At 60.1% G+C, this 115,343-nt stretch carries 99 protein-coding genes and 2 pseudogenes (2 of these 101 running past the window's edge); 50 read left to right on the forward strand and 51 right to left on the reverse strand.

From position 1 onward, the window contains the following. Together smc and AACY25_RS09415 are read right to left on the reverse strand one after the other, a co-directional pair. A protein-coding gene (gene smc / locus AACY25_RS09410; RefSeq protein ID WP_339524079.1) for a chromosome segregation protein SMC crosses the window boundary here: on the reverse strand, positions 1 to 3,347 show its 5' portion. Its footprint begins 142 nt before the window's first position; only the first 3,347 of its 3,489 coding nucleotides appear in the window; its start codon is at positions 3,345 to 3,347; its stop codon lies off the left edge, out of view. A gap of 12 nt (positions 3,348 to 3,359) precedes the next feature. Next, positions 3,360 to 4,019: a GntR family transcriptional regulator gene (locus AACY25_RS09415; RefSeq protein ID WP_275962918.1), complete on the reverse strand. Its 660-nt coding sequence runs from the start codon at positions 4,017 to 4,019 to the stop codon at positions 3,360 to 3,362. Between the two features lie 238 nt (positions 4,020 to 4,257). Here AACY25_RS09415 and AACY25_RS09420 point away from each other — a divergent pair, with 238 nt between their 5' ends. From AACY25_RS09420 to guaD, 5 genes are all read left to right on the forward strand, one after another. After that, complete coding sequence (locus AACY25_RS09420; protein WP_339524081.1) at positions 4,258 to 5,397, forward strand: alkane 1-monooxygenase; 1,140 nt, start codon at positions 4,258 to 4,260, stop codon at positions 5,395 to 5,397. 309 nt (positions 5,398 to 5,706) lie between these two features. Next, entirely contained in the window at positions 5,707 to 7,146 is a 1,440-nt protein-coding gene (xdhA, locus tag AACY25_RS09425; protein WP_339524082.1) for a xanthine dehydrogenase small subunit, read from the forward strand. Further along, the gene (gene xdhB, locus AACY25_RS09430; protein WP_339524084.1) at positions 7,139 to 9,535 is read left to right on the forward strand and encodes a xanthine dehydrogenase molybdopterin binding subunit; all 2,397 of its coding nucleotides are present in this window, start codon (positions 7,139 to 7,141) and stop codon (positions 9,533 to 9,535) included. The genes xdhA and xdhB overlap by 8 nt, the downstream gene beginning before the upstream one ends. A 259-nt stretch (positions 9,536 to 9,794) precedes the next feature. Then, the gene (gene xdhC / locus AACY25_RS09435; RefSeq protein WP_339524085.1) at positions 9,795 to 10,631 is read left to right on the forward strand and encodes a xanthine dehydrogenase accessory protein XdhC; all 837 of its coding nucleotides are present in this window, start codon (positions 9,795 to 9,797) and stop codon (positions 10,629 to 10,631) included. Positions 10,632 to 10,691: 60 nt separating this feature from the next. Further along, positions 10,692 to 11,996 carry a guanine deaminase gene (gene guaD / locus AACY25_RS09440; RefSeq protein ID WP_339524087.1) on the forward strand — a complete coding sequence of 435 codons (1,305 nt, stop codon included), beginning with the start codon at positions 10,692 to 10,694 and terminating at the stop codon, positions 11,994 to 11,996. 82 nt (positions 11,997 to 12,078) lie between these two features. Here the strand turns inward: guaD and AACY25_RS09445 are convergent, their stop codons facing one another. After that, positions 12,079 to 12,846 carry a GntR family transcriptional regulator gene (locus AACY25_RS09445; protein WP_339524089.1) on the reverse strand — a complete coding sequence of 256 codons (768 nt, stop codon included), beginning with the start codon at positions 12,844 to 12,846 and terminating at the stop codon, positions 12,079 to 12,081. Positions 12,847 to 13,475: 629 nt separating this feature from the next. On the opposite strand from AACY25_RS09445, the gene AACY25_RS09450 reads away from it, so the two are divergent. Beyond that, complete coding sequence (locus AACY25_RS09450) at positions 13,476 to 14,825, forward strand: NCS2 family permease (protein WP_445262133.1); 1,350 nt, start codon at positions 13,476 to 13,478, stop codon at positions 14,823 to 14,825. A 215-nt stretch (positions 14,826 to 15,040) separates the two neighbouring features. Then, complete coding sequence (locus AACY25_RS09455) at positions 15,041 to 15,667, forward strand: LysE family translocator (protein WP_339524091.1); 627 nt, start codon at positions 15,041 to 15,043, stop codon at positions 15,665 to 15,667. Positions 15,668 to 15,866: 199 nt separating this feature from the next. On the opposite strand, the gene uraH is transcribed toward AACY25_RS09455, so the two are convergent. Further along, positions 15,867 to 16,220, reverse strand: a complete 354-nt coding sequence (uraH, locus tag AACY25_RS09460; RefSeq protein ID WP_090253575.1) for a hydroxyisourate hydrolase — start codon at positions 16,218 to 16,220, stop codon at positions 15,867 to 15,869. Between the two features lie 413 nt (positions 16,221 to 16,633). Here uraH and puuE point away from each other — a divergent pair, with 413 nt between their 5' ends. The 8 genes from puuE to AACY25_RS09500 all read left to right on the forward strand — a co-directional run bounded on the left by puuE (position 16,634) and on the right by AACY25_RS09500 (position 25,313). Beyond that, entirely contained in the window at positions 16,634 to 17,578 is a 945-nt protein-coding gene (puuE, locus tag AACY25_RS09465) for an allantoinase PuuE (protein ID WP_339524092.1), read from the forward strand. Next, a complete protein-coding gene (uraD, locus tag AACY25_RS09470) occupies positions 17,575 to 18,090 on the forward strand; it encodes a 2-oxo-4-hydroxy-4-carboxy-5-ureidoimidazoline decarboxylase (RefSeq protein WP_339524094.1) in 516 nt (171 codons plus the stop codon). Before puuE ends, uraD begins: the two co-directional genes overlap by 4 nt. A gap of 50 nt (positions 18,091 to 18,140) precedes the next feature. Beyond that, on the forward strand, positions 18,141 to 19,136 hold the full coding sequence (gene alc / locus AACY25_RS09475; protein ID WP_339524096.1) for an allantoicase: 996 nt from the start codon (positions 18,141 to 18,143) through the stop codon (positions 19,134 to 19,136). Between the two features lie 59 nt (positions 19,137 to 19,195). Then, positions 19,196 to 19,699: an ureidoglycolate lyase gene (locus AACY25_RS09480; RefSeq protein WP_275962907.1), complete on the forward strand. Its 504-nt coding sequence runs from the start codon at positions 19,196 to 19,198 to the stop codon at positions 19,697 to 19,699. Positions 19,700 to 19,746: 47 nt separating this feature from the next. Next, positions 19,747 to 21,078 carry a urate hydroxylase PuuD gene (locus tag AACY25_RS09485; RefSeq protein ID WP_339524099.1) on the forward strand — a complete coding sequence of 444 codons (1,332 nt, stop codon included), beginning with the start codon at positions 19,747 to 19,749 and terminating at the stop codon, positions 21,076 to 21,078. A 124-nt stretch (positions 21,079 to 21,202) separates the two neighbouring features. Further along, the gene (locus AACY25_RS09490; RefSeq protein WP_339524101.1) at positions 21,203 to 22,552 is read left to right on the forward strand and encodes a nucleobase:cation symporter-2 family protein; all 1,350 of its coding nucleotides are present in this window, start codon (positions 21,203 to 21,205) and stop codon (positions 22,550 to 22,552) included. 309 nt (positions 22,553 to 22,861) lie between these two features. Continuing rightward, positions 22,862 to 24,358 (forward strand): nucleobase:cation symporter-2 family protein, encoded by a 1,497-nt coding sequence (locus AACY25_RS09495; RefSeq protein WP_339524103.1) that lies wholly within the window; start codon positions 22,862 to 22,864, stop codon positions 24,356 to 24,358. An 82-nt stretch (positions 24,359 to 24,440) separates the two neighbouring features. Beyond that, entirely contained in the window at positions 24,441 to 25,313 is an 873-nt protein-coding gene (locus tag AACY25_RS09500; protein WP_339524105.1) for an outer membrane protein OmpK, read from the forward strand. 162 nt (positions 25,314 to 25,475) lie between these two features. Here AACY25_RS09500 and AACY25_RS09505 read toward each other — a convergent pair whose 3' ends face one another. Both AACY25_RS09505 and moaA read right to left on the reverse strand, forming a co-directional pair. Then, on the reverse strand, positions 25,476 to 26,297 hold the full coding sequence (locus AACY25_RS09505; RefSeq protein ID WP_339524106.1) for a transporter substrate-binding domain-containing protein: 822 nt from the start codon (positions 26,295 to 26,297) through the stop codon (positions 25,476 to 25,478). Positions 26,298 to 26,354: 57 nt separating this feature from the next. Further along, on the reverse strand, positions 26,355 to 27,347 hold the full coding sequence (gene moaA / locus AACY25_RS09510) for a GTP 3',8-cyclase MoaA (RefSeq protein ID WP_445262134.1): 993 nt from the start codon (positions 27,345 to 27,347) through the stop codon (positions 26,355 to 26,357). Between the two features lie 216 nt (positions 27,348 to 27,563). On the opposite strand from moaA, the gene AACY25_RS09515 reads away from it, so the two are divergent. Further along, positions 27,564 to 28,208 (forward strand): TetR/AcrR family transcriptional regulator, encoded by a 645-nt coding sequence (locus tag AACY25_RS09515; protein ID WP_339524110.1) that lies wholly within the window; start codon positions 27,564 to 27,566, stop codon positions 28,206 to 28,208. Between the two features lie 110 nt (positions 28,209 to 28,318). On the opposite strand, the gene AACY25_RS09520 is transcribed toward AACY25_RS09515, so the two are convergent. Then, on the reverse strand, positions 28,319 to 28,759 hold the full coding sequence (locus tag AACY25_RS09520; protein ID WP_275962899.1) for a GlcG/HbpS family heme-binding protein: 441 nt from the start codon (positions 28,757 to 28,759) through the stop codon (positions 28,319 to 28,321). 339 nt (positions 28,760 to 29,098) lie between these two features. Here AACY25_RS09520 and gcl point away from each other — a divergent pair, with 339 nt between their 5' ends. The 7 genes from gcl to AACY25_RS09555 all read left to right on the forward strand — a co-directional run bounded on the left by gcl (position 29,099) and on the right by AACY25_RS09555 (position 37,650). Further along, on the forward strand, positions 29,099 to 30,874 hold the full coding sequence (gcl, locus tag AACY25_RS09525) for a glyoxylate carboligase (RefSeq protein WP_339524111.1): 1,776 nt from the start codon (positions 29,099 to 29,101) through the stop codon (positions 30,872 to 30,874). 109 nt (positions 30,875 to 30,983) lie between these two features. Further along, positions 30,984 to 31,766 (forward strand): hydroxypyruvate isomerase, encoded by a 783-nt coding sequence (gene hyi, locus AACY25_RS09530; RefSeq protein WP_339524113.1) that lies wholly within the window; start codon positions 30,984 to 30,986, stop codon positions 31,764 to 31,766. 99 nt (positions 31,767 to 31,865) lie between these two features. Continuing rightward, on the forward strand, positions 31,866 to 32,756 hold the full coding sequence (locus tag AACY25_RS09535) for a 2-hydroxy-3-oxopropionate reductase (protein WP_160087072.1): 891 nt from the start codon (positions 31,866 to 31,868) through the stop codon (positions 32,754 to 32,756). Positions 32,757 to 32,923: 167 nt separating this feature from the next. Then, a complete protein-coding gene (locus AACY25_RS09540; protein WP_339524114.1) occupies positions 32,924 to 34,210 on the forward strand; it encodes a glycerate kinase type-2 family protein in 1,287 nt (428 codons plus the stop codon). Then, positions 34,207 to 35,622 carry a pyruvate kinase gene (gene pyk, locus AACY25_RS09545; RefSeq protein WP_339524115.1) on the forward strand — a complete coding sequence of 472 codons (1,416 nt, stop codon included), beginning with the start codon at positions 34,207 to 34,209 and terminating at the stop codon, positions 35,620 to 35,622. The genes AACY25_RS09540 and pyk overlap by 4 nt, the downstream gene beginning before the upstream one ends. A 189-nt stretch (positions 35,623 to 35,811) precedes the next feature. Next, a complete protein-coding gene (locus tag AACY25_RS09550) occupies positions 35,812 to 36,765 on the forward strand; it encodes an urea transporter (protein WP_339524117.1) in 954 nt (317 codons plus the stop codon). A gap of 60 nt (positions 36,766 to 36,825) precedes the next feature. Next, complete coding sequence (locus AACY25_RS09555; RefSeq protein ID WP_339411113.1) at positions 36,826 to 37,650, forward strand: ion transporter; 825 nt, start codon at positions 36,826 to 36,828, stop codon at positions 37,648 to 37,650. A gap of 82 nt (positions 37,651 to 37,732) precedes the next feature. Here AACY25_RS09555 and AACY25_RS09560 read toward each other — a convergent pair whose 3' ends face one another. Further along, positions 37,733 to 38,602 (reverse strand): lipopolysaccharide kinase InaA family protein, encoded by an 870-nt coding sequence (locus tag AACY25_RS09560; RefSeq protein WP_339524119.1) that lies wholly within the window; start codon positions 38,600 to 38,602, stop codon positions 37,733 to 37,735. Between the two features lie 285 nt (positions 38,603 to 38,887). Between AACY25_RS09560 and AACY25_RS09565 the strand changes: the two genes are divergently transcribed. After that, positions 38,888 to 39,304: a CopD family protein gene (locus AACY25_RS09565; RefSeq protein WP_339524121.1), complete on the forward strand. Its 417-nt coding sequence runs from the start codon at positions 38,888 to 38,890 to the stop codon at positions 39,302 to 39,304. A gap of 56 nt (positions 39,305 to 39,360) precedes the next feature. Here the strand turns inward: AACY25_RS09565 and AACY25_RS09570 are convergent, their stop codons facing one another. Beyond that, positions 39,361 to 39,819, reverse strand: a complete 459-nt coding sequence (locus AACY25_RS09570; protein WP_339411109.1) for a DUF2231 domain-containing protein — start codon at positions 39,817 to 39,819, stop codon at positions 39,361 to 39,363. A gap of 144 nt (positions 39,820 to 39,963) precedes the next feature. Here AACY25_RS09570 and coxB point away from each other — a divergent pair, with 144 nt between their 5' ends. The 4 genes from coxB to AACY25_RS09590 are packed head-to-tail and all read left to right on the forward strand — an operon-like array spanning position 39,964 to position 44,541. Then, a complete protein-coding gene (gene coxB / locus AACY25_RS09575; protein WP_339524122.1) occupies positions 39,964 to 40,854 on the forward strand; it encodes a cytochrome c oxidase subunit II in 891 nt (296 codons plus the stop codon). Then, positions 40,851 to 43,379, forward strand: a complete 2,529-nt coding sequence (ctaD, locus tag AACY25_RS09580) for a cytochrome c oxidase subunit I (protein ID WP_339524124.1) — start codon at positions 40,851 to 40,853, stop codon at positions 43,377 to 43,379. Before coxB ends, ctaD begins: the two co-directional genes overlap by 4 nt. Continuing rightward, a complete protein-coding gene (locus AACY25_RS09585) occupies positions 43,376 to 43,729 on the forward strand; it encodes a hypothetical protein (RefSeq protein ID WP_339524126.1) in 354 nt (117 codons plus the stop codon). Before ctaD ends, AACY25_RS09585 begins: the two co-directional genes overlap by 4 nt. Then, entirely contained in the window at positions 43,720 to 44,541 is an 822-nt protein-coding gene (locus AACY25_RS09590) for a cytochrome c oxidase assembly protein (protein ID WP_339524128.1), read from the forward strand. Before AACY25_RS09585 ends, AACY25_RS09590 begins: the two co-directional genes overlap by 10 nt. A gap of 88 nt (positions 44,542 to 44,629) precedes the next feature. Here AACY25_RS09590 and argR read toward each other — a convergent pair whose 3' ends face one another. From argR to AACY25_RS09640, 10 genes are all read right to left on the reverse strand, one after another. Beyond that, entirely contained in the window at positions 44,630 to 45,613 is a 984-nt protein-coding gene (argR, locus tag AACY25_RS09595; RefSeq protein ID WP_339524130.1) for a transcriptional regulator ArgR, read from the reverse strand. A 67-nt stretch (positions 45,614 to 45,680) separates the two neighbouring features. Continuing rightward, the gene (locus AACY25_RS09600) at positions 45,681 to 46,445 is read right to left on the reverse strand and encodes an ABC transporter ATP-binding protein (RefSeq protein WP_339524131.1); all 765 of its coding nucleotides are present in this window, start codon (positions 46,443 to 46,445) and stop codon (positions 45,681 to 45,683) included. 18 nt (positions 46,446 to 46,463) lie between these two features. Next, positions 46,464 to 47,576, reverse strand: coding sequence for a succinylglutamate desuccinylase/aspartoacylase family protein (locus AACY25_RS09605; RefSeq protein WP_339524133.1), 1,113 nt, complete (start codon positions 47,574 to 47,576; stop codon positions 46,464 to 46,466). A gap of 10 nt (positions 47,577 to 47,586) precedes the next feature. Beyond that, positions 47,587 to 48,285, reverse strand: coding sequence for an ABC transporter permease (locus tag AACY25_RS09610; RefSeq protein WP_339524135.1), 699 nt, complete (start codon positions 48,283 to 48,285; stop codon positions 47,587 to 47,589). 15 nt (positions 48,286 to 48,300) lie between these two features. Continuing rightward, positions 48,301 to 48,990 (reverse strand): ABC transporter permease, encoded by a 690-nt coding sequence (locus AACY25_RS09615; RefSeq protein WP_339524137.1) that lies wholly within the window; start codon positions 48,988 to 48,990, stop codon positions 48,301 to 48,303. A gap of 119 nt (positions 48,991 to 49,109) precedes the next feature. Further along, complete coding sequence (locus tag AACY25_RS09620) at positions 49,110 to 49,889, reverse strand: ABC transporter substrate-binding protein (RefSeq protein WP_339524139.1); 780 nt, start codon at positions 49,887 to 49,889, stop codon at positions 49,110 to 49,112. Between the two features lie 527 nt (positions 49,890 to 50,416). Beyond that, positions 50,417 to 52,372 (reverse strand): acetate--CoA ligase, encoded by a 1,956-nt coding sequence (acs, locus tag AACY25_RS09625; protein ID WP_339524140.1) that lies wholly within the window; start codon positions 52,370 to 52,372, stop codon positions 50,417 to 50,419. 243 nt (positions 52,373 to 52,615) lie between these two features. After that, complete coding sequence (locus AACY25_RS09630) at positions 52,616 to 53,533, reverse strand: DUF4824 family protein (protein WP_339524142.1); 918 nt, start codon at positions 53,531 to 53,533, stop codon at positions 52,616 to 52,618. Further along, the gene (locus tag AACY25_RS09635) at positions 53,530 to 54,603 is read right to left on the reverse strand and encodes a DUF2157 domain-containing protein (protein WP_339524144.1); all 1,074 of its coding nucleotides are present in this window, start codon (positions 54,601 to 54,603) and stop codon (positions 53,530 to 53,532) included. Before AACY25_RS09635 ends, AACY25_RS09630 begins: the two co-directional genes overlap by 4 nt. A 126-nt stretch (positions 54,604 to 54,729) precedes the next feature. Next, the gene (locus tag AACY25_RS09640; RefSeq protein ID WP_339524146.1) at positions 54,730 to 56,283 is read right to left on the reverse strand and encodes a sigma-54-dependent transcriptional regulator; all 1,554 of its coding nucleotides are present in this window, start codon (positions 56,281 to 56,283) and stop codon (positions 54,730 to 54,732) included. A gap of 257 nt (positions 56,284 to 56,540) precedes the next feature. On the opposite strand from AACY25_RS09640, the gene phhA reads away from it, so the two are divergent. The 6 genes from phhA (at position 56,541) to ggpS (ending at position 64,310) form a co-directional block, all read left to right on the forward strand. Then, on the forward strand, positions 56,541 to 57,326 hold the full coding sequence (phhA, locus tag AACY25_RS09645; protein ID WP_339524148.1) for a phenylalanine 4-monooxygenase: 786 nt from the start codon (positions 56,541 to 56,543) through the stop codon (positions 57,324 to 57,326). A gap of 95 nt (positions 57,327 to 57,421) precedes the next feature. Beyond that, positions 57,422 to 57,775, forward strand: a complete 354-nt coding sequence (locus AACY25_RS09650) for a 4a-hydroxytetrahydrobiopterin dehydratase (protein WP_339524149.1) — start codon at positions 57,422 to 57,424, stop codon at positions 57,773 to 57,775. Then, entirely contained in the window at positions 57,772 to 58,968 is a 1,197-nt protein-coding gene (locus AACY25_RS09655; RefSeq protein WP_339524151.1) for an amino acid aminotransferase, read from the forward strand. Before AACY25_RS09650 ends, AACY25_RS09655 begins: the two co-directional genes overlap by 4 nt. 94 nt (positions 58,969 to 59,062) lie before the next feature. After that, on the forward strand, positions 59,063 to 60,403 hold the full coding sequence (locus AACY25_RS09660; RefSeq protein ID WP_445262135.1) for a DUF2254 domain-containing protein: 1,341 nt from the start codon (positions 59,063 to 59,065) through the stop codon (positions 60,401 to 60,403). 265 nt (positions 60,404 to 60,668) lie between these two features. Next, on the forward strand, positions 60,669 to 61,946 hold the full coding sequence (locus tag AACY25_RS09665) for an MFS transporter (RefSeq protein ID WP_339524154.1): 1,278 nt from the start codon (positions 60,669 to 60,671) through the stop codon (positions 61,944 to 61,946). A gap of 96 nt (positions 61,947 to 62,042) precedes the next feature. Further along, on the forward strand, positions 62,043 to 64,310 hold the full coding sequence (gene ggpS, locus AACY25_RS09670; RefSeq protein ID WP_339524155.1) for a glucosylglycerol-phosphate synthase: 2,268 nt from the start codon (positions 62,043 to 62,045) through the stop codon (positions 64,308 to 64,310). A gap of 70 nt (positions 64,311 to 64,380) precedes the next feature. On the opposite strand, the gene AACY25_RS09675 is transcribed toward ggpS, so the two are convergent. The 5 genes from AACY25_RS09675 to zwf all read right to left on the reverse strand — a co-directional run bounded on the left by AACY25_RS09675 (position 64,381) and on the right by zwf (position 68,617). After that, positions 64,381 to 64,800 (reverse strand): VOC family protein, encoded by a 420-nt coding sequence (locus AACY25_RS09675; protein WP_339524156.1) that lies wholly within the window; start codon positions 64,798 to 64,800, stop codon positions 64,381 to 64,383. A gap of 39 nt (positions 64,801 to 64,839) precedes the next feature. Next, a complete protein-coding gene (locus AACY25_RS09680) occupies positions 64,840 to 65,259 on the reverse strand; it encodes a YciI family protein (RefSeq protein WP_339524157.1) in 420 nt (139 codons plus the stop codon). 497 nt (positions 65,260 to 65,756) lie between these two features. Then, a complete protein-coding gene (locus tag AACY25_RS09685) occupies positions 65,757 to 66,428 on the reverse strand; it encodes a bifunctional 4-hydroxy-2-oxoglutarate aldolase/2-dehydro-3-deoxy-phosphogluconate aldolase (RefSeq protein ID WP_339524159.1) in 672 nt (223 codons plus the stop codon). Between the two features lie 19 nt (positions 66,429 to 66,447). Next, positions 66,448 to 67,161, reverse strand: coding sequence for a 6-phosphogluconolactonase (pgl, locus tag AACY25_RS09690; RefSeq protein WP_339524161.1), 714 nt, complete (start codon positions 67,159 to 67,161; stop codon positions 66,448 to 66,450). Further along, the gene (gene zwf, locus AACY25_RS09695) at positions 67,148 to 68,617 is read right to left on the reverse strand and encodes a glucose-6-phosphate dehydrogenase (RefSeq protein WP_339524163.1); all 1,470 of its coding nucleotides are present in this window, start codon (positions 68,615 to 68,617) and stop codon (positions 67,148 to 67,150) included. Before zwf ends, pgl begins: the two co-directional genes overlap by 14 nt. A 180-nt stretch (positions 68,618 to 68,797) precedes the next feature. Between zwf and AACY25_RS09700 the strand changes: the two genes are divergently transcribed. Then, positions 68,798 to 69,658, forward strand: a complete 861-nt coding sequence (locus AACY25_RS09700) for a MurR/RpiR family transcriptional regulator (protein WP_339411468.1) — start codon at positions 68,798 to 68,800, stop codon at positions 69,656 to 69,658. A 29-nt stretch (positions 69,659 to 69,687) separates the two neighbouring features. Here the strand turns inward: AACY25_RS09700 and AACY25_RS09705 are convergent, their stop codons facing one another. The 10 genes from AACY25_RS09705 to edd all read right to left on the reverse strand — a co-directional run bounded on the left by AACY25_RS09705 (position 69,688) and on the right by edd (position 81,627). Further along, the gene (locus AACY25_RS09705; protein WP_339524164.1) at positions 69,688 to 70,593 is read right to left on the reverse strand and encodes a D-hexose-6-phosphate mutarotase; all 906 of its coding nucleotides are present in this window, start codon (positions 70,591 to 70,593) and stop codon (positions 69,688 to 69,690) included. Between the two features lie 29 nt (positions 70,594 to 70,622). Then, positions 70,623 to 71,819, reverse strand: coding sequence for a maltoporin (locus AACY25_RS09710; protein ID WP_445262144.1), 1,197 nt, complete (start codon positions 71,817 to 71,819; stop codon positions 70,623 to 70,625). Between the two features lie 105 nt (positions 71,820 to 71,924). Then, positions 71,925 to 73,082: an ABC transporter ATP-binding protein gene (locus AACY25_RS09715; protein ID WP_339524167.1), complete on the reverse strand. Its 1,158-nt coding sequence runs from the start codon at positions 73,080 to 73,082 to the stop codon at positions 71,925 to 71,927. A gap of 9 nt (positions 73,083 to 73,091) precedes the next feature. Continuing rightward, complete coding sequence (locus AACY25_RS09720; protein ID WP_339524168.1) at positions 73,092 to 73,925, reverse strand: carbohydrate ABC transporter permease; 834 nt, start codon at positions 73,923 to 73,925, stop codon at positions 73,092 to 73,094. Continuing rightward, positions 73,918 to 74,826 carry a carbohydrate ABC transporter permease gene (locus tag AACY25_RS09725; protein ID WP_339524169.1) on the reverse strand — a complete coding sequence of 303 codons (909 nt, stop codon included), beginning with the start codon at positions 74,824 to 74,826 and terminating at the stop codon, positions 73,918 to 73,920. The genes AACY25_RS09720 and AACY25_RS09725 overlap by 8 nt, the downstream gene beginning before the upstream one ends. Before the next feature lie 149 nt (positions 74,827 to 74,975). Next, positions 74,976 to 76,226, reverse strand: a complete 1,251-nt coding sequence (locus tag AACY25_RS09730; RefSeq protein WP_339524170.1) for an ABC transporter substrate-binding protein — start codon at positions 76,224 to 76,226, stop codon at positions 74,976 to 74,978. Between the two features lie 298 nt (positions 76,227 to 76,524). Beyond that, positions 76,525 to 77,982: an ATP-binding protein gene (locus AACY25_RS09735; RefSeq protein WP_339524171.1), complete on the reverse strand. Its 1,458-nt coding sequence runs from the start codon at positions 77,980 to 77,982 to the stop codon at positions 76,525 to 76,527. Next, positions 77,969 to 78,697, reverse strand: a complete 729-nt coding sequence (locus AACY25_RS09740) for a response regulator transcription factor (RefSeq protein WP_339524173.1) — start codon at positions 78,695 to 78,697, stop codon at positions 77,969 to 77,971. The genes AACY25_RS09735 and AACY25_RS09740 overlap by 14 nt, the downstream gene beginning before the upstream one ends. Positions 78,698 to 78,841: 144 nt before the next feature. Next, the gene (locus AACY25_RS09745; protein WP_339524174.1) at positions 78,842 to 79,804 is read right to left on the reverse strand and encodes a glucokinase; all 963 of its coding nucleotides are present in this window, start codon (positions 79,802 to 79,804) and stop codon (positions 78,842 to 78,844) included. Continuing rightward, positions 79,801 to 81,627 carry a phosphogluconate dehydratase gene (gene edd, locus AACY25_RS09750; protein WP_339524176.1) on the reverse strand — a complete coding sequence of 609 codons (1,827 nt, stop codon included), beginning with the start codon at positions 81,625 to 81,627 and terminating at the stop codon, positions 79,801 to 79,803. Before edd ends, AACY25_RS09745 begins: the two co-directional genes overlap by 4 nt. Positions 81,628 to 81,761: 134 nt before the next feature. Here edd and gap point away from each other — a divergent pair, with 134 nt between their 5' ends. Together gap and AACY25_RS09760 are read left to right on the forward strand one after the other, a co-directional pair. Then, positions 81,762 to 82,763: a type I glyceraldehyde-3-phosphate dehydrogenase gene (gene gap, locus AACY25_RS09755; RefSeq protein ID WP_339524177.1), complete on the forward strand. Its 1,002-nt coding sequence runs from the start codon at positions 81,762 to 81,764 to the stop codon at positions 82,761 to 82,763. Positions 82,764 to 83,030: 267 nt separating this feature from the next. Continuing rightward, positions 83,031 to 83,495, forward strand: coding sequence for a methylglyoxal synthase (locus tag AACY25_RS09760; RefSeq protein ID WP_339524179.1), 465 nt, complete (start codon positions 83,031 to 83,033; stop codon positions 83,493 to 83,495). Between the two features lie 7 nt (positions 83,496 to 83,502). On the opposite strand, the gene AACY25_RS09765 is transcribed toward AACY25_RS09760, so the two are convergent. After that, the gene (locus tag AACY25_RS09765) at positions 83,503 to 83,937 is read right to left on the reverse strand and encodes a MerR family DNA-binding protein (RefSeq protein ID WP_339524181.1); all 435 of its coding nucleotides are present in this window, start codon (positions 83,935 to 83,937) and stop codon (positions 83,503 to 83,505) included. Between the two features lie 63 nt (positions 83,938 to 84,000). Here AACY25_RS09765 and AACY25_RS09770 point away from each other — a divergent pair, with 63 nt between their 5' ends. Then, a complete protein-coding gene (locus AACY25_RS09770; protein ID WP_339524183.1) occupies positions 84,001 to 84,630 on the forward strand; it encodes a cation diffusion facilitator family transporter in 630 nt (209 codons plus the stop codon). Positions 84,631 to 84,645: 15 nt separating this feature from the next. Here AACY25_RS09770 and AACY25_RS09775 read toward each other — a convergent pair whose 3' ends face one another. Further along, the gene (locus AACY25_RS09775) at positions 84,646 to 85,536 is read right to left on the reverse strand and encodes a LysR substrate-binding domain-containing protein (RefSeq protein WP_339524185.1); all 891 of its coding nucleotides are present in this window, start codon (positions 85,534 to 85,536) and stop codon (positions 84,646 to 84,648) included. Positions 85,537 to 85,757: 221 nt separating this feature from the next. Further along, positions 85,758 to 86,171: an alternative ribosome rescue aminoacyl-tRNA hydrolase ArfB gene (gene arfB, locus AACY25_RS09780; protein ID WP_339524187.1), complete on the reverse strand. Its 414-nt coding sequence runs from the start codon at positions 86,169 to 86,171 to the stop codon at positions 85,758 to 85,760. Between the two features lie 382 nt (positions 86,172 to 86,553). Here arfB and imuA point away from each other — a divergent pair, with 382 nt between their 5' ends. From imuA to mapR, 5 genes are all read left to right on the forward strand, one after another. Next, positions 86,554 to 87,171 carry a translesion DNA synthesis-associated protein ImuA gene (gene imuA, locus AACY25_RS09785; protein ID WP_339524188.1) on the forward strand — a complete coding sequence of 206 codons (618 nt, stop codon included), beginning with the start codon at positions 86,554 to 86,556 and terminating at the stop codon, positions 87,169 to 87,171. 6 nt (positions 87,172 to 87,177) lie between these two features. Further along, on the forward strand, positions 87,178 to 88,587 hold the full coding sequence (locus AACY25_RS09790) for a Y-family DNA polymerase (RefSeq protein WP_339524189.1): 1,410 nt from the start codon (positions 87,178 to 87,180) through the stop codon (positions 88,585 to 88,587). Continuing rightward, the gene (locus AACY25_RS09795) at positions 88,584 to 91,652 is read left to right on the forward strand and encodes an error-prone DNA polymerase (RefSeq protein WP_339524191.1); all 3,069 of its coding nucleotides are present in this window, start codon (positions 88,584 to 88,586) and stop codon (positions 91,650 to 91,652) included. Before AACY25_RS09790 ends, AACY25_RS09795 begins: the two co-directional genes overlap by 4 nt. A 352-nt stretch (positions 91,653 to 92,004) precedes the next feature. Further along, complete coding sequence (ccoG, locus tag AACY25_RS09800; protein WP_339524193.1) at positions 92,005 to 93,420, forward strand: cytochrome c oxidase accessory protein CcoG; 1,416 nt, start codon at positions 92,005 to 92,007, stop codon at positions 93,418 to 93,420. Positions 93,421 to 93,484: 64 nt separating this feature from the next. Next, a complete protein-coding gene (gene mapR / locus AACY25_RS09805) occupies positions 93,485 to 94,894 on the forward strand; it encodes a GntR family transcriptional regulator MpaR (RefSeq protein WP_339524987.1) in 1,410 nt (469 codons plus the stop codon). Between the two features lie 35 nt (positions 94,895 to 94,929). On the opposite strand, the gene AACY25_RS09810 is transcribed toward mapR, so the two are convergent. Next, the gene (locus AACY25_RS09810; RefSeq protein WP_339524195.1) at positions 94,930 to 95,850 is read right to left on the reverse strand and encodes an AraC family transcriptional regulator; all 921 of its coding nucleotides are present in this window, start codon (positions 95,848 to 95,850) and stop codon (positions 94,930 to 94,932) included. Positions 95,851 to 96,023: 173 nt separating this feature from the next. Here AACY25_RS09810 and AACY25_RS09815 point away from each other — a divergent pair, with 173 nt between their 5' ends. The 5 genes and pseudogenes from AACY25_RS09815 to AACY25_RS20980 all read left to right on the forward strand — a co-directional run bounded on the left by AACY25_RS09815 (position 96,024) and on the right by AACY25_RS20980 (position 101,130). Beyond that, a complete protein-coding gene (locus AACY25_RS09815; protein ID WP_339524197.1) occupies positions 96,024 to 97,046 on the forward strand; it encodes an alpha/beta hydrolase in 1,023 nt (340 codons plus the stop codon). A 56-nt stretch (positions 97,047 to 97,102) separates the two neighbouring features. Continuing rightward, positions 97,103 to 98,296, forward strand: a complete 1,194-nt coding sequence (locus AACY25_RS09820; protein WP_339524988.1) for an MFS transporter — start codon at positions 97,103 to 97,105, stop codon at positions 98,294 to 98,296. A 90-nt stretch (positions 98,297 to 98,386) separates the two neighbouring features. Further along, on the forward strand, positions 98,387 to 99,451 hold the full coding sequence (locus tag AACY25_RS09825; protein WP_339524199.1) for a metal-dependent hydrolase: 1,065 nt from the start codon (positions 98,387 to 98,389) through the stop codon (positions 99,449 to 99,451). Positions 99,452 to 99,522: 71 nt separating this feature from the next. Continuing rightward, positions 99,523 to 100,275, forward strand: a pseudogene (locus AACY25_RS20975) (HAMP domain-containing protein); the annotation flags it as partial. A 141-nt stretch (positions 100,276 to 100,416) separates the two neighbouring features. Then, entirely contained in the window at positions 100,417 to 101,130 is a 714-nt protein-coding gene (locus AACY25_RS20980) for a methyl-accepting chemotaxis protein (RefSeq protein WP_445262145.1), read from the forward strand. Between the two features lie 14 nt (positions 101,131 to 101,144). Here AACY25_RS20980 and AACY25_RS20985 read toward each other — a convergent pair whose 3' ends face one another. From AACY25_RS20985 to AACY25_RS09890, 13 genes and pseudogenes are all read right to left on the reverse strand, one after another. After that, positions 101,145 to 102,026 carry a methyl-accepting chemotaxis protein gene (locus AACY25_RS20985; protein ID WP_445262146.1) on the reverse strand — a complete coding sequence of 294 codons (882 nt, stop codon included), beginning with the start codon at positions 102,024 to 102,026 and terminating at the stop codon, positions 101,145 to 101,147. Beyond that, positions 102,003 to 103,100: pseudogene (locus AACY25_RS20990) on the reverse strand (methyl-accepting chemotaxis protein); the annotation flags it as partial. The gene AACY25_RS20985 and the pseudogene AACY25_RS20990, both read right to left, overlap by 24 nt. 357 nt (positions 103,101 to 103,457) lie before the next feature. Next, entirely contained in the window at positions 103,458 to 104,918 is a 1,461-nt protein-coding gene (locus AACY25_RS09840) for a sodium-dependent transporter (protein WP_339524204.1), read from the reverse strand. A gap of 261 nt (positions 104,919 to 105,179) precedes the next feature. Beyond that, on the reverse strand, positions 105,180 to 105,830 hold the full coding sequence (maiA, locus tag AACY25_RS09845; protein ID WP_339524206.1) for a maleylacetoacetate isomerase: 651 nt from the start codon (positions 105,828 to 105,830) through the stop codon (positions 105,180 to 105,182). A 39-nt stretch (positions 105,831 to 105,869) separates the two neighbouring features. Further along, positions 105,870 to 106,853, reverse strand: coding sequence for a fumarylacetoacetate hydrolase family protein (locus AACY25_RS09850; RefSeq protein ID WP_339524208.1), 984 nt, complete (start codon positions 106,851 to 106,853; stop codon positions 105,870 to 105,872). Continuing rightward, positions 106,853 to 107,992 carry a homogentisate 1,2-dioxygenase gene (locus AACY25_RS09855; protein WP_339524210.1) on the reverse strand — a complete coding sequence of 380 codons (1,140 nt, stop codon included), beginning with the start codon at positions 107,990 to 107,992 and terminating at the stop codon, positions 106,853 to 106,855. Before AACY25_RS09855 ends, AACY25_RS09850 begins: the two co-directional genes overlap by 1 nt. A gap of 4 nt (positions 107,993 to 107,996) precedes the next feature. Next, positions 107,997 to 109,079, reverse strand: a complete 1,083-nt coding sequence (hppD, locus tag AACY25_RS09860) for a 4-hydroxyphenylpyruvate dioxygenase (RefSeq protein WP_339524212.1) — start codon at positions 109,077 to 109,079, stop codon at positions 107,997 to 107,999. Between the two features lie 459 nt (positions 109,080 to 109,538). Beyond that, a complete protein-coding gene (locus tag AACY25_RS09865) occupies positions 109,539 to 111,317 on the reverse strand; it encodes an ABC transporter ATP-binding protein (protein WP_339524214.1) in 1,779 nt (592 codons plus the stop codon). Next, a complete protein-coding gene (locus AACY25_RS09870) occupies positions 111,310 to 111,942 on the reverse strand; it encodes a DsbA family protein (RefSeq protein ID WP_339524216.1) in 633 nt (210 codons plus the stop codon). Before AACY25_RS09870 ends, AACY25_RS09865 begins: the two co-directional genes overlap by 8 nt. A gap of 2 nt (positions 111,943 to 111,944) precedes the next feature. Further along, on the reverse strand, positions 111,945 to 112,883 hold the full coding sequence (gene trhO, locus AACY25_RS09875; protein ID WP_339524218.1) for an oxygen-dependent tRNA uridine(34) hydroxylase TrhO: 939 nt from the start codon (positions 112,881 to 112,883) through the stop codon (positions 111,945 to 111,947). A gap of 218 nt (positions 112,884 to 113,101) precedes the next feature. Continuing rightward, the gene (locus AACY25_RS09880; RefSeq protein WP_339524219.1) at positions 113,102 to 113,395 is read right to left on the reverse strand and encodes a BolA family protein; all 294 of its coding nucleotides are present in this window, start codon (positions 113,393 to 113,395) and stop codon (positions 113,102 to 113,104) included. 12 nt (positions 113,396 to 113,407) lie between these two features. After that, positions 113,408 to 113,908 carry a DUF2059 domain-containing protein gene (locus tag AACY25_RS09885; protein WP_339411017.1) on the reverse strand — a complete coding sequence of 167 codons (501 nt, stop codon included), beginning with the start codon at positions 113,906 to 113,908 and terminating at the stop codon, positions 113,408 to 113,410. 101 nt (positions 113,909 to 114,009) lie between these two features. Continuing rightward, on the reverse strand, positions 114,010 to 114,186 hold the full coding sequence (locus AACY25_RS09890) for a hypothetical protein (protein ID WP_339411016.1): 177 nt from the start codon (positions 114,184 to 114,186) through the stop codon (positions 114,010 to 114,012). Between AACY25_RS09890 and AACY25_RS09895 the strand changes: the two genes are divergently transcribed. Beyond that, positions 114,173 to 115,183, forward strand: a complete 1,011-nt coding sequence (locus AACY25_RS09895) for a DUF2804 domain-containing protein (RefSeq protein WP_339524220.1) — start codon at positions 114,173 to 114,175, stop codon at positions 115,181 to 115,183. The genes AACY25_RS09890 and AACY25_RS09895 overlap by 14 nt on opposite strands. 118 nt (positions 115,184 to 115,301) lie before the next feature. Then, positions 115,302 to 115,343, forward strand: partial view of a class II fumarate hydratase gene (locus tag AACY25_RS09900; RefSeq protein WP_339524221.1) — the beginning only. Its footprint extends 1,353 nt past the window's final position; the window shows 42 of its 1,395 coding nt (coding positions 1–42); it begins with the start codon at positions 115,302 to 115,304; the stop codon falls past the right edge of the window.

A 115,343-nucleotide genomic window follows, 5' to 3' on the forward strand; every position in this document is an offset into this window, starting at 1 on the left:
GTTTCCGACATCTCTTTTACCAGCCGTGCATAACGCCCGACGTTGGCGTCATCCAGCGGCGCGTCCACTTCATCCAGCATGCAGAACGGCGCGGGGTTAAGTTTGAAGATGGCAAATACCAAGGCCAATGCCGTTAGCGCCTTTTCCCCGCCGGACAACAAATGAATGGTGCTGTTCTTCTTGCCCGGCGGGCGCGCCATGATGGTTACACCGGTATCCAGCAAATCTTCGCCGGTTAGCTCCAGATAAGCGTTGCCACCACCGAAGACTTTCGGGAATAGCGCCTGCAGGCCACCGTTGATCTGGTCAAAGGTTTCCTTGAAGCGGTTGCGGGTTTCCTTGTCGATCTTGCGAATGACGTTTTCCAAGGTATCCAGCGCTTCTACCAGATCGGCGTTCTGCGCGTCGAGGTAACGTTTACGCTCGGATTGCTGCTGGTATTCGTCAATCGCCGCCAGGTTGATCGGGCCAAGGCGCTGAATTCGAACGGCCAGGCGCTCCAGCTCTTCTTCCCAGGCTTTCTCGCTGGCCTCGGCAGGCAAGCTGGCGAGCACGCCATGCAAGTCATAATTGTCTTCCAGCAACTGATCCTGCAGGGCCTTGCGTCGCACGGTCAGCGATTGCCAATCCATACGCTGCTGTTCCAGCTGGCCGCGCAGTAACTGCGCCTGCTGCTCGGCCTGGGTACGGCGTTTTTCCGCATCACGCAGCTCGCGGTCCGCGTCTTCCAGAGCAAGGCGCGCAAGCTTGAGTTCGTCCTCCACCGCCATGCGCTTGTCGAGCTGTTCTTCCAGTTTCATCCGCAGCTCTTCCAGCGGCGCTTCGCCCTCCTCCAGATTGAGGTTGAGCTGCTCACGCTTCTCATGCAGGCGCTCGGCCTGCAACTCCAGGCGTTCCAGGGCCTGACGGGTAGAGTCATGCTGGGCTTTCAGCGAACCAAGTCGCACGGCGAGCTGGTGGGCATGATCCTTGTGCTGGCGGGCTTCCTGGCGCACGCGATCGAGGCGTTCACGCAGGCTGTCACGGCGAGCCAGCAGACTTTCGCGCTGCTCGTTGTCGGTCGCCATGGCATCCAGGGCGTCCTGCAATTGCAGACGCGACTCACCCAGTTGCTCATGCTCGATTTCGCGCTGTTCGCCTAGCTCCAGCAGCTCGCTGTCCAGACGGGTGCGGCGCAGTATCAGTTGCTCGACCTTAGCCTGCCCGGCGGACAGCTGGGCTTTCAGCTCGCCGAGGCGACGGGCAAGATCCTGCGCCTGGCGGCGCTGCTGCTCACGTTGTTCTTCTTGAGCGCGCTGATTTTCGCGCAAATGCGTCAAGCGCTCATCCAGCACGGCCAGCGCCGCTTCGCGCTCATCGCGCTCCAGGCTTAGCCGCTCGATCTCCTGACCACGAGCCAGCACGCCACTTTCCGCTTCACTGGCGCGGCGCACGCGCAGGAAATGCCGGCCGACCCAGTAGCCATCGCGGCTGATCAGGCTTTCGCCTTCGGCCAAGTTAAAACGCGCGGCAAGCGCTTCATCCAGGTTTTGCACCGGTTTGACCTTGCCCAGCCAGGGTGCCAGATCGACGCTGGCTTCGACCTTGTCCAGCAAACTGCCAGCCACCCGCGCGCCACCCTTGCTCGGGCTGGCCAGGCGCAGATCGCCCTGGGTCAGGCCGGCGAAATCCAGGCCCTTGAAATCATCCAGCAGCACCGCTTGCAGATCGGCGCCCAGCACGGTTTCCACCGCCAGTTCCCAGCCGGCCTCAACGCGCAGGCCTTCAGCCAGGCGCGGGCGCTCGCTCAGCTGCTGCTCGCGCAGCCAGTCGCCGGCGCCTTTGCCGGGATCCAGCGCCGCTTGCTGCAACGCTTCCAACGAAGCCAGACGACCATTCAGACGTTGCAATTCACCTTGTGCCTGCTGCTGGGCCTGACCGCTGTGCTGCAGGTCATTGCGCAGTTGTTGCAGGCGTTCAGCCTGCTGCTCTTCTTCCAGCTGCAGGTCTTCCAGGCTGATTTCGCCGGCAGCGATCTGCTCGCTCAGTTCGATAATCGCCGCATCTTCCGGGTCGGCCGCCAGCTGCTGCAGCTCATCGGTAAGGCGGCGCTGACGTTCGGCCAGGCGCTCCAGGCTCTGTTCCAGCTGGGCGATGCGTGACTGCTGCACCTCGGCCTGACGCCGTGGTTCGGCGCTGCGCTGGTTGAAACTGTCCCACTGTTCCTGCCAGCCATGCATGGCGGTTTCGGATTCTTCCAGCCCGGCCGCAGACTCTTCGGCCGCCGCGGCTGTCAGTTCCTGCTCGGGCAAGAGCATTTCCAGCTCTTCGCCCAAGGTCGCCAGCAACGTGCGGTCGTGGCCTAGGTGCGATTCGGTTTCCAGGCGCGCGCGCTCGGCCTCGTTGAGGTCGTCCTGCAACTGACGCAGACGCTGCTGACCGTGCTGGATGCTCTGCTCAATACGCGCGATATCGCCGCCCACCGAGTAGAAACGGCCCTGCACTAGGTTGAAACGTTCACTCAGCTCGTGATGGCCATCGCGCAGGCGCTCGATGCTCGCATCGGCATTGCGCTGCTCGGCAACCAGCGCTTCGAAGCTGACTTCCTGATTGCTGATCACCGCCTCGCGGCTACCCACCTGCTCGTTCAGCGCCTGCCAACGCAGGGCGGTGAGCTGGGCCTTGAGCTGACGCTCCTCGGCCTTGTATTCCTGATACTTCTCCGCCGATTGGGCCTGGCGGTGCAGGCGGTCAAGCTGACGCTCCAGCTCTTCACGCAGGTCGGTCAGGCGCGCCAGATTTTCATGGGTGCGGCGGATGCGGTTCTCAGTCTCGCGGCGACGCTCCTTGTACTTGGAGATGCCGGCGGCTTCTTCGATAAAGTTGCGCAGATCTTCCGGCTTGGCCTCGATCAGCTTGCTGATCATGCCCTGCTCGATAATCGAGTAGCTGCGCGGGCCCAGGCCAGTGCCAAGGAAGATGTCAGTGATGTCGCGACGCCGGCACTTCGTGCCGTTGAGGAAATAGGTGTTCTGGCTGTCGCGGGTAACCCGACGGCGGATCGAGATTTCGTTGTAGCCGGCGTATTCACCGGTCAAGGTACCGTCGGAGTTGTCGAAAATCAGCTCGATGGACGCCTGGGTAACCGGCTTACGGGTATTCGAGCCATTGAAGATGACGTCGGTCATCGACTCGCCACGCAGGTTCTTTGCCGAACTCTCGCCCATCACCCAACGCACGGCGTCGATGATGTTCGACTTGCCGCAACCGTTGGGCCCGACCACTGCCGCCATATTACTGGGGAAGGTAACCGTGGTTGGGTCAACGAATGACTTGAAACCGGCCAGTTTGATGCACTTGAGCCGCATAGACAGCCTTCCTTAAGCGTCGGCCAGTGCGGCCAGCACCAGCTGGCAATTGTGCTCACCGTAACCCAGCAATACTTCGCGGATGGCCTGGTGGTCACGGGCGATGATCGCCTGCAGCAATGCGGCAAAGGTATTGAGGAACTGGCCCATTTCACCTTTGCGCCGCTCCAGCGCCAAGTGATAGGTACGGCTGATGGCCGGCAGCAAGTTCTCCACGGTTTCCTGCAGGTAGGGGTTATTGGAGAACGGAAAAGCGGCTCGCATGATGTCGAAACTGCTTTCGACAAAAGCGTTGATATCTTCGCGCTGCAGGCTGTCCTGCAAACGCTGCTGAATAACCAGGAACGGCCCGAGATCGGCCTCGACCTGCCAGCTATCCGCCACCGCCTTGCCTAGCAGGATGTACAGCTCCATGACCAGGGCGTAGAGGCTCTTGACGTTATGCGGCGTCAGCTCCGCAACCTGCGCTCCGCGGCGCGGCGGAATCACGATCAGGTGCCGGCGCTCAAGAATCAGCAGCGCTTCACGCACTGAGCCCCGGCTGACATTCAGCGCCTGGGTGACTTTCTGTTCCTGAATCCGCTCACGCGCCTTCAACTCACCACGAATGATGCGTTCCGCGAGATGGTGGGCGATCTGCTCAGCGAGGCTATCCGGTGCCTTGAACGTCATGATGATCCTTAGGCTCTATCTGACCTATTGGAGAGGGCTTAAAGCGGCTAAACCCACGCCAGGCTTGGCCTGAGCGGTCGAGCGCCGGCGCGAGTGTAACACAGGGTGTTACCGGGCCAAGGCCACCAGCGCCCTGCTTTCAAACCAAAAGGTGGGCTGCCAGGGGATGGGCACCCACATGGATTGTCCTACAATCCAACCAACACCCTACTCAAACAATAATAAGTACGGAGCCCCCATGTTCGAACGCCTGCCCTCCAACTGGATGCTTGTGATTAAAAGCATCGGCTACTGGTTCTGGTTGATCCCTGTATTGGGCATCCCATTGAGCTATTACTGGTCATTAAATAGCCAATACGCCAACGCCTGGCCCTGGCTGGTAGTGCTGGTGGTGTTTGGGGTGATTCCGCTGCTGGATTTCATCATCGGCCGCGACCCCGCCAACCCCGACGAGGCGATACAGGTGCCGCAAATGGAGCAGCAAGGTTACTACCGCCTGCTCAGCTTGATCACCGTGCCGGCTTTGCTTGGCATGCTCGGCTGGTCGGGCTGGGTATTCGTCAATCATGAGGCCTGGAGCTGGGTTGGCCAGCTCGGCTGGGTACTCTCCGTCGGCACGGTTACTGGCGCGATCGGCATCACCGTGGCCCATGAGTTTATCCATAAGGACCCACAGCTGGAGCAAAACGCCGGCGGCCTGCTGCTCGCAGCCGTGTGCTACGGCGGCTTCAAGATCGAGCATGTGCGCGGTCACCATGTACACGTATCGACCCCGGAAGACGCCAGCTCTTCGCGCTACGGCCAGAGCCTGTATGCCTTTCTGCCGCACGCCTATGTGCACAACTTCCTCAATGCCTGGAAGCTTGAAGCGGAACGGCTGAAGCGCAAGAGCCTGCCTGTTCTGCACTGGCGCAATGAGCTGATTGGCTGGTACGCGGTCAGCGCGCTGTTTCTGCTCGGTTTCAGCCTGGCTTTCGGCTGGCTCGGCGCACTGTTCTTTATCGCGCAGTCAGTGATCGCCTTCACCCTGCTGGAAATCGTCAACTACGTGGAGCATTACGGCCTGCACCGTCGCAAGCTGGAGAATGGTCGTTATGAACGCACCAATCCGACGCATTCATGGAACAGCAACTTCCTCCTGACCAACCTGTTTCTCTTCCATCTGCAGCGCCATTCCGACCACCACGCCTATGCCAAACGTCGCTACCAGGTGCTGCGCCATTTCGACGACAGTCCACAACTGCCCAATGGCTATGCAGGGATGATCGTCCTGGCGCTGTTTCCACCGCTGTGGCGCGCGGTGATGGACCCGCGCGTACGTGCCTACTACGCCGGTGAAGAGCATCAGCTGACCGACTCGCAGCTGACTCACTCCTAAAGCGCAGACGGCGCTACAAAAAACGCCAAGGGCTCCCACCCTTGGCGTTTTTGCATGCGTGCACTTTTGTTTCTGCAACACCTTGCTTGGCATAAAAGCGGCTAGCGTTTAACCGAGCCACTGGGCTTTTCGCGCTCATAACTGAATCGTATGACAATCGCCTGACCAAAGAGTCAAATATTTGTTGACCCTAAAGTCAGAAAACTCTAGATTCGCCTCATGCCAAGCCGTGTGGAAACGCTGCGCCGTTGTGCTCAGTCGTTTCAGCAGAGCCTGATACGAGAACAATAAAGTGCCTGGAGGTCGTCCTTGATCCAGTTTTTACTCAACCGGGAGCTGCGTACTGAGCATGCCCTGGACCCAAACATCACCGTGCTCAATTACCTGCGTGAGCATCTTGGCAAATCCGGAACCAAAGAAGGCTGCGCCTCTGGCGACTGCGGCGCCTGCACCGTGGTAGTCGGTGAGCTGGACGGTGAGCGCGTGCGTTACCGTACCCTCAACTCCTGCCTTACCTTCGTTTCCTCTTTGCACGGCAAACAGCTGATCACGGTTGAAGACCTCAAGCACCAAGGTCAACTGCACAGCGTGCAGCAGGCCATGGTCGACTGCCACGGTTCACAGTGCGGCTTCTGCACGCCTGGCTTTGTCATGTCGCTGTTCGCCCTGCAAAAGAACAGCAGCGGTTTCGACAAAGCCGACACCATGGAAGCCCTGGCCGGCAACCTGTGCCGCTGCACCGGTTACCGCCCGATTATCGACGCCGCCGAGCAGGCCTGCTGCCAGAAACAGCCAGACCAGTTCGACGCTGCCGAAGCGCAAACCGTCGTGCAACTGAAAGCCATCGCCCCGCAAGACACCGCCGAGCTCAACAGCGGCGACAAACGCTGCCTGCTGCCGCTGACCGTCGCCGACCTGGCCGATATTTACGCCGCCAACCCGGAAGCTCGCCTGCTCGCTGGCGGCACCGACCTGGCGCTGGAGGTCACCCAGTTCCACCGCGAACTGCCGGTAATGATCTACGTTGGCCATATCGAAGCGATGAAGCGCGTCGACGTGACTGCCGAGAGCATCGAAATCGGCGCGGCCACAGCTCTCTCCGATTGCTACGCAGCGCTGGCCCAGGACTACCCGGACTTCGGCGAGCTGCTGCACCGCTTCGCCTCGCTGCAGATCCGTAACCAGGGCACCCTCGGTGGCAATATCGGCAACGCCTCGCCGATTGGCGATGCCCCGCCGCTGCTGATCGCCCTCGGCGCACAGATCGTCCTGCGCAAAGGCAACACCAGCCGCACCCTGCCGATCGAAGACTACTTCCTCGACTACAAGGTGACAGCACGTCAGGAAGCCGAATTTATCGAGAAGATCATCGTGCCGCGTCATCAGGCCAGCCAGGCATTCCGCGCCTACAAGGTGTCCAAGCGCCTGGACGACGACATTTCCGCCGTGTGCGCCGCCTTCAACCTGGTGGTCGAAGATGGCGTGGTGCAGAGCGCGCGCATCGCCTTCGGTGGCATGGCCGCGATTCCGAAACGCGCCGCTGCCTGTGAAGCCGCGCTGCAAGGTGCGGCCTGGTATCCGGGCGTGATCGAACGCGCTTGCGCCGCGCTGGCCGAGGATTTCACCCCGCTCAGCGATTTCCGCGCCAGCAAGGAATACCGCCTGCTCACTGCACAGAATCTGCTGCGTAAATTCTTCCTCGAGCTGCAAGCTCCCGAAGTCGAAACCCGGGTGACCGCTTATGTCTAATCATCATGTAATTAAAAGCCAGGCCGAATTGGCCGAACTGTTCCGCGCCGACATCACCACTGGCGTCGGCCGCAGCGTTAAACATGACAGCGCGGACAAACACGTCTCTGGCGAAGCCGTCTACGTCGACGACCGCCTGGAATTTCCCAATCAGCTGCACGTTTATGCCCGCATGAGCGACCGCGCTCACGCGCGCATCGTCAGCATCGATACCAGCCCTTGCTACCAGTTCCCGGGCGTGGCTATCGCCATCACTAAGGATGACGTACCCGGCCAGCTTGATATCGGCCCCGTAGTCGCCGGTGACCCGCTGCTGGCGGACGGCAAGGTCGAATACGTTGGCCAGGTGGTGATCGCCGTCGGTGCCGACAGCCTGGAAACCGCACGCAAAGCGGCCATGGCCGCAATCATCGAATACGAAGACCTCGAGCCGGTGCTCGACGTGGTCGATGCGCTGCGCAAAAAACATTTCGTCCTCGACAGCCATCAACACAAGATCGGCAACTCCAGCGCCGAACTGGCCACTGCGCCGCGCCGCCTGCAAGGTAGCCTGCATATCGGTGGCCAGGAACACTTCTATCTGGAAACCCAGATTTCCTCGGTGATGCCGACTGAAGACGGCGGCATGATTGTCTACACCTCAACGCAGAACGCCACCGAAGTGCAGAAACTGGTGGCCGAAGTACTGGGCGTGCCGATGCACAAGATCGTTATCGACATGCGCCGTATGGGCGGCGGTTTCGGCGGTAAGGAAACCCAGGCCGCAGGCCCGGCATGCCTCTGCGCGGTGATCGCGCACCTCACCGGCCGGCCAACCAAGATGCGCCTGCCGCGTGTTGAAGACATGCAGATGACCGGCAAGCGTCACCCCTTTTACGTCGAATACGACGTGGGCTTCGACGACAACGGCCTGCTGCACGGCATCGAAATTGAATTGGCCGGCAACTGCGGCTACTCGCCGGATCTGTCCGGCTCCATCGTCGACCGCGCGATGTTCCACTCCGACAACGCCTACTTCCTCGGCAACGCCACCATCAATGGTCACCGCTGCAAGACCAACACCGCGTCGAACACCGCGTATCGCGGCTTCGGCGGCCCGCAAGGCATGGTCGCCATCGAGGAGATCATGGACGCGGTGGCCCGCAGCCTAGGCAAAGACCCGCTGGAAGTGCGCAAGACCAACTACTACGGCAAGACCGAGCGCAACGTCACCCACTACCACCAGACCGTCGAGCACAACGTTATCCACGAGATGACCGCCGAGCTGGAAGCCAGCAGTGACTACGCCAAGCGCCGCCGTGAAATTATTGAATTCAATAATAAAAGCCCGGTGCTGAAGAAAGGCCTGGCGTTGACCCCGGTTAAATTCGGCATCAGCTTCACCGCCACCTTCCTCAACCAGGCTGGCGCGCTGATCCATATCTACACCGACGGTTCGATTCACCTGAACCACGGCGGTACGGAAATGGGCCAGGGTTTGAACACCAAGGTCGCGCAGATCGTCGCCGAAGTGCTGCAGGTGGATATCTCGCGTATCCAGATCACCGCTACCAACACCGACAAGGTGCCGAACACCTCGCCGACCGCCGCTTCCAGCGGTGCCGACCTGAACGGCAAAGCCGCGCAGAACGCCGCTGAAACCCTCAAGCAGCGCCTGGTAGATTTTCTGGTACGCGAATACAAGGTCACCCCGGAAGACGTCGAGTTCCGCAACAGCCAGGTGCGCGTACGTGATCTGTTCCTGAGCTTCGAGGAAGTGATTCAGAAGGCCTACTTCGGCCAGGTATCGCTCTCCAGCACTGGCTTCTACCGCACGCCGAAGATCTTCTATGACCGTGACAAGGCCGCCGGCCGTCCCTTCTACTACTTCGCCTACGGCGCAGCCTGCTCGGAAGTGATCGTCGACACCCTGACTGGCGAATACAAGATGCTGCGCACCGACATCCTGCATGACGTTGGCGCCTCACTGAACCCGGCTATCGATATCGGCCAGGTCGAAGGCGCCTTCGTTCAGGGCATGGGCTGGCTAACCACCGAAGAACTGGTGTGGAACAACAAAGGCAAGCTGGTCACCAATGGTCCCGCTGGTTACAAAATTCCGGCCATCGCCGATATGCCGCTGGACCTGCGCGTCAAGCTGGTGGAAAACCGCAAGAACCCGGAAGACACCGTGTTTCACTCCAAGGCCGTCGGTGAGCCGCCGTTTATGCTCGGCATCGCCACTTGGTGCGCGATCAAGGACGCCGTGGCCAGCCTGGCAGACTACCGGGTACAGCCGAACATCGACGCCCCGGCAACTCCTGAGCGCGTGCTCTGGGGCGTGGAGCAAATGAAGAAACTGCAGCAGAACACCAAGTCGGCCACCGCTGCAGAGGTTGAACCGGCGTAACGCCAGCCACCTTGGTGGATGTGCTTCGCGACAGCTACGCGCCCCGATCCACCCTACGAACCTCGTAGGGTGGACAACCGCGAAGCGTTGTCCACCAGGGCGTGAATGAACAACGAAGCAGGTGTACAACAATGACAAAACACACCGAAAAGAAACCGCAAACACCGCGACCAATTCCGGTACCGATACTGGACCCGTCGCCGAGCAACTGGCGCTTACCGCGCCCCGGACAATTGCCACCTACCTGGAGGCTGAGCAAATGAGCTGGATCAGCGCCCTCGCCGAACTGCAGGAGCAAGGTCAGCCTTGCGTGCTGGTGACCATCATCGAAGAGCGCGGCTCAACCCCGCGCAATGCTGGCTCGAAAATGGTGGTCACCGCTGACCGCATCTTCGAGACCATCGGTGGCGGTCATCTGGAATTCAAGGCGATGGAGCTAGCCCGCGAGATGTTGCAAAACCGCAGCCAGGACACCCGCCTGGAGCGCTTCAGCCTGGGTGCCAGCCTCGGCCAGTGCTGTGGCGGAGCTACCGTGCTGCTGTTCGAACCCATGGGCCAGCCGCAGGCGCAGATTGCTGTATTCGGTGCCGGTCACGTCGGCCGCGCCCTGGTGCCGCTGCTTGCCAGCCTGCCATGCAAAGTGCGCTGGATCGACTCACGGGAAAACGAATTCCCCGAGCAGATTCCCGCCGGAGTGGAAAAGGTGGTCAATGAAGAGGTGGTCGACGAGATCGAACGGATGCCGGCCGGCAGCTACTTTATCGTCATGACCCACAACCACCAGCTCGACCTAGAGCTGACTGCAGAAATCCTCAAACGCAACGACTTTGCCTATTACGGCTTGATCGGCTCGCAAACCAAACGCGCCAAATTTGAACACCGCCTGCGTGATCGCGGCTTCGACCCAGCAGTGGTAGCGCGCATGCGCTGCCCCATGGGCCTGGCCGAGGTCAAAGGCAAGTTGCCGGTAGAAATTGCCGTGTCCATCGCCGGCGAAGTGATCGCCACCTACAACGCTGCCTTTGGCCAAGAGAGCAAAAAAGGCCAGCCCAGCGTGGCCAAGCTGCTGCCCGCCTCTCGCCGAAGCCAGGCCTGACTATCTGCTCAGGCGCACACGCGTCTGAGCGAAAAATCCATAGATTGAGATCAGCGTTACATGACTAGCCCAGTGAAAGCCTACCGCGCCGCCATCCTGCACAGCATTGCCGACCCTGCCGTGGTAGGCGTTGAGCAATCCTATGAGTATTTCGAAGACGGCCTGCTGGTCATCGACAACGGTCAGGTGGCAAAAGTCGGTCACGCCGCCGACCTGCTGCCCAGCCTCAAGGGCGTTGAAATCACTGAGTATCGCGATGCTCTGATCACTCCCGGTTTTATCGACACCCATATCCACTACCCGCAAACCGGGATGATCGCCTCCTATGGCGAGCAGCTGCTGGATTGGCTGAACACCTACACCTTCCCCACCGAGCAGCAGTTTGCCGACAAGGCCCACGCCGCCGACGTGGCCGGTATCTTCCTAAAAGAGTTGCTGCGCAACGGCACCACCACCGCGCTGGTGTTTGGCAGCGTGCACAAGCAATCGGTGGACGCCTTCTTCGAAGCCGCCGAAGCGCTCAACCTGCGCATGATCGCCGGCAAGGTGCTGATGGACCGCAACGCCCCGGACTACCTGACCGACACTCCGGAATCCGGCTACGCCGACAGCAAGGAACTGATCGAACGCTGGCACGGCAAGGGCCGCCTGCACTACGCGGTGACCCCACGTTTTGCCCCGACCAGCACCCCGGAACAACTGACCCTGGCTGGGAAACTGTTGGGCGAATACCCGGACCTGTATATGCACACCCACCTGTCCGAGAACCGCAAGGAAATCGAATGGGTCAAGGCGCTGTTCCCCGAGCGCAAGGGCTACCTGGATGTGTACGACCACTACAAGCTGATCGGCGCCCGCTCGGTATTCGCCCACGGCGTGCACCTGTGCGACGACGAATGCAAACGCCTGGCCGAAACCGGCTCGGCCGTGGCCTTCTGCCCGACCTCCAACCTGTTCCTTGGCAGCGGCCTGTTTGACCTGAACAAACTGGAGCAACACGGCGTGCGCGTCGGCCTGGGCACCGACGTGGGTGCCGGCACCAGCTTCAGCCAGCTGCAATCGCTGAACGAGGCGTACAAGGTCATGCAGCTGCAGGGCAAGAAACTCGACCCGTTCAAGTCGCTGTACCTGGCCACCCTCGGCGGCGCCAACGCGCTGTATCTGGATGACAAACTCGGCAACTTCGAGAGCGGCAAAGACGCCGACTTCGTGGTCCTCGACTACAACGCCACGCCGCTGATCAGCTACCGCATGCAACAGGCCAAGACCCTGGACGAAAGACTCTTCGCCCTGACCATGCTGGGTGACGATCGTGCGATTAAAGAAACCTTTGCTGCCGGCCAGTCGGTGCATCGCCGCGACTAAGCTGCGCCTGTGCCGATGTTTGCAAAAACATCGGCCAACAAAAAAGCCCGCTTATTGAGCGGGCTTTTTTTGTTTATGCCTGTTACACAGATCCGCGACTTACCGCTTTCTTCTTGCCGCTTGGCAGCAGGTGCGAAAACACCGCGTGTAGGTCATCGGAGGCGGTTTCGCCATCCAGATTGAGCTTGGCGTCGACGCTGTCCATATGGCGCATCATCAGGTCCACCGCCACTTCAACATTGCCGGCCTCGATGGCGTCAATCACCTGGTCGTGTTCGGCATCCGAGCAATGCGTACGGCTGTTGCTTTCATAGAGGGCGATGATCAGCGAGGTTTGCGAAATCAGACTGCGCAGAAAACCCAACAGGGTCAGGTTGCCGGCGGCTTCCGCGAGTTTCAGGTGGAACTCACCCGACAGGCGAATGCCCATACCGCGATCACCACGGGCGAAGCAGTCACGCTCATCGATCACCATCTGGCGCAGCGCGGCAATCTGTTCCGGCTTGGCGTTCTTGCAGGCCAGTTCGGTAATCGCCCGCTCGATCATGCGGCGCACATAAAAGATCTGCCGCGCTTCTTCCGCCCCCGGACTGGCTACTACCGCGCCACGGTTAGGCCGCAGCAGCACCACGCCTTCATGGGCCAGGCGCGATAAGGCGCGACGGATGATGGTGCGGCTGACGCCGAAGATTTCACCGAGCGCCTCTTCACTGAGCTTGGTGCCAGGAGCCAGACGCTGCTCGAGAATGGCATCGAAGATATGGGCGTAAACGACATCGTCCTGAGTCCCGCTGCGAGTGCTCTTGCCTTCGCGCGTCTGCTTCTTAAGGGGCTGCAATTGTTCGTTCATTGTGGCTCGCGTGATCAAAGTTCGGCGGTTGCTGATGCAACTCTACTGCGTGCTACCCACCCTCTGGCAAGCAGCAAATCAGTGAAAAGTCACAAATAAAAAGCCCTTGCATTGTACACAATGTAACCAGCACGTACACCGCTACCAAAGCATAACCACCTTGCAAAGATGCATTTGCACACGCTTTAAGTTCGCACTTCCTCTACCGAAGAACGCGCAGCCGGCAGATTCATTTCTTCTATGCAGCATTTTTCTTGCTCACGAATCTGCTTAGCAGCCGCCCAAGTGGGTCACGAACGCAACGCCGCAATGCCCGCGATTATTACCGAAGACCCGCTGATCATAGGGGCTGCCAGCGCCTCGTCGGGACACCTAGCCGAATGCTCCGGTACACATCCGGGAAATGACTGGTATTGCATAGGTGAAAAATTCGAGTACATAGCGATTTTTAACCAGAAACATTATTTGCTTTTTTTGTATACAACATCATAATCGGCCCTAGCGTTATTTCTTGACCTAAAGGTCAGCTAAGCACGCCAGCAAGGCAAAAAACACCACCTACCTCAAGAGTCGAGCAGTGCGCAGCACAGGCTCTGGGTGGCACACAACAAGAGATGAGGAGTACCCCTGTGGAAAGCGCTAAACAAGAACAACAGGCGACGCAGATGCAAGACCTGATCAAGCCCGGTCTGCTTGACCGCTTCTTCAAGCTGACCGAACACCGCACCACAATCAAAACCGAGCTGCTGGCGGGCCTGACGACTTTCGTCACTATGGCTTACATCATCTTCGTCAATCCCAACATCATGGCTTCGGCCGGCGTCGACCATGGCGCAGCGTTTGTCGCCACTTGCATCGGCGCGGCCATCGGCTGTTTCCTCATGGGCCTTTACGCCAACTGGCCAGTCGGCCTGGCACCAGGCATGGGCCTAAATGCCTTCTTTACCTACACCGTTGTCGGTGAAATGGGCTACAGCTGGCAGATCGCCCTCGGCGCGGTGTTTATCTCCGGCGTGCTGTTTATGATCATGAGCCTGTCACGCATCCGCGAGTGGCTCCTCAATAGCATCCCCATGAGCCTGCGCTTTGCCATGGGTGCGGGGGTGGGCTTGTTCCTTGGTCTGATCGGCTTGAAGACTGCTGGCATCGTCGTCGACAGCCCGGCCACCCTGCTGACCATGGGCTCGTTCGGTGAGCCGAATGCGATCCTCGCTGCTGTGTGCTTCCTGCTGATTGCCGTGCTTAGCCACCGTAATGTGTTTGGCGCCATCCTATTCAGCATGCTCGGCGTCACCGCAATTGGCTGGGCTCTGGGGCTGGTTGAATACACCGGTCTGGTTTCCATGCCGCCAAGCCTGGCGCCGACCCTGATGGCACTAGACATCGCCGGTGCGTTCAACATTGCCATGATCAGCGTGATTCTGGCCTTCCTCTTCGTCAACATGTTCGACACCGCCGGCACCCTGATGGGCGTGGCCCATCGCGCCAACCTGGTGGACGAAGACGGCAAGATCCAGAACCTGTCCAAGGCGCTCAAGGCAGACAGTACCTCCAGCGTGGTCGGTGCCTTTGTCGGTTGCCCGCCAGTCACCAGTTATGTGGAAAGTGCTGCGGGCGTTGCCGCCGGTGGCCGTACTGGCCTGACGGCAGTTGCCGTGGGCGTGCTGTTTCTCTGCGCGATGTTCTTTGCTCCATTAGCTGGGATGATCCCCGCCTACGCCACCGCTGGCGCGCTGATTTATGTGGCGATGCTGATGATGAGCGGCATGGCGCATATCGACTGGAAAGACCACACCGATACCATCCCGGCGATCGTCACCGTGGTGATGATGCCGCTGACCTTCTCCATCGCCAACGGCATTGCCCTGGGCTTCCTGACCTATGCAACGCTGAAATTGCTGACAGGTCAGCGCGACAAGGTATCGCTGAGCTTGTACGTTCTGTGCATTATTTTTATCGCCAAGTTCGCCTTCCTGTAATTGAAAACTACTGCGCTCGACTATGCAGCGTTGAAGTCAGGCTCAAAATGCTCATGTACAGTCGTACACTCGCGTGCGAGCCCAGTCCGCTTTTGCGCCTGACTTCGCCTTGCCTAGTCATCGCTCGCTACGTTTTCAAAACAAAGGAACATGAACCAAGCAAAACCAAAGCCCTGACATGGCGTCAGGGCTTTTGCGCATCTGGAGAATCGCTAATGAGTCTGGAAACCTGGCTGTTGTTCGCAAGCGCTGCCCTGGTGGTGATTTTGATCCCAGGGCCGCTGTCACTGTTGATGGTCAGCAACAGCCTTAACTATGGGCTGCGCCGCTCGGCCCCGGCCTTTATCGGCGGTGTGTCAGCCTCGATCTGCCTGTTAAGTGCATCTGCGCTCGGCCTTGGCGCGCTGCTGCTAGCCTCGGAGCAGTTGTTCAGCATGCTGAAGATTGTCGGCGCGCTCTATCTGTTCTACCTCGCCTGGCAGAGTTGGCAGGAATCACGAAACGCCGCTAAGCCGGTGACGGCTGAGGAACAGCCGGTTAACCCAGGCTTTCGCAGCATGTTCTGGAAGGCCTTCGGCCTCGGTGCCAGCAACCCCAAAGACATCCTCTTCTTCGCCGCCTTTCTGCCGCAATTCATCAGCGCAGAACGCCCTATACTTGGCCAGCTGCTGGTGATGATCGCCACTTGGGCCGTGCTGGACCTGGGCTGCAAGTTGTTCTACGGCCTTAGCGCCCAGAGCGCAGCGCGCTACCTACGGTCGGGTAAAGGCCAGGTGTGGTTCAACCGTATCAGCGCGGCCTTGTTTGGCGGGGCTGGCGCAGCCTCGCTGCTTAGCCGCTGACAGCCTGCCAAGGCATATTCACTCCACCATCTGTAGGAGCGGGCCATGCCCGCGATATCGGTTCGCGGGCACGGAACTGCGCGCCCCGCCCGCTCCTACTCTAGCGCGTGAAACCCGACAAATCGCAGGCAAAAAAAAGCCCGCAGTGTGTACGGGCTAGGGACTCTTAAATTGAGTCAGAGGGTGACAAGCATTCGGTTCAGCTACCGCGGTAGGTGGAGTAGCTGTAAGGGGAAATCAGCAGCGGCACGTGGTAATGCTCCTGCCCGGCATCAATACCGAAGCGCAGCACCACAACATCCAGAAAGGCCTGCTCAGGCAATTTGACGCCGCGAGCGCGGTAGTAATCGCCGGCATGGAAATGCAGCTGGTAAACGCCGCTACGGTAATCGTCACCCTGCAGCACCGGCGCATCACAGCGCCCGTCGTGGTTGGTGACAACGCTATTGAGCAGCTCCATCTGAGCCCCTTCAACGCGATACAACTCAATCTTCAATTCGCTGCCTGGGCAACCATGGGCGGCATCCAGTACGTGTGTGGTCAATCGTCCCATCGCTTATGGGCACCTGCGTAGATAAGCCTACGTAGACGCCGCACCTCCTCTACTTTTATTGAATTCGGCAGATTTATCAGGCCAAGCAGCCTCGACTGAGCTGAAGCATAGCATGCTGAAATTCAAAAATAAGACACTTTTATAAAAAACTGTACACAATAAATCGATCATTACGCCTGGTCAGCGCACCGTAAACTGGCAGCAAATCGGCCATAAGTGCTTGCAAGCACTGCTTTTGCACAGAAACAGCTGACACATTGGACAGATTCAGCATTAAGGCAAAATTTCACAAAATAAGTGAATTTTAGATTTACAAGATGCAAAGCACTTTGTATACAATTAGCCCATCACGGTCGTGCAACGCATTCGCGCCTGCCCAATGACCGCCACAAACAGCAAGAAGGAAGACTGCAGTGAGCGCTGACTACCCACGCGACCTGATCGGTTACGCCAACAACCCGCCCCACCCGCATTGGCCGAATGATGCGCGCATCGCCCTGTCGTTTGTTCTCAATTACGAGGAAGGCGGCGAACGCAACGTGCTGCACGGTGACAAGGAATCCGAGGCGTTTCTCTCCGAGATGGTTTCCGCTCAGCCGCTGCAAGGCCAGCGCAACCTGTGCATGGAGTCGCTCTACGAGTATGGCAGCCGTGCTGGCGTATGGCGTTTGCTGAATCTGTTCCAGAAACACAACATCCCGCTGACCATATTCGCCGTGGCCATGGCCGCGCAGCGTCACCCGGATGCGATCAAGGCGATGGTCGCCGCCGGTCACGAGATCTGCAGCCACGGCTACCGTTGGATCGATTACCAGAACATGAGCGAAGCCGAAGAGCGCGAGCACATGCTCGAAGCCATCCGCATCCTCACCGAACTGACTGGCCAGCGTCCGCAGGGCTGGTACACCGGTCGCACCGGGCCGAACACTCGCCGCCTGGTGCGCGAAGAAGGTGGCTTCCTGTATGACAGCGACACCTACGACGACGACCTGCCCTACTGGGACCCGGCCAGCACCGTGGAAAAGCCGCACCTGGTGATTCCTTACACCCTGGACACCAACGACATGCGCTTCACCCAGGTGCAGGGATTCAACAAGGGCGATGACTTCTTCGAGTACCTGAAAGACGCCTTCGATGTGCTGTATGCCGAAGGCGTGGCCGGCGCACCGAAGATGCTCTCGATCGGCATGCACTGCCGCCTGCTCGGCCGTCCCGCGCGCCTGGCGTCACTGGCACGCTTCCTTGAATACGTGCAGAGCCACGAAAAAGTCTGGTGCGCACGCCGCGTCGACATCGCCCAACACTGGTACGCAACTCATCCGTTGCACGATCAGCCGTCCAAGGAGAGCTCGAAATGAGCCGTTTTCAAACCCTGACTCCATCTCGCTTGAGCCGTGAAGATTTCGTCAAAGTCTTCGCCGACATCTACGAGCACTCGCCCTGGGTTGCCGAAAAGGCTTTTGACCTGGGCCAGGATGACAGCATCAATAACATCGACGGCCTGCATCAGCGCATGGCCGACCTGTTGCTCAGTGCCAGCCATGCTGCACAGCTGGCGCTGATCAATGCTCACCCGGATCTGGCCGGCAAGGCAGCCGTACGCGGTGAGTTGACCGCCTCCAGCACCGCCGAACAAGCCGGCGCCGGTATCAGCGAATGCAGCGCCGAAGAATTCGCTCGCTTCACCGAACTCAACGATGCCTACAAGGCCAAGTTCGGCTTCCCCTTCATCATGGCGGTGAAAGGCAGCAATCGGCACCAGATTCTGGCGGCCTTCGAGGAGCGGATTCATAACTCCCCGGAGCAGGAGTTCGCCTGCGCCCTGGCCGAGATCAACAAAATCGCGCTGTTCCGCTTGCAGCAGCTGTAAGCCGCAAGCCCTCCGCCCTCCCCAACGCCATCATCTAAGGCAGACATTTCATGAAAGCTTACGCCGTACCCTTTGAGAAATACGTCAACCTCGCCGACGCACGCCTGGGCACCAAGGCCATCTCGGTCACCGACGACTGGTTCGCCGACGTTAACCGTCTGTTCCAGCCGACCCCGGCCGTATGGAAGGAGGGCGTGTTCGATGACAACGGCAAGTGGATGGATGGCTGGGAATCGCGTCGCAAGCGCTTCGAGGGTTACGACAGCGCGGTAATCCGCCTGGGCGTGCCGGGTTCGATCAAGGGCGTGGACATCGACACCAGCTTCTTCACCGGTAACTTCCCGCCGTCGGCGTCCCTGGAAGGCTGCTTCGTCGCTGAAGGCGACCCGAGCGACACCACCGAGTGGACCGAAGTGCTGGCCGCTGTCGAGCTGCAAGGCAACAGCCACCACTACCATGAAATCGCTAATGCTCAGGCCTTCACCCACCTGCGCTTCAACATCTACCCGGACGGCGGCGTCGCCCGTCTGCGCGTGTACGGTGTGCCGTTCCGTGACTGGAGCAATGTTGGCGACAACGAGCAGATCGATCTGGCTGCCGCGCTGAATGGCGGTCGCGCCCTGGCGTGCTCGGATGAACACTTCGGTCGTATGAGCAACATCCTCAACCCGGGCCGCGGCATCAACATGGGCGACGGCTGGGAAACCGCGCGTCGTCGTACGCCAGGTAACGACTGGGTGATTGTCGCCCTCGGCCATCCGGGCGAGATCGAGCGCATCGTCGTCGACACCCTGCACTTCAAAGGCAACTACCCGGACAGCTGCTCGATCCAGGCGGCCTTCGTCAAAGGCGGCACCGACAGCCAGATCGAAACCCAGAGCCTGTTCTGGCGCGAACTGCTGCCAAGCCAGAAGCTGCAGATGCACGCCGAGCACGAATTCAGCGAGCAGATCAAGGCGCTGGGCCCGATCACCCACGTACGGGTGAACGTGTTCCCGGACGGTGGCATCAGCCGCCTGCGCCTGTTCGGCAAAGTCGCCAAGTAAGCCAATAAACCCCTCTCCCATTGGGAGAGGGGCATAAACGAACGAACAAGAAGACCAACATGCGCACATTGATCATCGAGCCGCTGAGCAAAGAAGCCTTCGCCCCCTTTGGTGACGTTATCGAAACCGAAGGCAGCGAATTTTTCATGATCAACAATGGCTCCACTCGCCGTTATCACAAACTGGCCACGGTTGAGACCGCACAGCCAGAGGATAAGGCGATCATCAGTATCTTCAGTGCCGAGGCGCTGGATATGCCGCTGACCATTCGCATGCTGGAGCGCCATCCGCAGGGCAGCCAGGCGTTTATTCCGCTGCTCGGCAACCCCTTTCTGATTGTGGTCGCGCCAGTTGGCGATGCACCTGAATCGGAGTTGGTCCGCGCCTTCCGCAGCAACGGCAGGCAGGGCATTAATTACCATCGCGGCGTTTGGCACCACCCGGTGCTGACGATCGAAAAGCGGGATGACTTCCTGGTGGTTGATCGCAGTGGTTCTGGCAACAACTGCGATGAGCATTTCTTTACCGACGACGAGCAACTGCTCCTCGCCCCCCACCAATAAGAGAAGCCCAGCACCGGCGTGCCGGCACTGGGAAAGAGGTACTGATTGTGGAAGCGCATTTGACTGAGTGGCTGAACCTGAGCATTCGCTGGATCCATATGATCACCGGCATCGCCTGGATCGGCGCGTCCTTCTATTTCGTCTGGCTGGAAAACAACCTCGACCGAGCTAACCCGCGCGACGGCCTGTCCGGCGACCTCTGGGCGATTCATGGTGGCGGTATTTACCACCTGGAAAAATACAAACTGGCTCCACCAAAAATGCCGGACAACCTGCATTGGTTCAAATGGGAGGCCTACGCTACCTGGCTGTCAGGCGTGGCCCTGATGCTGGTGGTCTACTACCTCAACCCAAGTTTGTACCTGGTTAAACCGGGCGTTGATCTAGATCCGGCATTGGCCATTGCCATCGGTTTCGGTTCGATGGTCGCGGGTTATGTGGCGTATCACTTCCTTTGCGATTCGCCGCTAGGCAAGCGCCCGGCTCTGCTCGGCGCCGTGCTGTTTGTGCTGATCATCGCTGCCGCGTATGGCTTCAACCTGATCTTCAGCGGCCGCGCTGCCTATATTCATGTCGGCGCCATCATCGGCACCATCATGGTCGGCAACGTGTTCTTCACCATCATGCCGGCCCAGCGCGCGCTGGTTAAGGCCATCGAAGACAACACCACGCCAGACCCAACTCTGCCAGCCAAAGGCCTGCTGCGTTCGCGTCACAACAACTACTTCACCTTGCCGGTGCTGTTCATCATGATCAGCAACCACTTCCCGAGCACCTACGGCAGCCAATACAACTGGCTGATCCTGGCAGGCATCGCGATGTTGGCGGTATTGGTGCGTCACTACTTCAACACCCGCCATGACAGCAACAAGTACGTCTGGACCCTGCCCGCCGCCGCACTGGGCATGATCTGCCTGGCGTTCGTTACCGGCCCGAGCATGAAGGCTTCCGCACCGCAGGAGCCGAAAGCCGCAGTGATCAAGTACGCTCCAGTCCCGGCCACTGGCATCAGCGGCCATCCGGAGGTTGCCGCCAAGACTGCCGAAGCCGCAGCCAAACCGGCGGAAGCCGCGAAGGCACCTGAGGCCGATACTGCAGCTGAGAGCGCAACGGCCGCTGGCGACTTTGCCCAGATCAACAGCGTGATTCAGGAACGCTGCAGCGTGTGCCATTCGGCTACGCCGAGCAGCCCAATGTTCAGCACAGCGCCTGCCGGGTTTATCCTCGACACACCGGAGCAGATCAAAGCGCAGGCCGCGAAGATCCACGCGCAAAGCGTTGCTTCGCAAATCATGCCACTGGGCAACATCACCCAGATGACCCAGGAAGAACGCGAGCTGATCGGCTCATGGATCGACCAGGGCGCCCAGCTCAACTGATCCACCCGAATGCCGCGCCCGTAAGGGCGCGGCATTTATTTATCTGCACCCTGCAAGAATTCTCCGGCACAGTTATCTGTGCCGAACAGCGACTTACAACAATAAAAGCGCCTGAGGTATTTGCATGACCCAGCTGAATTCAACATCGACCTGCGCGGTGGACCAACGCCTGCCCCTGCTGCAGATGATTCTGGTGAGCGTCCAGCATGTGCTGCTGATGTACGGCGGCGCGGTAGCGGTGCCCTTGATCATCGGTGAAGCCGTTGGTCTGTCCCGTGAAGACATCGCCTTTCTAATTACCGCCGACCTCTTGGTGGCGGGTATCGCCACACTGGTGCAATCACTGGGTATCGGCCCCATGGGCATCCGTATGCCGGTAATGATGGGCGCCAGCTTTGCCGCGGTCGGCAGCATGGTGGCCATGGCCGGATCGCCGGGGATCGGCTTGCCGGGAATATTCGGTGCAACGATTGCCGCAGGCTTTTTCGGCATGCTAATTGCGCCGTTTATGTCGCGCATCGTGCACTTCTTCCCACCCTTGGTAACCGGTACGGTGATTACCGCCATCGGCCTTTCGCTGTTCCCAGTGGCTCTCAACTGGGCCGGCGGCGGTAGCGCTGCCACTGAGTTCGGCGCCTTGCAGTACCTGGCGATTGCCGCCCTGGTGCTGGGGACCATCCTATTGATCAACCGCTTTATGCGCGGCTTCTGGGTCAATGTTTCGGTGCTGATCGGCATGTTGGTCGGCTACTTGGTAGCCGGCGGCCTGGGCATGGTCGACCTCAGCGGCCTGCAGCAGAGCGCCTGGTTTGCCGTGGTCAAACCCATGCACTTCGGCATGCCGGAATTTCATCTGGCGCCGATACTGTCGATGTGCCTGGTGGTGGTGATCATCTTCGTCGAGTCCACCGGGATGTTCTTAGCCCTAGGCAAAATCACCGGCAAGGAAGTCACCCCGGGTATGCTGCGTCGCGGCCTGTTGTGTGATGCCGGCGCCTCGTTCTTCGCCGGCATCTTCAACACCTTCACCCACTCCTCCTTTGCGCAGAATATCGGCCTGGTGCAAATGACTGGCGTGCGTAGCCGCTATGTCACCGCTGCCGCCGGGTTATTACTGATCGGTTTGAGCCTGCTGCCCAAATCCGCTTACCTGGTGGCCTCGATACCGCCGGCAGTGCTGGGCGGCGCGGGCATTGCCATGTTCGGCATGGTTGCAGCCACAGGCATCAAAATTCTCCAGGAGGCGGATATTGCCGACCGCCGCAATCAGCTGCTGGTCGCCGTCAGCATCGGCATGGGTCTGGCCCCAGTAGTGCGCCCCGAGTTCTTCGCGCACCTGCCGCACTGGCTGGAGCCGATCACCCACAGCGGCATCGCCATGGCCACCATCAGCGCGGTATTGCTAAACCTGCTATTCAATATCCTCGGCGGGCCGGAGCGCGCTGGGGTAAACAATCCGCACCCGCAGCACTAGCCCTCTTTGCTCCTAACCAAGCAGCGCGGTTCGCCGGGCTGCTTGCCGCTGCGTGCAATCGCCAAAAAAACCAGTTAATCCCCTCTAAACCGAACCTCTCCCGGCCACATATGGCTGGCTACGGGGTTATCTGACTGGTGGTTCATTTTTTGTGCACAATCTTAAAATAAATTGTTTTTAACGCTGTGAACAAGTTGCTATAGTCGATTCATTCTGACCAGGTGGACAACTTCTGCCCAGATACAGAACAGAGGCGCCGTGAAGCCTCGCAAGCCCATGACCGTATAAAAACAACTGGCAGGCTCTGATATGACCACGACTCGCGACACAGAGACCACGGCTCCGTCTGTGGCAAACAACGACCTGATCTACCAACTGCACGACACTCCGGCCTTTGCTCCGGCGATCTTCGCCGCGTTGCAGCACGTACTGGCCAGCTTTGTCGGCATCATCACCCCTACCCTGATTATCGGTGGCGTACTCGGCCTAGGCGCCTATGTGCCCTATCTGGTCAGCATGGCGCTGTTCGTGTCCGGTCTCGGCACCTTTATCCAGGCCAAGCGCATTGGCCCAGTCGGCTCCGGCCTGCTGTGTCTGCAGGGCACCAGCTTCGGTTTTCTTAGCGTGATTCTTAGCGCCGGGTTTATCGTCAAGGGCCGCGGCGGCAGTGAGGAGGAAATTCTCTCGACAATCTTTGGCGTGTGCTTCTGCGCGGCTTTTGTCGAGATCGCCTTCAGCCAGTTCATCAACAAGCTACGCCGAGTGATCACTCCCGTCGTCACCGGCACCATCATCTGTCTGATGGGCTTGTCGCTGATCAAAGTGGCCATGACCGATATCGCTGGCGGCTACGGCGCGGCGGATCTGGGCGCCCTGCACCACCTGGGCCTTGGCGGCCTGGTGCTGGTCACCATCGTCATCCTTAACCGCTTCCCGTCGCAGGTAATACGCTTGTCGGCCGTGATCATCGGCTTGGTATTGGGCTTTAGCGTGGCCTGGTTTACCGGCAAGGTAGACTTCGCCAATATGGCTCAGGTGCCCCTGGTCAGCGTACCGGTGCCCTTCAAGTACGGCTTCAATTTTGACTGGGTAGCGTTTGTGCCGATTGCGGTGATCTTTCTGATCACCCCGCTGGAGACCGCAGGCGATCTGACCGCCAACTCGATCATCTCCAGGCAGCCGGTCAAAGGTCCGTTGTATATGCGTCGGATCAAATCCGGGGTACTCGCCGATGGTTGCAACTCGGCCATCGCCGCGATGTTCAACAGCCTGCCGATGACTACCTTCAGCCAGAACAACGGCGTGATCCAACTGACGGGTGTGGCCAGCCGCCATGTGGCCTTCTATATCGCGGGCATTCTGGTGCTGCTGGGCCTGTTCCCGGCGGTGGGCGCAGTGTTGCAGTTGATGCCGAAACCGGTACTTGGCGGCGCTACGCTGATCATGTTCGGCACCGTGGCCGTGGCCGGGATCAAGATTCTCACCGAGGCCGGCCTGCATCGTCGCAACGTGCTGATCGTGGCCATATCCCTAGGCTTGGGTCTGGGTGTTGCAGCCGTACCGGAAGTGCTCTCGCAGATGCCGGATACGCTGAAGAACATCTTCGGTTCGCCGATCACCATCGGTGCCTTCAGCGCCATTCTGCTGAACATCTTCCTGCCGGAAGAGCATCTGCAGCTGGAAGAAAACGACTACGACCCTGAAGCCCACCTGCACACCGTGCTGCAGAACCCGCAGGACGACAACACTACGGATGCGCCTAACAGCAACCGCAATGAGCTCAACGTGGCCCCGCGCACTAGCTAAACCATTGCCCCTTTGCCTGATAGATCCTGCGGTTCGCCGCAGGTTCGAGAAACCTTGTAAGTCCAATAATAAGGAAACCATGATGAAACTGAAGCACCTGCCCCACGGCATCGCCCTCTCGGCTGGACTGTTTTCCGGTCAACAGGCCTTGGCCAGCGATGCCTTTCTTTGGCAAGACACCAGCCTCTCCTACCTCTATGGCAGCAACTTCCAGCGCCTGAATTTCAACGGCGAAGAGCAGCGTTCGCAGAGCACTTTCACCCTGGAAAACGCCAGCGGCTGGACCTGGGGCGATACCTTCTTCTTCCTCGACTACATCAACGCTGACAACGCGCAGGCGCGTGGCAGCAACTTCGCCAACCTGAATGTCGATGAAAAAAGCAGCTTCTACTACATGGAGTTTTCGCCACGCGTCAGCCTCAGCTGGCTGACCGGTCAGGACCTGTCAGCAGGCCCGCTGAAAGATGTGTACGCAGCCTTTACCTATGAAAAAGGCAACGGCGGCCCTGGCACCGAAAACTACCTGTACGGCATCGGCACCGCCTGGAACGCTCCTGGCTTCGCCTACCTGAACGCCAACCTGTACGCGGTAAAGGTCAATAACCACATCTTCTTCGATCATGACTTCAAGGCATCGGATAAGGGCAACGGCCACACCTACCAATTGACCGTTAGCGGCGCGTACCCGTTTGCCATTGGCGACCAAGACTTCGTGGTCGATGGTTATATCGACTGGCGCGCACCGTCCAAAGACGCCGGCACCCAGACTTCGGTCGGCTCTTCAATCCAGGTCAAGTGGGATGCGGGCAAAGCGCTGTTCGGCAAAGAGCGCAAACTTTACGTCGGTACCGAGCTGAATATGTGGCACAACAAGTACGGCATCCGGCCAATCGACGGTTCCACCGATGGCTTCGATCAGACTGCAGTACAAGCACTGGTGAAGTACCACTTCTAAGCCTATGTGCTTGATGCGGATCGCCGGGTAGGCGGCAACCCGCGGCAAAAAGGGATGGCATCGCTGCCATCCCTTTTTTATTGCGCCCAAGGCCACAAGCAGCCTTGTGTGGCGTGCAGAAAAAAACCGCTCACCAGGAGCGGTTTTTGTTAGCTCAACGCATCACTGCGATTGCGCATCCTTGAGCTTTTTGCGCTCAATAAAATCCAGCTTCCACTGCTCCAGGCCGATGCGCTCAGCATCCAGATTGGCCTCGACCTTGTACTGGCTTTTCAGCGCGGCAATTTCGCTCTGCTGCTCGACCAGAAAGCGATCGAAACGCTGCATAAACGCCGCGTGCTTGAGGGTCGACAGCTTGAAGCTGCCACGGTTATGCGGCAACTGCGCATCGAATACCAGTGCGCCCGGTCGCGCACGGATGTTGTCTAGGTAATGGGTGGCCACCACCACGTTGAAGTAAGCGCCGTCGGTGTCCTTCTTCAGTGCCTGACGAATCATCTGGCGTAGATCATCGTTGTAGGTCAGCTCGATCTGCCCAGCATTGATACGCTCCTGATAACCCCAAGGCGTCCAGCCATTGACCATGGCCAGGCGCTTGATCTGCTCGATGGGCTGGCCTTGGCGCTGCGGCGCTACCAGCACGCCATCGACATACTCGACCACCCCCTGGCTGTAGCTTAGGGTCTTGCCGGCCTTCTGCTCCTGCGCCCAGGTTTCGCTGTCGGGGTATTTGAAATCCACCTGGCCGCTGAGCAGTGCGGGCAACAGCTGCTCAACTGGCAGCACCTTGTAGCTCAGCTCCATCCCGCTCGTTTGCGCGAACAGGTCGAACAGATCACGAGCAAAACCCTGGTATTGGCCTTGCGCATCGATGCTGTAGTGCGGCGCAAAGGCCAGCTTCTCTACACCAATCACATAACTTTCAGCGCTGACCGCGCCGGAACAGACAACGGCGAACAAACTGCAGACGTGCGAGGGCTTCACAGCAAACCTCCTGCTTAATTGTGAGAGTGGAACGAATGGATCCGAAACGGCTAGGGGCTAGCCACCGGTCATGCTCATAAAGCGAATAACCTGAACCTGGGCATCGGTCTCAAAGTGATGACGCTCGGGTTTCAACTGCAAGGCCTGCATCAAAGCTTCACTCAGGCGCTGGCTGTCGCCGGGGTGGGCTCGCATCAGGCTTTTCAAGTCCAGAGCATTTTCATGACCCAGGCAAAGTACCAGCTTGCCCTCGGCGGTTACCCGCACACGGTTGCAGTCGCCGCAGAAGTTATGGCTGTGCGGTGAGATAAAGCCGACCTGGGTGTCACTGCCGACCACTTGCCAGTAGCGCGACGGCCCGCCGGTCAGCTTGCTGCTACGCACCAGGGCATAACGCTGCTCGATGCGCTCGCGCACTTCATCACTGGAACAGAAAGTCTGCTCGCGCTGGTGACTGGAAATACTACCCAGGGGCATTTCTTCGATAAAGCTGATGTCCAGGCCACGCGCCATGGCGAACTCGACTAGGTCGAGCACTTCGTCATCGTTGCGGCCTTTCTGCACCACAGCATTGAGTTTGATCTTGCGAAAGCCGGCGGCGCGCGCCACTTCGATGCCGTTCAGCACCTGGTCGAGCTTGTCCCGCCGGGTAAAGGCCGCAAAGCGTTCGCGTTGTAGAGAATCCAGGCTTACATTTAGGCGTTTGACCCCGGCCGCATGCAGTTGCGGCGCCAGGTCAGCCAGTTGCGAGCCATTGGTGGTAATGGCCAGGTCTTCCAGCTCCGAGCGCTGGCCCAGGCGGGTCAGTAGGCTGAGCAGGTTCTTGCGCACCAGCGGCTCGCCACCAGTGATGCGGATGCGTTTGACCCCGAGGCCGATAAAGGCATCCGCCACTGCATAAAGTTCTTCAAGACTGAGGATCTGCTCGCGCGGGGCGAACACCATGTCCTCACTCATGCAATAGGTGCAGCGGAAATCGCAGCGATCGGTAACCGATAACCGTAGATAGGTGATGCGCCGACCGAAGGGGTCAACCAGCTGATTGTTCACTACGTGTCTCCTGGAGCTCATCGAGCCGAGACTTTTTGTTATGAATGCTTATGGCGAGATAAAAACAGAAAAATCAAAATTTGTATACAACAACCTGACCTGCAAGTCAGATAGCCCTTCCAGAGCCCAGGCCACAAGCCTTGAGCGCTGTGTAAAGCCGATGCTACCATCCCGGCGCTGCCCAGCGACGGGCGTTCGACAGAAGCAAAGAGGCTTATGACCAGTATTCGCGAGCGTAACAGAGAGCTGATTTTACGCGCAGCCAGTGAGGAGTTCGCCGACAAAGGCTTTGCTGCCAGCAAAACCAGCGATATCGCCGCCAAGGCCGGGGTACCTAAGCCCAACGTCTACTACTACTTTAAGTCGAAAGAAAACCTCTACCGCGAAGTGCTGGAAAGCATTATCGAACCGCTGCTGGAGGCCTCTGCGCCGTTCAATCAGCCGGGGAAACCCGCCGACGTGCTGCGCGCTTATATCCGCTCGAAGATCCGCATCTCCCGCGAACTGCCCTCCGCCTCCAAGGTATTCGCCAGCGAAATCATGCACGGTGCACCGCACCTGTCCGCCGACCAGACCGCGCAACTGAACGCCCAGGCCAAGCATAATATTTCCTGCATCCAGGGCTGGATCGACCAGGGCCTGATGGCCAAGGTAGACCCGCATCACCTGCTGTTCAGTATCTGGGCCGCAACCCAGACCTACGCCGACTTCGACTGGCAAATTTCCACCGTCACCGGCAAAGCCAACCTGGACGAAGCCGACTACGAAGCCGCCGCGCAGACCATCATCCGCCTGGTGATCAAGGGCTGCGAGATCGACGAGACCCAGCCCAGCTCATCAGAGCAGGTCACCAACGCGTAACCCTATTGTGCGCCCTGCCCTTGGTTAAACGCGCATAAAAAACGGTGGATACCTTGAGGGTATCCACCGTTTTTTATTGCCGTTCTAGTGACTGCGAAAGCTGCACATCATCAAGCAGCGATACCCGCATCCGCCTTCAGCCCGACCGACTCCACCGCGCTGACCGCGCACTGCTCATCGATATCCGACGTGTCACCGGTGATGCCCACGGCGCCGATCACTTCGCCGCGCTCGTCACGAATCAACACACCACCCGGTGCCGGCACCAGCTGGCCGTCAGCCAGATTGTTTACCGCGCCGATAAATGCTGGGCGCTGCTGAGCGTCGGCGGCAATCAGGCGCGAGCCCTTGCCCAGTGCCAAAGCACCCCAGGCCTTGCCGATGGCAATTTGCGGGCGCAGCAAGCTGGCGCCGTCTTCGCGCTGCAGGCTGATCAGATGCCCACCAGCATCCAGCACAGCCACCGTTAGCGGTGCTGCAGAGATTTCCCGGCCGACAGCCAGGGCGCGGTTGCTGATGGTGGTGGCGATTTGCAGATTCAACGTACTCATGTTGGGTCTTCCTTCGATGCTGATAAATCCTACGAAACACCCGGCACCGCAGCGCCTGCAGGGCGGTTGACAGCTGCCGGGCAATCCAAAGCTCAGCACCACTATCTCACCAGAAACAAAAAACTCAATAGTCGAATACAATACAAACAATACTTGTATACAGTTACAAGCAAGCGCTTCCGCAGCAGATCAAGCGCCCCAGCTAAAACGGTTGTTTTAAAAGATTTTTTGCCAGACAGCGTCTCGGCGACAAAACGGGTTGACCTGAAGGTCAGGCCATGAATAGAATCCAAGCCAGCTGTTTTGTATACAATCTGATAACAAACGAGGCACAAGACAATGGCCAAAATGAGAGCAATCGAGGCCGCCGTACTGGTGATGCGCCGCGAAGGCGTTGACACTGCGTTCGGCATCCCCGGCGCCGCCATCAACCCCCTGTACGCTGCACTGAAGAAAGTCGGCGGTATCGACCACGTCCTGGCTCGCCACGTCGAAGGTGCCTCGCACATGGCTGAGGGTTACACCCGCACCAATGCCGGCAATATTGGCGTGTGCATCGGCACCTCCGGCCCAGCCGGCACCGACATGGTGACCGGCCTCTACTCAGCCTCCGCTGACTCCATCCCGATTCTGTGCATTACCGGCCAAGCGCCGCGTGCCCGCATGCACAAGGAAGACTTCCAGGCCGTCGACATCACTAGCATCGTCAAGCCGGTGACCAAGTGGGCGACCACGGTGATGGAGCCGGGCCAAGTGCCGCGCGCCTTCCAGAAAGCCTTCTATGAAATGCGCAGCGGCCGCCCAGGCCCCGTGCTGATCGACCTGCCGTTCGACGTACAGATGGCCGAGATCGAATTCGACATCGACGCCTACGAACCACTGCCGCTGGCCAAGCCAGCTGCTAACCGAGTTCAGGCTGAAAAAGCCCTGGCCATGCTCAATGACGCCGAGCGTCCGTTGCTGGTTGCTGGCGGCGGCATCTTCAACGCCGACGCGGCCGAGCAGCTGGTTGAGTTCGCCGAACTGACCGGCGTACCGGTAATCCCGACCCTGATGGGCTGGGGCGCGATTCCGGATGACCACAAGCTGATGGTCGGCATGGTCGGTCTGCAGACTTCGCACCGTTACGGCAACGCCACCTTGCTGGAATCCGACTTGGTATTCGGTATCGGTAACCGTTGGGCCAACCGCCACACCGGCACGATCGATGTGTACACCGAAGGTCGTAAGTTCATTCACGTCGACATCGAACCAACGCAGATTGGCCGCGTGTTCAACCCGGACCTGGGTATCGTTTCCGACGCCCGTGCGGCGCTGGATGCCTTTATCGAAGTGGCCCGCGAGTGGAAAACCGCTGGCAAGCTGAAAGATCGCAGCGCTTGGGTAGAATCCTGCCGCGAGCGCAAGCGCACCCTGCAGCGCAAGACCCACTTCGACAACGTACCGGTCAAGCCGCAGCGCGTGTACGAAGAGATGAACGAGTTCTTCGGCAAGGACACCTGCTACGTCAGCACCATCGGCCTGTCGCAAATCGCCGGCGCACAGTTCCTTCACGTCTACAAGCCACGTCACTGGATCAACTGTGGCCAGGCCGGCCCGCTCGGCTGGACCATTCCGGCAGCGCTGGGCGTGGTAAAGGCTGATCCGACCCGTAACGTCGTGGCACTGTCGGGCGACTATGACTTCCAGTTCATGATCGAAGAGCTGGCTGTCGGCGCGCAGTTCAACCTGCCGTACATCCACGTGGTGGTGAATAACTCCTACCTGGGTCTGATCCGTCAGTCGCAGCGCGGTTTCGAGATGGACTACTGCGTGCAGTTGGCCTTCGAGAACATCAACGCACCCGAGATCAACGGTTACGGCGTCGACCACGTTGCCGTGGTGGAAGGCCTGGGCTGTAAGGCCGTGCGTGTATTCGAGCCGAACGACATCCAGGCGGCATTGGCCAAGGCCAAGGCGCTGATGGAAGAGTTCCGCGTACCGGTCATGGTCGAAATCATCCTGGAGCGTGTCACCAACATCTCCATGGGTGTGGAAATCAACGCGGTTAACGAGTTCGAAGAACTCGCCGAACGCGGCGCCGACGCCCCGACGGCCATTTCGCTGCTGGATTGATGCAACCGTAGGGTGGATGTCGCGAAGCACATCCACCAACTCCCCGGTGGAAAGCGCTGCGCGGTTTTCACCGGGGTGGCCATCCACCTACGCAACCGAGGAATGTTTTATGCCCCGTTTTGCCGCCAACCTGTCCATGCTGTTCACCGAAGTGGACTTTCTGGACCGTTTCGACGCTGCCGCAGCCGCTGGCTTCAGCGGTGTCGAATACCTGTTTCCTTATGACTTCGCCGCTGAAGTGATCAAGGCGCGCCTGGATGCCAACCGCCTGGAGCAGGTGCTGTTCAACCTGCCCGCCGGCGACTGGGCCAAGGGCGAGCGCGGTATCGCCTGCCACCCCGACCGCGTTGAAGAATTCCGCGCCGGTGTCGACCAGGCCATCGCCTATGCCAAGGTGCTGGGCAACAAGCAGATCAACTGCCTGGCCGGTATCCGTCCGCAGGGTCTGGATTGCGCCACCGTCGAGCAAACCTTCGTTGAGAACCTCAAGTTTGCTGCTGAAAAGCTGCAAGCCGCCGGCATCAAGCTGGTCATGGAAATGATCAACACCCGCGACATCCCAGGCTTCTACCTGAACACCACCCAGCAGGCGCTGGCCATTCGCGACAAGGTCGCCGGCAGCAACCTGTTCCTGCAATACGACATCTACCACATGCAAATCATGGAAGGTGACCTGGCGCGTACCGTCGAGGCCAACCTTGCAGTGATCAACCATGTGCAGTTGGCCGACAACCCGGGCCGCAACGAGCCGGGCACTGGCGAGATCAACTACCGTTTCCTCTTCGAGCACCTGGATCGCATCGGCTACCAGGGCTGGATCGGCTGTGAATACAAGCCGGCAACCACCACCGCTGCCGGCCTTGGCTGGATGAAAGCGCATAACGCAATCTGAATCGTAGGATGGGTGAAACCCATCAAGCACGGCACCCGGTGATGGGTTTCACCCATCCTACGGAGCCACTAGACCGCAACACTCCAGGAGATTCTACTCATGGCAAAAATCGGATTTATCGGCACCGGCATCATGGGCAAGCCTATGGCGCAGAACCTGCAAAAAGCCGGGCACACCCTGTTCTTCTCCGAGCACTTCGACAAGGCCCCGGCCGACCTGCTGGGCGACAACGGCATCGGTCTGGCCAACCCGCGCGAAGTGGCGCAGGAAGCCGAATTCATCATCATCATGGTGCCGGATACCCCCCAGGTTGAAGACGTTCTGTTCCGCGCTGACGGCGTTGCCGCAGGCGTAGGCGCTGGCAAAGTAGTGATCGACATGAGCTCGATCTCCCCCACCGCTACCAAGGTCTTCGCCGAGAAGATCAAGGCCACGGGCGCTGCCTACCTCGACGCCCCGGTATCCGGCGGTGAAGTAGGTGCCAAAGCCGCCACCCTGTCGATCATGATCGGCGGCTGCCCGAATGCCTTCGAGCGCGCGCTGCCGCTGTTCCAGGCCATGGGCAAGAACATCACCCGCGTTGGCGGTAACGGTGACGGTCAGACCGCCAAGGTCGCCAACCAGATCATCGTGGCCCTGAACATCCAGGCAGTGGCCGAAGCTCTGCTGTTCGCCGCGAAGAACGGTGCCGATCCAGCCAAGGTGCGTGAAGCGCTGATGGGCGGTTTCGCTGGCTCGAAGATCCTTGAAGTGCACGGTGAGCGCATGATCAAGGGCACCTTCGACCCAGGCTTCCGCATCAGCCTGCACCAGAAGGACCTCAACCTGGCCCTGGCCGGCGCTCGCGAACTGGGCCTTAACCTGCCCAACACCGCCAACGCTCAGCAAGTGTTCAGCACCTGTGCGGCCATCGGTGGCAGCAACTGGGACCACTCGGCGTTGATCAAAGGCCTGGAACATATGGCCAACTTCAACATCCGTGGTGAGTAAGTAACAGGTTTCAGGGCGGGGTCAGCCGCACTGAAACAACCCTTTCGATCTGTCCGGCAGGCGGTGTCACGGCCTGCCTGCCGGGTGGGTCGATTCTAGTGCGCAGCGTCTTGTCTCAGGACGCTACGCACTAGAATCGAAGTTGATCCAGACCAAGAGAGATCACCATGTCCATCGATCCGTCTTTCAATCCAACGTCTCTACTGCGCGAACTGTTCGCCAGCGCCATCGACGCCGCCCACCCGCGCCAGGTTCTGGCTGACTACCTGCCGGAAGATCGCAGCGGCCGCGTTATCGTCATTGGCGCTGGCAAGGCCGCCGCCGCCATGGCCGAAGTGATCGAGCAGGAATGGCAAGGCGAGGTCTCCGGCCTGGTGGTCACCCGTTATGAGCACGGTGCCAACTGCAAAAAGATCGAAGTGGTCGAAGCCGCCCACCCGGTGCCGGACGATGCCGGTGAGCGCGTGGCGCGCCGCGTGCTGGAGCTGGTCAGCAACCTCAGCGAAGACGACAAGGTGATCTTTCTGCTTTCTGGTGGCGGCTCGTCCCTGCTCGCCCTGCCCGCTGAAGGCATCAGCCTGCAAGACAAACAAGCCGTCAACAAAGCCCTACTGAAATCCGGCGCATCGATTGGCGAAATGAACTGCGTGCGCAAGCACCTTTCCGCAATCAAGGGCGGCCGCCTGGCCAAAGCCAGCTGGCCGGCCAGCGTCTACACCTACGCGATTTCCGATGTACCGGGCGATGAAGCCACGGTGATTGCCTCCGGCCCAACCGTGGCCGACCCGACCACCTCGGTCGAAGCCCTGGCGATCCTCGCCCGCTATCAAATAGAGATCCCGGGCAACGTACGCGCCTGGCTGCAAAACCCGGCCTCGGAAACCGTCAAACCTGGCGACCCGTGCCTGGCCCGCAGCCACTTCCAGCTGATTGCCCGCCCACAGCAATCCCTCGACGCTGCCGCCGCTAAGGCGCGCGCAGCTGGCTTGCCGACGCTGATCCTCGGTGACCTGGAAGGCGAATCGCGGGAAGTCGCCAAGGTGCATGCCGGCATCGCCAAACAGGTGCGCCTGCATGGCCAACCGATCAAAGCGCCCTGCGTGATTCTCTCTGGCGGTGAAACCACGGTGACTGTACGCGGCAAGGGCCGTGGCGGCCGCAACGCCGAATTCCTCTTGAGCCTGACCGACAGCCTCAAGGGCCTGCCCGGGGTGTATGCCCTGGCCGGTGATACCGACGGCATCGACGGTTCGGAAGACAACGCCGGGGCCATCATGACCCCCGACAGTTATGCACGCGCCCATGCCCTGGGCCTGAGCAGCAGCGATGAGCTGGATAACAACAACGGCTACGGCTACTTCGCCGCCCTCGATCAGCTGATCGTCACCGGGCCGACGCGTACCAACGTCAACGATTTTCGCGCCATTCTGATCCTTGAGAACCCTGCCAAATGAACGCCGACAAGAAAGTAAAAATCCTCGCCACCCTTGGCCCAGCGATCAAAACCATCGATGACATCCGCCAACTGGTCGAGAACGGAGTCAACCTGTTCCGCCTCAACTTCAGCCACGGCGAACACGCCGACCACGCCCAACGCTTCGACTGGGTGCGTGAAGTCGAGCAGCAGCTGAACACCCCGATCGGCATCCTGATGGACCTGCAAGGGCCGAAGCTGCGCGTCGGCCGTTTTGCTGAGGGCAAGGTCAACTTGCAACGCGGCCAGACCCTGCGCCTGGACCTCGACAGCACGCCTGGCGACGTCAATCGGGTCAACCTGCCCCACCCGGAAATCATCGAAGCGCTGCAACCGGGCATGAGCCTGCTGCTCGACGATGGCCGCCTGCGCCTACAGGTCACCGCCAAGCACAGCGATGCGGTGATCACTGAAGTGATCGCCGGTGGCGAACTGTCCGACCGCAAAGGCGTCAACGTGCCGGAAGCCGTGCTGCAGCTGAGCCCACTGACCGAGAAAGACCGCCGCGACCTGAGCTTCGGCCTGGAGCTGGGGGTGGACTGGGTGGCGCTGTCGTTTGTGCAGCGCCCGGAAGACATTATCGAAGCCCGTCAGCTGATTGGTGATCGCGCCTTCCTGATGGCCAAGATCGAGAAACCGTCAGCGGTGATTCACCTGGAGGAAATCGCCAAGCTGTGCGACGCGATCATGGTCGCCCGCGGTGATCTGGGCGTGGAAGTGCCGGCCGAGAATGTACCGCGCATCCAGCGCGACATCATCCGCACCTGCCGCCAGCTCGGTAAGCCGGTAGTAGTGGCCACGCAGATGCTTGAATCCATGCGTTTCTCCCCTGCGCCGACCCGCGCTGAGGTCACCGACGTGGCCAACGCCGTGGCTGAAGGCGCCGATGCGGTGATGCTCTCGGCGGAAACCGCTTCCGGCGACTACCCGCTGGAAGCCGTGCAGATGATGAGCAAGATCATCCGCCAGGTAGAAAACGGCCCGGACTTCCAGGCCCAACTGGATGTCAGCCGCCCACAAGCCGAAGCCACCGCATCGGATGCGATCAGCTGCGCGATTCGTCGTATCAGCACCATCCTGCCGGTCGCGGTGCTGGTCAATTACACCGAGTCGGGTAATTCCAGCCTGCGTGCCTCGCGCGAGCGGCCGAAAGCGCCAATCCTCAGCCTGACCCCAAGCCTGGATACCGCGCGACGTCTGAGCGTGGCCTGGGGCGTGTACTCGATGGTCAACGCGCGTCTACACAAGGTTGAAGAAGTCGCCCGCACTGCCCTGGAGACCGCCCGTTCGACCGGGCTGGCGAAAACCGGCGACACCGTGGTGATTACTGCGGGCGAGCCATTGGGCCAATCGGGCAGCACCAACAGCTTGCGTATTGAAATTCTGCGTTGAAGCTGACTGCAAACTCGTAGGGTGGATGACGCTTCACCCATCCACCAACCGCGATGGTGGATGAAAAAAGCGTCATCCACCCTACAGCACTATCCCACGCTGGCTTTGCCAGTTTTGTAGGCACCCACTGTTCCCGCGGTGGGTGCCTCTTTTTATGGCCCTGGTGATCGTCTACTCAGGTTCGTCTGTATGTCGCCATTACCGCTCGCCCCTTACGCCTTGCAAGGCTCTCGTGCCCTGCTTAACGGCTTTAGCCAGATTTTTCTACAAGCCCATCCCGGCTGTGGCTTGCTGATGCTGCTGGCGATTGCTATCGGCGCGCCGCAGCTGCTCGGCGGCGCACTGCTCGGTTGCCTTAGCAGTACGCTGACTGCACAGCGTCGTGGTTATGCGCAGGCGGATATCGAGCTGGGCCTGTATGGCTACAACGGTGTTCTGCTGGGCATGCTGATCAGCCTGCAGTTCGCCTGGTCGGCGCTGCTGCCACTGCTGATCATCGTCAGCGCCGGGGCATCCAGCCTGCTGCTGGCCGCCTGGATGCAGCGCATGCGCGAACGCCAATGGCTGCCCGCCTTTACCTTCCCCTTTGTCGGCTTGAGCTGGTTGCTGCTATGGCTGGCACCTGTTCTGCAGCTTGAGTTGGCGCAAGCCGTGCCAGGCCAGGCGCATCCACTCGATTGGTGGGCCAGCGTGATCGCCATGGCGCGCGGGCTGGGTCAGGTGATTTTTCTCGATCAACCGTTGGCCGGCGTTTGTCTGCTAATCGGCCTGTTGCTGGCGGATCGCCGCGCTGCCTGCTGGGCGCTGCTCGGTTCCTCCGGAGGCTTGGCCCTGGCGCTGTATCAGGGTTTGCCGCAGCACAGCGCGCTCATCGGCCTGTACGGCTACAACGCAGCCCTGGCGGCCATCGCTCTCAGCCAGGTGCACCGCCGCCCATGGCTGCCAGCTCTCGGTATCGCTCTGGCACTTGTGCTACAACCGGGCTTCAGTGCCCTGGGTCTACCCGCGCTGACCATGCCGTTTATCCTCACGTGCTGGTTGGTCAGCGCCAGCCAGCGTCTGCTAAGTAAAGCGGCGGCCGACTGCACACCGCTGCCGCCCAACAAATGCAAAGGCTTGCATCGCCACGATAAAACTCCCTAGGCTGCGCTATTAGCCTACTCGCCCCCTTGCGAGCGGCACAGACAGAGCAGCCAGAACACCATGGATACGCGGCAAAACCTCTACAGCATCATCTTCCACACCGACACGCCGGCCGGACAACGCTTCGACCGCTACCTGCTGCTGACCATTCTCGCAAGCCTGGTAGTGGTGATGCTCGACAGCATCGACAGTGTGCATAGTCAGTACGCGGGGTTGCTGGCGGGGGTTGAATGGGGCTTTACCGCGCTGTTCGCCATCGAATATGTGGTGCGCCTATATTGCGCGCCCAAGCCGCTACGCTATGCCTTCAGCTTCTTCGGCCTGATCGACCTGCTGGCCATTCTTCCCGGCATCCTCGCCCTCTTCTATCCGGACACCCAGTACCTGCTGATCATTCGGGTAATCCGTATGCTGCGGGTGTTCCGCGTACTCAAGCTCAGCCCTTACCTGCGCCAGGCCAATTTTCTGCTCACGGCGTTACGCGGCAGTAGGCAAAAGATCATCGTGTTCTTCGCCTGCATCGCCACCATGGTTACCGTATTCGGCACCCTGATGTACGTGATTGAAGGCCCAGTGCACGGATTCACCAGCATTCCCAAGGGCATCTACTGGGCCGTGGTTACCCTGACCACCGTTGGTTTTGGTGATATCGTCCCGCAAACCCCGCTAGGTCAGGCGCTGTCGACTCTGGTGATGATCACCGGCTATTCAATCATCGCCGTGCCTACCGGGATTTTCACTGCTGAACTGGCCAACGCTATGCGCGGCGAGAGCCATATGATTCATGACTGCCCAAACTGCGCCAAAAGCACTCACGAACACAGTGCCGCCTACTGTACCCGCTGCGGCGTCCCGCTGTTTCCACGACAAGTCGATAAGACCTGAGCAAACCTGCTCCCAATAAAAAGCCGCAATTTATTGCGGCTTTTTATTGGGAATAACATCGTTGAACTAACTAATAGGCTGACTAGCGGCCGTTCAGCTTTTCACAGAATGCCTGCTGTGCTGGCAGCGATGTCATTACGGAATAGCGCGTAGTCCGACTCACTTTATGATCACGAAAACGCAAATAAACCGGTTCAAATACGCTGCTTTTTAACGCCGGGTGGGCTCTGCGCAGGTAGCTGTCGCTCACATGGTGATAACGCTCCTTGCTGATAAAGCGTTGAAACCAGTAGGTGTAGAAATAGCCGTGAAGAAAGCCCAGCGCGAAGTTCTGCTCCAGCACTTGATGTGCACAACACTCGAAATCAATCAACCGTAATTGCTGGTCCGGTCCAATCAGAATATTTTTCGGGTGTGGGTCGAGATGACAGAACCCCAACGCCAACATCCGACTAAACAACTCGAATATCTGCTCCAGTAGTTGTTCAGCCTGCTCCGGGTTGCTTTGCAAACGCTTGTCGACATCGCAGTGGTCAGCGAAGAAGTTCACCAACAAATATTCTTCTTTGAGGAAAAACAGCCGACGCGTGTGGTATCCATAGGCGGCCACCCGTGGCACGAAATCGGCGGCCGGATTGATGCGCTGCAAATTGATAAATTCATTGGTCAGATCGTGCAAACCATAGCTCTTCTTTTTACCGAAGAAATTGGTCAGCTGCTTCTTCCAACTGGTCAAGTGGTTGTACTTGAGTACCCACTGCTGAGTGCCTTCAAGCAGATAGACACCACGTGTTTCCTCTAGTGGATCAAGAGTTCTGCAGTCTTGAGGGGCTTCGAAGAAGCGCTGCAATGCGGCCTGGACACCAGGAAACTGATCGCTGGCAATCAGGAACTGATTGCGCAGCAATTTAGCCCGAACAAAGCCTTTACTGATCGACTTAAGATGAAACATGCAACGTCCTTGTAGGAAGTTAATTACGCCGGCTAACGGTAACCGAATCATTATTTTGGCGCGCATTAGAACACATGGCGACTGGCCAGTAATTTGCCGTTCACGCGATGCATATCACAGATCAGTTTCGCAGTGATTCTGGCAAGCAAGCAGGCTTTGCCATGATCTTGATAAGCCTTCGCGCGCGCGGTCGCTGGAAAACAGTCGAACCTAAGAGGCCATTCGGTAGTCACAGGGAAACAACGGACTTGGCCCGCAACCGTGGCCAGCAATGGATGGGCAGCTATGCCGCTACTCAAACTGCTGCATTTCATTGCCTTTATCGGCTGGTGCGGCTCCCTGCTTTACCTTCCCGCGCTGATCGCGGCCGGCACCCGTAGCAACGAGGCGCTGTTCTACCGTGATCACGCCCATCTGACGCGCATGGTCTTCACCCTGCTCGCCACGCCAGCAGCGTTACTGGCGATCGGTTCAGGCACGCTATTGTTCGTACGTGAGTCGGTGTTTGATCCCTGGCTGATTCTTAAACTCAGCGCCGTGGCCGGCATGGTGCTGTGCCATGCGCTGTGTGGGGTATTGATTCTGCGTATCGAGCGCACCCCAGCGCGCGCCATTGGCCACCACTGCTTGGGCATCGGAGCGCTAATGGTCGCGCTGATCGCCGTCACGCTCTGGTTGGTGCTGGCCAAACCCGCATTCTGAATGAGGACTCGACACCGTCTATGAACGTGCCCGACCCCAGCGCCGCAGCGGCGAGCTCAGAGATTCACCTCGACGCCGACCGCTTGTTCATAGACCAGTCGCCCGCCAAGGTAAGCGGCCAGGGCAATCAGACACGCGGTCAGCAGCGACAGGTACAGACACCAGAGCTGCATGCCGTCCGGGCCTTGATAACGCAGCAGCCAGTTCAGAGTCGCCAGCGAGAGCATCATCACGGCGATGATGGCGTGGCACCAGGCCGTGATCTTCAGACGGATACGCTCGACCGTAAGCAAATCTACCAAACCTGCCAGGCTGGCCAGCCAACCACCCAGCGAGCCTATACCGGCCAGCCAGAGACTGGCACGCCACCAGAACGGATCATCGTTCCACAGGTAGGCCAGGTCACTGGCAACCAAGCCCAGCAGCGCCGCTACCGGAAAGTGGATCATCATCGGGTGCAACGGGTGACCGGCAATGGCGGCGCGGCTGAAAATCGAATCGTTTTTATCAGTCATCCGGGGGGCCTTGATCAGGTGGGTGTGTTCTTCGCTCGGCTCGCTCGTCGCGCGCCCTCAATGCAATTGACCGCGGCAGCTCTGGCAGTTCCCATTCTTTCTGCCTGCAGTGGACCGCAATCGGCGCTCGATCCGGCGGGCCCCATGGCCCACGAGGTGGCGCTGCTGTGGTGGCTAATGTGCGGTTTCGCCAGCCTGGTACTGCTGGTGGTCGGCGCACTGTGGATATACGCCATGCGCCGTACCCCGCGGGAAATCACCCCGGAGCAGGCCAAGCGGATCAACCTGCGCTGGCTAGTCGGCGGCGGGCTTCTTCTGCCTGGGTTGAGTATCACTGTATTGCTGCTCTTCGGTGGGTCCATCGGCGAGCGCATGCTGCCATTGCCGCTCCTGGGCGAGCAGCCGCTGCGCATCGAGATCACCGGCCATCAGTGGTGGTGGGAGGTGCGCTACCCGGACAGCGGCGTGGTCACCGCCAATCAGTTGCATATTCCGGCCGGCCGCCCGGTGGATCTGCAGGTCAGCAGCGCCGATGTAATTCATTCGTTCTGGGTACCACGCCTGGGCGGCAAGATCGACATGATTCCCGGTCGGGACAACCGCATCCGCCTGCAAGCCGACGAGCCCGGGATCTATCGCGGACAGTGCTCGGAATTCTGCGGCACCCAGCACAGCCATATGATTTTGCATGTGCAGGCCCACACCGAGGATGATTTTGGAGCCTGGCTGGCCGCGCGCCAATTGCTGCAAATCGCACCGCCAACCGGCCCAGCGGCAGATACCTTCGCCACGCGCTGCGGCACCTGCCACCGCGTCGCTGGGGTCAGCGCCGGCCAGCGCGCGCCGGACCTTTCCGATCTGGGATCGCGGCCGACCCTGGGCAGCGGCGTGCTGACCAATGAGCCCGGCGCCATCCTCACCTGGTTGCGCGAACACCAACGCCTGAAGCCGGGCAATGCCATGCCGCTGCATGAGGATATCGACCCCGCGCACCTGCAAACCATCGCCACCTGGCTGGAGGGCCTCAAACCTTGAGCAGCCGAAACCACGCGCCGGCCACCGACCCGGATCAGTTGCATGACCAGTTCAATGCGGTGTGGGGCAACCCAAAGGGCTGGCGCGCCCTGACCATCGTCAACCACACCACCATCGGCCTGCGTTTTATGCTGACCGGCACTCTGTTCTTTCTCTTCGGCGGTCTGCTGGCAATGCTGATCCGCACTCAGCTGGCGCTGCCGAACCATGAATTTATGGAACCGGACGTTTACAACCAGGTGTTCACCATGCACGGCACGGTGATGATGTTCCTGTTCGCCGTGCCGATGATGGAGGGCATGGCGGTCTACCTGATCCCGAAGATGATCGGTGCCCGCGATTTGGTGTTCCCGCGGCTGTCGGCGCTGGGTTACTACTGCTACCTGTTCGGCGGTCTTATTCTGATCACCAGCCTGTTTCTCGACTTGGCGCCCAAGGCCGGCTGGTTTATGTACACGCCGCTGTCCAGCGCCGCACATACGCCGGGGCCAAACTCGGACTTCTGGTTGATTGGTATCACCTTCGTCGAGATCTCCGCGGTCAGCGCCGGGGTCGAGTTGGTGGTGTCGATTCTGCGCACCCGAGGCAGCGGCATGGCGCTGCACAAAATGCCGATCTATGCCTGGTACATCCTGGTGATGGCAATGATGATCGTGGTGGGCTTCCCGCCGCTGATTCTCGGCAGCATTCTGCTCGAACTGGAACGCGCCGCCGGCATGCCATTCTTCGAGGTCGCCCGCGGCGGTGACCCAATACTCTGGCAGCACCTGTTCTGGCTATTCGGTCACCCCGAGGTGTACATCATCTTCCTTCCCGCGGCGGGCATCGTTTCGACTCTGCTGCCGGTATTCTGCCAGCGCCCGCTTGTGGGTTACCGCTGGGTCGTGCTGGCGGTTCTCACCACCGGTTTTATCAGCTTCGGCCTGTGGGTCCACCATATGTTCACTGTGGGCATCCCGCAGCTGGCTCAGCTGTTCTTTTCCGCGGCCAGCATGTTGGTGGCGATCCCCACCGGGGTGCAGGTCTTCGCCTGGCTGGCGACTCTGTGGCAGGGCAAACCGCTGTACCACGTGCCGATGCTGTGGCTGGTGGGATTTCTGATCGTATTCGTCTGTGGCGGCCTGACCGGGGTGATGCTGGCACTGGTGCCGTTCGACTGGCAGGTGCACGACACCCATTTCGTGGTTGCCCATATGCATTACGTGCTGGTCGGCGGCATGTTCTTTCCGATGATGGCCGGCATCTATTACTGGCTGCCGCACTTCTCCGGGCGCATGCCCTCGGTGCGTCTGGGCAAGTGGGGCTTCTGGCTGGTGTTTATCGGCTTCAACGTCACCTTTCTGATCATGCACTGGACCGGCCTGATCGGCATGCCGCGGCGCATCTACACCTACCAAAGCGGCCTGGGTTGGGACATCCCCAATCTGATCTCCTCGGTGGGCAGCTTTATCATGGCCATCGGTATCGCCACCATACTGCTGGACATCATCCTGCATTTTCGCTTCGGTCAACCGGCCAAAGTCAATCCGTGGCGTGCCGATACCCTGGAATGGGCCACCAGCCTGCCGCCAAGCGCCTACAACTTTGTCAGTCTACCGGCGATCCACAGCCGCCACCCGCTCTGGGATCAACCCGAATTGCCGTACAGCATCGCCCGCGGCGAGCATGATCTAGCGGTGATCGACCATGGCCGCCGCGAAACCTGGGGCACCGATCCACTGACCGGCAAGGTGCGCGAGATCATCCATCTGCCCGGCAATAGCTGGATACCGCTGATTGCCGCGCTGTTTATCGCCGTGATGTGCATCAGCCTGCTGGTCAAGGTCTACTGGCTGGCCGCTGTGTTCTTTGCCGCTGCGGTAGTGACGCTGTTGCGCTGGAGCTGGGAGAACGGCACCCACCCCCTGGCTGCACCCGATGCGCGGGTCCAGCCGGGTGAACCGCCGCTGCACTCACGCACCCTGGATGGCCCCGGCTTATGGGGCATGGGCGTGACGCTGCTGGCCAATGGCGCGCTCTACCTGGCGCTGCTGTTCGGCTGGTTCTACCTATGGACGGTGGCACCGAACTGGCAGATGCCGCAGCACATACCCTTCAACCACGGGTTGCTGCTGGCCAGCGCCGTGCTGCTGAGCCTGGCGACCTGGTGGCAGGCACGAGCAATCAAGCGCTTGCGCCGCGGCAATGATCAAGGCTTACGCGACCATCTGGCCCTGGTTGCCGGCATGGGCTTGGGCCAATCCGGCCTGCTGCTCTGGGCGCTGCTCAGCGGTGATCTGGCACCTCGCGCAACCGCCCATGACGCAGTGATTGTGGTGCTGTTGATTTATAGCCTGTTGCACTGCGCCCTGGCGGCCATTCTCAGCGCCCTGCAGGCCCTGCGCGTGCACTGCGGTTATGTCGGTGCTCATGCCCCCTACGAGCCGCTGGTGGTCAGTCAACTTTGGTACTACAACTGCGGCGTGCTGTGGAGCAGCTACTTCGCCCTGGTACTGTTTCCGACGACCTGGGGAGGTAGCGGATGAAAGGCCTGCGTTCGCCCTACCACCCCGGCCATATCGCACTCGGCCTGGTGCTCTGGAGTCTGTGGTTCGTCGCTATTTACGGCGGCCTGTCGGTGGCATGCGAGCTTGCGCCACCCGAACCCGAGCAAGGCCCATGGAACTGGCTTAATGCCCTGCTCGGCGTTAGCGCTCTGCTTACTGCCGCGGCGCTTGCGGCGCTGGCCGTCTGGTGTTGGCGCGCCGGCAAACTTAGGCACCCGCCAGGCCACCAGCGCTTCGTCGCCTTGCTTGCCGCCAGCACTTACGGGGTGGCTACCGTGGCCACCCTGGTTATCGCCTTGCCCATTCTGAGCCTGCCGCCATGCGTGTAATAGCCATCCTCTGCCTGTTGCTAGCGATGCCAGCAGCGCAGGCCCACGGCCTGCTGGATCACTCACTAAATCTGCGCGTGCCGCTGCTTCTCAGCGCCCTGTTTCTGGCTACAGCCTGGGTGCTTTACGGCTTTGGCGCGCAACGGGTACGGCCTCATGGTTTGGAAGCGCTGTGGCTGCACCTGGCGATGCTGATCGCGGTGCTGGCGGTATTTGGCCCGCTGGACGACTGGGCCGAAACCAGCACCAGCTGGCATATGTTCCAGCACATGCTGTTTATGCTGGTAATCGCCCCGCTCTGGGCGCTGGCCCGGCCCTTGCCGCAATGGCGCGCGGTCTGTGGGCCACTGTTGCAGCCGCTGTGGCGTAGCCTATTGCGCAGCGGTCGTTATCCCGTGCCGCTGGCCATGCTGCATGGCGCACTGATCTGGATCTGGCATACGCCCAGCCTGTATATCCTGGCGTTGGAGAATCTCTGGTGGCATATGCTCGAACACGCCAGCTTCCTGTTCAGCGCCTGGCTGTTCTGGTGGTCCTGCCTGCGCGCGCCGCCGCGACAGGTGCCGCAAGCGCTACTGGCGATACTGCTGACGCTGATGCACACCGGTCTACTCGGCGCCCTGCTGACATTCGGCACGAGTTCCTTCTATGGGCCCGAGCGTGACGTGGCCGATCAGCAACTGGCGGGGCTGTTGATGTGGGTACCTGGTGGCCTGGTCTACCTCGCCGCCGCAGGCTGGATCACCTGGCGTTGGTTGGCACGTAGCTGGCGACATCAGCAAGGCGCAGGTGCAGCGAGAGATTCGGGTTGAAGCCCTGCGTCGAGGATAAGTCGCACGAAGAAAATGGCCGGCGATTATGTCGGCATGCCACCACAGCATTCGACGTTCTCGCAGCGCTTTAGCCGCGCTCGGCAGCCGGCGTAGAGGTGAGTTCGAAGGGGCTGTTGCTGCGCCGCTGGTTACGGTCTTCCCGTGGTGTGGCACCGAAGAAGTTGCGGTAGGCGCTGGAGAAATGCGGCCCGGAGGAGAAGCCGCAGGACAGGCCGATCTGAATGATCGATTTGCTGGTTTGCATCAGCAGCTGGCGCGCTTTGTTCAGGCGTAGTTCCAGGTAGTACTGACTGGGAACGCGGTTGAGGTATTGCTTGAAGATGCGCTCCAGCTGACGGCGTGACACGCACACGTGTTGGGCAATTTCGTCGGTGGTCAACGGCTCTTCGATATTGGCTTCCATCAGCAACACGGCTTGGGTCAGCTTGGGGTGGCTGGAGCCCAGACGGTTCTGCAACGGAATGCGCTGACGTTCGCCACCTTCGCGAATGCGTTCGACCACCAACTCTTCCGACACCGCACCGGCCAGCTCCGCGCCATGATCGCGAGCGAGCAAGGCTAGCAGCAAGTCCATGACGGCCATGCCGCCACACGCGCTCAGGCGATCACGATCCCAGTCGAACAGATGGCTGGTGGCAATTACCTTGGGGAAGCGCTCGCTAAAGTCGTCCTGCCAGCGCCAGTGCACCGAAGCGCGGTAGCCATCGAGCAGGCCCAGTTGGGCCAACGGATAAACCCCAGCGGCAATTGCACCGATCACGCAGCCGCCTCGCACCAGTTGCTTGAGCGCGCCGGAGAGCGCTGCGGGCATCGGCCCTGGCGGCTCGTCGGCAAGCAGAAAAAGCTTCTGGCAGCCTTCCAGTTTGCCCACCCAGGACTCCCCCGGCAGCCGCCATGCGCCTTCCAGCGGTGCTTCGGCCTGCAAAAAAACCAGCTCATAGACCACTTCAGGGTGGACGCGCTGGGCAACGCGCAGCGCTTCTTCCGCCAAAGCCAGGGTCAGGGGCTTGGTGTTGGGCCAAAGCAGGAAGCCAATTCGGTGGGCATTCATGGGGGGCAGTTTAGGCTCTGTTGGCGATTATGGGCATAGCGCGGGTGCGTGCAGATGTTGCCGCTGGTTACTTGAGACTGCCAGAGAGGAACTGCTGCAAACGTTCGGATTGCGGGTTGGCCAACACTTCTTTCGGGCAGCCGCGTTCTTCCACCACACCTTTGTGAAGGAACACCAACTGGTTGGAAACCTCACGGGCAAAGCCCATTTCGTGGGTCACCACCACCATGGTGCGGCCTTCCTGCGCCAGGTCCTGCATGACTTTCAGCACTTCACCAACCAGCTCCGGGTCCAGCGCAGAGGTCGGCTCGTCGAACAGCATCACCTCAGGCTCCATAGCCAGGGCGCGGGCAATCGCTACACGCTGCTGCTCACCACCGGACATATGCGCGGGGTAGGCATCTTTACGATGGGCCACGCCGACCTTGTTCAGGTAGTGCTCGGCCTTTTCCAAAGCGTCCTTCTTGCTCATGCCAAGCACATGCACGGGAGCTTCCATAACGTTTTCCAGGGCGCTCATGTGCGACCACAGGTTGAAGTGCTGAAACACCATGGACAGGCGCGAGCGCATGCGCTGCAGCTGTTTGGGATCAGCGGCTTTCAGGCCACCGTCCTTGTTGGCCACCAGCTTCAGCTCTTCGTTGTTGAGCAGAATCTTGCCGCCGTGCGGTTGCTCCAGCAGGTTGATGCAACGCAGGAAGGTACTCTTGCCCGAGCCGCTGGAGCCGATGATGCTGATCACATCGCCGGCCTTGGCCGCCAGTGACACGCCCTTCAATACTTCGTGGCTGCCGTAGCGCTTGTGCAGATCCTGAACTTCAAGTTTGTACATGGTTTCCACTCTCTTGAATCAGTCGCTGAGCAAGCGACCCTGGCGAATAGGGGTACGACCGGCCACTTTGGCCAGCCACAAACCGGGCTGAGCAAAACGCAACCGCTCGCGCGCATAGAGCACACCATCTGTAACGGCACAGACAGTTGTGTGGCGATCATCCAGAGGATCGATCACTTCAAACAAAGGATCACCGGCCAAAACCTGCGCCCCCACCGGTTGCAGAAAACTCACCACCCCGGCATGCGGGGCATAGGCGTATTGCGCACCATCAAACGGCGTGGCGTCGCAGCTTTCGGTAGGCGCTGACGGCCAGTCACCGGCAATCAGGCCCTGCTCGGCAAGGAACGCCAGAATGCTTTCAGCACTGGCTTCGGCCTCGGGTTTGCCGGTATCGGCCATGCCGCCCAACTCGACTGTTACTGCCAGACAGGCCAGAGGCACAGCGGCCTGGGGAAAATGCCGGGCCAGATGCACCCAGGGCAAGGCGCAGGCTTCATCGAAAGAACTGCCGCCGGAATCCTCGACAGTGAGCGCCGCACCGGCCTGCAGGCGTGCGGCCAACGAGCGCAATTGCGGCCATTGCTGCGGCAGCAGGTACAGATGCACCGCTGCATCAAAATCACAGTGCAGGTCGAGCACCACATCGGCATCGCAGGCATGTTTGAGCAGCAGGCGCTGCATGCCTTGCAACTCCGAACCGGCTGGCGGCAAGGCCTCTAGCGCGGCCTGCATGGCGGCGCGAATCAGCCGCACATTGCTCGGGCCGTCACTGCCCAGGCAGCCTTCCAGCGCGGGGGCGATAGCAGCAGCCAGGTCAAAGAAATCACGGTTGAAGTTCTTGCCGCTGCCCATCTCAAAACGGCCCTGATGGGTCGCCTGGAACATCTGCCCCAGACCAATGGGGTTGGCTACCGGCACCAGCTCGATCACCCCAGTCAGGCGCCCCTGGGCTTCCAGCTGACGCAGACGGCGCTTGAGCTCCACCGCCACGCGCATCCCAGGCAGCTCATCGGCATGCAGCGAGGCCTGGATATACGCCTTGCACGGGCCATGGCCGAAACGGAACACGCTCAAGTGGCGTTCGGTTCCGGGGCAACCCCAGGGCAGTGGATGATCAATACGCTGCATGCTCTGTTCCTCAGGCCTTGCGCGGGGCCAGGTAGGCCAGCCAGCGGCGTTCAGCCAGCTTGAACAGGCGTACGAGGATAAAGGTCAGGCACAGGTAGAACAGGCCGGCAGTGATAAACGCTTCGAACGGCAGGTAATACTGCGAGCTGACAGTACGCGCCGCGCCGGTGATATCGATCAAGGTAACGATCGAGGCAAGCGAGGTGGTGTGCAGCATCATGATCACTTCGTTGCTGTACTGCGGCAGTGCGCGGCGCAGGGCCGATGGCAGTAGGATGCGGCGATACAGCTTGAAGCGCGACATGCCCATGGCCTTGGCTGCTTCGATCTCGCCATGCGGCGTAGCCTTGAGGCTGCCGGCGAGAATCTCCGCGCTGTAGGCGCTGGTGTTGATGGCAAACGCCAGGCAGGCGCAGAAGGTTGCACTGGAGAAATATGGCCACAGCGCACTCTCACGTACCGCCTCGAACTGGGCCAGGCCGTAATAAATGAGAAACAGCTGCACCAGCATCGGCGTGCCGCGAATCACATAGGTGTAAAGCCAGGCCGGGAAGTTGACCAGAGCCGACTTCGAGACGCGCATCAAACCCAGAGGGATGGCCAGCGCCAGGCCGCATGCCAAGGAAATCAGCAGAATTTTCAGGGTGACCATTACACCGCCAAAATACAGCGGCAGGTTTTGCAGAATTACGTTGTAGTCAAAAATCATCGCTGCGCTCCCCGCTTACAGATCAGCGGCTTTGATGCCGACCGAGTAACGTTTTTCCAGGTAACGCAAAGCCAGCAGCGACACGCTGGTCAGCACCAGATACAGGGCCGCAACGGCCAGGTAGAAGGTGAACGGCTCGCGGGTGGCATCGGCAGCACTTTTCGCCTTGAACATCATGTCCTGCAGACCAACCACGGAAATCAGCGCGGTGGCCTTGGTCAACACCAACCAGTTGTTGGTGAAACCAGGAATGGCGAAGCGAATCATCTGCGGCACCAGAATGCGGAAGAACACCTGCATGCCACTCATGCCGTAAGCCGCACCGGCTTCGGCCTGACCTTTGGGGATGGCCATAAAGGCCCCACGGAAGGTCTCCGACAGGTAAGCACCAAAGATAAAGCCCATGGTGAACACGCCGGCAATAAAGGGGTTGATATCGATGTAGTCGTCATAGCCGAGCATCGGCGCAAGACGGTTAACTATGTCCTGACCGCCGTAGAAGATCAGCAGGATCAGCACTAAGTCGGGAATCCCGCGGATTACCGTGGCGTAGGTTTCACCCAGCAGCGCTAGCCACTTGATTGGTGACAGGCGAAACGCCGCACCCAGCAAACCCAACACGATGGCCACTGCCATCGACGTCAGCGCCAGAATCAGGGTGAGCCAGGCACCCTCTAGAATGGTCGAGCCGTAGCCGTTGAGCATGCTCTGCTTACCTCATGCAAACGCCGGGCGGCGCCTGGGAGTACAACGGGAAAGTGGCGCAAGCTTCAGGTTATAGCCAGCTTGCGCCACTTTCAGTGAAAGCGACTGAACGAACTCAATCAGTCGCCGTAGACGTTGAAGTCGAAGTACTTGTCCTGCAGTTCCTTGTACTTGCCGTTGGCGCGAATGGCATCAATGGCGTTGCTGATCTTGTCCGCCAGTTCCTTGTCGCCCTTGCGCACGGCGATACCAGCGCCATGGCCGTAGTACTTCTCTTGGGTGAAGTCCGGGCCTACCAGGGCGAAGTCTTTGCCGGCGTCAGTCTTGAGGAAGCCTTCGTCAATATTGACCACGTCGGCGAGGGTGGCGTCGATACGGCCGGACGCGAGATCAAGGAAGGCTTCGTTCTGCGAGCTGTAACGCACGACTTCAACGCCTGCTGGCTCGAACTCATCGCTGGCATGACGATCGTAGATCGACGATCGCTGCACACCGACTTTCTTGCCCTTGAGATCAACCAGCGGATCGTTGATCACGGTGCCGGCCTTCATCGCCAGCTTGCCAGGGGTGTGGTAGTACTTCTTGGAAAAGTCGACCGACTTCAAGCGGTCTTCGGTGATGCTCATGGAGGAGAGTACGGCGTCGAATTTGCGTACTTTCAGGGCTGGGATCAGGCCGTCGAATTCCTGCTCGATCCATTTGCATTCCACTTTCATCTCTTCGCACAGAGCGACGCCGATGTCGTAGTCAAAACCGCTGATGGCACCTTCGGGGGTTTTGAAGGCGAACGGCGGGTAAGCCGCTTCGATACCGATACGCAGAGGCTTGGCCTCTTCAGCCATGGCCAGCGGCGACAGCATGGACAGCGCCAGTGCGCCGAGAAGTGCAATCTTCTTCATTTTGTGACTCCTTCGAATGGGAATGGCATCGGTTGGCAGAGATTGTTCGGGTATGCATCCAGCCTTGCATGAATTGTAGTGAGTCGCCGCCAAGCTGCGCGCTGCGCAGACGCCGGACGGCCCCAGCCGGGTGAGCGGCATTCTAGCGACAGCTCGAAAGTCGATATTTCTTCAATGCGACAAGTAATTACAAAAGGCCCGGACGGGTATAGCGAGGATATTGACAGCCCCTGGGTTTTATGCAGAGACAGAAAAGACAGTTAACCATTGGTTAAAGCAATTAACGCGCCCAGTTTTAATAAGACCTTTATTTTCGCGGTCTGGTGGCACTTTTTATTTCTACATCCGCATCGAGCGATGCTTCATCTTGGCGCGAAACGTTCCCGCACACCCCACAAAAGTGCGCGTTGTTACGCCTAAGTGACAAGCCAATACCCAGATGAAAATCGATAATGCCGTACAAAGCACAACGCCCTGCCCGGCTTATGGCCGAAACAGGGCGTTGCTTACAGGCGCTGCAACCGAAGTCAGGCAGCCTGCATCTCGCGGTGAGTGTCGATAAGGTGCTGCACCACGCCAGGATCGGCCAGCGTAGAGATATCGCCGAGTGCATCGTATTCGGCGGTTGCGATCTTGCGCAGGATGCGGCGCATGATCTTGCCCGAGCGGGTTTTCGGCAGGCCAGGAGCCCACTGAATCACGTCCGGTGAGGCAATCGGACCGATTTCCTTGCGCACCCAGTTCTTCAACTCCTGGCGCAACTGCTCGGAAGGCTCTTCGCCGCCATTCAGGGTAACGTAGACATAGATGCCCTGCCCTTTGATGTCGTGCGGCACGCCAACCACTGCGGCCTCGGCGACTTTCGGGTGAGCAACCATGGCGCTTTCAATCTCGGCGGTGCCCATGCGGTGGCCCGACACGTTCAACACATCGTCGACGCGACCAGTGATCCAGTAGTAACCGTCCTCGTCGCGGCGTGCGCCGTCACCGGTGAAGTACATGCCCTTGAAGGTCTTGAAGTAGGTGTCGACGAAACGGTCGTGGTCGCCGTACAGCGTCCGCGCCTGACCCGGCCAGGAATCGATGATTACCAGGTTGCCTTCGGCAGCGCCCTCGACCAGGTTGCCGAGGTTATCCACCAACGCTGGCTGCACGCCGAAGAACGGACGGGTCGCCGAACCCGGTTTGAGCGCCGTGGCGCCCGGCAGTGGGCTAATCAGGATGCCGCCGGTTTCGGTCTGCCACCAAGTATCGACAATCGGGCAGCGCTCTTGGCCGACGGTTTTGTAGTACCAGTTCCAGGCTTCCGGATTGATCGGCTCACCCACCGAGCCGAGCAGGCGCAGGCTGGAGCCGTCGGCCCCGGCAACCGCCGCATCGCCCTGAGCCATCATGGCGCGGATCGCCGTCGGTGCGGTGTAGAGGATATTGACCTTGTGCTTGTCGATGATCTTCGACACCCGGGTGATATCCGGATAGTTCGGGATGCCCTCGAACAGCAGCGTGGTCGCGCCATTGGCCAGCGGACCGTAGACGATATAGCTGTGGCCGGTGACCCAGCCGACGTCGGCGGTGCACCAGTAGATATCGCCCGGCTTGTAGTCGAAAACCCGCTCATGGGTCAGCGCCGCATAAAGCAGGTAGCCGGCAGTGGTGTGCTGCACGCCTTTCGGCTTACCGGTGGAGCCGGAGGTGTAGAGGATAAACAGCGCTTCCTCGGCGCCCATTTCCTTCGGCGCGCAATGACTGGAAGCCACGGCCATCAGGTCTTCGTACCAGATGTCGCGATGCTGGTTCCACTTGATCGGGCTACCGGTGCGCTTGCAGACGATGACCTTCTGGATGCTCGCGGTTTCCGGGTTGGTCAGCGCATCGTCGACGTTGGCTTTCAACGGGGTTTTCTTGCCACCGCGCAGGCCTTCATCGGCGGTGATCACCACCTTGGATTGGCAATCGATAATGCGCCCTGCCAGGGCTTCCGGGGAGAAGCCGCCGAACACTACCGAGTGAATCGCGCCGATACGGGTGCAGGCCAGCATCGCCACCACCGCCTGCGGAATCATCGGCATGTAGATGGTCACTACATCACCACGGTGCACGTCCTGGCCACGCAGGGCGTTGGCAAACTTGCAGACTTGTTCGTGCAGCTGGCGGTAGGTGATCTCCTCGTGCTCGGACGGGTCATCGCCTTCCCAGATAATCGCCACCTGATCGCCACGCTCTTCCAGGTGACGGTCCAGACAGTTGTAGGAAACGTTGAGGGTGCCATCGGCAAACCACTTGATATCGACGTGGTGATCGTCGAAGGAGGTCTGCTTGACCTTGGTGAACGGCTTGATCCAGTCCAGGCGCTGAGCCTGCTCACGCCAGAAACCGTCAGGGTTGATCACCGACTGCTGGTACATGGCTTTATAGGTGGCCTCATCAGTCAGCGACTGGGCCGCCACCTCCGGGCGCACGGGATACAGGGACGCAGCACTCATCAGAAACACCTCGGTGGGTAGTTGTTGTTCTATGGTGCATTTTGTAACCACGACCCCACCTTTGAGCCATTCGACCATGGTCTTAACGCTCTACGACCTTGGTTGCAGACGTTTTTTCAGGGCAAAAAAAAGCGGTCATCTGACCGCCTACCCAAATCATTCCGGGACAGGAATGGAGAAACGCTTGCATCCAAACCACGCAGGATTGAACGCCGCCATTTTCGTCCAGCACAGCGCGCCGGGCTATTGCACCTTGGTCGTAGGTTGCGGCGCACTCGCCTCTCTAGCCCTTAAATCAACAAACCAGGGTTCCAATCGCCGCCCGAAGGCAACTTCAGCGCTAAACAGTTTCTGATAACTCAGGTAATCGATGTCGGACTGCTCGCCCTGCTGCGGCAGGCTGTCAAAGGTCGCATGCCAGCGCTGCGGCAGATTGAGACTGTGTAATCCCGGGGTGTCGGCTGAGCCGCCGAGCTGCCAGGTCCAGCGCTGGTCATCCGGGCGCGGGTCATCGCCCTCGCCCGTCCAATCAATCGCCACACTGCTCGCCTGCGCTTCGATAATGCTGCGCACAATGGCGTAACGCGTACGGTCGGGATAACGCGTGCGTAAGGCCTGCTGATCCAGCCCAACATCCACCGCCAGCAGCCGACTGGCACGTCGTTGCTCGTAGTCCAGCGCATTAGCGGCATGCTGAGCCGCCTCACGCAGCTCCTGACTATCCGGTACAGCCTTATACAAACGCAGCGCCTCGGCATGAGCGTCGCGCAACATGGACACCTCGCGCTGATAGGCCGGGCCGTCGAGCTCCAACACCAGCAGCGCATCACGGTCCAGCTGGCGGCGATAGCTCCGCACCGTTTGCTCATTTAACTCAGTGGGCACATGGAAGCCCAACTCCGCCATTTTCTCGGCACTGATCGACAGATAGTAGTGATCATCGTCCGCCTGGCTCGGCCAGCGGTAATCCAGGCGCAGCGCCAGGCTGCTGTTGTCCTTTTGCCAATAGGCATAGGTCGCGGCCAGCTCGCGCTCGGACAGTTGCAGGCGGCTTTCCTCAGGCGACTGGCGATTCCAGGCCACACCTGCCAGGACGATGGCATTGACCAGGCCAATCAGCGCCAGGCCGGCGATCAGGTAACGCGGACGAGTGCCGTTCATTGCGCACCTCCGAGCAAGCCATGGCGGCTACGCAGGCGGCGCAGCACCAGCAGAATCAGCACCGCACTCAAGCCCAACACCAGGAAGAACAGGTACTTGGGCATGCTCTCCCACCACCAGTCGAAGAGCTTGGTGTAGAGGAAAATCACAAAGAAACTCAGTCCGGTGTTCACCACATCCGTCCATTCGCGGCGCACACCCAGCCAGATCACCAGGGCCGCGAGGATAAAGCCGCCAATCTGGTAGGCGTTCTCAATGTATTCGGCCGAGTAATCGAAGTAACTGCCGGCGCCCCAATGCGACAACACCAGTACCGGCACAAATACTCCGAGCAGGCCAAATACCCGATAGATCACGGCAAAACCGTCAAAACGGCGCTGATCAATCAGCAGCGGCACGACGAAAATCAGCAGCGCCGGCAGGATAAAGTTCTCCGGCCGCTGGGCGAAACCCAGCCAGTAGATGCCATCCCAGCTGCCGATCCGTGCCGCAGCAAAGGCCAGCAAACAACTCAGCCCGGCCGCCAGCAACAGGCGCGCCCCGCAGGCGTAGGCCAGCAACAGCGCGTAGAGCGCCCAGGGCAGCAAAGCGTTGTTCGACGGGGTGATATTGAAGATCTGCCCGAGCATGACGATGTTCAGCATAAAACAGGTAAAGGCCACCAACGCCGCCAGCTTGCTGAAGTAACCCGAGCTATCGAGGCGCTGCACCCACAACGTCAAGCCGAACGAGGCGATGCTCGCTGCCAGCAGGATCGCCACTTGGCTCTGCGTGCCGAACAGCCCCCAGAACTGGTAGAACAGAAAGAACACACTGGCCGCCAACGCCAGCGCGCCGAGAAACGAGGCAATGCGCATGCCCAGCGAGAGCTGCCGGGCCTGAATATCGTGATCGATATCGAAGGCCGCCAGATAGCTGTTGAGCAATTGCTGCTGGTAGCCATGCAGACTGGCGCGCTGACTATCGCTCAGGTTCAACACCTGCTCGGCCTCAAGGCGCGCCAATTCACGGTTGAAAACACCGATATCATCGGCACGTTGCTGAGCATCACTGCGGTTTAACTTGGGCATGGCAATCCTTGCTGCAGGTCCATCAATCATGGGGCGTACTCAGCACACTCTAACGCTAAAATTTCGGCGATGGGCTGACCCAGTAGAGGGTTCGTAACTGCGAACAGCCCTTGCAGCTAAGACCCCCTACTCCTTACCCAAACCATGCTGACGCAATTTATTGGCGATGGTGGTGTGCGACACCCCTAAACGCTTGCCCAATTGCCGACTGCTCGGGTGGTCGTGGAACAGGCGCTCCAGCACGGCTTTTTCGAAGCGGCCGAGAATGTCGTCCAAGCCACCTTCTACAGAGAACTCACCCAATGGCTGCGGCGCACCGTAGTCCGGTAGACGGATATGTTCACCCTTGACCACACCGCCATCGCACAGCGAAACGGCCTGGAACAGCACGTTCTCCAGTTGACGCACGTTGCCTGGCCAGTGGTAGTGGCCCAGTTTATCCAGCACCTGCGGCGCCAGCTTGGGCAGTGGGCAGCCAATCTGCCGGCTGGCCTGGTCAAGAAAATGCTCCACCAGCGGCGGCAAACCATCCAGGCATTCGCGCAGTGGCGGGATATGCAGGCTGAGCACGTTGAGGCGGTGATAGAGATCTTGGCGGAACTCACCCTTGGCACACAGCTCGGACAGATCGACCTGAGTAGCGCAGATCACCCGTACGTCCAGATACACCTCCTCATCACTGCCGACCCGGCGGAAGCAACCGTCCTGCAGAAAGCGCAGCAGCTTGGCCTGCAGGCGCGGGCTCATTTCACCCACGCCATCGAGAAACAGCGTGCCTCCAGCGGTCAGCTCCAGCAGGCCAAGCTTGCCTTCCGGGCGTGCGCCTTCGAAGGCCCCGGGGCCGTACCCGAACAGCTCGGTTTCGGCCATGGATTCCGGCAAGCCGGCGCAGTTCAGCGCCATAAACGGCGACTGCCCGCGCGGGCTGGCCAGGTGGCAGGCGCGGGCTAGCAGTTCCTTACCGGTGCCGGTTTCGCCCTCGATCAGCAATGGCGCATCCAGCGGCGCCATACGCCGCGCTTCGCGCACCACGGCGGCCATCACCTTGGAGCTCTGAAAGATTGAATCGAAACCGCGCAGCTCTTGTTTGCGCACGTTGTAAATGCGCTCACCTACACGGTCCGCGCGGTGCAAGGTCAACACCGCGCCGGCCATGGCATCACTCTCTTCATGCTCGGTCTGCAGCGGCGCGATATCGGCGAGAAACACATCGCCCTTCACTTTCACCCGCAGGCCGTTGATCCGCGACTTGTTGGCGCGCACCAGCTCCGGCAGGTCGAAGTCCTCGGCATAACGCGACAGCGGTATACCCGGTACTTCATCCACACGCACGCCGAGCAGCTGCGCGGCGCTGCGGTTGGCGGCAACGATTGAGCCGCCCATATCGATCGACAACACCGGAAAATCCAGCGCACCGAGCAGCGCATTCAATTCCAGATGGCGACGCTCACTGGGCATCAGACCGACGCGCTTAACCCCGAACACCCCGGAAATCGCCTCGAACTTGGGCCGTAACGACTGGAACTGCAGGTTGATCAGATTCGGGCAGTGCAGGTAGATGGCATTGCCCTGCTCGCCGCCGACTTCGCCACGGGCGACGTTGATGCCGTATTCGACCAGCAGGTTGAGGATGTCGCGCAGGATGCCAATTCGGTTCTGGCAGTGGACTTTGATACGCATGGCAGGGCTCTGATCAGGCTTCTTATAGATCGCACGGCGTATGAATCGACGCTGGCGACAGATTATTCGTCAAGAATATGTGACAGGTTAGCGCGGCAGCAAGACGATAGTTCGCCACACCGCCGAACACGTAACCAATTCTTTACGAAATAGCTGCCCTTTCCTCCTCTATCAGGCTCAGCCATGGGCTGCATAACTGCATGAGCTGGCGTATTTCTGAGTCCAATAAAACAACAAAGCCCCAGCAGGAGGCAGTGATGAAGAGCACGCAATACTTGGCGCGCGAACCAGATGACAGTGGCTTTATCCATTACCCGGAGGTTGAGCATCAGGTGTGGAATACCCTGATCACTCGCCAACTCAAGGTGATCGAGGGCCGCGCCTGCCAGGAATACCTGGACGGTATCGAACAGCTTGGCCTGCCCCATGAGCGTATTCCGCAACTTGGTGAGATCAACCGGGTCCTCGAAACCACTACCGGTTGGCGCGTAGCGCGGGTGCCGGCGCTGATTCCGTTTCAGACCTTCTTCGAGCTGCTGGCCAGCAAGCAGTTTCCGGTGGCGACTTTTATTCGCACGCCTGAGGAACTGGACTACCTGCAGGAGCCGGACATCTTCCACGAGATCTTTGGCCACTGCCCGCTGCTGACCAACCCCTGGTTCGCTGAATTCACCCACACCTACGGCAAGCTCGGCCTAGCCGCGAGCAAGGAAGAGCGCGTGTATCTGGCGCGCCTGTACTGGCTGACCATCGAGTTCGGCCTGCTCGACACCAGCCAGGGGCAGCGCATCTACGGCGGCGGTATTCTTTCCTCGCCGAAAGAAACCCTCTACTGCCTGTCCGATGAGCCGCAGCGCTTGGCTTTCGACCCAATTGAAGCGATGCGTACGCCTTACCGTATCGACATCCTGCAGCCGCTGTACTTTGTCCTACCTGAACTCAAGCGCCTGTTCGAGCTGGCTCATGAAGACATCATGGCCATGGTTCAGCAAGCTATGCGTCTAGGCCTGCATGCACCGAAGTTTCCGCCGAAAGCGGCCTAAGCGGGACATCCCGCCAGGCGCGTCCAGCACTGACTCAGACGGTGGGCAAGCTGCGCACGTCCACCCTACAAAATCTTATATTCAGGAGCCTCCCCATGTCCCTTGCCCAAGCCCAATGCGAAGCCTGCCGCGCCGATGCACCAAAAGTCAGCGATGAGGAGCTGGCCGAACTGATCCGTGAGATTCCGGACTGGAATATCGAAGTGCGTGGCGACCATATGGAGTTGGAGCGGGTTTACCTGTTCAAGAATTTCCGCCACGCCCTGGCCTTTACCAACGCCGTAGGCGCCATTGCCGAGGAAGTAGGCCACCATCCAGCGTTGCTCACCGAATGGGGCAAAGTCACCGTGACCTGGTGGAGCCATGAGATGCGCGGTCTGCACCGCAATGACTTCATCATGGCCGCACGCACCGATGTTCTGGCCACCAACGCCGAGGGCCGCAAGTGAGCCATTTCCACAGCATCACGCGAGTGCCGGGCGACCCGATTCTCGGCCTGATGGATGCCTACCGCGCCGACCGTAATCCGGCCAAGCTCGACCTCGGCGTCGGTGTGTTCAAAGACGCTCAGGGCCTGACCCCAATTCCACGCGCGGTAAAGCTGGCCGAACAGCAATTGGTGGAAAACGAAACGACCAAGAGCTATATCGGCGGCCATGGCGACCCGCTATTCGGCAGCTTGCTCAGGCAGCTTGTGCTGGGTGCGGACAGCCCGTTGTTGGCTGAGCGCGCGGGTGCTACCCAGACGCCCGGCGGCACCGGGGCATTGCGCTTGTGCGCAGATTTTATTGCCCATTGCCTGCCCGGTCGCGGTGTCTGGCTGAGTGATCCGACCTGGCCAATTCACGAAAGCATCTTTGCTGCCGCTGGCCTACGCGTCGGCCATTACCCCTATGTCGGCGCGGACAACCAGCTGAATGTCGAGGCGATGATTGCCGCCCTAACCCACATGCCCAAGGGTGATGTGGTGCTGCTGCACGCCTGCTGCCACAACCCCACCGGCTTCGACCTCACCGCGCGTGACTGGAAGCGTGTACTGGAGGTGGTTAAAGCACGCGAACTGCTGCCACTGATCGACTTCGCTTACCAAGGTTTCGGCGATGGCTTGGAGCAGGACGCCTTTGCCGTGCGCCTGTTTGCCAGTGAGTTGCCTGAGCTACTGATCACCAGCTCCTGCTCGAAGAATTTTGGCCTGTACCGCGAACGCACCGGCGCGCTGATCGTCTGCGCTGAGACTGCGGAGAAACTACTGGATGTACGCAGCCAGTTGGCCTTTATGGCGCGCAATCTGTGGTCCACTCCGCCAGCCCACGGCGCGGCAGTGGTCGCTAGCATCCTCGCGGACAGTGAACTGCACAGCCTCTGGGTCGACGAACTGGACACCATGCGCCAGCGTGTCGCCAGCCTGCGCACAGGCCTGGTCGAAGCCCTGCAACCATACGGCCTGAGTGAACGTTTTGCGCATGTAGCGGTGCAGCGCGGCATGTTCTCCTACACCGGCCTCAGCCCAATTCAGGTGCAACGCCTGCGCGATGAGTTCAGTGTCTACATGGTCGGCTCAGGCCGGGCCAATATGGCCGGACTCGACGCCGAGCGCCTAGACCAACTGGCCAGCGCGATTTCGCGCGTTTGCAGCGACTGACGCATACCTGAGCCCCGTTGCGGCTGCGTCGGGGCTCAGGTAGCGGCATGCGCCATCAAGCTTGCTATAGTCGCCGCACGCCCATCGTACCGAGATGCCCGTGCCCCGCTCATTGAACGCCACCTTCCGCCTGTACCAGCGCATCTTGCATAGCCTGGCCCTCTATCCGACGCTGATTGCTGCAGGCTTCGTCCTCTTGTGCCTGCTGAGCATGAGCATCGAATATCAGCCATGGCTGATGTCGCTCAAAGACAAGATTGATGTCGGCCTGGTGCGCAATGCCGACAATGCCCGCTTGATACTCGGAGCACTGGTCGGCGGCATCCTATCGTTGATGGTGTTCAGCTTCTCCATGGTCATGGTGGTGCTCAACAATGCCGCAGCTGCGCTGTCACCGCGCGTAGTGCCTGGCCTGATAAGCGAGAGGAGCCATCAGAAAACCCTGGGGTTCTACCTCGGCACCATCCTCTTTTCGCTGCTGCTGATCACCACGATTGAACTGGACAACTCAACCCATGTACCCAGCCTCGGGGTATTGATGGCATTGGTGATGGGCGTCGCCTGCCTCGGCCTGTTTGTGCATTTCATTCACTCGATTTCTCGCTCGATTCAGGTGGAGTACATTCTCAACAACCTGTACCACACCACCCTGGCCAAACTCGCCTCACGCGAAAACAAGCTGGCCACAGTCGACAACCTGCCCAGCTGGCCAGATGACCAAAACTGGCAGGAAGTCTGCGCCCAGCGCAACGGCTATTTCAAAGAGCTTAACGTCAGTACGATCAACAGAATCTTGTGCAAGCACGACCTGCGCATGACCGTGATGATCCACCGCGGATTCTTTGTGATGAGCGGCCGACCGCTATTCAAACTCGACCGCGAGGTTGATTCGAATATCACCGATGCGCTGCTCGACTGCTTCGATTTCTTTCTCGAAGAATACGCCCATACCCACTACCTATTTGGCTGCACACAGATGTCGGAAATAGCCGTCAAGGCGCTCAGCCCCGGCATCAACGACCCCGGCACGGCGATTACTGCCATCGACCTGCTCAGCGTACTGTTCAGCAAGCGCCTGGCTTTGCCGGACTTGGATGTCACCTTGGCAGACGATGGCCTGCCTCGCCTGCTGCATTACGAACTCTCGCTGGATGAGTTACTGCAACTGGTGTTTGGCCCCATTCGCCACTACGGTTGCAGCGATGTAAGTGTGCTGCTCTGTTTGCTGCAGGCCTTCAAGAACCTGCTCTACCAGCCGCTACGTGCAGCGCAGAAAACCGATTTGCTGCGGCATGTGCGCAGCGTGCAGGAAACTGCCGATCAGCACCTGAGCAACAGCCGTGATCGCCAAGCTATCAATCAGGTACTGGAACGGATCAACCAGACTGCTGCAACTCAGGAGCCTATCGCACTGATTGCCATAACGTGCGCGTAGAAAGGCACCAGGCATGCCTCGGCCGGTTTGTTAGAACTCTGGTCAGCAGCGCGGCAAAAAACTCGGTATTGGCGGCGAACAGTATTGGTGCAAGACGGCCTTTCCAGCGCCCCATGCGCCCGCACGGGCGATGCATGAAAAAATCAAAAAACCGTTTATCTATAAAAATAATCTTTTAAAAACAACAACTTAGCCAGAACTACGGTTAAGCATTGGCACCTTTCATGCTTGCACTCAGCGTCATAGTTCCCTAGGGTAGGTCGCCATGTGGTCCCTGATTGCCCCTATCAGCTCGTTGCTCGGTGGGGTTGCTTTACTCCTCCTCGGCAATGGCCTGCTCAACACCTTACTGACTCTGCGTGGCGTGGCCGAAGGCTACTCCACTTCGATGCTCGGCCTAATTATGTCCGGGTACTTCGTCGGTTTTCTCCTTGGCACCTGGCTGGCGATTCCGCTGGTCCGCCGCGTTGGGCATATCCGTGCGTTTGCCTTTTGCGCTGCCCTTGCCGCCATCACCGCCTTGCTGCACGTGTTGATCATTGATCCCTGGGTCTGGCTGGGCCTGCGCGTGCTCTATGGTCTGGCGCTGGTCAGCCTGTATATGGTGATCGAGAGCTGGCTTAACGCGCAGGTCCCCAACGATAAACGTGGCCAGGTGTTTGCCGTGTATATGGCGGTCAATCTCGGCGCCCTGGCCGCCGCGCAACAGCTGCTCAACCTGGCGTCGCCGAGCGACTTCGTGCTGTTCGTCCTTGCCGCCATGCTGATCAGCGCGGCCTTGATGCCCATCACCCTGACCCGGCAAATCCAGCCGAACGTGCCGGACACCCTGCACACCAACCTGCGCCAGATCGCCAGCATCGCCCCGTTGGCGCTGGCTGCTGCAGGCCTATCCGGTCTGGCCCTCGGCGCGTTCTGGGGTATGGCCCCGGTATACGCAGCCCTGAACGGTTTCGACGCCACTGGCGTAGGTTTGCTGATGAGTAGCACGATTCTCGGCGGCGCCTTGCTGCAATGGCCGATTGGCATTTACTCGGACAAACACGACCGCCGTCTGGTGCTGTTCTGGGTCGTAGCCCTGGCAGTGTTGGTCGCCGTCCTGATGAGCCTGCTGCCGGCCGGTCGCCTGCTGCTCGGGCTGATGTTTATTTGGGGCGGTTTGGCCTTTGCCATCTACCCCATCGCCGTGGCGCAGTTGATCGACCAATTGCATAGCGATGAAATTCTCGCGGGTTCCAGCAGCCTGCTGATGGTCAATGGCATCGGTTCGGTGTGCGGCCCACTGCTGGCAGGGGTGCTGATGCAGCACCTCGGCGCCCAGGCACTGCCGCTGTATTTCGCCACCACTCTCGGCCTGCTTGCGGCGTACACGCTGTACCGCCTGCGCCATGTTAGCGACCTGGTCAGCGCGCCGGCCGGGCACTTTATGCCCATGCTGCGTACCAGTCACACGGTGCTCGAGCTGATGCCCGATGCGCCGCCAGCAGATTCCCCAGACTCAACTGAGGACCCGCTTAACCCGGCGCCGCAGACGCCTGGGTAAACCAAGAGGCGAACGCCATCTGGCGTAATCGTCCATAGCTCGTCGGCTTTTGTCGGCGCGTCACTGCACCCACTTAACTGGACAGGAAGACAGCGCATGTTACTTGCCACCGATCTCGATGGAACCTTTCTCGGCGGCGATCCCAAGGATCGCCTCAGCCTCTATCAAACCATCGCCGCCCACCCAGAAATCCGCCTGGCCTATGTCACCGGGCGCAGCCTGGAGTCGGTCTTGCCACTGCTGGCAGACCCGACTCTGCCACAACCGGACTTCATCATCTCCGACGTTGGTGCCAGCCTGGTGCACGGCGACACCCTGCAACCCATCCAGCCACTGCAAAGCACGGTTGACGCGCTTTGGCCCGGCGACAACCAGGTCGCCAGCGCCCTTGAACACTTTGCCCTGGAGCGTCAGGACGTACCACAGGTGCGCCGCTGTTCCTACTTCTGCAGCCCCGAGCAAGCCGCCAATCCAGAACTGCTGGCAGTCGCAGAAAGCCTGGGCTGCGACCTGCTCTATTCAGCCGAGCGCTACCTGGATTTCCTACCCAAGGGCGTCAACAAGGGCAGCAGCCTGCAGGCACTGATCGACTGGCTGGAGCTGGACAACGACCAAGTGCTGACCGCTGGTGACACCCTGAATGACCTCTCCATGCTTAGCGGCCAGTTCAAGGGCGTCTGCGTGGGCGCGTCCGAAGATGGACTGCTACAGGCCACCCGGCAGTATTCGCGGGTATTTCATGCCGAGCGCGCCGGTTGCGGCGGCATTCTTGAAGCCTTCGTGCACTTTGGCTTTCTCGGTAAACAGGGCATCGCCGCCGAAGGCAAGCAAGTCGCCGAGCCGGGCAAAGCCGATCTGGTGATGGTTTATCACCGCCTGCCCTATGAAGAATTTCGTGGCGCCGATGGCAAGCTGCAGCGCCGCCGCCCAACTTCACCCAACGGCATTATCCCGACCCTGCTGAGCTTTTTTGGCGATGGCCGTGCCGGCTCCTGGGTGGCCTGGGCTGAACATGACGAAAACAGCGGCGAAACCTTCGACAGCCACACCACCGTCGATGCCGAACGCTACCCGAAGCTGACTGCCGCACGGGTGGCGCTGAGTAAGGAAGAAGTCGACATCTTCTACAAGCGTTTCTCCAAAGAAGCCTTCTGGCCAACGCTGCACACCTTCTGGGAGCGCGCGCAGTTCCGTGAGGACGATTGGCAGGTGTTCCTCACCGTAAACCGCGCCTTTGCCGAACGCACCGCACTGGAAGCGGCTGAAGGGGCCACGGTGTGGCTGCATGATTACAACCTGTGGATGGTCCCCGGTTACCTGCGCGAGCTGCGCCCGGACCTGCGCATCGCCTTCTTCCACCACACCTACTTCCCCTCGGCAGATGTCTTCAACGTGCTGCCCTGGCGTCGGCAGATCATCGGCAGCCTGCTGCAGTGCGACTACATCGGCTTTCATATCCCCCGCCAGGTGGAAAACTTTGTCGATGCCGCGCGCGGCGTGATGCCGCTCCAAACCGTCAGCCGGCAGAACTGCGCACCACGCTTTATCACCTATGGCTGCGCCGTAGGCCTGGAACGCATGACCACCGCCGTGGACACCGGCACTCGTGTGGTCAAGCTCGGCGCCCACCCGGTAGGTCTGGATATCGAGCGGGTACGCAACGCCCTGGCTGCGCCAAAAATCAAAGAAATGATGGAGCGCCTGCGTGCCGAACTGAGTGGCGTCAGACTGATTCTATCGGTGGAACGCCTCGACTACACCAAAGGCATTCTGGAAAAGCTCAACGCCTACGAACGTCTGCTAGAAGAAAACCCGGAACTATTAGGCAAGGTCACCCTGGTTACCATCTGCGTACCGGCGGCCAAGGAAATGACCGTTTATGATGAGCTACAAGGGCAAATCGAGCAGGCCGTGGGGCGCATCAATGGCCGTTTCGCCCGCATCGGCTGGACGCCGCTGCAGTTCTTCTTTCGCAGCCTGCCGTTCGAGGAAGTCAGCGCCTGGTACGCCATGGCCGACGTGATGTGGATTACCCCGCTACGCGACGGCCTCAACCTGGTGGCCAAGGAGTTCGTTGCCGTCCAGGGACTGCTCGGCGGCAGTGGCGTATTGGTACTTTCAGAGTTCGCCGGGGCCGCAGCCGAGCTCAAAGGAGCCCTGCTAACCAACCCCCATGACCCCATGGATCTGGCACAAACCTGTTATGTGGCGCTAAACACACCCAAGGCCGAAGCTCAGGCGCGTCTGCGTGAACTGTTCGATATCGTCAGCTACAACGATATTCGCCGCTGGGGCGATGAATTCCTCACGGCCGTCAGCGCCCCTGAGGAACAACTGGACCGTGTTCTCGGGCTAGTTAGCTAGCGAGGGCAAGGCGTACGGAGGGTTACGTGGCGCATCTGCGCCACTAACCCGCCCTACAGAAGCGCCTCGTTTAGCCCATCTGCGCGTCAATGTCGCAGTTAATCATCCAGCCCACCCCAAAGCTGTCGGTGAACATGGCAAAGCGGGTCGCCCAAAAGGTCGATTGCAGCTCCATCTGCACCGAACCGCCAGCCGAAAGCGCTTTATACAGGCGCTCGGCCTCCGGTACGTTCTCCACCTGCAGAGAAACCGAACAGCCTTTGATGCCCTCATACGGCATGCCTGGGAAAGTGTCGGACGCCATCAGCAACTGATCACCCACGCTCAGGCAAACGTGCATCACGCGGTCGTGATACTCCTCCGGCACGTTGCCCGCTTCCGGGCTATCGCCCATACGCATCAATTCCAGTTCGCCGCCCAGGCAATCAGCGTAGAACTTGAAAGCAGCCTCACATTGGCCGTCAAAGGTTAAATAGGTATGGATCTTCATCTGCACTCTCCTTAGTACTCGTTTGTTCGTTTTGGGGTTTTATGATTCAAGCCGCGCGCGCAGGCGTTCTTCCTGCTCACGCAACTCGGGAGTGAACTCGTCGCCGAAATCCTCGGCCTCGAAAACCCGCCGGATCTCAATTTCGCTATCGCCAGGCATCGGATTCGGGCAACGCTTGACCCATTCAATACATTCAGCCAGCGACGCCACTTCCCATAGCCAAAAACCGGCGATCAGCTCCTTGGTCTCGATAAATGGCCCATCGGTAACGCTGCGCTGACTGCCAGAAAATTTTACCCGCGCGCCTTTGCTGCTCGGTTGCAGGCCTTCACCGGCGAGCATCACGCCCGCGTCAACCAGCTCCTCGTTGAAACGTCCCATCGCGGCCATCAGCTCTTCGCTGGGCATAATGCCGGCTTCAGAATCTGCCGTTGCCTTGACTATCACCATAAAACGCATCGCTTTCTCCTTGTTCGGCTCGGTAAACCGCACGCAGGGTGCGCTGTGCGCGCCCTACTGCAGACAACGAACCCCAGGTAGGGTTCTAAACCATAGTCGAGCGAGCGAGGGGCGAATCGACAGGCGTCGGAAAATTTTTCAGTTGAGGTGCAGCGCTACTTTCGCCGCGCAGGGCTAACGAGCACCGATCAGCTGATCGCTCCAGCAAGGCAGCTGAGTGGCCTTGATGGGGCCGCGGCGGGCCCCGACGTCAGTCCTGACGTTGGCGATTCAGGATGACCAACAATGGCTTTCTGCGCGGGCAGAAACGGAAGATGCCTGTCTGTTTGGGGGTATGTGCAATGAAGTACAGACGCTGTTTGAGATCTCGCGCACGCCGACATGATGCCCCGTCGCAAGTGACAACTTGATCGCGCAAGCAATTATCGAGCGGGGAGTTTCAACGCAAGGTTAAGCGAGATCAGGCCACGCGATAAACTGCGCCACGGCCGTCTAGCTCAGCCCAGCAACTGTAGGGCCTCGCTGCTGCATTGCTGAATACGCTGCCAGTCACCGTTACTGACCCACTCGCTGTCAAACATCCAGGTACCGCCGACACACATTACATTGTTTAGCGCCATATAGCGCTGGACATTGCCGGGGTTGATGCCGCCAGTGGGGCAGAATTTCGCGTCACCGAAGGGGCCACTCAGAGCCTTGAGCGCCGCGGTGCCGCCGCAAACTTCTGCGGGGAACAGCTTGAAACGGCGGTAGCCGAGGGCATACCCGAGCATGATGTCAGAGGCGCTGCCAGTACCGGGCAGCAACGGAACCTCGACCTCCAGGCCGGCCTTCAGCAACTCGGCGGTCGAACCCGGCGTGACGATAAATTGCGCGCCGGCCTCAAGCGCCGCATCGAGCATCTGTCGATCCAGCACCGTACCGGCACCCACGCACAATTCAGGGCGCTGCTCACGCAGCAGGCGAATGGCCGTGAGGCCATGAACCGAGCGCAGGGTGATTTCCAGCACAGTCAGACCACCAGCGGCCAGGGCATCGGCGAGCGGAAAAATATCCGCCTCGCGGGCGATGGTGATCACCGGCATGATTCGCGCCCGGGCGCAGATGCTGTCGATTTGAGCGATCTTCTCGGCCATGCGGGCCTGCGGATTAGTCTCGTTGTTGGTCATATCGGCTGGTCCTTCGGGCCTAAGGGCACCAGTAAATCTCAAGGGGGGAATGCAGCACGGCGCGGATTGGCATACTCGCCACATCGCTGCCTGCCAGGGCTGCACGCAGCGTAGCCAGCTTGTCCGAGCCCTGAATCGCCAGTAACGACAAACGCGCAGCGCTCAGCAGCGGTAGGGTCAAGCTCAAACGCTCAGCCGGCTCACTAGGAGCCTGCATCGGCAAAACTCGGTGCGGGCAATCGAGCTGCAGAGCCAGTTCTAGATTGGGACTATTGGGGAACAGCGAAGCGGTATGACCGTCGTCGCCCATGCCGAGCACCAGCACATCGATCGGCTGCAGCTCGACCAGGGACGCATCAGCCAGCTCGGCGGCCTGCTGCAGACTGCTCGCCAGCCGGTACAAGCCGAGAAAGCGTGCGTCGACAGCCGGGCCGCGAAGCAGATGCCGGCGCACCAAACCCTCATTACTGCTGGCGTGATTGATCGGTACCCAGCGCTCGTCTGCCAGGCTGATCGTCACCTTGTGCCAGTGCAGCGGTTGCTGTGCCAGGGCCTCGAAGAAGGCAATCGGGCTACGCCCGCCAGACACTACCAGGGTCGCCTGGCCGCGGCTTTCAATCGCAATCCGCAGCGCCTCGGCCACGGCGATGGCCTGGGCCTCAGCCAAGGCCTGGGGGGTTGCGTAAGTGCGGGCAAACACGCCCGGCGGTAGTTCGAGATCAGAGATCGCCATACCAGCTCCTCCCGTCACGGGTGATCAGTGCAATCGAGCCCATCGGCCCCCAGGAGCCTGCGGCATAGGGCTTGGGCGCGTCGCCCAGGCGTTTCCAGCCGGCGATCAGTTGATCGCACCACTGCCAGGCGTGCTCGATCTCGTCTTTGCGCACAAACAGGTTCTGGTTCCCGCGCATCACTTCCAGCAGCAGCCGCTCGTAAGCATCGGGTATCCGGGCACTGCGGTAGGTGTCGGAGAAATTCAATTGCAGGGGGCCGCTACGCAGTTGCATGCCCTTGTCCAGCCCCTGGTCCTTGGTCATCACCTGCAGGGCGATGCCCTCGTCCGGCTGCAGACGGATGATCAGCTTGTTGCCGATCAACTGGCGCTGCTCCGGGTCGAATATGTAGTGCGGCGGCGTCTTGAAGTGGATAACGATCTGCGACATTTTCTGCGCCATACGCTTGCCGGTGCGCAGGTAGAACGGCACGCCAGCCCAGCGCCAGTTGCGGATATCGGCGCGCAGGGCAACGAAGGTTTCGGTGTCGCTGCGGGTGTTGGAATTCTCTTCTTCCAGATAGCCCGGTACCGCCCTGCCATCGCTGCTGCCGGCCACGTACTGGCCGCGCACCACCTGCTGGCTAAGCTGCTCGCCAGTGATCGGGGCCAGGGCCTTGAGCACCTTGACCTTTTCGTCGCGGATGCTGTCGGCAGAAAGATCGCTGGGCGGGTCCATGGCAATCAGGCAAAGCAGCTGCAGCAGATGATTCTGAATCATGTCGCGCAGCTGGCCGGCTTTGTCGAAGTAGCCCCAACGACCTTCTATACCGACCTTCTCCGCCACGGTGATTTCCACGTGGGAAATATGATTCTGGTTCCACTGGGTTTCGAACAAGCTGTTGGCAAAACGCAAGGCAATCAGGTTCTGCACCGTCTCCTTGCCCAGGTAATGATCGATGCGGTAGATGCGGGTTTCCGGGAAGTACTGCGCCACCGCGTCGTTGACCTCTCGGGACGAAGCCAGATCGTGGCCAATAGGCTTTTCCAGCACGGCGCGGGTGCGCTCGGCCAGGCCGACCTGCGCCAAGTTGGCGCAGATGCCGCCATATACCGAAGCCGGCGTGGCGAAGTAGGCGATTAGCCGCTCGCTGTTGCCGACTTTTCCGGCCAGCAGCTGGTAGTCGTCGACCTTGAGGAAATCCATGTGCAGGTAGCTCAGGCGCGCTTGGAAACGCTGCAACACAGCGTCGTCTACCTCGGCGGCCGGAACATGGCGGCGCAGGTGTTGTTCGATGTGCTGCAGATACTGCTGCGCCTCGCCAGCTTCACGGGCCAGGGCGAGAATCTGCGTATCGGCGTGCAGCAGCCCGGCCCGATCCAACTGATAAAGCGCCGGGAACAGCTTGCGCAGCGCCAGATCGCCCAAGGCCCCGAACAAGGCAAACGTACAAGATTCCACGGTTATCGAAGGCATAATGTTTGTTCTTTTATCAATTTAAATTAGAAATACGCGTTTTTTCGGATTTAATCAAGGCAATATGTAGTAATAAAACAACATTATCGTAACGCCCACTCCGCAGTGGTCGCCGTCAGGTCCAATCAGTACGATAGGCAAGCAAATTCAGTAAAGGTTTAAGGAATCAACATGGATCGCGTGCGCAATCTACTGGAGCAGATCCAGGGTCGACTCGACAGCCTGAACAAGGCCGAACGCAAGGTCGCCGAGGTGATCCTGCAGGGCCCACAGCAGGCTACCCGCCTAAGCATTGCCGCCCTCGCCCAGGCCGCTCAGGTCAGTGAACCCACGGTCAACCGCTTTTGCCGCTCCTTCGGCGTCAGCGGCTACCCCGAACTGAAGATGCAATTGGCGCAGAGCCTGGCCAGCGGTGCGGCCTATGTCAGTCGCGCCGTGGAAGCCGACGACACCCCACAAGCCTATACCCGCAAGATCTTCGGCAGTGCCATCGCCTCCCTGGACAGTACCTGCCAATCCCTCGATCCACAGATGATCAGCCGCGCTGTCGACCTGATGATCCAGGCCCGACAGATCCACTTTTTCGGCCTCGGTGCTTCGGCTTCGGTGGCCCTGGACGCGCAGCACAAGTTCTTCCGCTTCAACCTGGCAGTCACCGCGCATGCCGACGTGCTGATGCAACGCATGCTGGCCTCGGTGGCCCACACCGGCGATCTGTTCGTGATCATTTCCTACACCGGACGTACGCGCGAACTGGTGGAGGTCGCGCGCCTGGCCCGGGAAAACGGCGCCTCGGTACTCGGCCTTACGGCCGCCGGCTCGCCCCTGGCCCAGGCCAGCACCCTGAGCCTGGACATCCCACTACCCGAGGACACCGATATTTATATGCCGATGACCTCGCGGATCATCCAACTCACCGTGCTCGACGTACTCGCCACCGGTATGACCCTGCGCCGTGGTGTGGACTTCCAGCCACACCTGCGCAAGATCAAGGAAAGCCTTAACGCCAGCCGCTATCCGGCGGACGAAGAACCGCTGTAATTAGCCAGATGCCATCTAGCACGCCCCCTTCAACCCAACCGTGCCTGCAACGCCAATATGGCCTCCTGACCCGGTTTGAGGATCAGGCTATCAGCGCCGCAACAGGCGGCCTGTACACTGAGAAAACCCAGCGCCTCGTTCCAGCCAACATCGGTCAGGGGCCGACTCCCGGGGTGCCAGACCACGCTATTGGCAGCACCCTGGGTATCGATCAACAAGCTGCGCTGCCAGGCCAGATCCTGCAGCTGCAACAGCCCGCCATGACGAAAAATGCGGTGACAGCCATCCTCGACTCGTAACGCGCCGCGCTGCTGGCAGTCAGCGCGCCTGAGCAGATCATGGCCGTAGGCGCCCTCCAGGCCGAGCAGCGTCACCCGTGCCACATCGCTGATGCGCCAGTAGGCATGCAGGGCATGGCTCAACTGGCAGGGCTCGCTGTCCTGATGGCTGCTGCGCAGGCGCAGACTCATGCACTCGCCCAGTTCGGCCTCCAGGATCACCTGCCAGTCACATAGCTGCAATTGCCAGCGCAGGCGCACGCCCTGCTCGTCCACCGTGCAATCCAGCAGCTCCCACTCGCTTAGTCGTGCCCAGCCATGGGATGGCCAGCCACTCTCGCCAGGATGTCGAGCAAACCAGGGCCAGCACACCGGCACTCCACCGCGTATCGCCCCGCCGCGTTGCCAGTGGCTGGCGCACCAGAGCCAGGCACGCTGACCACGCGGCTGGAAGTGCAAAAGCTGGCCGCCCTGGCGACTGAATGCCGCCTGAAAACGCGGATGATCGATCAGCAGCAACTCACGCTCCTGATGGGCAACCCAACGCAGGACTTGCCCGCCACACGCCCCAAACAGGCCGGCCAGAGGGTGCTCTGCAGCAGCCCCCGCTCGGCCTGCGGCGAGAGCCGACAGACACCGCCGCTTAACCGGCAGCATGCAACCACCCCAGCCTCACAACCTCACGCTCACCACCAGTATTCGACCTGCACACCGAAGTTAGAGCCATGTCGGGCATTGTCGAAAGCACCACTGTCGGACAGTGCCGAACCGGCGGCGATCAAGCTAGCCGCACGCTGCGCCGCTTCGTTCCAGCTGGCGTAGGTGTAGTACAAGCGCACTTCCGGACGTGCCCAGAAACCCGGACCAGATGGCGACCAGGTCGGCGCCACGGTGAACTTGGTCAGCTTGCGCGTACCGTCGGTGGCATCGACCTGATCATGGCCCAGCTCACCAACCAGCTTGAACTGCTCGGTAAAGGCGTAGCTGGTACGCCCGCCCACCGACAGCCAATCCTGATCGCTACCATCGGGACGGATGTCCTTCTGGTAGACGAACTGCACCTGGCCGCCCAGGCGCGGCGTGGCCTGCCAATCAAAGAACTCAACCAGACGATAACTCTTGTTGTCACGATCCAGAGTCACGTCGCCGGTGTAACCCAGGCCCGTACCGGGGCCGCGGCCGTATTGCAGGGCCAGGGTGTTTTTGCCGCCGAGAAAGTCGCTCTGCTTATGCTGCGCGGTGATCGCCCAGCCGCTGTGGGCATCAGTGCTGTCGGGCTTGTCGATATAGCTCAGGCCGAGCTCCAGCTCACCGCCCGGATTGACTTTGAAGCCTGCGACGTTGAAGTCGTGACGGTTGATATAGGGTTCCTGGAAGTAGCTGTCCTTGCGCGAAAACGCATAGCTGTACTTCAGCCCACCCAGCTCGAAATCCTCGATACCGGCACCGGTGCCGCTCTGGTTCCAGTAGAAGAAATCGGAGATATGGATGTCGTTACGCTTGTAGAAGCGCCGCCCGGCCCACAGCGAGCCACCGTTGAGCGCGGAGACATTACTCCATTCCGCGTACATCTGGTTCATCCGCGCGAAGCCATAATCACCGGTGAACTTCGGCGTATGACCATAGGCGTTATACAGCTGCGCCATGCCCTCGACGCTGAGTACCGAGCCATCGTCGAAGCTGGCCAGATCCTGACGCAGATCCAGCTCGATGTACTGCTCGCACTCGTTACCCAGGCGGTATTTCGATTGCGCGCCCGGCAACTGGAAGCACGATTGCGTCCCGCCGTTCTCCGACCCGCCGGCGCCGCTACGGGCATAACCGGTGAACTCCAGCGCGCTCGCCGCGTGAGGCAAAGCCAGGCTGCCGAGGGTCAGTGCCATGCCAATTTTCGTTGCTGCTCTCATGTTTACTCCTTCTTGTTTTTATTGTTGTAACGCTTGCTGCAGGGCCCAAGGGCGCGGATATGGCAGGCGCCCTCGGAGGTGTTAGCGGCCTTTAAACTGGGCGACCTTGCTTGCTTGCTCAGCCGTTTGTGGCTTTCCCGGCAGCAGGCGCTCGCCGCTCTGGGCGTCGAACAGCAGCACCTTGCTCGGGTCGAATTGCAGCTCCAGGGTTTGCCCCACCCGAGGCGCATCGTCCGGCGCCAGGCGGCAGCAAACCTTGGTCTGGTTGAGGCAGACGAACACCAGAGTGTCCGGCCCGGTGGGCTCGATCACCTCGACCTCGGCGCGAATCGACGATGGGCCACCAGCACCGGCAACTGCCAGCTGGATCTGCTCGGGACGGATGCCGAGAATCACCTCGCGGTTCTCAAAGCCCGCCTCCATCGCCCCGAGCGGCAGCTCGCAACGGGCCTGGCCGGAGTCCAGTAAGGCGAACAACTGACCGTCGCGGCGCTGCAGACGCAGGGGGATAAAGTTCATCGGCGGCGAGCCAATAAAGCTCGCGACGAACAGATTGGCCGGGTCGTTGTAAATCTCACGCGGAGTACCGAACTGCTGGATGATGCCGTCCTTCATCACCGCCACCTTGTCGCCCAGGGTCATGGCCTCGATCTGGTCGTGGGTGACGTAGACAGTGGTGGTCTTCAGGCGCTGGTGCATCAGCTTGATTTCGGTGCGCATTTCTACGCGCAGCTTGGCATCAAGGTTCGACAGCGGCTCGTCGAACAGGTATATCTTCGGCCGCCGCGCCAACGCCCGGCCCATGGCGACGCGCTGCTGCTGTCCGCCGGAGAGCTGGCCGGGTTTACGGCCGAGCAGATGTTCGATCTGCAGCAGCTTGGCCACCCGTGCCACCTCCTCTTCGATGGCTGCCGGGGCCATCTTGCGCATCTTCAGGCCAAAGGCGATGTTGCCGTGCACGGTCATGGTCGGGTACAGCGCGTAAGACTGAAAGACCATGGCGATGTCGCGGTCCTTGGGGCTCATGCCGCTGATGTCCTGATCGTCGACCAGAATCGCCCCGCCGCTGATCTCCTCCAACCCGGCGATACAGTTCATCAGGGTGGATTTACCGCAACCGGATGGGCCCACGAGAATCAGAAACTCGCCGGAGTCGATCGCGATATCGATGTGCTTCAGGGTGTCCGCCAGGCCGCTGCCGTAGGACTTGTTGACGTTGCGCAGTTCGAGCGTTGCCATATCGTTCTCCTAACCTTTAACCGCGCCGGCAGTGAGCCCACGCAGGAAATACTTGCCGGCGAGGATGTACACCACCAGCGTGGGCAGCCCGGCGATCATCGCGGCGGCCATATCGACGTTGTATTCCTTGGCCCCAGTGCTGGTGTTGACCAGGTTGTTCAGGGCCACGGTGATCGGCTGGGTATCGCCACTGGCGAACACCACACCGAAAAGGAAGTCGTTCCAGATCTGGGTGAACTGCCAGATCAGGCAAACCATGATGATCGGGGTCGACATCGGCAGCAGGATGCGTCCGAAGATGGTGAAGAAACCGGCGCCATCGAGCCTTGCGGCCCGCACCAGGGCATCCGGAATGCTCACGTAGTAGTTGCGGAAGAACAGCGTGGTAAAGGCCATGCCATAGACCACATGGATCAGCACCAGGCCGCCGGTGGTATTAGCCAGGCCAAGCTGGCCGAGAGTGAAAGACGCCGGCAGCAGCACCACCTGAAACGGCAGGAAGCAGCCGAACAGCAGCAAGCCGAAGAACAGCTGCGAGCCACGAAAGCGCCACATGGCCAGCACATAACCGTTCAATGCGCCTATCACGGTGGAGATCAGCACCGCCGGGAGGGTGATCTTCACCGAGTTCCAGAAGTAACCACCGACACCATCCCAGGCCTTGAGCCAACCGATGGCGGTAAACACCTCCGGCCAGGACAGCAGGTTGCCGGTGCGGATATCTTCTGGGCTCTTGAAGCTGGTCAGCAGCATGATGACCAGCGGAATCAGATAGACCGCACAGGCCGCCAGCAGAGTGGCGTAGATGGCCAAACGGCTCAGGCTAAAAGCGCGATTAGTCATGGCGTTTGCCTCGCAGCTCGGAATACAGATAAGGCACCAGGATCGCCAACACCGCGCCTAGCATCAGGATCGCGCTCGCCGCACCGAGGCCCATCTGGCCGCGGGTAAAGGTGTGGGCATACATAAACATCGCCGGTAGATCGGAGGCGTAACCGGGACCGCCAGCGGTCATCGAAGCCACCAGGTCGAAGCTCTTGATCGCGATATGCGCGAGGATCATCAGTGAGCTGAAAAACACCGGACCCAGGCTCGGCAGCACAATGCGCAGATAGATATTCGGCAGGCTGGCCCCGTCGACCTGGGCGGCGCGGATAATCGACTGATCGACCCCGCGCAGCCCCGCCAGAAACAGCGCCATGACGAAGCCCGAGGCCTGCCAGACCGCGGCGATAACCAGGCAGTAGACCACCCGATCAGGGTCCACCAGCCAGTCGAAGCGAAAGCCCTCCCAGCCCCAATCGCGGAGCATTTTGTCGATGCCCAGACCCGGGTTAAGTAACCACTTCCAGGCGGTGCCGGTGACAATCATCGACAGCGCCATGGGGTAGAGGAAAATCGTGCGGATAAAGCCTTCACGACGGATACGCTGATCAAGCAGCACCGCCAGCAGCACGCCTATTACCAGGCTGATGCCGATAAACAGACCGCCGAAGACCATCAGGTTCTGGCTCGCCACCCACCAGCGGTCGTTGTCCCACAAGCGCGCGTACTGCTGCAGACCGACCCAGCTGTAGCTCGGCATAAAGCGCGAATTGGTAAACGACAGGACAAAGGTCCAGAGGATATAGCCGTAGAAGCCGACCATGATGATCAGCATGCTCGGTGCCAGCACCAGCTTGGGCAGCCAGCGCTGTAGCGCATCCAGCGGCGAGGCTTTGCTAAAGACGGCGATTGAACTCATCGGTAACTCCGTTATTGCACGTTGCTGGGCCGGCGCCGGGCGAGCGAGTCAAACGCGGCGCAGCCGATCCCACTGATGCATCGCTTGGCGATACACCTCGGTCATTGAGGGGATTGACGGGCCGCCGGCGAACCGGCGGCAGGGTTAGGCTACTGCACGGCCTGGATAGCCGCGGCCAGTTGCTGAGCGGCCTTGTTCGGATCGGCCTTAGGGTCGTTAAAGAAGTTGGTCACCACGTCGAATACCGCACCCTGCACGTAGCTGGAGGCGGCCATGCCGTGGGCCATGCTTGGTTGCAGGCCGCCACTGGCTGCCGCTTCCTTGAAGTCCTTCATCGAGGCCTGGGCGCAGGCGTCGAAGGAACTCATGTCCATATCGGTACGCACCGGGATCGAACCTTTGTTCTGGTTGAAGAACTCCTGAAACTCCGGCTCCATCACGGTGCGCGCCAGGTCCTCCTGGGCTTTGCGGTTTTCCTCGTCGCTCAGCTTGAACATGGCCAGGGAATCGATGTTGTACGCGAAACTACCCTGGGTGCCGGGGAACGGCAGGCACTGGTAGTCCTTGCCGGCGACCTTGCCAGCGGCAGTCCACTCGCTCTTGGCCCAGTCGCCCATTATCTGCATGCCGGCCTTGCCGTTGATGACCATGGCGGTGGCGCTGTTCCAGTCACGCCCGGCGGCGTTGGCATCGACATAGCCGCGCAGCTTCTGCAGGGCGGCGAACACCTCGACCATCTTGGCGCCGGTCAACACCGACTCATCCAGGTCGACAAAGGCTTTGCGGAAATCATCCGGGCCAAGCAGGGCCAGGGCCAAGTCTTCGAACACAGTGCTGTCCTGCCAGGGCTGACCGCCGTGGGCCAAGGGCATAAAGCCGGCGGCCTTGAGCTTGTCCGCGGCGGCGAAGAATTCGTCGAGGGTGGTCGGAGGCGTAGCACCGGCCTTGGCGAAGACCTCGGGGTTGATCCACAGCCAGTTGACCCGGTGCACGTTGACCGGCACGGCCACGTAGTCACCGTCAAACTGCATCACCTTGATCACCTGGGGCGGCAGCAACTTGTCCCAGCCACTCTGCTCGGCCACCTGATTGAGATCGGCGAGCAGGCCCAGCTCGCCCCACTCCTGAATATCCGGGCCTTTGATCTGCGCGGCGGCAGGCGGGTTGCCGGAGACGGCGCGGGTTTTCAGTACGGTCATGGCAGCTTCGCCACCGCCACCAGCGACGGCGAAGTCCTTCCAGCTATGGCCCTTATCTTCAACTAGTTTTTGCAGGGTATCGGCGGCGCGCTTTTCGCCACCCGAGGTCCACCAGTGCAGCACTTCGACTTCGCCGGCATGGGCCAGCGGCAGCAGAGAGACGAGGGAGATAGCAGTAGCCAGGCGGGAGATCGCATTCATGAGCAGTAGTACCTTTATTGTTGTTATTCACGGGCAAGTCTGGTGCTTGCGCTGGAATCGAGTCTAACCAAGGGTCATTGCCCGGCGGGTAACGAAGGGATGCACAAAAGTCACGGGATAGTTACAAAACAGGGCACGCACCGCATATCCGTAGGGTGGATGACGCTTTATCCATCCACCAATAGCGACGGTGGATGAAAACAGCGTCATCCACCCTACCCAGCTGCAGCCCACCATAGAAGCGGCTGGGCGGCACTCTGCCTTGGCCGCGATCATTCGAGAGAGCCAAGCTAAATCCCTAGGCACTGCGCGGTAACCAGAGCGTCACCCGCAGGCCGCCCTCGCGCAGGTTGCGCAGGCTTACTTCGCCACCGTGGGTATGGGCGATATTGCGCGCGATGCCCAGGCCCAAGCCGTAGCCCTGCTGCTGCCCGGCCAGACGAAAATGCGGCTCGAACACCTGCTCCAGGCGCTGCTCGGGCACCCCAGGCCCTTCGTCGTCGACATGCAGGACAAAGGCAGTACCGTTGTCCTCGATAGATAGGTGGGCGCGCTCGCCGTATTTCAGCGCGTTGTCCACCAGGTTGCCGATGCAGCGTTTGAGCGCCAGGGGCTTGCCCGGGTAAGAGGCCAGCGCCTGACCATCAAGGGTCACCCGACCGTTGCCGGCCGGGGCCAGATAGGGTTCGATCACGCAGTTGAGCAGCTGGTTAAGCTCCACCGGCTCGATATTCTCGTGGATATCGGTGTCCTTGACGCATTGCAGCGCGCCCTTGACCAGCATCTCCAGCTCATCCAGATCACGGCTGAACTTGCCCTGCACGGCCTCATCGTCGAGCAGCTCTACACGCAAGCGCAGGCGGGTGATCGGCGTGCGCAAATCATGGGAAATGGCGCTGAACAACTGGCTACGCTCACGCAGGTAGCGGCCGATGCGCTCGCGCATGGCGTTGAAGGCGCGACTGACCTCAACTACCTCACTGCCGCCCGCCTCGGCCAGCGGTTGGACGTCGCTACCCAGAGACATTTCCCGCGCGGCGCGCGCCAGGCGCTTGAGAGGTCGGCTCTGCCAGTGCACCAGAATGCCGATAAACAGCAGCAGAAAACTGCTGGTGAGGATGATAAACCACAGCTGCTGAGCCGGCAGACCCTGCTGCTCCAGGCTGACATAAGGCTCGGGCATCAAGGATGCAAGGTACAGCCATTCACCCGGAGCGATCTGAATCTGTGTCACCAGCACCGGCGGATTAAGCGGCTCCAGGCTCAGGGCGTAATGCGCCCAGGAGCGCGGCAGTTCGTCGAGTTTCAAGGCGCTGTTAAAGATGCGCAGATCCTCCGGGCTGACGAACTGCACCAGCAGGTCCAGGTCATTGCCCAGGCGTTCGCGCAGGGTTTCATCCACCGCATCGAGCACCGCGCGCTTGCGTGGCGTCTGCGGCAGCACGCGCATTTCCAAGGGTTTGTCGTTGAGCGAGACAAAGAAGCGGGTGCCGCCCATATTGCGCAACTGGTCGAGCACCATCGGCCGGTAGCCCAGGGGCAGCGAGCGGAAGTAGCTGACGCTGGCAGCCATCGACTGGGCCAGACTGCGCGAGCTGGTCAGCAGGCCTTCCACCTGGCTGGCGCGCAGCTGCGAGACCCAAATCAAGCTGGAGAGCGCCTGAGCCAGCAACACCACCAGCAGTGTCAGCAGCAGCATACGACCGAGCAACGAGCGCGGAACCGGCAACCACTTGCGCAGCTTAAACACCGACATAAGGACCCACCGCTGCCGCCAACTGATAGCCGCTGCCGCGTACGGTACGAATCAGCCGCGCCGGCTTGCCGGTATCGCGCAAACGCTGGCGCAGCCGGCTAACGGCCATATCGACGATACGCTCCAGCGGCATCACCTCGCGGCCGCGGGTGGCGTTGCCGATGGTGTCGCGGTCGAGGATCTGCTGCGGGTGGTCAAGGAACAGCTTGAGCAGGGCAAAGTCTGCGCCGGAAAGAATCACTTCCTCGCCGTCGGCATGAAACAGACGGTGGCTGACCATATCCAGACGCCACTCGTCGAAGGCCAGCACCTCGCTGCCGCGCTCCTGAGTGAAGTGCGCGCGGCGCAGCAGCGCCTTGATCCGCGCCAGCAACTCACGCGGACTGAAGGGTTTACCCAGGTAATCGTCGGCGCCCAGCTCCAGGCCGATCACCCGGTCGGTCTCATCGGAGCTGGCGGTGAGCATGATGATCGGCACCTGGGCAAACCGCTGGTGCTCACGCACCCAACGACACAGGCTGAAGCCATCCTCGTCGGGCAGCATGACATCGAGAATCACCAGGTCCGCCGCCTCGGCGCACAGGCCCTGGCGAAACCCCGCGCCATCGCCGACGGTACGCACCTGGAAACCGGCGCGGCTTAAGTAGGTATGCAGCAGTTCGCGAATTTCCTGGTCGTCGTCGACCAGCAGAATGGATTTACCGGGCTGGCTCATGGTCCGCCGTCCTTATTGTTATGCATTCGCCAAAAATGGCATGTAGATAGCGTTTTGTAGGAGCGGCGGGGACGCCTTAGTTCATGCCCGCGATTGGCGGTCTACCAGACGATTTCGCGGCCATGGGCCGCTCCTACAGAATACCTAAGACCGGCCCAATACCTGCTGCAAGGCCACTCCCGCGCCCATCAGCCCCGGATATTCGGCGGTTACCAGCCATACCGGGATGCCGGCAAAGTAATCACTCATGCAGCCCTTGTCGCTGAAGCTTTTGGCAAAACCGCTGCCCAGCAAGAACTCGGCGAAGCGCGGCACTACACCGCCGACTATGTAAACCCCGCCGCGCGCGCCCAGGCTCAGCACGTTGTTGCCGGCGGCACGGCCGAGCCAGACGCAGAACTGCTCCAGCACCGCCATCGCCACCGCGTCGCCGGCCAGCGCTGCCAGCGTAACCTCGGCCGGTGAAGACAAACTCGGCGTATGTCCATCCAGCGCGCAAATCGCAAAATAAAGCTGTAACAGGCCTCTGCCGCTCAGCACATCCTCGGCGCGCACATGGCCGAGCTGGCGATATAGCTGCTGCCACAGTTCGGCCTCGCGAGGGCTGCCGATCGGCAGATCAACATGCCCGCCCTCGCCAGGCAGGGCCAGCCAGCTGCCATCGGCCAGAGCCAACAGGGTGCCGACCCCAAGGCCGGTACCAGGGCCGATCACTACGCAGGGGCGCTCGTGCTCGGGTGTGCCAGGGCAGACCTGCACGCGCTCGTCATCACGCAGCCGAGTCATGCCTAGGGCCATGGCGGAAAAATCATTGACCAACAGCAACTCGCGCACCTGCAGCTCACGGCAGAAGGCCGTCCGGCTGATGCGCCAGTGGTTATTGGTAAAACGAAACAGGTCGCCGCTGACCGGCCCGGCGCAGGCCAGGCACACCGAATCGACCGAGCCAAGCGGCAGACCCAGATCACTCAGATACGCACAAATCGCCGCCTCCGGTCCCGGAAAATCGGCGGTGGCCAGCACCCGCACCGACTCCAGTTGCTCATCGCGCCAGAGGGCAAAGCGTGCGTTGGTACCGCCGATATCACCGACCAGGGCTAGCCTCACTGCAACGACTCCAGGCTGGTGGTGAAGGCGCTAGCCCCCTGCTCCGCCGAGCTGAAGGACTGACGCATAAAGGCGAACAGCTCGCGGCCGCAGCCCACGGCATTGAGCAGGGTGTCGACCGCAGGCTCGCGCGCCGCTAGCTCGTCGGCATCGACCAGCAGCTGCAATTCGCCGGTATGGCCGTCGAGACGAATCAGATCACCGTCGCGCACCCGCGCCAGCGGCCCGCCGCCGTAGGCTTCGGGGCAAACATGGATGGCCGCCGGGATTTTCCCCGAAGCACCGGACATTCGCCCGTCGGTGACCAGTGCCACCTTAAAGCCACGGTCCTGCAGCACGCCGAGGAAGGGGGTCATCTTGTGCAGCTCCGGCATACCGTTGCTGCGCGGGCCCTGAAAGCGCATCACCGCAACAAAGTCGCGCTCCAGCTCGCCGGCCTTGAAGGCATCGGCCAACTGCTGCTGATCTTCGAACACCAGCGCCGGAGCCTCCACCACCTGATGCTCCAGGGCCACGGCGGAGACCTTCATCACCCCGCGCCCAAGGTTGCCTTGCATCAGACGCAGGCCGCCTTCGGCCGAGAAAGGATTGGCCACCGGGCGCAGCACGCTTTCATCGTGGCTCTTGCTCGGGCCATCACGCCAGACCAGCTTGCCATCCTCAAGGAAGGGTTCGCGGGTATAGCGCGAGAGGCCGTGGCCGGCCACGGTGTTGACGTTTTCATGCAACAGCCCGGCTTCGAGCAACTCGCGGATCAGAAAAGCCATGCCGCCGGCCGCCTGGAAATGATTGATGTCGGATTTGCCGTTGGGATAGACGTGCGCCAGGGTCGGAGTCACAGCGGACAGATCGGCCATGTCCTGCCAGGTCAGCTGGATGCCTGCGGCGCGGGCGATGGCCGGCATATGCAGGGTGTGGTTGGTGGAGCCGCCGGTGGCGCTCAGGGCGATAATGGAATTGACCAGGCAGCGCTCGTCGACGATCTCGCCCAGCGGCATAAACTGCCCGCTCTGCTTGGTCAGGCGGGTGACCTGCTGCGCCGCCTCATGGCTCAGGGCATCGCGCAGCGGCGTATTCGGATTGATGAACGAAGCACCCGGCAAATGCAGACCCATCACTTCCATCAACAGCTGGTTGGTGTTGGCAGTGCCGTAGAAGGTGCAGGTGCCGGGGCTATGGTAGGCGGCCATCTCGGCGGCCAGCAGCTCGTCGCGCGTTGCCTTGCCCTCGGCATAGCGCTGACGCACATCGGCCTTCTCCTTGTTTGACAGCCCGGACGGCATGGGCCCGGCCGGCACGAACAGGCTCGGCAGGTGACCGAAACGCAGCGCGCCCATCAGCAGACCGGGAACGATCTTGTCGCAAATCCCCAGGTACAGCGCGGCGTCGAACATGTTGTGCGACAGGGCCACCGCAGTAGCCATGGCGATCACTTCGCGGCTGGCGATGCCCAGCTCCATGCCCGGCTCACCCTGGGTCACGCCGTCGCACATGGCAGGCACACCGCCGGCGAACTGGCCCACCGAGCCGATTTCGCGCAGGGCCTGTTTGAGCTGCTCCGGGTAGTCCTGATAGGGCTGATGAGCCGAGAGCATGTCGTTATAAGCAGAAACAATCGCCACGTTGGCTGCATTCATCAGGCGCAGGGTCTGCTTGTCATCACTGCCGCAGCCGGCCACACCGTGGGCGAAATTGGCGCATTGCAGCTTGCCACGCTGCGGACCTTCACTGGCCGCCGCGCGGATCATCGCCAAATAGGGCTCGCGCGTGGCGCGGCTGCGGGCGATCAGGCGGTCGGTTACCTCAAGTACGCGGGGGTGCATGTGATTGACTCCTGGCTGGTGGACGGCAATATCTTGTGCTTAATACAAAAATACTGCCACTTAAAACACTTGATTTCTATCAATACGGGAATAATCTTGTAATTCAAACAACAAAACAAATAACGGACCTCACCATGACTATTCGCATCGCCATCAACGGCTTCGGCCGTATCGGCCGCAATGTGCTTCGCGCCCTCTACTGCCAAGACTACCGCCAACAGCTGCAGGTGGTAGCCATCAACGACCTGGGCGACAGCGCGATCAATGCCCACCTCCTAAAATACGACAGCGTTCACGGGATTTTTGACGGCGAAGTGGAAAGTGATGGCGAAAGCCTCACGGTCAACGGCGACCGTATCTCTGTCAGCGCTATTCGCAACCCGGCAGACCTGCCCTGGCAAGTACTGGGGGTGGATGTGGTCTTCGAATGCACCGGGTTGTTTACTGAACGCAGCAAGGCCGCCGCCCACCTCGCCGCCGGTGCCCGCAAGGTGATCGTCTCGGCACCGGCCAAGGGTGCCGACGCCACCATCGTCTATGGCGTCAATCACGACATCCTGCGTTCGTCCATGCAGATTATCTCCAACGCCTCCTGCACCACCAACTGCCTGGCTCCAGTGGCCCAGGTGCTGCAACGCGAGTTGGGCATCGAGCACGGCCTGATGACCACCATCCACGCCTACACAAACGACCAAAACCTCTCCGACGTCTACCACAGCGACCCCTATCGGGCGCGCTCGGCCACTCAGTCGATGATCCCGACCCAGACCGGTGCCGCCGAAGCGGTGGGCCTGGTGCTGCCGGAGCTGGCCGGTAAACTGACCGGCATGGCCGTGCGTGTGCCGGTGATCAATGTCTCGCTGGTGGACCTGACCTTACAGGTCAAGCGCGACACCAGCGCAGAGGAAATCAACCAGCTACTGCTGAACGCCAGCCGTACTTCGCCAGTGCTGGGCTACAACAGCCTGCCGCTGGTGTCCTGCGACTTCAACCACAACCCGCTGTCATCGATCTTCGACGCCAATCACACCAAGGTCAGCGGCCGGCTGGTGAAAGTCATGGCCTGGTACGACAACGAATGGGGCTTTTCCAACCGCATGCTCGATACCTGTCTGGCGCTATGCCGTGCCGCCTAAACCGACCGACTGCACGTTTATCTGTAAGAGTTCCCTCGTCGGCCGAACGCCGCGCTGTCGCGCAGCGAACTGGAGGCAGTCGCGTCTGTCAGCTTGTGGACACCTGTATGAGCGGGCCATGCCCGCGAAACCCATCGCGGGCATGGCCCGCTCATACAGAAAACGCCATAACTCATAATCAATGACTCACGGTTTTATGAGTACGAGCGCACGAAAGCACAAGTGACTGAGTAGAAATCTTAGCCGTAACAAATCCGGAAATTCAGCATGAGCCGTATCAGCTTCACCACCGCCACCCTGCCGGCACGCAAGCGCATTGCCCTGGTGGCTCACGACCACTGCAAGGAGTTCCTCCTTGACTGGAGCGAACGCCAGCGCGACAAACTGGCGGGGCATCACCTACTGGCCACCGGCACCACCGGCCTGCTGCTGGGGCGTCGCCTTGGCTTGCCGATCGAATGCATGATCAGTGGGCCGCTCGGGGGCGATCAGCAGTTGGGCGCGCGCATCGCCGAGCAGCGGGTGGATATGCTGGTGTTCTTCTGGGATCCCTTCGAGCAGCAGCCCCACGATCCGGATATCAAGGCGCTGCTGCGGGTCGCCGCAGTTTGGAATATCCCCGTGGCCTGCAACGAGAGCAGCGCCGACTATATGCTCGGCAGTGCCCTGCTGGACCAAGCGCACGACTACCGGGTGCCGGACTATCAGACCTACCTGAATAACCGCCAATAACCGCCCGCTAGCGCTCCTCTCGCGCCTCGCCGTCAAGGCAACAGTCACGGCTGTCCAACGCCTCCAGCAGCCGGCAATGTTCGGCCTCGGCGCTGGTACAACCAGCAAGCTTGCTCAGCTCGGCTTTCATCTTCTGCAGATCGCGAATCCGTGCGTCGATGGTCAGCAGGTGCTCCTGCACCAGTTTGTCCGCCTCCGCACAGGGACTGTGGGGCCGGGCAGCCAAACCGAGCAGCGCGCGAATCTCCTCCAGGCTGAAACCCAGTTCGCGGCCACGACGGATAAAGCGCAGCCGGCGGACATCGGCCTCTTCATAATGGCGGTAGCCCGAGGCGCTGCGCTTGGGTGGCGGCAGCAGTTCGCTGCGCTCGTAGAACCGAATGGTCTCTAGATTGACCCCGCTTGCGCGGCTCAACCCGCTGATGGTCAACGGCTTGCCCATGGCTTGACTCCGTAGTAGCTACAGGGTTTAGCGTAGCGCTCAGACCTTTTCAGGAGAAGCCTTATGGGCGTCAATTGCTGCAACAGCACATCGAGCTGCGACACCACCCGCATCAGCAAACGCTATCGCACGATTCTTTGGATCGCCCTGGCGGTCAACCTCGGCATGTTCGGGGTGGAAATCGTCGCCGGTATGCGCGCCGGCTCAGTATCGCTGTTGGCGGACTCGCTGGACTTTCTCGGCGACGCCGCCAACTACGGCATCAGCCTGTGGGTGCTGGGCATGAGCCTGACCCTGCGCGCTAAAGCCTCGCTGTTCAAAGCCCTGAGCATGCTGGTATTCGGCGTCGGCGTGCTGATCGCGGCTATCTGGCACCTGCTCAGCGGCCAGGTGCCGGACGCGCCGACCATGGGCGTGGTCGGCACCCTGGCGCTGCTGGCCAACGTCGGCGTAGCCGCCCTGCTCTACGCCTACCGCGAGGGCGACAGCAATATGCGCAGCGTCTGGCTGTGTTCGCGCAACGACGCCCTGGGCAATATTGCCGTGCTGCTGGCCGCCCTCGGCGTGTTCGGCACCGGCAGTGCCTGGCCGGACCTGCTAGTGGCCAGCATCATGGCCGGCCTGGCGATCACCGCGTCTTATCAGGTGATGCGTCAAGCCCGTCAGGAGTTGGCCGAGGAAGCCGCAGCCTGAACGACCTCGCCAATGCTAGGCCGCGGCCAACTGCCCCGCGAGGTAATCGAGAAAGCAGGTAATGCGCGAGGCCAGCGCAGTGTTGCGGTAGTACACAGCGTGGATCGGCTGGCGTACCTCGACGGTATCGCGCAGCAGCAACTGCACCAGCTCGCCACTGTTGCGGTCGGCGGCGGTCATAAAATCCGCCAGGCAAACGATGCCTGCCCCGGCTAACGCCAATTGGCGCAGGGTTTCGCCACTGGAGGCACTCAGGCTAGGGTTGATGCTCAGCGAGTCGCCCAATGGATGGCGCAAAGGCCACTGATTAAGGCTCTCCGGCTGGGTAAAACCGAGCAGGCTGTGCCCGCTCAGTTCGGCAACGGTCTTCGGTGTGCCATGGGCCTTGAGATAGGCCGGGCTGGCGAGAATGCGCAGGCGATTGCTGCCCAACGGCCGCGCATGCAGGGTGGAGTCGCGCAGCGGACCGATACGAATGGCGACGTCGGTGCGCTGTTCCAGCAGGTCGATGATCTGATCGCTGCTGTGCAGCTCCAGCTGAATATCCGGGTACTGCGCACGAAACCCTGCCACCAACGGCACCACCGCATGCAGCATAAAGGGCGCGGCAGCATTCACCCGCAAGCGCCCTGCTGGCTTCTGCCGACGCACCTTCATGTGCTCTTCGGCGCTTTCCACCGCATCAAGAATCTTGCGCGCCTGGGCGAGAAAGGCCTGGCCCTCCTCGGTCAACTCCAGACGGCGCGTGGTGCGGCGCAGCAGCGTTACATCGAGTTTTTCTTCCAACCGACTGAGGGCGCGACTGACGCCGGAAGCAGTCTGCGTCAGGTGCTCGGCAGCGGCGCTAAGCGAGCCGCTGTCCACCACACTGACAAAGGCCAGCAGTTCATCAAGGGTCGTTTTCATTCGTGCATCTTAGTCAAATATGCACACATGAAAACCCTACTCTTGCTCACGAAAACAGCTGATAAAACCCGCTTTAAACACGCGACAGGCTTAGAACCTACTCACGACCTTGCGAGCTAGAGCCCTACAAGGCCAAAAAAGGCGAGGAAGATGACTGGGCTCGCATCCGAACCTGTTTTTAACGCAGCAGGGCCGACGCGCAGCAGATCGTGAACAGGTTCTTAGAAATCGACCTTGCCGCGCCCCGCCTTGATCGTGCCGCGAATGCTCTTGCCTTCCAGACGGCGCTTTTTCGAGCCCAGGGTGGGTTTGGTCGGGCGACGGGCTTTTTCGGTTTTAGCGGCGCTGCGAATCAGCTCGGCCAGGCGCTCTAGGGCATCGGCGCGGTTCTGCTCCTGAGTGCGGTACTGCTGGGCCTTGATAACCACTACGCCGTCGGCGGTAATGCGGCTATCGCGCAATGCCAGCAGCCGCTCCTTGTAGAACGGCGGCAAGCTGGACGCCTGGATATCGAAACGCAGATGTATCGCGCTGGACACCTTATTGACATTCTGCCCGCCCGCGCCCTGGGCACGTATGGCGATCAATTCGACTTCATCGTCAGGTAGATGAACGCTGTTGGAGATAACCAGCATGGGTGGGCTTCGGTGCGGGAAAGGTGGGCCAGGATAACGCGAACGTAGAACAGTTGCCTGATCGCGCTCCAATCGCCCTCTGAACTTTAGGCGAAGGCGGGTATGTGAGTTGGCCCTAATTTCGTAGTCGCCGGCTGGCCGGCTGCTTACTGGCGCAGGCGGACACTACGTTGTTTTGAACAGATGAGCCTGTCTCCGATGGCCTGATATGAGCGGGATGCTGGCACCTCGTACACAGCTGCCCCATCCCTGCTCATGGTTCGACAGCACGATTGCCATTAACCCGACGCGGCTAGATCGAATGCAGCTCGTCGACTCACCTTGACCACAAACTACACCTGAGCAAATACTGTATATCAATACAGTATTTTGGTTCACCCTCATGTCATCCGTCGTGACCATAGACAGCTTGCTTGATGCGCGGCGCGTTTGGCGTGGGCAGGCAGTCGCCACCCCTTCAGCGCACTGCCAGCCGACAGGGAACGCCGCTCTGGACGCCGTGCTCCCTGGCGGTGGTTGGCCTGATGCGGCGCTGAGCGAAATACTGGTTGCTGCGACAGGCACGGGAGAGTTGCGTCTTCTATGGCCGACCTTGGCTCGCCTGACGCGTGCTGGCGAGCGTGTGGTGCTGATCGGGCCTCTTCACCAACCCTACCCCCAAGCCTGGCTCGCAGCGCAAATCGATTTGCGCTACCTGAGCATTGTTCAGGCGCAAGGTCGTGACATCTTATGGGCTACTGAGCAGTGTCTACGCTCAGGTAGCTGCGGCGCCGTTGTGTGCTGGCCTCGCGAAGCGGATGACCGCTCGTTGCGCCGCTTACAGATCGCCGCTGAAACCGGCCAGACCCTGGCTTTTGCGTATCGTCCCTTATCGGCCTCAGTTAACGCATCACCCGCGGCCTTACGCCTGGTAGTGGACGCCCAACCGGTGCAGATCAGGGTGCTCAAGTGTCGCGGTGGCATAGCCTCTGCGCACCCTATCGCAGCCAATTGGCAGTAAGCGGCCATGCTTTGGGCGTGCATCCTGTTGCCACAATTGGCCATGGACGGAGTGTTGCGTCACCGCTCTGATCCGGAGCGCCCATTGGTACTGCTCAGCGGCCCAGCACAACGCCGCGTCATACAGGCGGTCAACGCCTCGGCCCGCTCAATAGGTCTAAGACCCGGACAGTCGCTTACCACGGCCCAGGCTCTGACCTCGGAGTTTTCCACTGCTGACTACGATCAAGCGGATATCGAAAGGTGGCAGCAGTTCTTGGCTGCCTGGGCCTATGGGTTCAGCGCACAAGTCAGCTTGCACTACCCGCGCTGTCTGCTGCTTGAGGTGCGGTCCAGTTTTGCTCTGTTTGGCCCATGGCCACGATTTGAAGCGCGACTGCGTGAAGAGCTTTTGGCACTGGGCTTCCAGCATCGCATCACCCTAGCGCCCAACCCGTCGGCGGCACGGATGCTCTCGCACTGCGGGGATGGCCTGGCGGTCGTCGATGATAAATCGTTGCAGGAAGCCCTCCACCCGTTGCCAGTAGAACGACTGGGGCTGTCCGAGAGCGTGGCGACTGCCTTTGCGCGAATGGGACTGCGTAACTTGCAGCAGCTTGTGGCCCTCCCCCGCAGCAGCCTGGCAAAGCGCTTTCCCGCCGAGGTTCTACTTCATCTCGACACCTTGTTCGGTCGTCGCCCACTTGCCCTGGATTTTTATACCCCACCGGATAGGTTCGACATCCGGATCGAGCTGAACTTTGAAGTCGAATCACATCAGGCGCTGCTGTTCCCGCTTCGCCGTTTGACTGCTGACCTATCGGCCTACCTTTCTGGACGCGATAGTGGCGTGCAGCGCTTCGTGCTGCACCTGGAACACCGCGCACTTTCTGACAGCCTGGTTCAGGTGGGCCTACTCAGTGCTGAGCGTGATGCCGGCATGCTCTTCGAACTGAGCCGTGGACGGCTGGAGCATCAGCAACTGCCCGCCCCTGTATTGGCACTACGACTTGTCGCACAAGATCTGCCCGCGTTCGCTCCGCAACACCGGCAACTCTTCGATGAGCGCCCGCAGCAGTCGCAATCCTGGGAGCAATTGCGTGAGCGTCTGCGCGCACGGCTTGGTGACAGTGCAGTTCATGGGCTGGGTGATCGTCCCGATCACCGGCCAGAACGATCCTGGACACAGGAGGCAATAGGACTGTCGTTATCAGCCTGTGGGCCTCGCCCAGGCTGGCTTGTCGCTGAGCCCTATCCGCTGCATGACTCGTCGCTACGCATTGTCAGCGGGCCAGAGCGAATCGAATCGGGCTGGTGGGACGGCGGAGACGTACGACGTGACTACTACGTAGTGGAAACCCGAAGCGGCCAACGTGGTTGGGCCTTCCGTTTTTCAGGCAGCGCGGGGCCGCTAATGCTGCACGGCTGGTTCGCATGACAGGCTATGCAGAACTGCATTGCCTCTCGAACTTTAGCTTTCAGCGAGGGGCATCCAGCGCCAAAGAGCTGTTCGAAAAGGCGAGCCTACTGGGGTACGAAGCGCTATCCATCACTGATGAGTGTTCACTCGCTGGCATCGTACGTGCGTGGCAGGCATCAAAGACCACTAACGTTCGCCTAATCACGGGAGCCGAAGTAACGCTCGCGGAAGGCATCAAGCTTGTGCTGCTTGCGCAGAACCTTGTTGGTTACCAGCGCATATGCGGACTGATTACCACGGCCCGGCGTCGAACCACAAAAGGCACCTACGAGCTTCACCAATCGGATTTTGGAGCATCGACTGGCGGCATCTTTGCAATCTGGATTCCTGACAAGCGTGTGAGCGATGAGCACGGTGCTTGGGTCTCATCAACATTTCCTGACAGGTGCTGGATCGGCGTTGAACTGCATCACGGGCCTGACGATGCCCAGAAGCTTTCGATGCTTCAGGAGCTGGGACTTCGATTGCAGATTCCCCTCGTTGCGACGGGCGACGTTCATATGCACTCGCGGGGGCGCAGAGCTCTTCAGGACACGATCACCGCGATTCGCCATCACTGCACCGTAGTTGAGGCTGGCTACCACCTTTTCCCAAACGGAGAGCGGCACCTCAGGCCCATTAGCGTCCTGGCAATCCTCTATCCTGCGGAGCTTCTAGCTGAAACGCTCAAGGTCGCTTCGCGATGCACATTTGATCTGAGCCAACTGAAATACGAGTACCCACATGAGGTCGTTCCCACAGGAAAAACGCCCTCAGCCTGGTTGCGGGAGCTGACTTACGACGGCGCGCAATGGCGTTGGCCAATAGGCATTCCAGAGAAAGCTCAGACCCAGATCGAAGCCGAGCTGACGCTGATTGAAGAGCTGAAGTACGAAAGCTATTTCCTCACCGTTCATGACATCGTCCGCTTTGCCCGCAGTCAGAACATTCTCTGCCAGGGCCGGGGATCTGCCGCTAATTCGGCGGTGTGTTTTGCACTTGGTATCACTGAACTTGATCCAACCAGGTTGAACATGCTGTTCGAGCGGTTCATCTCTAAAGAGCGCAATGAGCCGCCTGATATCGACGTCGACTTCGAGCACGAACGACGCGAAGAGGTCATTCAGTACATCTTCACCCGGTATGGGCGCGAGCGTGCGGCCCTGACCGCAGTGGCGAGCACCTATCACGTTGCCGGAGCCATACGAGACGTCGCCAAAGCACTTGGCTGGCCTCCTGATCAGGTGTCTGCATTGGCAAACTGCTGCGGTCGTTGGAGTGACCGGATACCACCGGCTGAGCGACTTCTGGAAGCTGGTTTCAATCCAGAACTGAAGCCAGTTCAAATGGTGCTGGTACTGACGGAGCAGCTCGTGGGATTCCCCCGCCACCTGTCGCAACATCCAGGCGGGTTCGTCATTTCTGAGCATCCCTTGTCGACACTGGTACCGGTCGAAAACGCCGCAATGAAGGACAGAACGATCATTCAGTGGGACAAGGACGACATCGACGCGCTTGGGTTGATGAAAGTCGACGTTCTGGCCCTCGGCATGCTGAGCGCGATCCGTCGCTGCCTGGATCTGCTGCGCCGATATGATCGTCGTAACCTGACCCTGGCGAATATCCCTGCCGAAGATACAGAGACCTACGCGATGATCAGTCGAGCAGACACCATCGGCGTGTTCCAAATCGAGTCGCGCGCACAGATGTCCATGCTGCCCCGTTTAAAGCCCAAGACCTTTTACGACCTGGTCATCGAAGTGGCCATCGTTCGGCCTGGGCCCATCGTTGGGAATATGGTTCATCCCTATCTGCGGCGGCGCAACGGTGAGGAGGCAGTAACCTACCCAAGTGATGAGCTTCGAGAGGTTTTCGAGCGCACCTTGGGCGTACCGCTTTTCCAGGAACAGGTCATGCGCTTGGCTATCGTCGCTGCCGGGTACTCCCCGGGTGAGGCCGATCAGTTGCGGCGCTCGATGGCCGCCTGGAAACGTCACGGCGGCCTTGAACCACATCAAATACGCCTACGAGAAGGCATGCTCGAACGAGGCTACACCGAAGAGTTTGCCGCCCGCATTTTCGAGCAGATCAAAGGCTTCGGAAACTACGGCTTTCCAGAGTCGCACGCAGCCAGTTTCGCCCTGTTGACCTACGCCAGTTGTTGGCTCAAATGTCATGAGCCGTCGGCCTATGCCTGCTCACTCATCAACAGTTGGCCGATGGGTTTTTACTCACCCGATCAGGTGCTCCAGGATGCGCGCCGTCACGGCATTGAGATCCGGGCGATAGACGTGACGGTGAGCGATTGGGACTGCACATTGGAGGCTTTGGATCGGACGTTGCCAGCGATTCGATTGGGGCTTCGGATGATCAAAGGGCTATCTGAAGAGGTGGGCCGCAGGATTGAGCTTATACGGGAGACGAAGCCTTTCAGGGACATCAGTGATTTATGCCTACGTGCCGGCCTCGATCAGAAAGCGCGAGAGTTGTTGGCAGATGCCGATGCACTGAAGAGCCTGGCGGGCAATCGTTACTCAGCGCGGTGGGAAATTGCAGCCGTGCAGCAACCGCTGCCCTTGTTTGTCGATGACATCGCTGAGGATCTCGTAGTGATTCCTGAACCAACTGTCGTCGAAAACATGCATGCAGATTATGCGCGAACAGGTACGACGCTTGGCCCGCATCCAATGTCCCTGCTGCGAGAGACACTTCGTTCAATGAGAGCTAAGAGCTCTCAGGATCTGAGAGAGATCGGAGACTGCAATCACGTTACGGTGTTCGGCATAGTGATGGGTAGGCAGCGCCCTTCAACCGCCTCAGGCGTCACCTTCGTAACCCTTGAAGACGAATTCGGCATGATCAACGTGATTGTTTGGCGTGACCTTGCTGATCAGTACAGGCCTGCGTTAATGCATTCAAAGCTGTTGCAGGTGAAAGGCAAGCTGGAGGATGAATCTGGTGTAGTGCACTTGATCGCGGGTCATCTGAAAGACCGAAGCGACCTGCTTGAAGGGCTGGATGTCCAGAGTAGGAATTTCCACTGAGCCCGAAAATTTGGCTAGGCCGCTTTCGGCCCAGGCCGTGTAAAAACGCAGGCCGTTTTGAAGTCATCGTTGCTACTTAAAATCTGCAGCAGCTTGCTGCCAGTCAGCAGACCCGAAATTTGCGTAGGAAGGCAATTTTTGTTCAGGCTCAGACCATCAAGCTGGCTCGCAAACGTTTATACACAGCCTCGGCCAATAGCGGTCTGAATCGCCCCTGAAGCGCCCCTCTCGACAGTTCTGCCGAAACCAGCCCACCATCTGATCCGCTTTTTATTTGAAAACCTGAGTCTGTTATCTAAACACCCGCACTCGCATCATGCGCCTCGCCTGATAAAGCCCGACGAGGCCCGTAATGAGCGAACGTATTCCCGCGCAGATCATCGAGACCATCGACCCGCGCCAGCCTATCCGCCTGACGCCATCCCAGGCTGGCGGGCCGATTCATACCCGCAGTTTTAGCGGCCGTTTTCGTAATCTGCGCCTGTACGGTGCCGGCTTGCTGTTTCTGATCTTCTTTGGCACCGCCTGGCTCGACTGGGGCGGCCGACAAGCCGTGTTGTGGAACCTCGCCGAGCACCGTTACTACATTTTCGGCGCGACCTTTTGGCCGCAGGATTTCATCCTGCTATCAGCGTTGTTGATCATTGCCGCCTTCGGTCTGTTCGCCATCACCGTAGTCGCTGGGCGCGTGTGGTGCGGCTACACCTGCCCACAGAGCGTGTGGACCTGGGTGTTTATGTGGGCGGAGAAAGTTACCGAGGGCGAGCGCAATCAGCGGGTCAAGCTGGATGCCGCGCCCTGGTCGCTGAACAAGCTGGCGCGGCGCAGTGCCAAGCACGCAATCTGGCTGGGCGTCAGCCTGCTCACGGCGCTGACCTTTATCGGTTATTTCACGCCGATCCGCGAACTTTCCAGCGACCTGCTGCGCCTGCAACTGGACGGCGGCACGCTAGTGTGGGTGTTGTTCTTTATGGCCGCCACCTACCTCAACGCCGGCTGGCTGCGTGAGAAGGTCTGCGTGCACATGTGCCCGTATTCGCGCTTCCAGAGTGCAATGTTCGACGACGACACCCTGCTGGTGGCCTACGACGCCAAGCGCGGCGAAGGCCGTGGCCCACGCAAGAAGGACAGCGACCACAAGGCCGTAGGTCTGGGTGATTGCATCGACTGTTATATGTGCGTGCAGGTGTGCCCAACCGGTATCGATATCCGTGATGGCCTGCAGATTGACTGCATCAGTTGCGGCGCCTGTATCGATGCGTGCGATTCGGTCATGGACAAAATGGGCTACGCCAGAGGCTTGGTCGGCTATCACTCCGAGCGGCAACTGCAAGGTGGCAAAACCCACTGGTTGCGTCCACGATTGATCGGTTACGGCATCGCCCTGGTGCTGATGATTGGCGCCTTCGTTTGGGCACTGAGTGACCGCTCGATGCTGTCCATCGACTCGGCCAAAGACCGCAGCATGTTCCGCGAGAATCAGCTGGGGCAGATCGAGAACACCTACCTGCTCAAGGTGATCAACAAGACCCAACAGCCACAGCGCTATGGCCTGGTGCTGATCGACAGCCCCGGCCTGCGCCTGGATGCACCGCAGCAGTTGCAGCTAGACCCTGGGGAAATTCTCGATGTACCGGTGACAGTGGTGCTGGAGAGCGAACAGGCCGACGCCAGCACCCTGCCCGTGCGCTTCGCGATCCATAACCTGGCCGATGCCAACGAACGGGCGCAGACGCAGAGCACCTTTCTCTCGCCGCGCGGGCGCTGACAGTCGCATGGCAAAGCAACTCCCCGTAGAGTGCGGTCATCTACTGGCCGCCCCTACGGACCCGATGAAACGCTACGAAAAATTCGCAGAGCAGATTGCCGAACTGATCCGCAGCGGCATGCTCGCCCCAGGTGAAAAGGTGCCTTCGGTACGCCACTCCAGCCGTACCTATGGGGTCAGCCCGTCCACGGTTTTCCAGGCCTATTACCTGCTGGAAGACCGTGGTCTGATCCAGGCCCGCGCACGCTCCGGCTACTTCGTCCGCGAGCTGGCGCGGCATTCGCTGGCCGAGCCGGAAACCAGCCAGCAGCCGACGCAGACCACCGAGGTGGATGTCAGCGAACTGGTGTTCTCGGTGCTCGCCTCACTGAAAGATCCCAATACCGTGCCGTTCGGTTCGGCCTTCCCCAGTCCGCAGCTGTTTCCCCTGCCGCGTCTGGCGCGCTCCATGGCGCACGCCCTGCGCGATATGCAGCCGCAAGCGGTGATCGCCGACATGACTGAGGGCAACCCCAATCTGCGCAGACAGATTGCCCTGCGCTATATGGTCAGTGGCGTGATGTTGTCACCGGAAGAACTGGTGATCACCAGCGGCGCCATGGAAGCGCTCAATCTGTGCCTACAAACGGTGACTCAACCCGGTGATCTGGTGGCCATCGAGGCGCCAGCGTTCTACGCCACGCTGCAAGTACTGGAACGCTTAAAGCTCAAGGCCGTGGAAATCCCGGTCAACCCGCGTGAAGGTATTGATCTGGACGTGCTGGCCGAGCGCCTGAGCAGCCTGCCTATCAAAGCCTGCTGGTTTATGAGCAGCCTGCAGAACCCGCTGGGCGCGAGCATGAGTGACGCGAAGAAAGAGGCGTTGTATCAGCTACTGCAACGCCACCAAGTGCCACTGATTGAGGATGACGTGTATGCCGAACTGTACTTCGGCAGCCAGCCGCCCAAACCAGTAAAGAGCTTCGACCGTGAAGGCCTGGTGATGCACTGCGGTTCGTTCTCCAAGTGTCTGGCGCCCGGTTACCGGGTCGGCTGGGTGGCCGGCGGGCGCTATGCCGAACAAATCAGCCGACTCAAACTGATGACCACCATTTCACCCTCAGTACCGGCCCAGGCCGCTCTGGCCGACTACCTGCAACACGGCGGCTATGACCGCCATCTGCGCAAACTACGCCATGCCCTGGAAGCGCAGCAGGCCTCGATGCTCGCCTCAGCCGCGCGGCACTTCCCGGCCAGCACCAAGGTCACCCGGCCAAGCGGCGGCTACTTTCTCTGGTTCGAATTTCCCGAACAGGTCGATGCGTTACGCCTGTTCCAACTGGCACTGGCGCAAGGCATCAGCCTGGCACCGGGACCGATCTTCTCGGCCACCCGTCGCTTCGGCAACTGCGCCCGCCTCAACTACGGCCATCCCTGGAATCCCGAGAGTGAAGAAGCCATGAGCGTGCTCGGGCGAATCCTCGCCTCTTTCTAGAGCGCTCGTTCCCTATGGGCGGGGCTGCGTTGCAGCTAACTACCGGCTCCCCGTAACAGCACAATGTCTCGTTTGGGGGATGTGCCAAACAGTCGACTGTATTCGCGGCTGAACTGCGAGGGACTCTCGTAGCCGACCTTGAATGCAGCACTGGATACGTCCAGGTGCTCATTGAGCATCAAGCGTTTGGCCTCGGCCAGGCGCAGCCATTTTTGGTACTGCAACGGGCTCATCGCCGTGAGTTGGCGAAAGTGGTGGTGAAAGGTCGGTGCGCTCATCTGCACCCGTGCGGCGAGTTCGTCTACGCGCAGCGGCGAAGCGTAATGCAGCGTCAGCCAATCGATAGCTTTGGCAATCCGATAGCCCTGACCATCGACAGCAGTGATCTGCCGCAGACTGGCCGCCTGATCACTCATCAACAACCGGTAATGAATTTCTCGCTGAATCAATGGCGCCAGTACCGGGATCGCCTCGGGCTCTTCCAGCAGCGCCAATAGCCGCCCAAAGGAAGCTAACAAGGCCGGGGTGGCTGTACTGATGCCCACGCTCGTTCTCAGCGCTTTGTCACGACTTGATGGCAGACCGCCCTGGGCAATCAATTCCGCCAACATGCGCAGATCAAGCTTCAAGGTCAGCCCCAAACACGGCTGCTCCGCACTTGCCACCAACACTTCGGAGTTGGCCGGCACACCAAGGGAAGTGATCAGGAACTTCGAGGTGTCATATGTGTGCCCTTCTCCGCCGACCCACAGGCGCTTCTCGCCTCGGGCGACGAGGATGATGCTTGGCTCGACCATGCAGACCACCGGCGCCGATGGCTCATCGCGACGAAACAAGCCCAGGCCGACGATAGACGTTGAGAAGTCACCCGGCTGACTGACCCGAGCGCCAATGATCTGCGCCAGCGCCTCTTGTGCGGATGTGTCGTGAGTGTGGCTGTCGTTACTAGTCGTCATGGCTGCATATACCTCGTGGCCGAACTCTAACTCGTCAGCCTCTGCACTTCCCAGTAAACCCATGAAAGTTCAGCGGATTAGGCAAGTAATCCAGTGGAATGCGCTACAGAACAGGCAGGCAGCGCCGGAGAATGTGTCCTAACGGGTAATCACTCATCGGCAAGGAATATCACATGAAAAACATGCTGCTGGCCTTAGGGCTGCTTATCACCTCTTTCTCATCATTAGGAGCTGACATGTCTAACGGCGCGGACAATTTCTACCAGAGCGACAAGGTGGCAGTGGAAAAGGTCACCTTCAACAATCAATACGGGATGCAGGTGGCCGGAAACCTGTTTACGCCGAAGGGCATCGACGCCAAGGCCCAACATGCCGCCATCATCGTCGGGCACCCAATGGGCGCGGTAAAGGAGCAGAGCGCCAACCTCTATGCCAGCAAAATGGCCGAACAGGGCTTCATCACGCTGTCGCTGGATTTGTCCTTTTGGGGCGAGAGCGCCGGCACTCCGCGTAACGCGGTATCCCCTGACATTTACGCGGAAGACTTCAGCGCCGCCGTGGACTTTCTCGGCACCCAGCCGTTGGTTGATCGCGAGCGCATCGGCGCCATCGGTGTTTGCGGCAGCGGCAGTTTCGTGATCAGCGCAGCCAAGATCGATACACGTTTAAAGGCTATCGCGACCGTTAGCATGTATGACATGGGCTCGGCCAACCGCAACGGTTTGCGCCATGCTGTCACCGCCGAACAGCGCCAGCAAATCATCCGCGAGGCGTCCCAACAGCGCGACGTTGAGTTCCAGGGCGGTACAGTCAAGCTCACTGGCGGCACGCCGCAAACGCTGACCGGCAACCCAATCGGTGACGAGTTTTATGATTTCTATCGCACCCCACGTGGCGCGGTCACCCCAGCCGGCGCAACGCCACAAACAACCACCATGCCGACGCTGACCAGCAACGTGAAGTTCATGAACTTCTACCCGTTCAACGATATCGAGACCATCTCACCACGACCGCTGCTGTTTATCACCGGTGCCGAAGCACACTCACGCGAGTTCAGTGAAGATGCCTACCAGCGTGCTGCCGAGCCCAAGGAGCTGGTGATCATTCCGGGCGCTGGCCATGTGGACCTATACGACCGAGTCAATCTGATCCCGTTTGCCAAACTGACGGCGTTCTTCCAGAGCCATCTGCAGTGATTGATCAAGTAACTGCCCGGCAGAGCCCCTTGCAATCCTGGAGCGCCGTGCTCGCCATGTCGCTCGCCGCGTTTGTGCTAGTGGCCTCGGAGTTCATGCCAGTCAGCCTGCTGACGTTGATTGCTACCGACCTGCACATCAGCGAGGGGCAAGCTGGGCTGAGCATTTCTGTTTCGGGGCTGTTTGCCTTGCTCACCAGCTTGGTGATCACTTCGGTGGCGGCGCGATTCGAGCGCAAGCGGCTATTGCTGTCACTGACGCTACTAACGATCGTGTCTGGAACGGTGGTGGCCGTCGCGCCTAACTACCCGGTGTTTATGCTGGGCCGCGCGCTGATTGGCGTCGCCATTGGCGGCTTCTGGTCGCTGTCGGCCGCGACCGCCATGCGTCTGGTGGCGGATGAGCAAGTACCGCGCGCGTTGGCCGTGGTTAATGGTGGCAATGCCTTGGCCACCGTGATTGCCGCGCCCTTGGGTAGTTTTCTCGGCGCGCTGATCGGCTGGCGAGGGGCATCTTTCTGCATTGTGCCCGTCGCTGTAATCGCCGCCATCTGGTTGCTGTTGAGCTTGCCAAAGATGAAAACCGAGCGTCGAAACGCCAACGGTAATTTCTTCAGGCTATTGAAGCGCCCATCGGTTGCGCTAGGCATGCTGGCGGTCAGTGTGTTCTTCATGGGTCAGTTCATGCTGTTCACCTACTTAAGACCGTTTCTGGAAACGGTGACCCACGTCAGCGCTTCCCTGTTGTCGCTCATGCTCTTGGTACTTGGGGCTGCGGGCCTTGCCGGCACGTTCCTGATTGAAGGCTTTTTGAAGAAAGGCCTGTATCAAACACTGATCGCCATCCCGATGCTGATGGCTGTAATTGCCCTGGCGCTGGTGGCGTTTGGCAGCTCGGCGATAAGCACAGCCTTGTTGCTCGGTTTCTGGGGCTTGGTGGCAACGGCAGCACCAGTGGGATGGTGGTTATGGCTGGCGAAAACCTTGCCCGATGACACGGAAGCCGGAGGCGCACTGGTAGTGGCGGTCGTGCAACTGGCGATTGGCTCAGGCGCAACGCTTGGCGGGCTGGCATTCGACCTAAGCGGCTATCGGGCGACTTTCGAGTTGAGCGCTGCGGTGCTGGTGGTTGCTGCCATTTTTGCCGCTCTGGCGGGTCGTGCAGCATCTAAGCAAAGGTTTGCTGCTGCGGCTGTGCCAGCTTGCGGCGAGCAGCATCCCAATGCTCTCGGCGATAGCCTTGCGCAATAGAAAAACGCTGAAATCTTTGCTTGAAATCTACCTGCAGTAATTTGCCCGCCGCTCGGCTAAGTTAAGCGCCTATTTCGACAGGATCAGGTTATGGACTCGATAACCCAGGCAGTACTGGGCGCCAGTATTCAAGGCGCCCTGCTCGGCCGTTGGCAAGGACGCAAGGCGCTGCTGTATGGCGCCATGCTCGGCACGTTGCCGGATCTTGATGTGGTTATCGATTACGGTGATGCCGTAGCTGATATGACCTACCACCGTGGTTTCAGCCACTCGCTGTTCGTGCTCAGCGCCCTGGCACTGCTGCTAACCGTGTTGATCCGGTACTTCAAACCCAACCCCGGCTACTCGACAAGGCGCTTATTTCTGGCGATCTGGTTAGCGCTGATCACCCATCCGCTACTGGATGCTTTTACCAGCTACGGCACCCAACTACTGTGGCCACTGACGCCCATCCCTACGGCCTGGTCGAGCATCTTTATCATCGATCCGCTTTATAGCGTGCCGCTGTGCATTGCCGTGGGCCTCGGCCTATTCCATGGGCTACGGGACAAAGCTGCCAAGGCCCCGGCACTGGCACTACTGGTGTCTTCGCTGTACCTGGCCTCGACCCTGGCCGGCAAATACATGGCCGAACAGCGCGTAGAAACCGAGCTGGCGCGCCAAGGTATCAATGCCCAACAGCTGTTCAGCACACCGACGCCCTTCAATAGCCTGTTGTGGCGCGTGATTGTGCTCGATGGCGAGGACTACCACGAGGCGCTGGTCAGCTGGTTTGACGATACCGCGCCACAACTAGAACGCATCCCCCGTGGCACACACCTGGCGGCAGCGCTGGTCGATTCCCCCGCCCATGCGCGCCTGGCCTGGTTTACCAACGGCGTGCTGCGTTATGACCAATTGGGGGAAGAGTTGGTTGTCACCGACATCCGCCTGGGCATGACCGGTTTCCACCCCTTCCGCTTCGACTTCGCCACCTTGAAAAACGGCCAATGGCGTGTGCATGACGACATCCAGCGTCTGCCCACACAGCGCGGTGACTTCTCACGTCTGCAGCTGCTGTGGGCACGCACCTGGCAACCCAGCGTTCAGGTACCGCTATTGGCCTGGGCTGACGAGCTGAGCAAAACCCCGCTGGCCAGTCACGCCGGGCAGTAACAGCGACTACCAACGGTGCACGCAGTATGAGCTAGGCTCAATTCCAACTTTGTTGAGTTGGAGTTGAGCCCATGAACATCCGCCAGAAAATGATCGCTTGCGGCGCCATCAGCGTGCTCGCGGCGACACTGCTGGGCAGCATTGGCTTCTGGGGGCAAACACAGCTGGCCGGTGCGCTGAATGAAAATCAGCTGAGCGTCAGTGCCCTGCGTAATCACCTGGAAGGCGACATGATGCACGACGCCTTGCGCGCTGACGTGCTGGCGGCTTTCTACATCGACCCTACCGATAGCGCCGCTGTTGAGCAGGTGCTCACTGATCTGCGCGAGCACAGTGAATGGTTTACCCGCACCCTCAATGACAACGCCAAACTGCCGCTCAGTACGGATATCCGCCAGGCGATCAGCGAATCGCAGCCGGCCCTGGCGGCTTACATCCAACAAGCCGAGGGCATCGTCAAGCTAGCTCTTAGTGACCCGCAAGCGGCGCGCCAACAAATGGCGGCTTTCGATGCCAGCTTTGGCGATCTGGAAGAAAAGAACGAGGCGCTCAGCGGCTTGATCGAAGCGCACTCAGCAGACACCCGCAGCGACAGCGAGACAGCCGTCAGGCATGCCGCCTGGTTATTGATCGGCGGGATTATTGCGGTGTGCATTCTGCTTTGCCTGCTCACCAGTCAACTGATGAGAGCGGTATTGCGCCCTCTGGAAAAAGTCATTGCCGCGGCCCGCGCCATTGCCCAGGGCAACCTGCGGAGCGTCATTAATGTCGATAGCAATGACGAGGCAGGCCAACTCCAACAGGCGCTGGCTGACATGCAGGCCAACCTGCGACAAATGATCGACAGCATCCGCCATGAAAGCGAACAACTGCAGCAGACCGCACACGACCTCACTGGGGCATCAGAAAGTATCGTGCGCAGTACCAATGAGGAGTCCGACAGCGCCGTCAGCATGGCTGCTGCTATGGAGCAAATGATCCAGAACATCGAACAAATTGCCGGCCACGCCCGCAATGCCCAAGAAATCTCCTCCCACTCAGAGCAACTGGCCGGCAGTGGCGGGCAGGTAATCCTGGGCGTAGTCGACGGCATGAGCCGGATCGCCGAAGCGGTCAATGAGTCCAGCGCGACTATCACCGCGCTGGGCGAATCGTCAGAGGAAATCCATTCGATTATTCAGGTAATCAATAGCATTGCAGAGCAAACCAACCTCCTCGCCCTGAATGCGGCCATCGAGGCCGCTCGCGCAGGTGAAGCTGGCCGTGGTTTTGCCGTGGTGGCGGATGAGGTGCGTAATCTGGCCGGACGCACTGCGCAATCAACCCAAGAAATCACCGGCATGATTGAGCGCATCCGCAGCAGTACCGCCCAAGCCGTCGAGAGCATGCAGACCGGGGTGACACGGGTTAACGATGGTGTCGCGCTGGCCCATGAGGCCGGCTCATCCATCAATGAAATTCGCGGCGGCGCCCAGCGTGCCGCCGAGGTGGTAGAGGAAATTTCCAACACCATCAGCGAGCAGAGTAAAGCCAGCAACGAGGTGGCACTGCGGGTCGAGCAAATCGCGCAGATGTCTCAGCAAAACAGCCGCACGGTCATCCAACTGGCAGACGCTGCCCAGAGTCTGGACAGCGTCGCTCGCAGCATGCAGAGCTCAGTGATGCAATTTCAGACCTGAATCGAAGGCCCGAATCAGCTACGGAACTGGGCCACCAAACCCTGCAACTCAACGCCTAGACGTGCCAATTCAGCGCTAGAGGCAGCAGTTTGCTCACTGGCACTGGCGCTTTGCTCGCCGATGTCACGCACCCGAGTGATGCTTTCACTGATGTTTTCCGCCACCGCACTTTGCTCCTCGCTGGCAGCCGCGATTTGCTGATTCATCTGTTCGATGGTGCTCACCGACTGAGTGATACGACCCAGTGCGGCGCCAGCTTCCCCGGCAAGCGTCACGGTGCGTTGAGTCAAGCTGCGGCTGCTGTCCATCTTCTCCACCGCGCCCTTGGCCAGACGCTGCAGGCTGGCGATCAGCCCTTCGATTTCCTCGGTGGAGTCTTGCGCACGCTTAGCCAGGGCGCGCACTTCATCCGCCACCACGGCAAAGCCACGGCCCTGCTCGCCAGCACGCGCAGCCTCGATGGCCGCATTCAGGGCGAGCAAATTGGTTTGTTCGGCGACGTTGCGAATCACCTCCAGCACACCACCAATCCGCGCGCTTTCCTGATTCAGCGCCGCAATGGCTTCGGCGGACTCTTCCACTTCAGTGGCCAGGTGGCCGATCTGGCTGACTGCCTGTTGCACCACCTGATTACCCTGCTGCGCCTCCTGATCGGCGGAGCGGGCGGCCAGAGATGCCTGTTCGGCGTTCTGCGCCACTTCCTGCACGGTCGCGGCCATTTCATGCATGGCGGTAGCGGTCTGCTCGGTTTCCATCTTCTGGTTCTGCACGCCGGCGCTGGTTTGCGCGGTGATCGCCGAGAGCTGCTCGGCAGCGGCGGCAATCTGGCTGACGCCACCGCCAATCCGACCGACCAAAGTGCGCAGGCTAACGCTCATCACCTGCATCGCGGCCATCAGTTGGCCGGGTTCGTCACGGCGATCCTGCGGCAGGTCGTGGGTCAAATCGCCAGCGGCAATGCGCTGGGCAAACACCACCGTTTGCTGCAAGGGCGCGACAATCAGGCGGGAAATAATCAGCGCCGCCAGCATGCCAATAATCACCGCAGCAATGCCCATGGCGCCGAGCAACAGCATGGCCTGACGGCTATCCGCGGCCATGGCCTGCTCTTGCTGAACCTTGGCTTCATCCACCAGGGCCAGCACGGCCTGGGCACGCTCGACCATGGCAACTTCGCTCTGCTGGCTCTGCCCGCGTACCTGCTGATAATTGGTGAATGCCTGCTGATAGAGGGTCAGCGCCTTCAAGGCGGTTTCGATGGCGCCTTTCTGATCGTCGTCCAGCCAGACCATCAGGCTGCGTGCGACGGTTTGCAGGTCGTCGTTGATATAGGTCCACTCCTCCAGGGCTTCGGCCGAGCCATCGATGATGTACTGGCTTTCATGGCCGCGCAGGTCGAGCATGCGCTTGCTCAGGCCCGAGGCGGTTTCCGCCAGGGTCAGCGGGTCGCTGCCGCGCAGCTTGTCCCCCTCCAGGCGCAGCTCACGCACGGCGTCGTACATGTCCAGCTCGATCACATCGAACTGATCGCGCGCCTCACCAGCCGCCTCACGCATCTGCGTACGCGCCGCGCGGGCATTGTTCTGCTGCTCGACAAAGCTGTCGAACTGCCGACGATAGTCGTCGATGGCCTGCTGCATGCTTTTCAGCCGCGCTTGATCAGCGCTGGACGCGACCGCCAACTGCTGGGCGACTGCCGCACCGACCCGATCCAGCTGCTCATGCACCTGCGCAGCCGCTTCGCTATCCTGGCGCAGAGCGAAATCGCGCTCGGCGCGGCGAGCTTGCAGCACCTGAGCATCAATTACTGACAGGCCACTGGTGCTGGCATGCCCTTCCAACACGGCTTGCACCGCCAGAAAGCCACTGCCGGTGACGGCAACCGTGAGCAACAGCACCAGGCCGAAACCACACATAAGCTTTTTGCCGACAGACAGGTCGGCGAACAGGCGAGCGGCAGAAGAGGACATAACAACACTCCGTTTTTCTTATCGTGCGCAGCGAGACGGCGCGATGGCGGCCCAGGTAGCACATGAACCACTGATGGCAGTTTAGCCTCGCTTTATTGCAACCCTTGCGCCAGAGGCCTGCTCGGACCCAGGTAAAAGCGCAAAGGCCTGAGCTAGAGGCGCTGGCGGTTGCTCAACGGGATATAGCCAAAAATCGAATGCGGCAGATAACCCAACTTATCGGCAGGTTTCCGCTGATCCTTTATCGCGAATGGCGAGTTACCGCCAAAAAGCCCGCGTCAACGTTATGACGACCATAAAAAAGGCGCACGGCTTTTGCCCGTGCGCCCTTCTCTACTACAGCTCAGCTTGGCGTGATTAACGCCCAGCGAGCGCCGGTACGACTCGTGGCCTGAGCACTTCACCGAGCACCGCGAGCAGGCCGATGGCGCCGGCAATCCAGTACCACTGAGCAATCGGGTCAAACATCAACCAACCCAGAGCGTGCAGGAACACCACCATGATCAGCACCGGGCTGACGTAGCGCACCATAAACAGCCAGAGGGCATAGCCCAGCGGCGGCAGGCTCAGCTCATCACGCATGATCTCGCTGCGCAGGGCGTAACCGGCCAGCAGCACCATAAAGATCCCCCCCAGGGGCATCATCCAGCGCGAGGTCAGGTAATCCAGCCAGTCGAAGAAATTCTTGCCCAGTGGCGTCCAGCCTGCCATCAGGTTGAACGAGAGCATCGCCAGCAAGCTGATCACCAGCAGCACCGAGCCGGACATGACCGCCGCCTTGAAACGGCTGATGGCGTACTTCTCGTTGAGGTAGGCCACCGTGGCTTCGATCATGGAAATCGCCGAGGTCAGCGCGGCAATCGACACCATGGCAAAGAACAGCACACCAAAGGCGGTGCCGAACGGCATCTGCTGGAAGGCCAGCGGCAGGCTCATAAAGATCAGCCCCGGCCCTGCGCTCGGGCTCATGCCGTTGGCGAAGATGATCGGGAATATCGCCAGCCCCGCCAGCAACGCCACGCAGGTGTCGCAGATGGCCACGACAAAGGTGGTACGCGCCACTGACTGGCCGTCCGGCAGGTAGGAGCCGTAGGTGAGAATCGCACCGGAGGCCAGGCTCAGGGTAAAAAACGCGTGGCCCAGCGCGGCCAGCAGCGCTTCACCGGTGATCTTCGAGGAATCGAAGCTGAACAGAAAGTCGAAGCCAGCGCTGAAACCGCCACTGATAAAGGCATAGCCCACCAATACCAGCAGCATCACGGCCAGGCCCGGCATCATCCAGCGCACGGCATTCTCGATGCCCTTCTGCACGCCTTTGGCGACGATCCACAGGGTCAGCAGCGCCACCAGTACGCTCCAACCGCCGAGCTGCCAGGGGTTGGCGTTATGCGCCTCGAACACCCCGCCAAGCGCTTCCACGCTGGTAGCCGCCAGCGAGCCGTCGAGCATTTTCACCGTGTAGGCAAAGGCCCAACCGGCCACTACCACGTAGAAACACAGGATCATAAAGCCGGCCAGCATGGCCATGCCGCCAACGGCCTTCCACAGCGGGTTGCCGTTATTTTCCTTGACCACCCGACCGATCGCATCGATGGGGCTGCCACGGCCGCGTCGGCCAATGGCGATCTCGGTCATCATCACCGGGATACCGATGGCCAGGATGCAGGCCAAGTACATCAGTACAAACGCACCACCGCCGTATTCGCCGGTGATATAGGGGAATTTCCAGATATTGCCCAGGCCCACAGCGGAGCCGGTTGCAGCAAGAATAAAGCCCCAGCGCGAGAGCCAGAGGTTCTTCGGTTTTTCACGGGTCATGCGTCACCTGTTTGTTTTTATCTGTGACGAAATAGAACCCGCAGCGCTTGTGGCGCGGCGGAGTGGCAAGGCATTCAGGTCGGTTTAAAGCTGCTGCGCTCGGCTATGCAGCGTTGAAATCAGCCTCGGACTGCTCATGTACAGACGTACACTGCGCGTCCTCGACTGATTTCCCCCTGCCTAGCCGTCGCTCGCGACGCTTTGCACCCACCTGAGGGAGCCGGGTTCGCCTGACCCTGACGGCGGCGAAGCCGGCTGGGATCACTGAGCGTCGGGTTGCACCTCCGGCGCAGCCTGTTTAAAGGCATCCAGAGACTCACAACGCGCCGCCATGGCGAGGATGCGCGGGTACGCATCAAGGTCACAGTTAAAACGGCGCGCATTATACAGCTGTGGAACCAGACAGGCCTCCAGATATCCGGGCCGCTCGCCGAGCGACAGGCGATCATTGAAGGCCGTCAGCCCAGCCTCGACTGCCGCCAGCCCCTTGTGCAGCCAGTGCTGATACCAGGCGTCCTTGGCCACCTCGCTCACTCCCAGCTCACCGGTCAGGTACTGCAGCACCCGCAGGTTGTTCAGTGGGTGCAGGTCGCAGGCGATATGCAAGGCCAGGGCGCGCACCTGGGCGCGCTGCGCTGGATCGCTGGGCAGCAGCGCAGGAACCGGAAACATCTCGTCAAGGTATTCCAGAATCGCCAGCGACTGGGCGATACGCACCCCGCCGTTGTCCTGGTCCACCAATAGCGGCACCAGTTGCTGCGGATTGAGCGCCTGGTAATCAGCGCTGTGCTGCTGGCCGCCATCTTTGACCAGGTGCACCGGCACTTGCTGATAGGCCAGACCCTTGAGGTTCAGCGCAATGCGCACACGGTAAGCGGCGCTGGAACGCCAGTAGGAATAGAGCTTCAGCATGGCAAGCACCGATGGTGGATGTGCGAAACGACATCCACCCTACCCTTCATATTTTTCCACCGTCTGGTCGATCGCACCGAACAGGCTATGGCCGGCGACATCAAACATCTCAATACGCACCCGGTCACCGAACTTGAGGAACGGGGTTTTCGCCTCGCCGTTCTCGATGACTTCCAGCATGCGTTTCTCCGCCAGGCAGCTGGAGCCGGCGCTGCGGTCGTAATTGGAGACGGTGCCGGAACCGATGATGGTGCCAGTGCCCAGCGGGCGGGTCTTGGCGGCATGGGCGACCAGGGTCGGGAAATTGAAGGTCATGTCCACGCCGGCATCCGGCTGGCCGAACAGCGCGCCGTTGATATGCGACACAAGTGGCCGATGCAGCTTGCCGTCGCGCCAAGTGTCGCCCAGCTCATCCGGAGTAATCGCCACCGGTGAGAAGCTCGACGAGGGTTTGCTCTGGTAGAAGCCGAAACCCTTGGCCAGCTCACCGGGGATCAGGTTACGCAGCGACACGTCGTTGACCAGCATCAGCAGCTGGATATGCCCGGCGGCCTCGGCAGCGCTCGCGCCCATCGGTACGTCGTCGGTGATCACCGCGATCTCGGCTTCCAGGTCGACACCCCAGGCCTCGTCGGCCATCTGGATCGGGCTGTGCGGCGGGATAAAGCACTCGGAACCGCCCTGATACATCAGCGGGTCATGCCAGAAGCTCTCCGGAATTTCAGCGCCGCGCGCCTTGCGTACCAGCTCAACATGGTTGACGTAGGCGCTGCCATCGGCCCAGTGATAGGCGCGCGGTAATGGGCTGTGGCAGGCAGTCTGATCGAAGGCAAACGCGCCGTCTTCCAGGCCGTCATTGAGGCGTTGATACACCGCTTCCAGCTTGGCTTTGCTCTGCGCCCAGTTATCCAGCGCCGCCTGCAAGGTGGCGGCAACGCTGGGCACTTTGACCGCGCGCGTCAGATCACGAGAGACCACAACCAGCTCGCCGTCGCGGCCTTGATTCAATGATGCGAGTTTCATCAGGATTCCTTGCCCGGCGCACGCCAGGAGTTCACGTATTCGGGGACATCAACGCCGGCAGCGGCTTCGCCAACTTCCAGGGCGCGGCGGGTATCGATCATCACCGCCACTTCATCAATAAAGGTGGCGGGCGCTTCCTGGCTCTTTTTCAGTGCCTTGGGGTGCGGGCCGTGGGGGAAGCCGCACGGGTGCAGGGTGACCATGCCCTGCTCGATGTTGTCGCGACTGAAGAAGTTGCCACGGTGGTAGAACAGCACTTCGTCGTAGTCGTCGTTGTTGTGATAGAACGGCACTTTCAGCGCGCCGGGGTCGCTTTCCACCGGGCGCGGGGTAAAGGTGCAGATCACAAAACCATTGGCCACGAAGGTGGTGTGCGCCGACGGCGGCAGGTGGTAACGGTGGCTCATCAGCGGGCGGATATCGCGCCAATTAAGCCGCACCACGGTGTTGTCGCCATGCCAGCCGACCACATCCAACGGATTGTAGGGATAGGTCACGGTGCTGATCTGGTTGCGCCGCTTGATCCTGATCTGCCAGGTATTTTCATCCTGCTGGGCCTTGAAGGCGTCATCCAGCCTGGGATGATCGAGCACAGCCGGATCGAAGATCGCCTGCGGGCCAACCAGGCCCTTATCCGGTAGCTGATAGGCACCGTCGGTGCTTTCAATCAGCAGCATAAAGGTCCGCTCATCGGCCTCGATGCGCCAGGCCGTACCGCGTGGAATCAACAGGTAATCGCCATCACGGTAGGTCAAATGGCCGAAGTCGCAGTAGAAGTGCCCCGCCCCTTCATGGATAAACAGCAGGTCATCGCCATCGGCGTTGCGCACCAGATGGCGCATGGCGCCGTGGGTTTTCCACACGCGCAGCTTCACGTCGCTGTTATGCAACGTCAGTGGCGCAGCCAACGGGCAGTCACGCTCGCTAGCAATGTCATTGAAGTTGAACGCGTGCGGACGCAGCGGCCCTTGCCAGTCGATCCAGCCGGTCGGCGGATGCTTGTGGTGCAGGTGCGCCGTGGGGCCGAAGAAGCCCTCACGGCCCATCTCACGCTCGTAGGTGCCTTCGGGAAAGTCGCAGTGCGCCTGCCGTGAGCATTCGCCTTCGCGCAGGGGAAAACTGATCCAGTTACGGCTCATGGCCTCATTCCTCGGAGATCACACCACGTTTGATCTGATCTTCCTCGATGGACTCGAACAGCGCCTTGAAGTTGCCCTCACCAAAGCCCTGATTACCCTTGCGCTGAATGATCTCGAAGAAGATCGGGCCAATTACAGTATTGGTGAAAATCTGCAACAGGATGCCGTCATCACCCGGTGCGCCATCGATCAGGATGTTCAAGTCGCGCAACACATCAGTCGGCTCGCCGTGCCCGGCCACGCGGCTGTCGACCTTGTCGAAGTAGGTGCCGGGAGTGACCATAAAATCCACGCCGTTGGCGCGCAGTTGGCGCACGGTGGCGTAGATATCTTCGCTGCTCAGGGCGATGTGCTGGATGCCTTCGCCTTGGTATTCGCGGATAAATTCCTCGATCTGCGACTTGTCGTCAGACGACTCGTTGATCGGGATGCGGATCTTGCCGCACGGCGCGGTCATGGCGCGAGACAACAGGCCAGTGAGTTTGCCTTCGATGTCGAAGTAACGAATCTCACGGAAGTTGGCAATGCGCTCGTAGAAACCCGACCACACGTCCATCTGTCCGCGTTTGACGTTGTGGGTCAGGTGATCCAACTCTTTCAGGCCGACAGAATTGTCGGTAGGTGTACGCCCTTCGATGTACTCAAAGTCGACGTCATAGATGCTCTTGTCGCCAAAGCGGTCCACTAGATACAACAAGGAGCCGCCGATGCCCTCAACGCAGGGAATGTTCAGCTCGCCGAAGTTGGCGTGGCTGCCCACCAGCGTCGCGCCCTGAGACTCCACATAGGCGGCTGCCTGAGCAGCGTTCTGTACGCGGAAGGCCATGGCGCAAGCGCTAGGGCCGTGTTTGAGACCAAACTCGCGCACATGCCCGGTCGGGCTGCCGTTCAGCACGAAGTTGATGTCGTTCTGCTGGAACAGCCAGACCTCTTTTGAGCGGTGCTTGGCGGTTTCGGTAAAGCCCATGGCGGTGAATAGCTGGCGCAGCTGCTGGATGCCTTCCGGAGTCGGCGCGGTGTATTCGACGAACTCGAAGCCGTCGGTGCCAATCGGGTTGTGCTGCTCGATCTTGTTCACGGCGTTCATTGCGCCTCCTCGTTGTTGTTTTGATCAACCGCTGCTCGTGCAACGGCGCGGATTGACCTCATAACAACCGAGCGTAGCCGCGCTAACAAGCGGCCCCAGAGCACCCTGCCGCAGCCTTGGCCCAGGCTTCCGGCAAGTTTTTAATACACCCAAGAAAACAGCGTGATTGCTGACTGCAACCACCCGCATCGCGTCACGAAATATTTACAAAGCGGTCGATTTAACTGCCAGGTGCGGGGCAGCAGCGCTTCTAAACTAGTTGAAACCCACAACAAGCAGCCGGCATGACCCGCACCTATGATCAGGACTTGTCCGTATGAACGGCGCAGACGCAGAGTCCACACCCGCGAGAAAGTGTTGCGCTCACAAGAAACGTAGGGTGAATGACGCTTTTTTCATCCACCGCGAGGCCGCATTGGTGGATGGGTGAAACGTCAGGTTTGTTTGCCCAGACAGTTATCAGTGCTGCAGATGGCCGTAGAGCTTGGCGTAGAGCCCGCCATCGGCGATCAGCTGTTGATGGCCGCCGTCTTCGGCGATGCTGCCGCCGTCGAATACCAGCACCCGATCGGCCTGCTTCACCGCACTCAGGCGGTGGGCGATAATCAGCGTGGTCCGGCCACGCAGAAACTGATTGAGCGCCTGATGCAGGGCGTATTCGGTGGCTGCATCCAGCGCCGAGGTGGCCTCATCAAGAATCACCACTTTCGGCTCAGCCAGCACCATGCGGGCGATGGCCAGACGCTGGCGTTGGCCGCCGGATAAACGCACGCCAGAACGGCCGACAATGCTGTCCAGCCCTAACGGCAGACTGCGAATGGTGTCGGCCAGCTGGGCGATCTCCAGCGCGCGCCAGCAGAACTCATCCGTGCGTTCACGCCCCATACACAGGTTGGCGCGTACCGTGTCGTTGAACAGCGCAGGATGTTGCAGCACCACGGCGACATTCTCGCGCACAGCCTCCAGGCCAATTTCTTCCTGGCTGCTGCCACCAAAGCGGATGGTTCCGGCCTGTGGCGTATACAGGCCGAGCAGTAGCTGCACCAAAGTGCTTTTACCGCCGCCGCTGGCGCCGACTATGGCGACCTTCTCCCCCGGCGCGATGCTCAGATTGAGCTGATTGAGCACCGGTTCATCGTTATAGGCGAAGGTCAGGCCGCTGACTTCGATACCCACAGTATCGCGGCCTTTGAAGGGGTCGACACGGCCCGGGTATTGCGGCTCGTCTTTGCGTGCCAGTAGTTCGTTGATGCGTGTCAGCGCGCCGCCAGCCGCATAAAAGGCGTACTGCAGACTGAGCAACTGCTCGACCGGGCCGATCATAAACCACAGGTAGCTGAACACCGCGAGCATCTGCCCGATCGACAGGTCGGAGAACAACACGGTAAGCATCGCGGCGGCGCGGAACACGTCGATACCAAACTGGAACAGCAAGCCACTAGCGCGGTTCGAAGCATCGGTCTTCCACTGCGAGTTCACCGCAAAGTCGCGCACTTCTTTCGCTCGGCCACCGAGACGACCAAGGAAGAAGCCCTGGCGATTTCCGGCGCGGATTTCCTGAATGGCTTCCAGGGTTTCCGTCAGCGCCTGGGTAAAACGCGAAGTGCTGTCGTTTTCCAGTTTTTTCAGGTGCTTGACCCGCTTGCCCAACTGCACCGTGGCGTAGATCACCAGCGGGTTGAACAACAGAATCAACAGCGCTAACTGCCAGTGCATCCACAGCAGAATCGCCGAAGTGCCGGCAAGGGTGAGCATGGCCACCAGAAAGCGGCTCAGTGTTTCGCCGACAAACTTGTCCAGGGTGTCCAGGTCGGTGACCAGGTGGGTGGTCACCGTGCCGCCGCCGAGGCTTTCATATTCACTCAAGGAGATGCGTTTGAGCCGCTCGATCAGACGGATGCGGATGCGGTAAACAATATCCTTGGACAGCCGCGCAAACAGCCGCGCCTGCACGACGTTGAAGATCAATGCGCCCGCACGCAAGCACAAGGTCAGCACCAACATCAGGCCGATATAGCCTGCGGCCGTTTCCCACTCAGTAGGTAGGAAGTTATTCATTACTTTGAGTGCGCTGTCACCGTCGTTGAGCAGCACCTCATCGACCAGTAACGGCAGCAGCAAGGGGATAGGCACGCTGCAAAGCGTGGCCAGTACCGCAACACAGTTGGCCCAGATCAAGGCTTTTTTGTGGTGTAGCGCTAGCCGGCGTATTTCTGCCCAGCTCAAACGATCAAGCATGCTCAAGTCGCTCCAGCCACCGCGCTAGCAACGGCTCGAGTACGTCTAAGGGTTGATAGCCATTGGTCAGCAATGCCAGCTGCCCCTTGTTTTCGGCGAGCAAGGTCGGGAAACCGGCAATGCCCAGATCCTGCGTCCAGCTAACATCCGCCGCGGTGGCCTCGCGCTGCGCGACACTGTCAAAAGCTTCGGCAAAAACGATGCGAGGAATACCGGCGCGTTCGGCCAGCTCCACCAAAACGCTGGCGCGGGTCACGTCTACCCCTTCGGTGTAGAAAGCGCGCTGAATCAACTGTGTCAGCGGCAAGACAAGCTCCGGGGCCAAACTACGGGCTGTCACCAAGGCCCTACACGCGGGTTCGGTGTCGTACACCATCCCCTCGGGCAAGCCATCTTTGAAGTTGAACAACTGACCGGTGCTGGCATTGACCGCCTGCCAGTACCCCAGATAACGCACCCGCGCGGCGGCATCGATGGCCACGCTATCGCGGCGCAAGCCGCCCAATACCAGCTGCAAATCAACGCCTGCGGCAGCCGCCTGCTCAGCCAAAGCCTCCAGTACCGGCGCAAAGCCCCAACACCAGGAGCACATGGGGTCCATTACGTAGAGCAGGCGTGCGTGCATGCTTAAACCTCGCGGGACTGTCGGGGGTTGTAACCCAATGGGTGTGGCTGATTACGCTCTTTGGCCAACTCGATCTGGCGCTGACGCTCGCGGGCGCCCGCACGCGTTTTCTCTGGCAGCGAGTCCCAGCAATGCGGACAGCTGATACCAGGGGTGTACAACTCTGACTCGCGATCAGCCACCGATACCGGCGTGCGGCAGGCGTGACATTGGTCGTACTCGCCTTCGCTGAGGTCGTGGCGCACGGTGACGCGGTTATCAAAGACAAAGCAGTCGCCCTGCCACTTGGTCTGCTCCTGCGGCACTTCCTCCAGGTATTTGAGGATGCCGCCCTTGAGGTGGAAGACCTCCGCAAAGCCCTCGCCAAGCATATAGCTGGAGGCTTTTTCACAACGGATGCCGCCGGTGCAGAACATCGCAACTTTCTTGTGTTTGGCCGGGTCGAAGTTCGCCTTGATGTACTCGGGAAACTCGCGGAAGGATTTGGTCTTGGGATCGACCGCACCCTCGAAGGTGCCGATGGAAACCTCGTAGTCGTTACGGGTGTCGATCAGCAGCACTTCAGGATCGCTGATCAGCGCATTCCAGTCCTTGGGCTCGACATAGATGCCGACTTTCTGGTTCGGATCGACCCCTGGCACGCCTAAGGTGACGATTTCCTTCTTCAGTTTGACCTTGGTGCGGTAGAACGGCTGCTCATCGCAATACGACTCTTTATGGTCGATATCAGCCAGACGCTCATCCAGGCCAAACCAGGCAAGCAGCCCGTCGACGCCGACGCGGCTGCCCGACACGGTGCCGTTGATGCCCTCTTCGGCAATCAGCAGCGTGCCCTTAATGCCGTTATCCAGCATGGCTTGCAGCAGCGGCTCGCGCAGCTCGTGGAAATCAGGCAGGGAAACGAATTTATACAGCGCGGCGACAACGATCTTGTCTGTCATGTGCATGTCCTTCAGTAGTCGCCCACGTAAAGGGCGGACCGGGATATAAAAGTGGCCAGCGGCGAATTAATCAGCTGGCGGATCACAGAAAATTGTCCGGAGCATTTTTTGACGTTGCTCCGCCGTGGATGGCGGGCCACAAACAAAACCGCCGGCGCGAGGCCGGCGGGATGCGCAGTTTACTGCCCTTGAGAGGAGCCGTGTAGAGGCGAATTGCCTCAGTGGCCACCCTTGCAGGTCGGTGAGGCCGGAGCCACACCCTGCTGAGACCACTCATCAGGCGTATAGGTGTGCAGCGCCAGCGCATGGATCTGACCCATCAGCTCACCCACGGCGGCATAAGCTTTCTGGTGACGTTTGACCGCGTTCAGGCCCGCAAACTGCTCGCTGACGATTACCGCCTTGTAATGGGTTTCCAGGCCACGGCTGTGCATATGGCTTTCATCCAGCACGTGGAGATGTTGGGGTTCCAGGCTCGCCAAAGCGACCTGCAATAAATCGATCTTCGGCATAAGGGCTGTCACTCAGGGCTTCTTCGGGGTCAGCTTGGTGGTCATTTCCGCCAACAGCTGGTTGACCTTGGGCACGGCGGCTTCCAACTTGCCTTGGGTCAGCTGCGCCGACTGCGCAGTCAGTGTCGGCATCTTTTCCAGGACTTTCTTGCCCAGCGGTGATTCGTAGAAACGAATCAGGTCTTTCATTTCCTGCTCGTTGAAGTTAGTGGTGTAGAGCTTGACCATATCCGGCTTGAGTTTATCCCAGCCCACTGCCTGCTCCAGCGCGGCATTGGCCTGGGCCTGATAGGTTTCCAGCACGGCCTTCTCGCTCTGCGGCGCCTTGCTCTCGGCAAAGCGTTGGGCAAACATCTGCTGCACCTGGGCATACACCGGTACAGCCAGCTTATCGGCGCGGGCCAGCAGCAGGAAACGCTCGGCATCGGCGGCGTGACTCTTGGCATCGGCGAGCACCTGAGCACTACCGCACGTCAGTATTAGGGCAGCGCAAAGGGCAGGTAAACGTGACATGTACTACTCCTGAGAAAGGGATTGAGTGCTGTTGGACTCAATTGCCGGCATTTTGTGCCCAAGCGCGGGTCACACTCAAGTAAGCAAGAGCGTCGATCAACTCACGCTACAACTGTGCACTGGCGCACTGCGTGCTTAAAGTCCAAAATGCCAGCACTTGCCGAGCAGGCTAATGCCTGTGCATGCTCGACGAGATAAGCCATCTTCTGCTTCAGCGCGCCAATGCTCACAAAGCGAAGCGCCAGCACACACATGGACGTGTCGATGAACAGTTTCACTCATCCAGAGCCTCTCGCCGCCATCGCGCTATGCGATAGCCACGGGCTGCTTAACCCGCAGGCCATCGGCTGGTCACCCAGGCCCATGATCGATTGCGCCATACCCGGGCACTTCGGCCGGCGCAAACGCTGGAACCATTGGTGCATTACCACCCCGCAGTGGATGCTCTCGTTTACCCAGGCCGACCTCGACTACCTGGGTTATGCCGCCGCCTACTTCCTTGATCTGCAAAGCGGCCAAGCCGTCGCCTACAGCCAGTACCGCCTGTTCGGCCGTGGCTGCGACCTGCCAGATCAGCCGCAAGCCAGCCACGAATTCAACCACCCACGCCTGCAACTGCGCGTGGCTGAACACACCGGGCGCACGCGCATCACCATCAATGCGCCAGATATTGGCGGACAACCGCTGCAGGTAGCCCTGGATATTCAACGCCCGTCCCACCTCGACTCAGTCAACCTGGTCGCCCCGCTCGGCCCGCATAGCTTTCACGCCACCAGCCGCCAGCTGGGTCTGCCCTGCAGTGGCAGCGTGCAGCTGGGCAAGCAGCAATACAGCTGCGTCACCGGGCAAAGCTTTGCCTCGCTGGATTTCGGCCGTGGCGTCTGGCCACTTAATAGCCACTGGACCCGCGCCGCCTTCGCCGCACCTGGTGGTATCGCAGGCAACTTCGGCTCCGGCTGGACCGACCACAGCGGCCTGTCAGAAAACACGCTGTGGTTTGGTGGCGAACTGCAGCACCTGGATACGCCGATCACCATCACCCAGGCACCGCACAATCCGCTGGCACCCTGGCAGCTGCGCAGCCCGGATGATGCTGTGCAGCTGATATTCACCCCACGCCAGCGCCACCAGGCTTGTCGCCGGCTCGGGCCGTTCTATGCAGATACGCAGCAGTGGTTTGGGCACTTCGAGGGTGTTCTACGTGGCCCGGAAGGTGAGTGCGTACCGGTCAACAACGCGCTTGGCTGGCTCGGCGAGACCCGCGCCCGCTGGTAATCGACCACCGATGTTGAACCTCTACTGATGCAGCGCCGCCTAAGCTCAAATACTCTCGACCAGCAAGCGCTGACCTGGGAGGTTATTTGCCGCATGCACAACATTGAGGAGAGCCATCATGAGCCGCACTGAAACCGACAGCCTGGGCCCGATCGAAGTA

Origin of the sequence: Pseudomonas sp. EA_35y_Pfl2_R111 (assembly GCF_963970955.1) — a bacterium.
In the GTDB taxonomy this organism is placed as follows: Bacteria; Pseudomonadota; Gammaproteobacteria; order Pseudomonadales; family Pseudomonadaceae; genus Aquipseudomonas.

What these genes read in the sequence shown, in the direction of transcription:
- AACY25_RS09415 (WP_275962918.1), bottom strand. Translation starts at nt 4,019, where the DNA reads ATGACGTTCAAGGCACCGGATAGCCTCGCTGAGCAGATCGCCCACCAT.
- AACY25_RS09420 (WP_339524081.1), top strand. Translation starts at nt 4,258, where the DNA reads ATGTTCGAACGCCTGCCCTCCAACTGGATGCTTGTGATTAAAAGCATC.
- xdhB (WP_339524084.1), top strand. Translation starts at nt 7,139, where the DNA reads ATGTCTAATCATCATGTAATTAAAAGCCAGGCCGAATTGGCCGAACTG.
- xdhC (WP_339524085.1), top strand. Translation starts at nt 9,795, where the DNA reads ATGAGCTGGATCAGCGCCCTCGCCGAACTGCAGGAGCAAGGTCAGCCT.
- guaD (WP_339524087.1), top strand. Translation starts at nt 10,692, where the DNA reads ATGACTAGCCCAGTGAAAGCCTACCGCGCCGCCATCCTGCACAGCATT.
- AACY25_RS09445 (WP_339524089.1), bottom strand. Translation starts at nt 12,846, where the DNA reads ATGAACGAACAATTGCAGCCCCTTAAGAAGCAGACGCGCGAAGGCAAG.
- AACY25_RS09455 (WP_339524091.1), top strand. Translation starts at nt 15,041, where the DNA reads ATGAGTCTGGAAACCTGGCTGTTGTTCGCAAGCGCTGCCCTGGTGGTG.
- uraH (WP_090253575.1), bottom strand. Translation starts at nt 16,220, where the DNA reads ATGGGACGATTGACCACACACGTACTGGATGCCGCCCATGGTTGCCCA.
- uraD (WP_339524094.1), top strand. Translation starts at nt 17,575, where the DNA reads ATGAGCCGTTTTCAAACCCTGACTCCATCTCGCTTGAGCCGTGAAGAT.
- alc (WP_339524096.1), top strand. Translation starts at nt 18,141, where the DNA reads ATGAAAGCTTACGCCGTACCCTTTGAGAAATACGTCAACCTCGCCGAC.
- AACY25_RS09480 (WP_275962907.1), top strand. Translation starts at nt 19,196, where the DNA reads ATGCGCACATTGATCATCGAGCCGCTGAGCAAAGAAGCCTTCGCCCCC.
- AACY25_RS09490 (WP_339524101.1), top strand. Translation starts at nt 21,203, where the DNA reads ATGACCCAGCTGAATTCAACATCGACCTGCGCGGTGGACCAACGCCTG.
- AACY25_RS09495 (WP_339524103.1), top strand. Translation starts at nt 22,862, where the DNA reads ATGACCACGACTCGCGACACAGAGACCACGGCTCCGTCTGTGGCAAAC.
- AACY25_RS09500 (WP_339524105.1), top strand. Translation starts at nt 24,441, where the DNA reads ATGAAACTGAAGCACCTGCCCCACGGCATCGCCCTCTCGGCTGGACTG.
- AACY25_RS09515 (WP_339524110.1), top strand. Translation starts at nt 27,564, where the DNA reads ATGACCAGTATTCGCGAGCGTAACAGAGAGCTGATTTTACGCGCAGCC.
- AACY25_RS09520 (WP_275962899.1), bottom strand. Translation starts at nt 28,759, where the DNA reads ATGAGTACGTTGAATCTGCAAATCGCCACCACCATCAGCAACCGCGCC.
- gcl (WP_339524111.1), top strand. Translation starts at nt 29,099, where the DNA reads ATGGCCAAAATGAGAGCAATCGAGGCCGCCGTACTGGTGATGCGCCGC.
- hyi (WP_339524113.1), top strand. Translation starts at nt 30,984, where the DNA reads ATGCCCCGTTTTGCCGCCAACCTGTCCATGCTGTTCACCGAAGTGGAC.
- AACY25_RS09535 (WP_160087072.1), top strand. Translation starts at nt 31,866, where the DNA reads ATGGCAAAAATCGGATTTATCGGCACCGGCATCATGGGCAAGCCTATG.
- AACY25_RS09540 (WP_339524114.1), top strand. Translation starts at nt 32,924, where the DNA reads ATGTCCATCGATCCGTCTTTCAATCCAACGTCTCTACTGCGCGAACTG.
- pyk (WP_339524115.1), top strand. Translation starts at nt 34,207, where the DNA reads ATGAACGCCGACAAGAAAGTAAAAATCCTCGCCACCCTTGGCCCAGCG.
- AACY25_RS09550 (WP_339524117.1), top strand. Translation starts at nt 35,812, where the DNA reads ATGTCGCCATTACCGCTCGCCCCTTACGCCTTGCAAGGCTCTCGTGCC.
- AACY25_RS09555 (WP_339411113.1), top strand. Translation starts at nt 36,826, where the DNA reads ATGGATACGCGGCAAAACCTCTACAGCATCATCTTCCACACCGACACG.
- AACY25_RS09560 (WP_339524119.1), bottom strand. Translation starts at nt 38,602, where the DNA reads ATGTTTCATCTTAAGTCGATCAGTAAAGGCTTTGTTCGGGCTAAATTG.
- AACY25_RS09565 (WP_339524121.1), top strand. Translation starts at nt 38,888, where the DNA reads ATGCCGCTACTCAAACTGCTGCATTTCATTGCCTTTATCGGCTGGTGC.
- AACY25_RS09570 (WP_339411109.1), bottom strand. Translation starts at nt 39,819, where the DNA reads ATGACTGATAAAAACGATTCGATTTTCAGCCGCGCCGCCATTGCCGGT.
- coxB (WP_339524122.1), top strand. Translation starts at nt 39,964, where the DNA reads ATGGCCCACGAGGTGGCGCTGCTGTGGTGGCTAATGTGCGGTTTCGCC.
- AACY25_RS09585 (WP_339524126.1), top strand. Translation starts at nt 43,376, where the DNA reads ATGAAAGGCCTGCGTTCGCCCTACCACCCCGGCCATATCGCACTCGGC.
- AACY25_RS09590 (WP_339524128.1), top strand. Translation starts at nt 43,720, where the DNA reads ATGCGTGTAATAGCCATCCTCTGCCTGTTGCTAGCGATGCCAGCAGCG.
- argR (WP_339524130.1), bottom strand. Translation starts at nt 45,613, where the DNA reads ATGAATGCCCACCGAATTGGCTTCCTGCTTTGGCCCAACACCAAGCCC.
- AACY25_RS09600 (WP_339524131.1), bottom strand. Translation starts at nt 46,445, where the DNA reads ATGTACAAACTTGAAGTTCAGGATCTGCACAAGCGCTACGGCAGCCAC.
- AACY25_RS09605 (WP_339524133.1), bottom strand. Translation starts at nt 47,576, where the DNA reads ATGCAGCGTATTGATCATCCACTGCCCTGGGGTTGCCCCGGAACCGAA.
- AACY25_RS09610 (WP_339524135.1), bottom strand. Translation starts at nt 48,285, where the DNA reads ATGATTTTTGACTACAACGTAATTCTGCAAAACCTGCCGCTGTATTTT.
- AACY25_RS09615 (WP_339524137.1), bottom strand. Translation starts at nt 48,990, where the DNA reads ATGCTCAACGGCTACGGCTCGACCATTCTAGAGGGTGCCTGGCTCACC.
- AACY25_RS09620 (WP_339524139.1), bottom strand. Translation starts at nt 49,889, where the DNA reads ATGAAGAAGATTGCACTTCTCGGCGCACTGGCGCTGTCCATGCTGTCG.
- acs (WP_339524140.1), bottom strand. Translation starts at nt 52,372, where the DNA reads ATGAGTGCTGCGTCCCTGTATCCCGTGCGCCCGGAGGTGGCGGCCCAG.
- AACY25_RS09630 (WP_339524142.1), bottom strand. Translation starts at nt 53,533, where the DNA reads ATGAACGGCACTCGTCCGCGTTACCTGATCGCCGGCCTGGCGCTGATT.
- AACY25_RS09635 (WP_339524144.1), bottom strand. Translation starts at nt 54,603, where the DNA reads ATGCCCAAGTTAAACCGCAGTGATGCTCAGCAACGTGCCGATGATATC.
- AACY25_RS09640 (WP_339524146.1), bottom strand. Translation starts at nt 56,283, where the DNA reads ATGCGTATCAAAGTCCACTGCCAGAACCGAATTGGCATCCTGCGCGAC.
- phhA (WP_339524148.1), top strand. Translation starts at nt 56,541, where the DNA reads ATGAAGAGCACGCAATACTTGGCGCGCGAACCAGATGACAGTGGCTTT.
- AACY25_RS09650 (WP_339524149.1), top strand. Translation starts at nt 57,422, where the DNA reads ATGTCCCTTGCCCAAGCCCAATGCGAAGCCTGCCGCGCCGATGCACCA.
- AACY25_RS09660 (WP_445262135.1), top strand. Translation starts at nt 59,063, where the DNA reads ATGCCCGTGCCCCGCTCATTGAACGCCACCTTCCGCCTGTACCAGCGC.
- AACY25_RS09665 (WP_339524154.1), top strand. Translation starts at nt 60,669, where the DNA reads ATGTGGTCCCTGATTGCCCCTATCAGCTCGTTGCTCGGTGGGGTTGCT.
- ggpS (WP_339524155.1), top strand. Translation starts at nt 62,043, where the DNA reads ATGTTACTTGCCACCGATCTCGATGGAACCTTTCTCGGCGGCGATCCC.
- AACY25_RS09675 (WP_339524156.1), bottom strand. Translation starts at nt 64,800, where the DNA reads ATGAAGATCCATACCTATTTAACCTTTGACGGCCAATGTGAGGCTGCT.
- AACY25_RS09680 (WP_339524157.1), bottom strand. Translation starts at nt 65,259, where the DNA reads ATGCGTTTTATGGTGATAGTCAAGGCAACGGCAGATTCTGAAGCCGGC.
- AACY25_RS09685 (WP_339524159.1), bottom strand. Translation starts at nt 66,428, where the DNA reads ATGACCAACAACGAGACTAATCCGCAGGCCCGCATGGCCGAGAAGATC.
- pgl (WP_339524161.1), bottom strand. Translation starts at nt 67,161, where the DNA reads ATGGCGATCTCTGATCTCGAACTACCGCCGGGCGTGTTTGCCCGCACT.
- zwf (WP_339524163.1), bottom strand. Translation starts at nt 68,617, where the DNA reads ATGCCTTCGATAACCGTGGAATCTTGTACGTTTGCCTTGTTCGGGGCC.
- AACY25_RS09705 (WP_339524164.1), bottom strand. Translation starts at nt 70,593, where the DNA reads ATGCTGCCGGTTAAGCGGCGGTGTCTGTCGGCTCTCGCCGCAGGCCGA.
- AACY25_RS09710 (WP_445262144.1), bottom strand. Translation starts at nt 71,819, where the DNA reads ATGGCACTGACCCTCGGCAGCCTGGCTTTGCCTCACGCGGCGAGCGCG.
- AACY25_RS09715 (WP_339524167.1), bottom strand. Translation starts at nt 73,082, where the DNA reads ATGGCAACGCTCGAACTGCGCAACGTCAACAAGTCCTACGGCAGCGGC.
- AACY25_RS09720 (WP_339524168.1), bottom strand. Translation starts at nt 73,925, where the DNA reads ATGACTAATCGCGCTTTTAGCCTGAGCCGTTTGGCCATCTACGCCACT.
- AACY25_RS09725 (WP_339524169.1), bottom strand. Translation starts at nt 74,826, where the DNA reads ATGAGTTCAATCGCCGTCTTTAGCAAAGCCTCGCCGCTGGATGCGCTA.
- AACY25_RS09730 (WP_339524170.1), bottom strand. Translation starts at nt 76,226, where the DNA reads ATGAATGCGATCTCCCGCCTGGCTACTGCTATCTCCCTCGTCTCTCTG.
- AACY25_RS09735 (WP_339524171.1), bottom strand. Translation starts at nt 77,982, where the DNA reads ATGTCGGTGTTTAAGCTGCGCAAGTGGTTGCCGGTTCCGCGCTCGTTG.
- AACY25_RS09740 (WP_339524173.1), bottom strand. Translation starts at nt 78,697, where the DNA reads ATGAGCCAGCCCGGTAAATCCATTCTGCTGGTCGACGACGACCAGGAA.
- edd (WP_339524176.1), bottom strand. Translation starts at nt 81,627, where the DNA reads ATGCACCCCCGCGTACTTGAGGTAACCGACCGCCTGATCGCCCGCAGC.
- gap (WP_339524177.1), top strand. Translation starts at nt 81,762, where the DNA reads ATGACTATTCGCATCGCCATCAACGGCTTCGGCCGTATCGGCCGCAAT.
- AACY25_RS09760 (WP_339524179.1), top strand. Translation starts at nt 83,031, where the DNA reads ATGAGCCGTATCAGCTTCACCACCGCCACCCTGCCGGCACGCAAGCGC.
- AACY25_RS09765 (WP_339524181.1), bottom strand. Translation starts at nt 83,937, where the DNA reads ATGGGCAAGCCGTTGACCATCAGCGGGTTGAGCCGCGCAAGCGGGGTC.
- AACY25_RS09770 (WP_339524183.1), top strand. Translation starts at nt 84,001, where the DNA reads ATGGGCGTCAATTGCTGCAACAGCACATCGAGCTGCGACACCACCCGC.
- AACY25_RS09775 (WP_339524185.1), bottom strand. Translation starts at nt 85,536, where the DNA reads ATGAAAACGACCCTTGATGAACTGCTGGCCTTTGTCAGTGTGGTGGAC.
- arfB (WP_339524187.1), bottom strand. Translation starts at nt 86,171, where the DNA reads ATGCTGGTTATCTCCAACAGCGTTCATCTACCTGACGATGAAGTCGAA.
- imuA (WP_339524188.1), top strand. Translation starts at nt 86,554, where the DNA reads ATGTCATCCGTCGTGACCATAGACAGCTTGCTTGATGCGCGGCGCGTT.
- AACY25_RS09790 (WP_339524189.1), top strand. Translation starts at nt 87,178, where the DNA reads ATGCTTTGGGCGTGCATCCTGTTGCCACAATTGGCCATGGACGGAGTG.
- AACY25_RS09795 (WP_339524191.1), top strand. Translation starts at nt 88,584, where the DNA reads ATGACAGGCTATGCAGAACTGCATTGCCTCTCGAACTTTAGCTTTCAG.
- ccoG (WP_339524193.1), top strand. Translation starts at nt 92,005, where the DNA reads ATGAGCGAACGTATTCCCGCGCAGATCATCGAGACCATCGACCCGCGC.
- mapR (WP_339524987.1), top strand. Translation starts at nt 93,485, where the DNA reads ATGAAACGCTACGAAAAATTCGCAGAGCAGATTGCCGAACTGATCCGC.
- AACY25_RS09810 (WP_339524195.1), bottom strand. Translation starts at nt 95,850, where the DNA reads ATGACGACTAGTAACGACAGCCACACTCACGACACATCCGCACAAGAG.
- AACY25_RS09815 (WP_339524197.1), top strand. Translation starts at nt 96,024, where the DNA reads ATGAAAAACATGCTGCTGGCCTTAGGGCTGCTTATCACCTCTTTCTCA.
- AACY25_RS09820 (WP_339524988.1), top strand. Translation starts at nt 97,103, where the DNA reads ATGTCGCTCGCCGCGTTTGTGCTAGTGGCCTCGGAGTTCATGCCAGTC.
- AACY25_RS09825 (WP_339524199.1), top strand. Translation starts at nt 98,387, where the DNA reads ATGGACTCGATAACCCAGGCAGTACTGGGCGCCAGTATTCAAGGCGCC.
- AACY25_RS20980 (WP_445262145.1), top strand. Translation starts at nt 100,417, where the DNA reads ATGGAGCAAATGATCCAGAACATCGAACAAATTGCCGGCCACGCCCGC.
- AACY25_RS20985 (WP_445262146.1), bottom strand. Translation starts at nt 102,026, where the DNA reads ATGGCCGCGATGCAGGTGATGAGCGTTAGCCTGCGCACTTTGGTCGGT.
- AACY25_RS09840 (WP_339524204.1), bottom strand. Translation starts at nt 104,918, where the DNA reads ATGACCCGTGAAAAACCGAAGAACCTCTGGCTCTCGCGCTGGGGCTTT.
- maiA (WP_339524206.1), bottom strand. Translation starts at nt 105,830, where the DNA reads ATGCTGAAGCTCTATTCCTACTGGCGTTCCAGCGCCGCTTACCGTGTG.
- AACY25_RS09850 (WP_339524208.1), bottom strand. Translation starts at nt 106,853, where the DNA reads ATGAAACTCGCATCATTGAATCAAGGCCGCGACGGCGAGCTGGTTGTG.
- AACY25_RS09855 (WP_339524210.1), bottom strand. Translation starts at nt 107,992, where the DNA reads ATGAGCCGTAACTGGATCAGTTTTCCCCTGCGCGAAGGCGAATGCTCA.
- hppD (WP_339524212.1), bottom strand. Translation starts at nt 109,079, where the DNA reads ATGAACGCCGTGAACAAGATCGAGCAGCACAACCCGATTGGCACCGAC.
- AACY25_RS09865 (WP_339524214.1), bottom strand. Translation starts at nt 111,317, where the DNA reads ATGCTTGATCGTTTGAGCTGGGCAGAAATACGCCGGCTAGCGCTACAC.
- AACY25_RS09870 (WP_339524216.1), bottom strand. Translation starts at nt 111,942, where the DNA reads ATGCACGCACGCCTGCTCTACGTAATGGACCCCATGTGCTCCTGGTGT.
- trhO (WP_339524218.1), bottom strand. Translation starts at nt 112,883, where the DNA reads ATGACAGACAAGATCGTTGTCGCCGCGCTGTATAAATTCGTTTCCCTG.
- AACY25_RS09880 (WP_339524219.1), bottom strand. Translation starts at nt 113,395, where the DNA reads ATGCCGAAGATCGATTTATTGCAGGTCGCTTTGGCGAGCCTGGAACCC.
- AACY25_RS09885 (WP_339411017.1), bottom strand. Translation starts at nt 113,908, where the DNA reads ATGTCACGTTTACCTGCCCTTTGCGCTGCCCTAATACTGACGTGCGGT.
- AACY25_RS09895 (WP_339524220.1), top strand. Translation starts at nt 114,173, where the DNA reads ATGAACAGTTTCACTCATCCAGAGCCTCTCGCCGCCATCGCGCTATGC.